The organism is Salinispora fenicalii (genome assembly GCF_000514815.1).
GTDB classification, from domain to species: Bacteria; Actinomycetota; Actinomycetes; order Mycobacteriales; family Micromonosporaceae; genus Micromonospora; species Micromonospora fenicalii.
Genome location: NZ_AZWQ01000016.1, coordinates 115343 through 230685 on the forward strand (window position 1 = coordinate 115343; position 115343 = coordinate 230685).

Annotated in this window: 97 protein-coding genes, 2 tRNA genes and 5 pseudogenes (2 of these 104 running past the window's edge); 52 read left to right on the forward strand and 52 right to left on the reverse strand. The window is 66.8% G+C overall.

Annotated elements, in window-relative coordinates; all coding sequences use genetic code 11:
* Positions 1-676, forward strand: the 3' portion of a protein-coding gene (locus B116_RS0106230) for an SDR family oxidoreductase (protein ID WP_027659511.1). It extends 134 nt beyond the left edge of the window; only the last 676 of its 810 coding nucleotides appear in the window; its start codon lies beyond the left edge, outside the window; its stop codon occupies positions 674-676.
* A 108-nt stretch (positions 677-784) separates the two neighbouring features.
* Here the strand turns inward: B116_RS0106230 and B116_RS0106235 are convergent, their stop codons facing one another.
* Entirely contained in the window at positions 785-1132 is a 348-nt protein-coding gene (locus B116_RS0106235; protein WP_027659512.1) for a VOC family protein, read from the reverse strand.
* A gap of 149 nt (positions 1133-1281) precedes the next feature.
* Between B116_RS0106235 and B116_RS0106240 the strand changes: the two genes are divergently transcribed.
* Complete coding sequence (locus tag B116_RS0106240) at positions 1282-2748, forward strand: aldehyde dehydrogenase family protein (RefSeq protein ID WP_027659513.1); 1467 nt, start codon at positions 1282-1284, stop codon at positions 2746-2748.
* A 67-nt stretch (positions 2749-2815) separates the two neighbouring features.
* Here the strand turns inward: B116_RS0106240 and B116_RS0106245 are convergent, their stop codons facing one another.
* Both B116_RS0106245 and B116_RS0106250 read right to left on the reverse strand, forming a co-directional pair.
* On the reverse strand, positions 2816-4639 hold the full coding sequence (locus tag B116_RS0106245) for an ABC transporter ATP-binding protein (RefSeq protein ID WP_188115996.1): 1824 nt from the start codon (positions 4637-4639) through the stop codon (positions 2816-2818).
* Positions 4636-6432, reverse strand: a complete 1797-nt coding sequence (locus tag B116_RS0106250; protein ID WP_027659515.1) for an ABC transporter ATP-binding protein — start codon at positions 6430-6432, stop codon at positions 4636-4638. The genes B116_RS0106245 and B116_RS0106250 overlap by 4 nt, the downstream gene beginning before the upstream one ends.
* 430 nt (positions 6433-6862) lie before the next feature.
* Here B116_RS0106250 and B116_RS0106255 point away from each other — a divergent pair, with 430 nt between their 5' ends.
* The 5 genes and pseudogenes from B116_RS0106255 to B116_RS0106280 all read left to right on the forward strand — a co-directional run bounded on the left by B116_RS0106255 (position 6863) and on the right by B116_RS0106280 (position 10345).
* Positions 6863-7360 carry a YcxB family protein gene (locus tag B116_RS0106255; RefSeq protein ID WP_027659516.1) on the forward strand — a complete coding sequence of 166 codons (498 nt, stop codon included), beginning with the start codon at positions 6863-6865 and terminating at the stop codon, positions 7358-7360.
* 342 nt (positions 7361-7702) lie between these two features.
* A pseudogene (locus B116_RS0106265) lies at positions 7703-7936 on the forward strand (ATP-binding cassette domain-containing protein); the annotation flags it as partial.
* Positions 7937-8624: 688 nt separating this feature from the next.
* Entirely contained in the window at positions 8625-9227 is a 603-nt protein-coding gene (locus B116_RS0106270) for an ArsR/SmtB family transcription factor (protein ID WP_027659518.1), read from the forward strand.
* The gene (locus B116_RS0106275) at positions 9224-9925 is read left to right on the forward strand and encodes an SRPBCC family protein (RefSeq protein WP_027659519.1); all 702 of its coding nucleotides are present in this window, start codon (positions 9224-9226) and stop codon (positions 9923-9925) included. Before B116_RS0106270 ends, B116_RS0106275 begins: the two co-directional genes overlap by 4 nt.
* 36 nt (positions 9926-9961) lie before the next feature.
* Positions 9962-10345, forward strand: coding sequence for a VOC family protein (locus tag B116_RS0106280; protein WP_027653642.1), 384 nt, complete (start codon positions 9962-9964; stop codon positions 10343-10345).
* Between the two features lie 13 nt (positions 10346-10358).
* Here the strand turns inward: B116_RS0106280 and B116_RS0106285 are convergent, their stop codons facing one another.
* The 3 genes from B116_RS0106285 to B116_RS0106295 form a co-directional block, all read right to left on the reverse strand.
* A complete protein-coding gene (locus B116_RS0106285; protein WP_027653641.1) occupies positions 10359-11189 on the reverse strand; it encodes a methyltransferase domain-containing protein in 831 nt (276 codons plus the stop codon).
* Between the two features lie 27 nt (positions 11190-11216).
* Positions 11217-12410: a cytochrome P450 gene (locus B116_RS0106290; protein ID WP_033661575.1), complete on the reverse strand. Its 1194-nt coding sequence runs from the start codon at positions 12408-12410 to the stop codon at positions 11217-11219.
* A gap of 227 nt (positions 12411-12637) precedes the next feature.
* The gene (locus B116_RS0106295; protein ID WP_027659520.1) at positions 12638-13939 is read right to left on the reverse strand and encodes an ABC1 kinase family protein; all 1302 of its coding nucleotides are present in this window, start codon (positions 13937-13939) and stop codon (positions 12638-12640) included.
* 471 nt (positions 13940-14410) lie between these two features.
* Here B116_RS0106295 and B116_RS0106300 point away from each other — a divergent pair, with 471 nt between their 5' ends.
* Together B116_RS0106300 and B116_RS0106305 are read left to right on the forward strand one after the other, a co-directional pair.
* A complete protein-coding gene (locus tag B116_RS0106300; RefSeq protein ID WP_027659521.1) occupies positions 14411-15619 on the forward strand; it encodes a HEAT repeat domain-containing protein in 1209 nt (402 codons plus the stop codon).
* 500 nt (positions 15620-16119) lie between these two features.
* Entirely contained in the window at positions 16120-16869 is a 750-nt protein-coding gene (locus B116_RS0106305) for a helix-turn-helix transcriptional regulator (protein ID WP_223874513.1), read from the forward strand.
* An 83-nt stretch (positions 16870-16952) separates the two neighbouring features.
* Here B116_RS0106305 and B116_RS0106310 read toward each other — a convergent pair whose 3' ends face one another.
* From B116_RS0106310 to B116_RS0106360, 10 genes are all read right to left on the reverse strand, one after another.
* Entirely contained in the window at positions 16953-17369 is a 417-nt protein-coding gene (locus tag B116_RS0106310) for an acyl-CoA thioesterase (RefSeq protein WP_027653636.1), read from the reverse strand.
* Complete coding sequence (locus B116_RS0106315) at positions 17362-23169, reverse strand: type I polyketide synthase (protein ID WP_027659523.1); 5808 nt, start codon at positions 23167-23169, stop codon at positions 17362-17364. The genes B116_RS0106310 and B116_RS0106315 overlap by 8 nt, the downstream gene beginning before the upstream one ends.
* On the reverse strand, positions 23166-24071 hold the full coding sequence (locus tag B116_RS0106320; RefSeq protein ID WP_027659524.1) for a hypothetical protein: 906 nt from the start codon (positions 24069-24071) through the stop codon (positions 23166-23168). The genes B116_RS0106315 and B116_RS0106320 overlap by 4 nt, the downstream gene beginning before the upstream one ends.
* A gap of 301 nt (positions 24072-24372) precedes the next feature.
* Positions 24373-24819 carry a hypothetical protein gene (locus tag B116_RS0106325; protein WP_027653633.1) on the reverse strand — a complete coding sequence of 149 codons (447 nt, stop codon included), beginning with the start codon at positions 24817-24819 and terminating at the stop codon, positions 24373-24375.
* A 559-nt stretch (positions 24820-25378) separates the two neighbouring features.
* Positions 25379-26617, reverse strand: a complete 1239-nt coding sequence (locus B116_RS0106335) for an aminotransferase class V-fold PLP-dependent enzyme (RefSeq protein WP_027659526.1) — start codon at positions 26615-26617, stop codon at positions 25379-25381.
* On the reverse strand, positions 26614-28476 hold the full coding sequence (locus tag B116_RS0106340; protein WP_027659527.1) for an FG-GAP repeat domain-containing protein: 1863 nt from the start codon (positions 28474-28476) through the stop codon (positions 26614-26616). The genes B116_RS0106335 and B116_RS0106340 overlap by 4 nt, the downstream gene beginning before the upstream one ends.
* Positions 28477-28524: 48 nt before the next feature.
* Positions 28525-29472, reverse strand: a complete 948-nt coding sequence (locus B116_RS0106345) for a DUF1702 family protein (RefSeq protein ID WP_033667328.1) — start codon at positions 29470-29472, stop codon at positions 28525-28527.
* Positions 29473-29501: 29 nt separating this feature from the next.
* The gene (locus B116_RS28595; RefSeq protein ID WP_263404859.1) at positions 29502-29627 is read right to left on the reverse strand and encodes a hypothetical protein; all 126 of its coding nucleotides are present in this window, start codon (positions 29625-29627) and stop codon (positions 29502-29504) included.
* A gap of 2 nt (positions 29628-29629) precedes the next feature.
* Positions 29630-30517: a class I SAM-dependent methyltransferase gene (locus tag B116_RS0106355; RefSeq protein WP_027659529.1), complete on the reverse strand. Its 888-nt coding sequence runs from the start codon at positions 30515-30517 to the stop codon at positions 29630-29632.
* 79 nt (positions 30518-30596) lie between these two features.
* Positions 30597-31907, reverse strand: a complete 1311-nt coding sequence (locus tag B116_RS0106360) for a TolB family protein (protein ID WP_223874514.1) — start codon at positions 31905-31907, stop codon at positions 30597-30599.
* Positions 31908-32683: 776 nt separating this feature from the next.
* Here B116_RS0106360 and B116_RS0106365 point away from each other — a divergent pair.
* Positions 32684-33253 carry a nitroreductase family protein gene (locus B116_RS0106365; protein ID WP_027659531.1) on the forward strand — a complete coding sequence of 190 codons (570 nt, stop codon included), beginning with the start codon at positions 32684-32686 and terminating at the stop codon, positions 33251-33253.
* Between the two features lie 157 nt (positions 33254-33410).
* Here B116_RS0106365 and B116_RS0106370 read toward each other — a convergent pair whose 3' ends face one another.
* The 6 genes from B116_RS0106370 to B116_RS0106395 form a co-directional block, all read right to left on the reverse strand.
* Positions 33411-33794, reverse strand: coding sequence for a VOC family protein (locus B116_RS0106370; protein ID WP_027659532.1), 384 nt, complete (start codon positions 33792-33794; stop codon positions 33411-33413).
* A 236-nt stretch (positions 33795-34030) separates the two neighbouring features.
* Complete coding sequence (locus tag B116_RS0106375) at positions 34031-34924, reverse strand: helix-turn-helix domain-containing protein (protein WP_027659533.1); 894 nt, start codon at positions 34922-34924, stop codon at positions 34031-34033.
* A gap of 186 nt (positions 34925-35110) precedes the next feature.
* Positions 35111-35272 carry a hypothetical protein gene (locus tag B116_RS27315; protein ID WP_155255717.1) on the reverse strand — a complete coding sequence of 54 codons (162 nt, stop codon included), beginning with the start codon at positions 35270-35272 and terminating at the stop codon, positions 35111-35113.
* Positions 35273-35496: 224 nt separating this feature from the next.
* Complete coding sequence (locus B116_RS0106385) at positions 35497-35700, reverse strand: hypothetical protein (RefSeq protein ID WP_027653624.1); 204 nt, start codon at positions 35698-35700, stop codon at positions 35497-35499.
* A complete protein-coding gene (locus B116_RS0106390) occupies positions 35697-36059 on the reverse strand; it encodes a hypothetical protein (RefSeq protein ID WP_033667331.1) in 363 nt (120 codons plus the stop codon). Before B116_RS0106390 ends, B116_RS0106385 begins: the two co-directional genes overlap by 4 nt.
* 59 nt (positions 36060-36118) lie before the next feature.
* Positions 36119-37891: a PD40 domain-containing protein gene (locus B116_RS0106395; protein ID WP_027659535.1), complete on the reverse strand. Its 1773-nt coding sequence runs from the start codon at positions 37889-37891 to the stop codon at positions 36119-36121.
* A 289-nt stretch (positions 37892-38180) separates the two neighbouring features.
* Here B116_RS0106395 and B116_RS0106400 point away from each other — a divergent pair, with 289 nt between their 5' ends.
* The 5 genes from B116_RS0106400 (at position 38181) to B116_RS0106420 (ending at position 43898) form a co-directional block, all read left to right on the forward strand.
* Positions 38181-38840, forward strand: coding sequence for a nuclear transport factor 2 family protein (locus B116_RS0106400; protein WP_027653621.1), 660 nt, complete (start codon positions 38181-38183; stop codon positions 38838-38840).
* 40 nt (positions 38841-38880) lie between these two features.
* Entirely contained in the window at positions 38881-40398 is a 1518-nt protein-coding gene (locus B116_RS0106405) for a vanadium-dependent haloperoxidase (RefSeq protein ID WP_027659536.1), read from the forward strand.
* A gap of 455 nt (positions 40399-40853) precedes the next feature.
* Complete coding sequence (locus B116_RS0106410; protein WP_027659537.1) at positions 40854-42014, forward strand: FG-GAP repeat domain-containing protein; 1161 nt, start codon at positions 40854-40856, stop codon at positions 42012-42014.
* 97 nt (positions 42015-42111) lie between these two features.
* On the forward strand, positions 42112-43098 hold the full coding sequence (locus B116_RS0106415) for a daunorubicin resistance protein DrrA family ABC transporter ATP-binding protein (RefSeq protein WP_027659538.1): 987 nt from the start codon (positions 42112-42114) through the stop codon (positions 43096-43098).
* A 29-nt stretch (positions 43099-43127) separates the two neighbouring features.
* The gene (locus B116_RS0106420) at positions 43128-43898 is read left to right on the forward strand and encodes an ABC transporter permease (protein WP_188115997.1); all 771 of its coding nucleotides are present in this window, start codon (positions 43128-43130) and stop codon (positions 43896-43898) included.
* A 53-nt stretch (positions 43899-43951) separates the two neighbouring features.
* On the opposite strand, the gene B116_RS0106425 is transcribed toward B116_RS0106420, so the two are convergent.
* Complete coding sequence (locus B116_RS0106425; protein WP_027659540.1) at positions 43952-44383, reverse strand: ester cyclase; 432 nt, start codon at positions 44381-44383, stop codon at positions 43952-43954.
* A gap of 206 nt (positions 44384-44589) precedes the next feature.
* On the opposite strand from B116_RS0106425, the gene B116_RS0106430 reads away from it, so the two are divergent.
* The 6 genes from B116_RS0106430 (at position 44590) to B116_RS27780 (ending at position 50663) form a co-directional block, all read left to right on the forward strand.
* Positions 44590-45813, forward strand: coding sequence for an FG-GAP repeat domain-containing protein (locus B116_RS0106430; protein ID WP_223874515.1), 1224 nt, complete (start codon positions 44590-44592; stop codon positions 45811-45813).
* A gap of 350 nt (positions 45814-46163) precedes the next feature.
* Positions 46164-46259 (forward strand) — tRNA-Sec (locus B116_RS0106435).
* A gap of 25 nt (positions 46260-46284) precedes the next feature.
* Complete coding sequence (selD, locus tag B116_RS0106440) at positions 46285-47295, forward strand: selenide, water dikinase SelD (protein ID WP_027659542.1); 1011 nt, start codon at positions 46285-46287, stop codon at positions 47293-47295.
* Positions 47292-48587, forward strand: a complete 1296-nt coding sequence (selA, locus tag B116_RS0106445; RefSeq protein WP_027659543.1) for an L-seryl-tRNA(Sec) selenium transferase — start codon at positions 47292-47294, stop codon at positions 48585-48587. The genes selD and selA overlap by 4 nt, the downstream gene beginning before the upstream one ends.
* A complete protein-coding gene (gene selB / locus B116_RS0106450; protein WP_027659544.1) occupies positions 48578-50359 on the forward strand; it encodes a selenocysteine-specific translation elongation factor in 1782 nt (593 codons plus the stop codon). Before selA ends, selB begins: the two co-directional genes overlap by 10 nt.
* Before the next feature lie 166 nt (positions 50360-50525).
* The gene (locus tag B116_RS27780) at positions 50526-50663 is read left to right on the forward strand and encodes a hypothetical protein (protein WP_188115998.1); all 138 of its coding nucleotides are present in this window, start codon (positions 50526-50528) and stop codon (positions 50661-50663) included.
* Between the two features lie 76 nt (positions 50664-50739).
* On the opposite strand, the gene B116_RS0106460 is transcribed toward B116_RS27780, so the two are convergent.
* Positions 50740-51462 carry a B3/B4 domain-containing protein gene (locus B116_RS0106460; RefSeq protein ID WP_018722013.1) on the reverse strand — a complete coding sequence of 241 codons (723 nt, stop codon included), beginning with the start codon at positions 51460-51462 and terminating at the stop codon, positions 50740-50742.
* 143 nt (positions 51463-51605) lie between these two features.
* On the opposite strand from B116_RS0106460, the gene B116_RS24740 reads away from it, so the two are divergent.
* From B116_RS24740 to B116_RS0106475, 3 genes are all read left to right on the forward strand, one after another.
* Positions 51606-51941: a hypothetical protein gene (locus B116_RS24740; protein ID WP_027659546.1), complete on the forward strand. Its 336-nt coding sequence runs from the start codon at positions 51606-51608 to the stop codon at positions 51939-51941.
* A gap of 448 nt (positions 51942-52389) precedes the next feature.
* Entirely contained in the window at positions 52390-53124 is a 735-nt protein-coding gene (locus B116_RS28120) for a DUF2399 domain-containing protein (RefSeq protein ID WP_263404860.1), read from the forward strand.
* Positions 53125-53160: 36 nt separating this feature from the next.
* On the forward strand, positions 53161-53694 hold the full coding sequence (locus B116_RS0106475; protein WP_027659547.1) for a hypothetical protein: 534 nt from the start codon (positions 53161-53163) through the stop codon (positions 53692-53694).
* Between the two features lie 175 nt (positions 53695-53869).
* Here the strand turns inward: B116_RS0106475 and B116_RS27320 are convergent, their stop codons facing one another.
* Complete coding sequence (locus B116_RS27320; protein WP_155255718.1) at positions 53870-54025, reverse strand: hypothetical protein; 156 nt, start codon at positions 54023-54025, stop codon at positions 53870-53872.
* 242 nt (positions 54026-54267) lie between these two features.
* On the opposite strand from B116_RS27320, the gene B116_RS0106485 reads away from it, so the two are divergent.
* The 6 genes from B116_RS0106485 to B116_RS24750 are packed head-to-tail and all read left to right on the forward strand — an operon-like array spanning position 54268 to position 58574.
* Positions 54268-55926 carry an AAA family ATPase gene (locus B116_RS0106485; RefSeq protein WP_026321678.1) on the forward strand — a complete coding sequence of 553 codons (1659 nt, stop codon included), beginning with the start codon at positions 54268-54270 and terminating at the stop codon, positions 55924-55926.
* Between the two features lie 31 nt (positions 55927-55957).
* Positions 55958-56413 (forward strand): hypothetical protein, encoded by a 456-nt coding sequence (locus B116_RS0106490; protein WP_018722007.1) that lies wholly within the window; start codon positions 55958-55960, stop codon positions 56411-56413.
* Positions 56410-56628 carry a DUF2997 domain-containing protein gene (locus B116_RS0106495; protein WP_011905833.1) on the forward strand — a complete coding sequence of 73 codons (219 nt, stop codon included), beginning with the start codon at positions 56410-56412 and terminating at the stop codon, positions 56626-56628. The genes B116_RS0106490 and B116_RS0106495 overlap by 4 nt, the downstream gene beginning before the upstream one ends.
* Complete coding sequence (locus B116_RS0106500; RefSeq protein WP_082312739.1) at positions 56612-57469, forward strand: ComEA family DNA-binding protein; 858 nt, start codon at positions 56612-56614, stop codon at positions 57467-57469. The genes B116_RS0106495 and B116_RS0106500 overlap by 17 nt, the downstream gene beginning before the upstream one ends.
* Entirely contained in the window at positions 57462-58124 is a 663-nt protein-coding gene (locus B116_RS0106505; protein WP_026321676.1) for a 4Fe-4S single cluster domain-containing protein, read from the forward strand. Before B116_RS0106500 ends, B116_RS0106505 begins: the two co-directional genes overlap by 8 nt.
* A gap of 9 nt (positions 58125-58133) precedes the next feature.
* Positions 58134-58574, forward strand: a complete 441-nt coding sequence (locus tag B116_RS24750) for a hypothetical protein (RefSeq protein WP_223874517.1) — start codon at positions 58134-58136, stop codon at positions 58572-58574.
* A gap of 152 nt (positions 58575-58726) precedes the next feature.
* Here B116_RS24750 and lexA read toward each other — a convergent pair.
* Positions 58727-59308, reverse strand: a pseudogene (gene lexA, locus B116_RS24755) (transcriptional repressor LexA); the annotation flags it as partial.
* A 101-nt stretch (positions 59309-59409) separates the two neighbouring features.
* Between lexA and B116_RS29085 the strand changes: the two are divergent.
* Positions 59410-60015 (forward strand): annotated as a pseudogene (locus tag B116_RS29085) (ISL3 family transposase); the annotation flags it as partial.
* Between the two features lie 264 nt (positions 60016-60279).
* On the opposite strand, the gene B116_RS25895 reads toward B116_RS29085, so the two are convergent.
* Positions 60280-60822 carry a hypothetical protein gene (locus tag B116_RS25895; RefSeq protein ID WP_050591834.1) on the reverse strand — a complete coding sequence of 181 codons (543 nt, stop codon included), beginning with the start codon at positions 60820-60822 and terminating at the stop codon, positions 60280-60282.
* 83 nt (positions 60823-60905) lie between these two features.
* Positions 60906-62279 carry a right-handed parallel beta-helix repeat-containing protein gene (locus tag B116_RS0106535; protein ID WP_027659550.1) on the reverse strand — a complete coding sequence of 458 codons (1374 nt, stop codon included), beginning with the start codon at positions 62277-62279 and terminating at the stop codon, positions 60906-60908.
* Positions 62280-62476: 197 nt separating this feature from the next.
* On the opposite strand from B116_RS0106535, the gene B116_RS0106540 reads away from it, so the two are divergent.
* Positions 62477-62731, forward strand: a complete 255-nt coding sequence (locus B116_RS0106540; protein ID WP_027659551.1) for a hypothetical protein — start codon at positions 62477-62479, stop codon at positions 62729-62731.
* 124 nt (positions 62732-62855) lie between these two features.
* Here the strand turns inward: B116_RS0106540 and B116_RS24760 are convergent, their stop codons facing one another.
* The 7 genes and pseudogenes from B116_RS24760 to B116_RS28925 all read right to left on the reverse strand — a co-directional run.
* A complete protein-coding gene (locus B116_RS24760; RefSeq protein WP_033667337.1) occupies positions 62856-63077 on the reverse strand; it encodes a PIN domain-containing protein in 222 nt (73 codons plus the stop codon).
* Between the two features lie 185 nt (positions 63078-63262).
* Entirely contained in the window at positions 63263-63778 is a 516-nt protein-coding gene (locus tag B116_RS0106550) for a hypothetical protein (protein ID WP_027659552.1), read from the reverse strand.
* A gap of 90 nt (positions 63779-63868) precedes the next feature.
* A complete protein-coding gene (locus tag B116_RS26275) occupies positions 63869-64048 on the reverse strand; it encodes a hypothetical protein (RefSeq protein WP_082312748.1) in 180 nt (59 codons plus the stop codon).
* Positions 64045-64272, reverse strand: coding sequence for a hypothetical protein (locus B116_RS28130; RefSeq protein ID WP_027659553.1), 228 nt, complete (start codon positions 64270-64272; stop codon positions 64045-64047). The genes B116_RS26275 and B116_RS28130 overlap by 4 nt, the downstream gene beginning before the upstream one ends.
* Complete coding sequence (locus tag B116_RS0106560; protein ID WP_027659554.1) at positions 64272-64454, reverse strand: hypothetical protein; 183 nt, start codon at positions 64452-64454, stop codon at positions 64272-64274. Before B116_RS0106560 ends, B116_RS28130 begins: the two co-directional genes overlap by 1 nt.
* Before the next feature lie 94 nt (positions 64455-64548).
* The gene (locus B116_RS0106565) at positions 64549-65328 is read right to left on the reverse strand and encodes a tetratricopeptide repeat protein (RefSeq protein WP_026321672.1); all 780 of its coding nucleotides are present in this window, start codon (positions 65326-65328) and stop codon (positions 64549-64551) included.
* 219 nt (positions 65329-65547) lie between these two features.
* Positions 65548-65685, reverse strand: a pseudogene (locus tag B116_RS28925) (helix-turn-helix domain-containing protein); the annotation flags it as partial.
* A 504-nt stretch (positions 65686-66189) separates the two neighbouring features.
* Here B116_RS28925 and B116_RS24765 point away from each other — a divergent pair.
* Positions 66190-66573 carry a hypothetical protein gene (locus tag B116_RS24765; RefSeq protein ID WP_033667340.1) on the forward strand — a complete coding sequence of 128 codons (384 nt, stop codon included), beginning with the start codon at positions 66190-66192 and terminating at the stop codon, positions 66571-66573.
* Between the two features lie 82 nt (positions 66574-66655).
* Here the strand turns inward: B116_RS24765 and B116_RS0106580 are convergent.
* Positions 66656-66739, reverse strand: a tRNA-Leu gene (locus tag B116_RS0106580).
* Between the two features lie 211 nt (positions 66740-66950).
* Between B116_RS0106580 and B116_RS0106585 the strand changes: the two genes are divergently transcribed.
* The 5 genes from B116_RS0106585 to B116_RS28140 all read left to right on the forward strand — a co-directional run bounded on the left by B116_RS0106585 (position 66951) and on the right by B116_RS28140 (position 75609).
* Positions 66951-68267, forward strand: coding sequence for a tetratricopeptide repeat protein (locus tag B116_RS0106585; RefSeq protein WP_027659555.1), 1317 nt, complete (start codon positions 66951-66953; stop codon positions 68265-68267).
* Positions 68268-68414: 147 nt separating this feature from the next.
* On the forward strand, positions 68415-71015 hold the full coding sequence (locus B116_RS0106590; RefSeq protein ID WP_027659556.1) for a fibronectin type III domain-containing protein: 2601 nt from the start codon (positions 68415-68417) through the stop codon (positions 71013-71015).
* 26 nt (positions 71016-71041) lie between these two features.
* Positions 71042-72037 carry an AAA family ATPase gene (locus B116_RS0106595; RefSeq protein ID WP_027659557.1) on the forward strand — a complete coding sequence of 332 codons (996 nt, stop codon included), beginning with the start codon at positions 71042-71044 and terminating at the stop codon, positions 72035-72037.
* Positions 72038-72040: 3 nt separating this feature from the next.
* Positions 72041-73255 (forward strand): DUF58 domain-containing protein, encoded by a 1215-nt coding sequence (locus B116_RS0106600; protein WP_027659558.1) that lies wholly within the window; start codon positions 72041-72043, stop codon positions 73253-73255.
* Between the two features lie 2 nt (positions 73256-73257).
* On the forward strand, positions 73258-75609 hold the full coding sequence (locus B116_RS28140) for a transglutaminase domain-containing protein (protein WP_082312742.1): 2352 nt from the start codon (positions 73258-73260) through the stop codon (positions 75607-75609).
* Positions 75610-75616: 7 nt separating this feature from the next.
* Here the strand turns inward: B116_RS28140 and B116_RS0106610 are convergent.
* Positions 75617-76405, reverse strand: a pseudogene (locus tag B116_RS0106610) (SDR family oxidoreductase); the annotation flags it as partial.
* Positions 76402-77376, reverse strand: coding sequence for an LLM class F420-dependent oxidoreductase (locus tag B116_RS0106615; protein WP_027659561.1), 975 nt, complete (start codon positions 77374-77376; stop codon positions 76402-76404). The gene B116_RS0106615 and the pseudogene B116_RS0106610, both read right to left, overlap by 4 nt.
* Positions 77377-77476: 100 nt before the next feature.
* On the opposite strand from B116_RS0106615, the gene B116_RS0106620 reads away from it, so the two are divergent.
* The gene (locus B116_RS0106620) at positions 77477-78355 is read left to right on the forward strand and encodes a DUF1028 domain-containing protein (RefSeq protein ID WP_027659562.1); all 879 of its coding nucleotides are present in this window, start codon (positions 77477-77479) and stop codon (positions 78353-78355) included.
* Between the two features lie 57 nt (positions 78356-78412).
* Here B116_RS0106620 and B116_RS0106625 read toward each other — a convergent pair whose 3' ends face one another.
* The gene (locus B116_RS0106625; protein ID WP_033667341.1) at positions 78413-79129 is read right to left on the reverse strand and encodes a maleylpyruvate isomerase N-terminal domain-containing protein; all 717 of its coding nucleotides are present in this window, start codon (positions 79127-79129) and stop codon (positions 78413-78415) included.
* A 3-nt stretch (positions 79130-79132) separates the two neighbouring features.
* Positions 79133-80056: a phosphatase PAP2 family protein gene (locus B116_RS0106630; RefSeq protein ID WP_027659564.1), complete on the reverse strand. Its 924-nt coding sequence runs from the start codon at positions 80054-80056 to the stop codon at positions 79133-79135.
* Between the two features lie 341 nt (positions 80057-80397).
* On the opposite strand from B116_RS0106630, the gene B116_RS0106635 reads away from it, so the two are divergent.
* On the forward strand, positions 80398-82515 hold the full coding sequence (locus tag B116_RS0106635; RefSeq protein WP_027659565.1) for an MMPL family transporter: 2118 nt from the start codon (positions 80398-80400) through the stop codon (positions 82513-82515).
* Positions 82516-82533: 18 nt separating this feature from the next.
* Here B116_RS0106635 and B116_RS0106640 read toward each other — a convergent pair whose 3' ends face one another.
* Together B116_RS0106640 and B116_RS0106650 are read right to left on the reverse strand one after the other, a co-directional pair.
* Positions 82534-83991, reverse strand: coding sequence for an MFS transporter (locus B116_RS0106640; RefSeq protein WP_027659566.1), 1458 nt, complete (start codon positions 83989-83991; stop codon positions 82534-82536).
* Between the two features lie 1317 nt (positions 83992-85308).
* On the reverse strand, positions 85309-86673 hold the full coding sequence (locus B116_RS0106650) for a 3-deoxy-7-phosphoheptulonate synthase (protein ID WP_082312744.1): 1365 nt from the start codon (positions 86671-86673) through the stop codon (positions 85309-85311).
* Positions 86674-86968: 295 nt separating this feature from the next.
* Here B116_RS0106650 and B116_RS0106655 point away from each other — a divergent pair, with 295 nt between their 5' ends.
* From B116_RS0106655 to B116_RS0106685, 7 genes are all read left to right on the forward strand, one after another.
* Positions 86969-87265 carry a Dabb family protein gene (locus tag B116_RS0106655; RefSeq protein WP_018721898.1) on the forward strand — a complete coding sequence of 99 codons (297 nt, stop codon included), beginning with the start codon at positions 86969-86971 and terminating at the stop codon, positions 87263-87265.
* Between the two features lie 41 nt (positions 87266-87306).
* The gene (locus tag B116_RS0106660) at positions 87307-88722 is read left to right on the forward strand and encodes a phenylacetate--CoA ligase family protein (protein WP_018721897.1); all 1416 of its coding nucleotides are present in this window, start codon (positions 87307-87309) and stop codon (positions 88720-88722) included.
* Positions 88722-89684 carry a branched-chain-amino-acid transaminase gene (ilvE, locus tag B116_RS0106665; protein ID WP_018721896.1) on the forward strand — a complete coding sequence of 321 codons (963 nt, stop codon included), beginning with the start codon at positions 88722-88724 and terminating at the stop codon, positions 89682-89684. The genes B116_RS0106660 and ilvE overlap by 1 nt, the downstream gene beginning before the upstream one ends.
* A gap of 781 nt (positions 89685-90465) precedes the next feature.
* A complete protein-coding gene (locus tag B116_RS0106670) occupies positions 90466-91455 on the forward strand; it encodes an ornithine cyclodeaminase family protein (RefSeq protein ID WP_027659569.1) in 990 nt (329 codons plus the stop codon).
* A 46-nt stretch (positions 91456-91501) separates the two neighbouring features.
* A complete protein-coding gene (locus B116_RS0106675) occupies positions 91502-91795 on the forward strand; it encodes a DUF1330 domain-containing protein (RefSeq protein WP_018721893.1) in 294 nt (97 codons plus the stop codon).
* 34 nt (positions 91796-91829) lie between these two features.
* Positions 91830-92663 (forward strand): PhzF family phenazine biosynthesis protein, encoded by an 834-nt coding sequence (locus tag B116_RS0106680; protein ID WP_018721892.1) that lies wholly within the window; start codon positions 91830-91832, stop codon positions 92661-92663.
* Between the two features lie 728 nt (positions 92664-93391).
* Positions 93392-94411, forward strand: coding sequence for a LysR family transcriptional regulator (locus B116_RS0106685; protein ID WP_050565594.1), 1020 nt, complete (start codon positions 93392-93394; stop codon positions 94409-94411).
* 167 nt (positions 94412-94578) lie between these two features.
* Here the strand turns inward: B116_RS0106685 and B116_RS0106690 are convergent, their stop codons facing one another.
* From B116_RS0106690 to B116_RS0106710, 6 genes are read right to left on the reverse strand one after another with little or no spacing between them, the layout of a single operon-like run.
* Positions 94579-95427: an alpha/beta fold hydrolase gene (locus tag B116_RS0106690; RefSeq protein ID WP_027659570.1), complete on the reverse strand. Its 849-nt coding sequence runs from the start codon at positions 95425-95427 to the stop codon at positions 94579-94581.
* Positions 95427-95642, reverse strand: a complete 216-nt coding sequence (locus B116_RS26295) for an MbtH family protein (RefSeq protein WP_082312746.1) — start codon at positions 95640-95642, stop codon at positions 95427-95429. Before B116_RS26295 ends, B116_RS0106690 begins: the two co-directional genes overlap by 1 nt.
* A gap of 55 nt (positions 95643-95697) precedes the next feature.
* Positions 95698-96894, reverse strand: coding sequence for a cytochrome P450 (locus B116_RS0106695; protein WP_223874519.1), 1197 nt, complete (start codon positions 96892-96894; stop codon positions 95698-95700).
* A 44-nt stretch (positions 96895-96938) separates the two neighbouring features.
* On the reverse strand, positions 96939-98732 hold the full coding sequence (locus tag B116_RS0106700) for a beta-ketoacyl synthase N-terminal-like domain-containing protein (protein WP_027659572.1): 1794 nt from the start codon (positions 98730-98732) through the stop codon (positions 96939-96941).
* Between the two features lie 47 nt (positions 98733-98779).
* Positions 98780-100639, reverse strand: coding sequence for a non-ribosomal peptide synthetase (locus B116_RS0106705; RefSeq protein ID WP_027659573.1), 1860 nt, complete (start codon positions 100637-100639; stop codon positions 98780-98782).
* Positions 100636-106797, reverse strand: a complete 6162-nt coding sequence (locus B116_RS0106710; protein ID WP_033667344.1) for a type I polyketide synthase — start codon at positions 106795-106797, stop codon at positions 100636-100638. The genes B116_RS0106705 and B116_RS0106710 overlap by 4 nt, the downstream gene beginning before the upstream one ends.
* A gap of 393 nt (positions 106798-107190) precedes the next feature.
* Here B116_RS0106710 and B116_RS27325 point away from each other — a divergent pair, with 393 nt between their 5' ends.
* Together B116_RS27325 and B116_RS0106720 are read left to right on the forward strand one after the other, a co-directional pair.
* A complete protein-coding gene (locus B116_RS27325) occupies positions 107191-107328 on the forward strand; it encodes a hypothetical protein (RefSeq protein ID WP_155255721.1) in 138 nt (45 codons plus the stop codon).
* A gap of 10 nt (positions 107329-107338) precedes the next feature.
* Entirely contained in the window at positions 107339-108253 is a 915-nt protein-coding gene (locus tag B116_RS0106720; protein ID WP_027659575.1) for a PhzF family phenazine biosynthesis protein, read from the forward strand.
* A gap of 389 nt (positions 108254-108642) precedes the next feature.
* Here the strand turns inward: B116_RS0106720 and B116_RS0106725 are convergent, their stop codons facing one another.
* Both B116_RS0106725 and B116_RS0106730 read right to left on the reverse strand, forming a co-directional pair.
* The gene (locus B116_RS0106725) at positions 108643-109284 is read right to left on the reverse strand and encodes a GCN5 family acetyltransferase (RefSeq protein WP_027659576.1); all 642 of its coding nucleotides are present in this window, start codon (positions 109282-109284) and stop codon (positions 108643-108645) included.
* A gap of 260 nt (positions 109285-109544) precedes the next feature.
* A complete protein-coding gene (locus B116_RS0106730; protein ID WP_018721882.1) occupies positions 109545-109895 on the reverse strand; it encodes a histone-like nucleoid-structuring protein Lsr2 in 351 nt (116 codons plus the stop codon).
* A 363-nt stretch (positions 109896-110258) separates the two neighbouring features.
* Between B116_RS0106730 and B116_RS0106735 the strand changes: the two genes are divergently transcribed.
* Positions 110259-111809, forward strand: a complete 1551-nt coding sequence (locus tag B116_RS0106735; protein ID WP_027659577.1) for an MFS transporter — start codon at positions 110259-110261, stop codon at positions 111807-111809.
* Between the two features lie 3 nt (positions 111810-111812).
* Here B116_RS0106735 and B116_RS0106740 read toward each other — a convergent pair whose 3' ends face one another.
* Complete coding sequence (locus B116_RS0106740) at positions 111813-112604, reverse strand: YaaA family protein (protein ID WP_027659578.1); 792 nt, start codon at positions 112602-112604, stop codon at positions 111813-111815.
* Between the two features lie 365 nt (positions 112605-112969).
* On the opposite strand from B116_RS0106740, the gene B116_RS0106745 reads away from it, so the two are divergent.
* The gene (locus tag B116_RS0106745; RefSeq protein ID WP_027659579.1) at positions 112970-113617 is read left to right on the forward strand and encodes a CDP-alcohol phosphatidyltransferase family protein; all 648 of its coding nucleotides are present in this window, start codon (positions 112970-112972) and stop codon (positions 113615-113617) included.
* 13 nt (positions 113618-113630) lie between these two features.
* Complete coding sequence (locus tag B116_RS0106750) at positions 113631-114272, forward strand: hypothetical protein (protein WP_027659580.1); 642 nt, start codon at positions 113631-113633, stop codon at positions 114270-114272.
* Between the two features lie 122 nt (positions 114273-114394).
* Here B116_RS0106750 and B116_RS0106755 read toward each other — a convergent pair whose 3' ends face one another.
* A protein-coding gene (locus B116_RS0106755) for an arylsulfatase (RefSeq protein ID WP_027659581.1) crosses the window boundary here: on the reverse strand, positions 114395-115343 show its 3' end. The gene runs 1448 nt beyond the window's last position; the window shows 949 of its 2397 coding nt (coding positions 1449-2397); its start codon lies beyond the right edge, outside the window; its stop codon occupies positions 114395-114397.

The following is a 115343-nucleotide window of genomic DNA, read 5'->3' on the forward strand; positions in this document are numbered from 1 at the left end:
CTGTGCGGACGTCGCCCAGGAGCTCACCGCCGTCGGTGGCGAGTGCGTGGCGATCCCGGCCGACCTGTCCGAGGAACAGGAATGCGCCCGGCTGGCCCGCGAGATCGCCGAGCGCGAGGAGCGATTGCACATCCTGGTCAACAACGCTGGCACCGCGTGGACCGCCCCGGTCGACCAGTTCCCCGCCGCCGCATGGGACAGCGTGCTGGACATCAGCCTGAAGGCGCCGTTGTTCCTGGTACGCGAGCTGGCGCCGCTGTTGCGTGCAGCCGGCACCGCCGACGACCCGGCCCGGATCGTCAACATCGGCAGCGCCGACGCCCAGCGGGTGCCCGAGATGCCAACCTACTCGGCGGCCGCGGCGAAGGCGGCCATCCACCACATCACCCGGATGTTGGCCCACGACTTCGCTCCCACGGTGACCGCGAACGTGATCGCCCCCGGCAGCTTTCCCTCCCGGATGATGGCTGGTGTGCTCGAGGCCATCGGCGAAGAGATCGCCGCGGTCACGCCGTTGCAGCGCATCGGCCGGCCGGAGGACATCGTCGGCACGGTCATCTACCTGTGCAGCCGTGCCGGCTCCTACGTCACCGGTTCGGTGGTCACGGTCGACGGTGGTCTCTCCACCGCACGAACCGGGTACGTGCCGGGCCGGTTCCTCACCGACGAGCAGTGACCCCGTCGACGCCCGGGAGTGCACCGACACCGCGTGGGCCGCACCCGGCGGTTTCCGGGCGCCGCGGCTTCCGGGCGCCGCGGTTTCCGGGCGCGGCCCACGCGCGGTTCAGGGGGTGGCTTTCGGGGGCAGGTGCAGCCCGAAGGGAAGACCCTGGTTGTCCCGACACTCGACGAAGGCACCCCACTGTTCGGTCGGGGGGCGCATCGGCTCCACCTCACCGCCCAACTCCACCACCCGCTTCATGGCGGCCTCGATGTCGTCGACGGCGAAGTAGAGGTAGTGCTGCGGCGGGCCCGGGTCGCGATGCATGCCACCGGGCACAGCGCTTCCGGTGTCGATCGAGCCACCATGCTCCTGCGCCTGCACCTTCCACCCGAACAACTCGGTGAAGAACGTGCTGGCCACCGCCACGTCCGGCGTTCCGAACTCGAAGTACGACAGATCTCCTGCCACGACCGACCTCCTCCAGTCATCGATCCGGCGAATCGTCCCCACCCGACCGGGCGGGCTCGCTAACACAACAAACTACACTAGGATCCAACCCAACATGCTCAACTGACCTGACGCCACTCACTGGCGTACCGAGCAGAAGAGGTCCCGCCGTGCCCGTCACCGCCGCCCCGACCGACCTGATCCCGGACACCGGTCTCCTCATCGGGGAGACCCGGTTGACCGACCCCACCGGGGGCGTACACCAACACGTATACGCCGGCGACGGTCGCCCCACCGCCGAGGTACCGCTGGGCGGCGCCGCCGAGATGGACACGGCGGTCCGCACCGCCCGGGCCGCCCAGGCTGCCTGGGCCGCGACCCGGGGCAATGTCCGGCGGGACCTTCTGCTGCGCCTGGCCGACCTGGTCGAGCGGGACGCGGCGGACCTGGCCGGGTTGCAGACCCTGGAGAACGGTTGCCCCCGGCAGTTCGCCTCCGCCATGCCCGGTGTCGCGATCGAACACCTGCGCTACTACGCCGGCTGGGCAGACAAGATCGGCGGACAGGTGGTGCCGACCTGGCCCGTACGGGCCGTCGACTACACCATCGACGAGCCGTACGGTGTGGTGGCACTGATCATCCCGTGGAACGGCCCGCTGGTCTCCGTGGCCCAGATGCTCGCGCCCGTCCTCGCCGCCGGCAACGTCGTCGTGCTCAAGCCAGCGGAGCTCGCCCCGTTCACCGCGCTGCGGATCGGGGAACTGGCGCTCGAAGCCGGATTCCCGCCCGGTGTGGTGAACGTCGTGCCCGGCGCGGCGGTCGGCGGTGAGGCGCTCGTCCGGCACCCCGAAATCGGGAAGGTGCACTTCACCGGTGGCGGGAGCACCGCACGCAAGATTCTCGCAGCGGCGGCCGAACACCTGGTCCCGGTCGGTCTGGAACTCGGCGGTAAGTCCGCACATGTCGTCTTCGGTGACGCCGACATCCGAATGGCGGCCCGACTGGCGATGAGCGGTGTGGTGGCGCTCAGCGGGCAGGGCTGCGCCAACGGCACGCGCGTGCTCGTCCACTCCTCGGTCTACGACGAGATGCTGCGCACGGTGACCGCCCGGCTGGCCCGGGTCCCGGTCGGCGACCCCGCCCAGGAACGCACCATGATGGGCCCGGTGGTGAGCGACAGCGCCTGCCAACGCATCCTCGGGGTCGTGGAGCGGGCCCGCGGAGCCCGGCACGGTCGCCTGTTGTCCGGCGGCGAGCGGATCGGGGGTGACCTCGCTGCCGGCTACTTCATCGGACCAACAGTCTTCGCCGATGTGGACCCAGCCAGCGAACTCGCCCAGGAGGAGATCTTCGGGCCGGTGCTGGCGTTCACCCCTTTCGACAGCGAGGAGGAGGCCCTCCGGCTGGCCAATGGCACCCGCTACGGACTCGGGGCGTACCTACACACCACCGACCTACGGACGGCACACCGGGTGAGCCGGGCCGTCGCGGCCGGCAGCGTCTGGGTCAACGGCGTCCCCGGGGTGCTGCCGTCGGCGCCCTTCGGCGGCGTTCGGCAGAGCGGCTGGGGTCGGATCGGAGGCGAGGCCGGCGTGCGGGAGTTCCTCCGCCCGAAGAACGTGTGGATCGCCAGCTGAACAAACCGCCGCCCCGATCGGGCGTTCACCGACCCGGGGAAGGGTCACGCGGGACATGCCGGCGGACTCACAGCTGCCACGACCGGGCGGTCTCCTGGTCAGCCCACATCCGCGCGTAGCGGCCCCGCCGGGCCAGCAGTTCGTCGTGTCGGCCGGCCTCGACAACCGCCCCGTCGTCGAGCACCACGATCCGGTCAGCGTGCCGGACGGTACCCAGTCGGTGCGCCACGACCAGCACCGTTCGGTCCCGGATCAGGTCGGAGAGCGCCTGCTGCACATGCCGCTCGTTGGTGGCGTCCATCGCCGCCGTCGGCTCGTCGAGCAGCACGATCGGAGCGTCCTTCACAATCGCACGCGCCAGCGACACGCGCTGTCGCTCGCCGCCGGAGATGGTGGTACCCCCTTCCCCGACAACAGAGTCACCGCCCTCGGGCAGTCGCGCCACGATCTCGTCCACCCTGGCCCGCGTGGCGGCCCGCCGCACCTCCTCGTCGGTGGCTTCCGGCCGGCCGAAGCGAATGTTGTCCCAAACCGACTCACTGAACAGGTAGCTGTCCTGGAACACCACCGTCACCGCGTCGAACAGGCTCCGGTCGTCCAACTCGAGGAGGTCCACGCCGCCCACCCGCACGGTGCCGGAATCGGGTGCGAAGAACCGGGTCAGCAGGTGCAGACAGGTACTCTTGCCCGCACCGCTGCTGCCGACCAGCGCGGTCACCGTACCGGCCGGCGCGGTGAAGGTGACATCTCGCAGCGCCGGCCGCGTGGCACCTGGATAGGTGTAGCTCACCGACTCGAAGGCCACGTCGTGACCCTGCGGCCGTGGACCCGACCGGACCTCAGGGGGCAGGGGTTCGGCGAGCAGCGCGCCAAGCCGGTCGAGGGCCGCCTCACCGACCCGCAGGCTCTCGGTCTGCTCGCCCATCGCCCGCAGCGGACCATGGACCCGCAGCGACAGTACCGCGAAGACGAGGAAGGTGGCCGGCGCCAGGTCCCCACCGATCAGCAGGAACGCGCCGACCAGCAGAACCACCGGCAGGCCCAGCTCAATCACCGTCAGAAAGAGCACCAGCGGAACCACCAGGCGACTAACCAGACCGATGCTGGCGTCACGGTGCCGGAGTAGGGCACGGGCCAGGCGGTCCGCCCGATCGCCGGTGGCGCCGTGGGAGCGGGCGACGGCGATGCCGGAGACGTACTCCTGGAAGCGCGCCGCGGCCTGGCCACCGGCCCGGGCACGCTCGGCCGCCAGCCGCGCGAAGGTGCGTTGCGACCACACGTACACCAGCATCGCCAGCGGAACGGTGCCCAACGCGGCCAACCCCATCTGCCAGTCCACCAGCAGCAGGCCCACGGCGATCACGACCGGCAGCAGGGCCGCACCGATGATGGTGGGGATCGCGCCGAACACCACCGGCTCCAGTTCACTGAGGTGATGCGTGACGAGTGCGGTGAGGTCACCGCTCTGCCGGCTGGTGTGGTACCCGAGTGGCAGCCGTCGCAGGTGCTGCAACGCCCGCAGACGCATCTCGCCGAGCAGTTCGAAGGAGGCGACCCAGCTCTGCCGCTGGGCGACCAGGTCGAAACCGAACTGACCAAGCACCGCGGCGACGATGCCGACGGTCCACCAGAGGACTTCCCCCTGGCTGATCGCGGGCCCGCCCAGGTTCGCCTCCCGCAGCCGCTGCAGAACCACCACCAGCAGCCACACCGGCACGGCGGTGCAGACCGCCGCTGCCATCCGGGCGGCGATCCCCCAGAGCTGCTGGCGACGCAGCTGTGGGTCGGAGAGCTCCCACAGCCGCCGAATCAGGGCGACGGTGCGCCCGGCCACCGGGCGGGTGGCCGGCGACCCCACAGGAGCGGTCGAGGTCGAGGGCGTGGTCGTCATCGGCTCACTCCGCTCCGCGTGTCGGTGGCGCCCAGGCTCCACTGGGCGCTGGTGGTCGCGTCCACCCACAGCCCGGCGTACGTTCCACCGGAACGCAGCAGGTCCTCGTGGCGTCCGCTTTCGACCACCTGCCCGTCGGCCATCACCACGATCCGGCCGGCGTTCCGGACGGTGGTCAGTCGGTGAGCGATGACCAGCACGGTACGCCCGGCGGCGAGACTGGCCACCGCCTGCTGGATCAACACCTCGTTCTCGGGATCGGTGGACGCGGTAGCCTCGTCCAGCACCACCACCGGTGCGTCCTTGAGCAGGGCGCGGGCGATGGAGATGCGCTGCCGTTCTCCACCGGAGAGGGTCGCGCCCCGCTCCCCGACGATGGTGTCGTAGCCCTGTGGCAGGGCGAGGATGAAGTCGTGGCAGCGGGCCGCGCGGGCCGCGCGGTACACCAACTCGTCGTCCACATCGGGTTGGCCCAGCGTCAGGTTGGCCCGAATCGTGTCGTGGAACAGGAACGGATCCTGAAAGACCACCGCGACGGTGTCCATGAGCTGGTCGACCGCCAATTCCCGAACGTCGACGCCGCCTACCTTGACCGTACCGGCACTGACGTCAAAGAACCGGGCTACCAGCCGCGCGATGGTCGTCTTGCCCGAACCGCTCGGACCGACGATCGCGGTGACCTCGCCCGCCTCAGCACGCAGCGTAACCCCCTGGAGCACCGCACGGTCCGGCCGATAGCCGAACGTCACATCGGTCAGCTCGACCGCAGCCGGCCCGAGCGGTACCCGCTGATGGGTGTCCGGCAAGGCGGGAGCATCCAACAGCGCGGCGATCTCGTCCGCGCCGAAGCGGACCTGCCGGAGTTGGGAGCTGTACCCGGTCAGTTTGGTCAGAGGGGCTGTGTAGCCGAGCGACAGCAGCAGGAAGAGCAGCAGGGTGGGCAGGTCCACCGCGCCGTCCCGGTAGAGCCACAGCCCTACCGGGACAACGACGACCACGTTCGCGGCCATCGCCGTGAAGTACGCTGCGCCTCCCGGCAGGAAGGCAGTGCCCCAGCGGGTTTCCGCCGCAACGTAGCGGCGCACAGCGCCCGTGGCTCGGGCCACCGTGTCGGACTGCCGATTGAACACCTTGACGGTCTTAATGCCGTGCAGGAACTCGGTGATGGCCTGGTTCATCGCCATGCCCGCGCCGTGCCACTGCGCGACCCAGGTTCCGGAGCCCCGGGTGGCGTGCCGCAGACCGAGCAGGGCCAGTGGAACGACCGCGACGGCGGCCAGCGCCAGACGCCAGTCGATGACGAAGAGCCACACGGTGGTGGCCGCGACCACGCTCAGGCTGGCGACTGCGTCGGGGAGCATGTGTGCGACGAAGACCTCGATCCGCTCCACGTCCTCCATCGCCAACTTGCCGATCGTGCCGCTCCCCCGCCGACTCACCTCGCCGAGCGGCAGCACGGCAAGCCGGTTGGCGATGCGCCTGCGTAGCCGGTAAAGCAGCCAGTAGGCGCACAGGTGGCTGATCGCCAACGCTCCGCCCATCAGCGTGGTACCCGCGGCGATGGCAACCAACGCGACGAGCGCGTAGCGGGTCAGGGCACCACCATCCGGATCCACCTCGGTGACCAGCTCGACCGCGACCCGGTAGGCCATCAGATAGGGCACGAGCTGACAGGCCACCGCCGCTACAGCGAGCAGCACCGCCGCCAGGAGCCGACGGCGTTCCTGACGGATCAGGCGCCGGAGCAGCCGCCGCCCACGTTGCTCGGTGTCGGTCACCTTCTCGGCGGCCATCGGTCACCTCGTCTCCGCCGCGCCTGCCGTACGACCAGGCCGGACGGCCGGTCAACCCGCCGGGGCCCAGCAAGCGGAATGATAGTCTTTGTCGATACCGCCAGGGAACAGTTGTGTCGGTTCTGCAGTGTGTAGCGTGGCTTTCCTTGCCGAAGGCCAGACGTCAGCTGATCTCAGCAAGGATCGGCTGCTGATTTAGGCGATCGGCTGCCATCTGGAACCGACGAGTACGGAGACGCGCAACCGGCTTCCCGGTGCGTCCGACCAGCCCGCGGAGGGCCACGCGCACCGGCACGGCCGGGCTCCCAGCCGGTACGCGTACGCCTTGCGCTCACATACTGCGCGGTGCGGGTGTCACCGGCAGCGGCACGCGAGACGGCACCTGCCACGCAGCTGCCCGACGCCCCTACGGGGGCACTATCGTTTTGACGTGCACATCCGTTTTGACGTCCCGGCCGATCCCGCCTATCCGAGCCGCGTGGCCGCAGCGCTCACCATCGATCAGCTACGCAAGTACTTATACCTCGGCGCGGCGCTGGCAGCGGCGGGGGCAGCCGGCCTCGCCGTATCACGGAGCCTCGGGTGGGGCAACCAGATCCAGCCACTGTGGCTGACGATGCTCATGGGTGGCCTGCTAGCGATGCTGTACTGGCCATGGGTCCGGCTGCGCGCCCGACGTCGGTCCAGTAACTACGCTATCGAGGGCGCCTATGANATNACTGACGACAACATCCTGATGCACAGCGGCTCACAGTCCAGCGGCATCGCCTGGGACGGAGTCGATCAGGTGAAGGACACCCCCGAATTCTGGATCCTGTACGTCGGTCAGATGCCGGCAACCGTAATCCCCCGTCGGTTGTTGTCTGCCGAGGACGCCGAGACGCTCCGCGCCTACCTGGCCGAACGCGGGCTGCTTCAGGTCCGATGAGATCGCATTCGGGGACGAAGCCGTCGACCCGACCGTGTCACACCGGCATTGGTGAGCACGCCCTGATCGACCGGCGGGTGTATCTGTCGGCGTCGTGGACCGACGACCTGGACCGCTGCCGAGCCGTTGGTGTGCTCGACGTGTACTAATCTCCACGCCGTTCAATTAGGCATGTTGGCGACTCGTCAAGGTTCGTCGGTGACGATGTTGATGACGATGGTTGCCTGGCAGCCGTGTCGGTCGATGTGTGGGCCGCGGGCCTGGCATTTGGGGTTCGATCATTTGATCCTGCGGGTTTCACGCGGATCCGGCGGTCGGGCAGCAGGTGGCCAGGACCGCCTGCAGGACGTGCGGCTGCTGCGCACGAGTCTGCGCGACAACATCCGGCTCACGCGGCCCGATGCCACAGATGAGGACGTCGAGCTGGTGGCGCGGGCGGCGCAGATTCACGACCGGATCCTCCGCTTCGAACGAGGGTATGACGCCGTCGTCGGTATCGACGCGAACCTGTCCGGTGGTGAGGCGCAACGAGTGACGATCGCCCGTGCGCTACTCGCCAACGCCCCGATCCTGGTGCATCACCAACCTCCAGGGGGCGACTCGGTCTGAAAGCCACCATAAGGACCAACTACCCCCTACCCGGAACCCCAGAATTCCCGCCTCCTTCGCGTTCTGGATCGAGCACCAGCTGGACCGACCACGGCCCGGACCGCCGGAACGCGGACGTGATGCCCATCCCCGTGCCAGGAGCACCCAGGGTCTTTGCGTTGTCGACACGCGGGGCTGCGAGCTGCGTTGACGTGTTGCCAGGGGTCCGTTGAGGACGGGTCAACCCATCGGCGATCATGAAAATGGTCTAGAACTTCGTGATCCTGGTAAGGGCCGCACCCGCGCATACCATGATCACCGATCAAGGTACTGCTGCCAACACGCCTGGCACCACGTCTCCAGTGCCGGTGTCCTCAGCAGAACTCACACCGTAAATAAGCGGGCAACTACTTTGAAACAAATCAACTACCGACAGTTGAACTGATTCCTGCATCGATTCGACTAAACTGGACCAGGCAGGTCACGATCACGAGGATCGGAGCAACGCGCCGTGGCCACCCCAGACCTCGCGATCCCTCCAGGACCCCGAGACGACGCCGACGTAGCAGGCGCTTGCTCAGTCCGGTGAGGGCGGTGTTCCTTCCCAGACCGAACTACTCGAGGAGCGCGCCCGTGTTAGATTGACAATCTGATTTTTCCATTGGACGATCGATCGATGACCGGCGGCATCAACTACCTTGACGAGCCCGACCGCGTCGCCGCCGCGCTACCACCACTACGCAGGCAGCTACTCGGCAGACTGCGGGTACCGGCCTCAGCGACACAACTCGCGACAAGCCTGCGCATCCCCCGCCAACGGGTGAACTACCACCTGCGCGCGCTTGAGGCGATCGGCCTCGTCGAGCTGGTCGAGGAACGACAGCGACGCGGCTGCACGGAGCGGATCATGCGCGCCAAGCCGGGCGCGCTCGTGGTCAACCCGACCCTGATGGGTGTGAACGAGAACGTGCCCGAACCTGACGGTGCGCTCGCCGACCAACACTCGGCCGAACACCTTGTCGGAGTTGCGGCCGCCGCGGTGCGCGACGTCGCCCGCATGCAGGTCGGGGCGGCGGAGTCCGGCAAACGCCTGCTCACGTTCACAATCGAGACACACGTGCGGTTCGCCGACCCCGCCGTGGTACACCAATTCACCGAGAAAGTCACCGAGCTCATCACACAGATAGCGACCACATACGATACTGAGGGCGGCCGTCCGTACCGAGTGGTCGCTGCCGGATACCCGGCACCGGCAACGGAGGCACCAACGATTCAATGAATACCCCAGAGATCGAAATCACGGTTGACACCACCGTCGACGCTGCTTGGCAGGCATTGCGGGACACCGAGACCCTCCGCCGATGGCACGGCTGGGACACTGACGAGATCACCGAGGAAATTCAATCTATCTACTTCACCGATGTCACTGTAGATGACCAGAGACGCGTGCTCGTCGCCAACGGCGGCGACCGTTTCGAGGTGCACCCGCAGCCCGACGGAGTGCGCGTCACACTCACCCGTGCGCCACTGTCGGGAAACCCGGAATGGGACGCCTACTACGACGACATCACCGAGGGGTGGACCTCGTTCCTCCAACAGCTGCGCTTCATACTCAGCCACCACACCAGCGGCACTCGACGTACTCTCTTCTTCTCCAACCAGCACATCCACTCCAGCACCGTCGTTGACCGGCTAGGCCTGACCGGCGTGGCGGCAACACCAGCTGGCAGCCCCTACACCGCCACCGTCGTTGGCGGCAGGACAACAGGCAACGTCTGGTTTCGGTCGACCCATCAACTCGGCCTGACCATCGACGCCTGGGGACCAGGGCTGCTGGTACTCGCGGGGAACGCACCATCGCAGACCAATCCAGCGGGATCCGCGACGGCCATTCTCAACACCTACAACCTCGACGACACCGCGTTCGGTCAGGTCTCCGAGCAATGGTCAGCGTGGTGGGCCAAGCACACTCACTGACATCGATACCACAACGGCGAGAGGAATGAACACATGATGAGCCAAGACAAGGTAGGCACAATCGCGGGCTTCGACCTCACCGTGCAGAACGCGGACGGCGTCCGTGACTTCTACGCGGATGTGGTCGGCTGGAAGCCGGAGCCGTTGAGTATGGGCGCCTACGACGACTACATGATGCTCGCGCAGGATGGCACCCCGGTCGCTGGCATCTGCCACGCCAAAAGCAGCAACGCTGACCTACCGCCGCAGTGGATCACCTACATCGCGGTCAGCGACCTTTCCGCGAGCCTGGCCCGAGTGACTGAGAAAGGTGGCGAGGTCGTGCGGCAGCCCAACGGCACCGGCCCGGGCGGGTTCGCACTGATCAAGGACCCTGCGGGCGCGATCGTTGCGCTGATGCAGAACCCACATACCAGCTGAGCCGCCCTCGGCCTCAGCGATCGGCCACCCGCCGGGCCACGTAGAGCATGTAGCGCGGCTCGAGCGACTCCACGCAGTAGGCGAATGCAGTAACGAATCCGTCGAAGACCGCGTCGCCGTGCTGTGCGCGCAGGTCCGTTTCGTTGTCCCGCAACGCCTGCAACAGCAACGCGTAGGTTCGGTGGGTGTGCTCGGTAAGGTCGACGAACTCGCGAAGTTCAAAGCCAGCCGTGCGTAGCAAGGCTGGATAGTCGTCGAGGGAGACGATGGGTCCCAGTAGGGCGACCCCGCGGAAGGCCTCCACCGCGTCGGCGCGCGTCCCGGTCAATGGTGGGTGGGTGAAGAAGTCAGTAGCGACGAACAGCCCACCGGGCTTGAGGGTACGGGCGACCTGCGCGAGTGCACGGGCGCGATCGGTCATGTGCACCAGTGACTCGATCGCCCATGCCACGTTGAAGTGGGCGTCCGGAAACGGAAGCTCCTGGGTCGCATCGGCCACCTGGAAGCTAGCCCGGCCGGCGAGCCCGGCTGCGACCGCACCCTCGTTCGCTCGCTCGACCTGGGTATCGGAGTCGGAAACACCCGACACCGAGCAACCGGTTTCAGTAGCCGCCCGCCGCGCGGGTTTACCCAAACCACAACCCACGTCGAGCAGGTGCTGACCAGCGCCGAGCCCGCTGCGGGCGAGCACCAGCTCGGTCAGCCGGTCGGTGGCAACAGTCTGGTCACTGGTGTCGTCGGGGCCATCCCAGTACCCGACGTGCAGGTTTTCGTCCCAGACATCGGTGCGCATCGACTCATCTGATTTGTAGTCGTACTTGGCCTGCTCGTCGGTGGCGGACATACACGTTCTCCTCGTCGGAGGCTGCGATCAAGTTCTGCGGTACGACACCGGCAGTGAGCGCAGGCAAAAAATTCCGGGTGCGTCGTAGTACGAAAGCGCCTCCACCGCGGGCACCAACGATGTGGTGCGTTCAGCGAGTAGCCCCAGCACGACGGAGGACTCCATCCGGGCCAGGCTGGCGCCGAGGCAGTAGTGAATGCCGAGCCCGAAGCCGAGGTGCTTGCTGTCCCGGCCAAGCACGAACGTGTCGGGATCGGCGAACTGCCGCTCGTCTCGGTTGCCGGAGGCGATCCACAGGCGTAAGAGCTGGTCACCAGGCACCACCTGATTACCGATCGTCACCTCGGTCGTGGTGAACCGGTACACCTCAGTGAACGGCGTTCGGTGTCGCAGTACTTCCTCGAGCAGAATTGCGGTGTCAACCTGTCCCTGCCGCCACCGCAGCATGATGTCCTGTCGCTCACCCAGAGCCAACAATGTGTTGCCGAGCAGCGCGGTCGTGGTGATGTGGCCGGCGGTCAGCAAGAGAATCGCAAAGTTGCGAATCTCCCTGTCGTTGAGGCGTTCCCCGTCGATTTCAGCGTGCGCGAGCGCGCTGATCAGGTCATCCCCAGGCTTGGCGCGACGGCGCTCTGCGTGGTCGAGCATGTAGCTGCCGAGTTCATCGAGCGTGGACTGCATGCTCGCCATGTAGGCGCCATCGAATGGATCATCCGCGCTGATGGCGTAGAACTCGTCAGCTGCACGAACAAGGTACCCCCGGTCACTCTCGGGTAGCCCGAGGAGCTCGCCGATGACATACACCGGTAGCAGGTAGGCGAGGTCGCCGATGATGTCGAACTCGCCCTCGACCCTACGGTCCACGAATGCCCGGTTGAGCAGCAGCTCACCAATCGAACGGACACGCGGGGCCAGCTGCTCGACCAGTCGCGGCGTGAAGGCCGTGCTAATCAGCCCCCGCAGCCTCGCATGCCGCGGAGGGTCGACCGCGACCAAGCTGCCCTCGGCTTCTTCGGCCAGCTCGGGCGGCATCGACCGGCCCGGGTCGGACGAGAACGTGGCAGGATCCTTGAGTATCTGGGCGATGTCGGCGTACCGAAACACATTCCAGCTACTGGTGCCCTGGTCGTACCACACGGGCTGGTCATCCCGCATCCGCCGGAACCAGGGCAGTACGCGCTTACCTCCGTCCGCGAACGTGAGGCGCGGCACGGCAGCCATCACCACTCCCTCCGACGATATGACAAATTGTCATGACAGCGTGACATCCAGTCATACAGCAGGTAGACCTTGTCGGGCAAGGGGGGCGTTCGTGGCATCCGCGCAGGAGCGCCACATCCCTTCCCCATAGGCAGTGATGGATAGGTATCGATGACGTCCACCAGGGACATACGGTCGCACCGCTGTGATTGGCCAGGCGGAGGCTGGCCTGATCGACGTCATCCGGGTCAGCCGCGCCGCACAGAGGCCGTTTCCTGCAACCCACGGAGCACGTACGGCACCGCCTCCGCCTGGAAGTCGACGTCCGGGACGAGCTCGCGCACGCTGCCCTCAAGCACCAGGAGAGCGAGGATCGGAAAGACGAACTGCGGATCGGCGTACAACCCGCGCGCTCGCTGAATCGCGAAGAGCGTGGCGGCGAAGGACGCCAGGTCGAAGTCCGAGGCCCTGACCGAGCTATTGCGTGCCACCAGGGCCACCACGTCTTCCCGGAACCCATCCCGGTCGTACCGGCCCCGGCCATCGAGGGCCGTCGACAACAAAATCTCGGCGCAGCGCTGCCCGTCGCTACGGACGAGGTAGTAGAAGAACTCGGCAAACCTGCGGCGCGTGAGATCGGTCAAGCCGCGGACAAAGCCGGTGTCCACGATCACCGCGGTGCCGTCCGACATCAGATACAGATTCCCCGGATGAAGGTCACAGTGCACGAATCCGTCCTGGAAGAGCATCTGGTATGCGGCCCTCAGCCCGTTGAGCATCGCGGTCCGCCGGGCGGGGGTTTGCTCGGTGCTTCGCTCCAGCGCCCCGATCCACTCCATCACCAGGACCGTGTGGCCGGAAAGCTCCGACACGACGGCCGGCACCCGGACGTCCGGCAGGCAGCTCAGGTTTTCGCGCAGCTGGGTCAGCGACTGCGCCTCCCGGACGAAGTTGAGCTGCTCGTACACGGCGGCCGAGACTTGGTCGACTATCTCCGCCAGTGGAACCTGACGCATCGCTGGTAGCCGACCGACGACCCGAGCGACGGCACCGACCAGCGCCAGATCGAGTCTCATGGTCTGTTCGATTCCCGGCCGCCGTACTTTGATGGCGACCACGCGACCGTCGTAAAGGCAGGCCCGGTAGACGCAGGCGATGCTGCCCGCCGCCGCCGGTGTCAGCCCGGCCGCCCCGCCGATGACACTGGACGTCACCAGTGGTGGCACGGTTCGGATGACGGCGGCGAGGTCGGACGGCGGGGACACCCGGTCGTGCAGCCGGGACAGGTTCCGGCACAGCCACGGAGGCAGGAGGTCGACCCGCGTGCTGAGCACCTGACCCAACTTGACGTAGGCCGGACCGAGCTGTTCGACCGCGTCGGTGAGAGTGACTGCCAGCTGCTCCCGGACACGGGCCCCTCGCATGCCCCTCGGCCGCAGGGCGGCGATCAGCAGGCGAACCGCGAGCCGCCCGACCCAGCCCATCAGCAGCAGGACGATCGTGACGGCCCGAACAACGAGAGCCCACCATCGAAACAATCGCTTCAGCATCGATTCTCCTCGGCAACGGCAACGGCAACGGCAACGGCAACGGCAACGGCAACGGCAACGGCAACGGGAGAACCCTAGTTCGGCCCTGCGCAGGTTTCTGTTTCCTGGGAACGGGACAGCAAGACTTCGAAGTAACGTGCACCCCAAGCTACGCTTTCTTGCTGCACTGCGTCACAGTGTTGACGTCGCCCCCTCGCACTGCCAACCCTTGAAACGCACCACCGTAGGCGGGGTCATGGCATGTGGAGCAGCTGCCGGCGGAGCCGTCCACTTGGGCGATTCCATGGCTCGCCGTCTGCGGCCGAAATCTGAACCGGCAAAGAGGTCGCGAATGGCTCGCACTCGGCCTTGTAGCGGGTGTCCGTATTCGCCGTCCGAGACGAAATCGCTCGGTGGCTGCTCCACACCGGGTTTCGTCGCACGCATATCGCAGGCACCGCAATCACCAGAGATGAAAGGGTGATCAAGAACATGACACTCCAATCCATCGGTCTGTCCACCGGGGGTCGGGACCGCGCGCCTGAGTGGGAGCACTACCTCAAGGGTGACCCGGCTCTGTTGAACAGCGAGCTCGGCGACATCCTGGACCGGGACGCGGTGCGGCTCGACATCCGCACCAACGACCAGGTCGCGTACGAGGCGTTGCACCACCCGGACCCCATGGTCCGCGAGCAGTCCCTGTACCAGGCGATGGACCGCCGGCTGCCGGAAGCGATCGACCTGATCGCGGAGAGCATCGCCACCGACGAAAGCCGTGAGGTGCGGTGGAACGCGCTGTGGGCGCTAGAGAAGATCGGCGGACCACGGGCCCTGCAGGTCATCGAGCGGCACATCAACGACGACGACGCCGACGTCGGCGAGTGGGCGAAGCTGTTCAGCTCCGAGCTGCGCACCGGCCTGCCTGCCTTCGACAACCGGTCGTTCACCTGGGACAGCGACCGGACCTTCGACGAGACGATTCTGCTCAACATCCACTGCGATGTCTATGTCGCACTCGATGAGACGGGACGCAACTGGGGCAAGATCTCCCTGGCCCCGCAGGGCCTCGCCCGCAGTTACGGACAGGCGCATGCGTGCCCGAACACGGACACCCGGAACCAGAAGCTCATCATCAGCAAGACGCTGTCTGGCCTGCACGACGACGGAACTCCGCACACCGAGAACTTTGTGTTCCGTGGGCTCACCAACCACGCCAACCCCGGCCGCGGCAGCTTCTACTTCGAGTCGCGCGGTCTTCGCCCGATCTTCCTGTCCGGCCGGGCCGACGACGACAGCCTGGGGCACCGCAACGAGATGGTTGCCGCCAAGCGCAGTGGCGAGTGGACCCTCGACCCGAGTATCCAGATCAGGGGCGAGTCGGCGATCCGCTACGTCCGAGGCCGGGTACACACCTGGGGCTATGTCAACTTCGACACCATGGCGGGCAGTTCGCTGGAGGAGGTGCTGTTCCCCGGCAACAGCATTCTCGGCACGTTGGACACCCCCACTGGACCGCTGGCCAATGCGTTCATCGTAGGCACGTTCAAGGGCAAGCTCGTCGACTGGGATGGCGACGACAAAGTCAACGTCAACTCGCTCGACATCTACTCGACGCGGGATGGGGATGTCGACTCCAACCAGGACGGCATCGCCGACATCCCGGGGGTGCAGTTCTGCCCCCGTACGAACTGGATGAACTGAGCTGACTGAGCTCCGGGGCGGACGGCGGTAGCTGGCCGCCCCGGAGCCGTCCAACGACGGTCTGCCGGACGAAGCCGAGCAGGGGCGCCATTGTCACACTTAATTCCTATTTGTCGCTTTTGGACCACGTCGTTCGTGATGCCATTAGCAAGATTAGATAACTATGCACAGTGTAAAGGGCGCTTGACTGAACGCGACGATGCAAGCGGCCGTACACGGACTCGGCAAACCCGGGGGGACTAGCCTCGGGTCTTTGTGGGCCCTGGGTGGCGCAATCGACGGCAGCAAGAGACGCATGACCGCGCCCGTCGGGTTAGATGCGGCCGCGACTCGGCGACCCTGGGGAGGGCTACACGATGACTACCGTTGACCCGCTATGGCGACAAAGGGGGAACTGTTTAGAATGTGCTCAAGTCACAAGGTGTAGCAACCTAGGAATGTGTCTTGAAAATCCCACCAATGCCGCTCGGCTAGATTCCGTCACTCGGGCTATCGAATACATGACAGCCAATTTCTCGGAACCTCAGCGCCTTTCCGACATAGCCCAGGCCGCGTTGCTCAGCCCGTTCCACTTCCATCGGGTGTTCCGGCACGTCACATCCACCACACCGGCACGATTTCTGACCGCACTGCGGATGGCTCGAGCCCGGAGCATGCTAGTCAATTCGAACCTGTCAGTGACCGAGGTCTGTCTGGGTGTCGGATACTCCGGCCTTGGTACCTTCATCAGCCAGTTCACCAAGCTGACCGGAATGTCGCCACGACGGTTCCGGTCGGCAATGTCCGTCTTCGGACACATTCGGTTGAGCGAGCTGACCGATCCGGCCGCCGGGCGCCACTTCGCCCCAGGACCAGTCGGTGCCGTCACCGGCGGGCCGAGCACCGGCGGCTGCGCGGTGCTAGGGCTCTACCGGTCAGAGGAGCCCGACGATGTCCCGGTGACCTATGGCGTACTGGAAACCAACCGCCTGAGCCACTTCCGGCCGCTGGCCGACGGGGCGTACCACGCCGTGGCGCTGGGCTTCGACAACCGCTCGACGCTGTCCGACGTGCTCGGCGACAACGGCTGGCAGGCGCAATTCGTCGGTACGGGCGACACGCCCATCATCGTCCGCGGCGGACGCACCGACCGAAGCTTTCAGATCGCGCTTCGATGCCCGCGCCCCATCGATCCTCCCGTGCAGCTCACCTCGGCACTGCTCGCCCTGGCCCAGCGTAGGCAGCCGCCGCTACTGAAGACGGGTAGCTGACGGGAGCAACCGTTCTCGGCCACAACAGCATGTGGAATCGCTGCGGCACCCGACCCAGGTAAGCGGGTCGGGTGCCGCAGCGATCACCCGCTGAATGCCGTCAGGGCCACCCGCAGCTCGACCGGCAGGTCAACCGGCACAGGGCCGTCCGGGGTACGACGTAGACACGCCACCGTCTGCTGGCCCCGAGCGACCTCCCGCCCTCCACGACGGAACTCGAAGTGCATGCCCAGCCGGTGCCCGTGCTGCCCGTCCACGCGCATCCGGACTTCTATCTCATCTAGGCCGAAGCACTCCTCGTAGTAGTCCATGCCGCACGACACGGTCACCAGGACCAGGTCGCCCCGACGTATTTGATCTAGGACGGCGGGTGCGTGGTCACCGAGAAACCGCTCCCGGCAGTGCCCCTGCCAATGTAGGAAGTGCGCGAAGTAGACGTTCCCCACGACATTGGTCTCGTCCAGGGTCACCACGTGTCGATGGACGTACCACCTACTCATGTCGCCCCAATCTGGTCGCCACCGCCACCACCACCTGCTTCGCCTCTTCGCCCCAGGCCAACGCGGTCGTCACCGCCACGTCCTGCCCCGTTGAGACGAGCAAGCCGTCCGGCTCCGCCTCGCCGTGCGCCAGTGCCTGGTCCGGATCGACGCCGAGCTTGACCAGAGCCTCCCGAGCGGCCCACAACCGGGTTGTGGCTACCTCTGGGGCGTCTCCGGTGTGCTGCCGGAGATCGTCCACGGTCACCCGCGCGGAGGCGTCCAGCAACCCTGCCAGCGACCGGTCCGTCACCGGCTCCCAGTCCACTCCCACCGGACGGTCACTGAGCGCGACGAGCACCTGCCCGTCGGCGTAGCTCGCGCTGGCATACCGGCCGGGCACGTGAAGCGCGCCGGACGGCTTGTGGCCCAGCTCCGACTCGGGCAGGGCGAGATGCTGAGCCACCAGACCGCGCGCACCCTCCGTCTCGCGCCGGCCCGCTCCCACGACGAACTCAACTGCGTCGACCGCACCGACCTCGATTAACCGACGACTCAGCCACGGAGCAACCAGTTCCACGCCAAGTCGGCCGCAGTCCCGGGCCGCGATGAACTCCGGGTTCTCGCCGACCGCTCGCAGCCGCAAGCCCCGCCACCGCGCTACCGGACTACCGGAGCGGGTGACGTCGACGTCGAAAACGTACTCGTCCGCGCTATGCCACATCTCCCACGCCTCGACGGTGAGTAGACCGCGCAGTGGCTGCCAAACGACCACCTCGGCCGCACCCACCGGCAGTACCCGGCGGTGCGGCGCACAGGCGAGCAGCGTGTGAATCACCGCGTCGTGCCCACCCGGGCAACCGAGCAGCAGATCCTGACCGAGGAACGACGCGAACCAGCGCTCCGAATCGCTGGCCTCGATCACCGCGCGCACCCCGAACGCCGAAACCGATTCCGCGCAGACGAGACGACGCATCTGTCCCTTATGAAAGAGCACCGATTCATACCAGGGATGAGCGACGTTCTCCTCCGGTCCGGCCGTCTCCACCCGCGAGCACGGCCGGGACTCCTCGCCGCCCCCCGCGCTACTCGCCGGGGGCGCCGGGAGTTGTCCGACCACCGTCCCGCTAAACCGGTCAGTAGCGAAACCGTCGGTGTCCGCGCGAATCACCACTGCGACATCCGTCCCGCCCACATCGGCCAGCGCCGCCACCCGAATCCGCCTCGTGTGGAGCTCGGGAATGTCGATCGGCGCGGCGAAGCGGACGTCCCGAATCGCCCAACCGGCCCGGTTCCCGAGGGTTAACGACGCCAGCTGCACCATTGCCTCCAGACCCAGCACGGCGGGCAGCAGCGACACATCGCCGACACGGTGATCCCGTAAATACGGGTCCGCGCCGGCCGACAAGACCGCCTCGGTCACCGTGGCAACCTGTCCAATCCGGCTGACCATGACTTCAGCGAAGCGCAGTCGACCCAAATCGGGAGCGTCAGGGGCGGGCTGTGGACTCAACGTGGCGGATTCGGGAAACGCCGCCGTACACAGCACGGTCACCGGAGCGGTCGGATCGGTGAGGATTCGCCACAGCGCCGCGACACCGTCATCGGGGGCGATGCCGCCAACCCCGCGCCTACGCAGCGAATCGAGTACGTCTAGACGGACCCCCATACCGATCCCGGACCAGACCGACCACTCGATGACGTGCGCCCGAACCGCCGGGTGATCGCCGGCCCACCGTTCCACCTCATGACGCAGCCAGTCGTTACCGACACAGTAGGCGGCCTGCCCGGCCAACCCCTGACGGCCGATGATGGAGCCAAACGCCAGCACCAGACGTAGGTCCGGCCCCGCGGCGGTGAGCAGTGACTTGAGCCCGTCCACCTTGCCGCCCAGGTGATCCTGAAGCTCCTTCGCCGAGACCTGTGAAAGCTGCGCCGGCCGGTTAATTCCGGCACCATGCACAACCGCCCGGACCGCGCCGAGCCGCCCCGCACCGGCCACCACCGCCCGTACCGCCTCGGGGTCGGTCAGATCGGCTCGCTCATAGTGCAGCCGGTCGTCGCCGAGGACCACACTCAGCCGCCGCAGCGCTTCGCCCGTTTCGGCGTCCTCAATGGGGCGCCGCCCGAGGACCAAGAGCCGACATCCGGTTCGTTCGGCGATCGCCGCCGCGGCGAAAGCCGTGATGCCAGTGGCACCACCGGTGACGATACACAGATCGTCGGGGCCGAGCGGCACCTCCCGCGACCCGTCGGCCGGGCGATGCAGGGAGGTGACCAGCCGCTGGACGCCGCGGGGCCCGACCCGTAGCTCCCCGTATCCGGCCGGCACCGCCAACACGGCCAGCCTCGTGATGTCTTCAGGGGAGGTAGCTTCGAGCACTGTCACCGCGCTGCCCGGAAGTTCTGCCGCGACCGAACGGCCGACAGCGGCGGCGGCGGGATGGCCGTCGTGCACGATCGCCAGCCGGGCCGGCTGCTCGACGGCGATCCGCGTCAGGGCGGCAGCTACCTCCACGGGTCCGTCGTCTGGGCCGAGTGCGACAGCTAGTCCGTGCGACGCTGCTGTCTGCTCAGACACGGCGGGGAAGACCGCGTGCAAGGGGTGGCCCACCGGGGCCTCGACCCGCCACCGTACGCCGCTGGTGGCCATCACAGTGTTCTCCACCGGCACCCAGTCGTGCCGGAACAGCCGTACCCAGGGTGCTACGCCCTGGACCGGTTCCTCCTCATCATCAGCGGCGGGCAGCTGTGCGAGCACCTCCGCCGCCTCGGCGACGGTCGCCTCGGCCAGCGACAGTGGCGCAGAAGGTGGCTGCCGGCCCATCGCCGATGCGACCGCGGCGACGGTGCGGGCGATCCGCAGTGAGTTCAGATGCAGGTCACCGAGGAGTCTGGTTGCCGGGGCAATGCTCGTCACCGGTAGTTCCAGCTCGGTGGCGAGGTGGGCGCGCAGCTGGTGGAATGGGTCCACCTCGGGTGGAGTCGGCGCCGGCCGAGCGGAGGTGGTCCTCACCACCGCATCTGCCACGCTCGACAGCTGCTCGACTCGACCCGGATGGGGAACGGGTTCCGCGTCGGTCGACACCGATCCCGCCCCGGGCAGCCCGGCGGCGGAGATGCCGGAACCACACGGGCTGCTGAGAAATGACATGGCCGTCCCTGGCCGGAGCGGGCGATAGAGCCGCCCCGCGTACCAGGCGGTGAGATCGCCAGCGCCGGCGGCAACGACAGCAGCGGTGGCGAGGGCAAGTGAACGGGCTGAACCCCCGCAGTCCAGGCTGACCGCCGGTACGGCCGAGAACCTGGCAGCAAGCCGGGACAGCATGGTCCCCGGACCTGCCTCGACGAGCAGGTCACACTGTTGGCCAAGCGCGCGAGCTGCAGCGACGAACCGCACCGGGGCGGTGAGCTGATGGGTGAGCAGGGCCACCAGGTCGTCGCTTTCGCGCAACGCCTCTCCGGTCACGCTGGATACGACCGGCCACGACCGTCGGGGAAATCCGACCATGTTCAGCTCGGCGGCCCAGGCCGGCTGGGCAGGTCCCATCGCCGGGCTGTGGAAGCCGTACGACACCGGTAGTCGAACCGCCTCGATGCCGCTGTCCCGTAGTGCCGCCTCCAACCCGGCAAGGTTCTCGTCGGCGCCGGCGAGCACGGTACGGTCCGGAGCGTTGAGGGCCGACACCACAAGACCGTGCTCGGTCGCCAACCGGACCGCCCGCGCCTCGTCGACGGAGAGACTCACCATGCCCGTGCCCGCCATACCGTGCCGCGCCATGACGCGGCCCCTGACGGCGACCAACTGGATAAGCCGGTCCATGTCCACAGCACCAGCCCAGGCAAGGGCGGTCAACTCGCCGAGGCTGTGCCCGACCGCACCGACTGGGGCGCAGCCGAGTTGATCCAGCCAGGCCAGCCCGAGGAGTGACTGCCACACCACGGCGGGTTGTGCCGCCTCGGTGCCGGATGCCCCGGTGTCCGCGGGCCGTTCGGGCAACTCGCGGAGTAGCCGGGCCAGTGGGCCGGGGTCGTGCCGCACAGGGGCGCCTTGGCCGGGCAGGAGCAGCCCCACTCGCGCCGGCGGTCCACCACCCAACGCCACGCCGGCGCTCTCATCGACCAGGACGCGGCCGTTCCACGTAGCTAACAACCTGGCCGCGGCGCGGGCCGCGGCGGTCAGCTCGTCGGCGTCCTGGACGACCAGGGCGCAGCGGATCCTGGCTGTTCCCCCGGCTGCAGCGCTGAGAGTCGCCGCGACGTCACCGACCTCGGCGTCGCTAAGCATCGCGCCCCAGTCGACAAGACGGTCGAGTTGCTTGGTCAACTCACCTCGGTCGGCGGCTTCGAGCAGCACGATCTCCGGTTGGATCGGGGGGTGTGCCCAGGCCTGGGCCGAGGCGGAAATCCGGCGGTGGCCGGCAGCGGCACCGGACGCGCCGCTCTCCACCACGACGTGACTGTTGATCCCGCCGAACCCCATCGCGGAGACGCCGGCTGTCAGCCGGTGGCCCCGCCACGGCTCCGGCTCGTCGAGCACTCGCAAGGTGGCGTCTGCCCCGCGAAGCAGGGGGTGCGGTGTGTGGCAGCCTGTGGTCGGCGGAAGAATCCGGTGATACACGGCGAGAACAGTCTTGATCAGTGCCGCCGCGCCAGCGGCCGCCTTCGTGTGGCCGATGTTTGCCTTCACTGAGCCGAGCGCCGCGGCGCCGGTCGCATCGCGCCGAATTCGGGTCAGCGTTTCCAGCTCGACCCGATCGCCGACCGCGGTTCCGGTGCCATGCCCCTCGATGAGGCCGACGTGCTCCGGTTTCACCCCGGCCGCCTGATATGCCCGCCGCAGTGCCAGCGCCTGCCCGCCCATGTCCGGCCGGGTCAAGCCCCCGGACCCATCCGAAGACGTCGCCCAGCCGGTCAGCTTCGCGTAGACACGCAGTCCACGCCGTTGCGCCTCGTCGGCGCGCATGAGGGCAACGATGCCGCACCCCTCCCCCGGCAGGAAGCCAGTGGGTTGCTCGTCATACACACGCATCTGCCCGTGGGCGAGCGCGCCGAGGCGGGCGAAGCCGATCATCTCCAGCGGGTCCAGGGACAGGTCGACACCACCGGCGAGGGCGAAGTCCAGCTCGCCGGAGAGCAACGCGTTGGCCGCGGTGATGACGGCGAGCAAACTCGACGCGCAGGCACCATCGACTGTGTATCCAGTACCGTGAAAGTCAAAGTGGTTGCAGATGCGGCCAGCGATGGTGTTACTCAGTGCCCCTGCCAGTGACTCGTCGCCCGGCTCCGGGAATGCAGCGGCGATCCGGTGCCAGGCCTGATCGAGTACTTGTGCGGCGACCGCGGAATCCACTCTGGTGTCGTGTAAGGCGGCCTCCACCGATCGGCGAACAAACGGCCAGTGCATCCGCACCAGGCCCGCCCGGCTGAATTCGCCGGTGAGCGAGTTGCCGAGCACAACACCGACGCGGTCGGCGTCCAGGTCGGCGCCCCCGGGGAATCCGGCGTCCGCCAGGGCCGCCCCTGCCGTCTCCAACGCCAGCCAATGCGCATGATCCGCAGCTCGCCAGCCAACCCCGGACACGCGGAAGGCCTCGCGGTCGAAGTGCCAGTCCCGTAGCAGTGCGGCGCGGCGGACGTACGTCGAATCCGGCGCGTGCGGCGCTCCGAGCCGGTGCGCGGGGTCCAGCCGCTCGGCCGGGATCGCCCGAAATGCGCGGCGGCGGGCCAACACCGAGCGCCACAGTTGCGTGGGATCGTCGGCATCGGGATAGCGGCAAGCCATGCCGACCACCGCGATCTGCCGTTCGTTCGCCCTCATGCGGCTGCCTTCCCCAGGCGAGTCCGCCGGGCCCGAATCAGCCGGTGGCGATCGACCAGCAGCAGGCCCGCCCGAAGGGTGCAGGTGATGACCAGAGCGAGGAACAGTCCGTACGAGACGTGTGCAAGTACCAGCAGGCCGTAGACGGCCGCGGTGCACAGCCCGAACCACACCTGATTGCCCCGGGCACGGGGTGTGGTACCAGGATCAGTGATCATGTAATTGGTGAAAAGGATGAAGGCCAGGCCAGTCATCGGCAGTAGCGCGGCGACGAAGTCGTGGTCGAAGAGGACCGCTCGCAGTAGCGCCTGCCCGACGAAGCCGGCCAGCCAACCCAGGATCAGCGGCATCTTTCCAGTGAGCTTGCCGTTGAGCAGCGTGCCGGCCATGAGGACGCCGAGCGGCAGCAGCCAATCCAGCGCCCCGGAGATCCCAGCGGTGAAATGATAGGGCGGCGCGATGCTGACCCAGGGAAAGAGCAGGAGAGTCAGCGCGATGCCGGCGTTGGAGGGGTTGAGCACGTGCCGCGGCCGACCATCGACTCGGATCCGCAGGATGTGCCGGGAGGCCACCGCCGTGGCGATGGCGAACAGGTACGGCCAGGGCGAGGAGTTGCCGTAGAGCAGCATCGCGCAGGCCAGCGCGCCGATGTGGGTGGGTAGGAGGTAGTCCACCAGCTGCCCGAAGCCACCGAGGAAGGCCGCCGGGCGCCGTTCGACACGGGCTTGGAACGTTTCCAGAGTCAGATCAAGGGCATAACCCAGCAGAAGGGTCAAAACCGGCGTCACTGGTGCCTGCTCGAACCCGAGGAAGAGGTGGCCGAGCAGGGTGAGAATCGTGATGGACAGGGCGAAGCGACGCAGGGCTTTTACTCGGAGCTCTCCCGGAGCAGTGGATATCACAGCGCACACCGTTTCGTCGGCGGGTGAGACGGGGCTGAAGGGCCGCTTAGCCGGCTAGCGCGTTGGGGAGAACAGCGCCCGGCCGGCGCGACGGATTTCGGTATCTCTGTCATTTCTGCGCCATCCCTCTCTGACTATCCGCGTATAAGCGCCGCTCGTCGCGAAGAGTCGGAAGCAATCGGTCCCGGTGCGGCCGCATTCCTACGGCAATCGGAAAGTCCGTTGTAGATCGCTTAACCCCCGGCGTACTTCTTCCGCCTTGCGCTACGTCGATGGTCGACGCACACAAGAGATCAGTCGGTCACGGATCGTTCGGCAGGTCATACCGGCGTCGGTCCCGGCTGGCCTGCAGGTCGGACCGCAGCTGCATGACCTGCCCGCGCAGCTCGCCAATGATCAGCTGTGCACTCTCCCGGACGCTGGCCACCTCATCTCGCGCCTCTTGGCGAATTCGGGCAATCTCGGCCCGGTGCTCTTGGAGTAGGCGCTGACGGTCGTCCCGGGCCTCGTCGAGGGTGCGCTGCCAGCGTTCCAACAGCTCGTTTCGTTCCGAGATGATCGCGGCCCGGGCCTTTTCGTGGGCCGCGGACAGGGCCTGCTCTACAACGAGGGCGTCGTCGCGCGCTTCCTCGGCGAGACGGGCCTCCTCGCGGCCGCGCTCAACCTTGGTGACGTGCCGGGTGCCCAGGTAGGTCAGGATCGCGGTGCAGACGGCAGCGATGGGTGTTCCCAGGGACTGCCAGTCCACCGTCAACTCCTCCGGTTCACACTCGACTCTGGCCTCCGCACACGCGACGATCCGTGGTCAGTTCGTCGCGAACCAAGCGAGGGCCAGCTTGGAAAGCCAGATAGCAGACCGCCAGTCGGCCAGCATCGACTCCACGGCCGCGAACACCCGCCAGCTCGCCACCAGCCTTGCCGCGCCCCGGGGCCCCGTGATCGGGAAGGTCAGAGTCGTAGCCCCAGACCCGGGCGGTGTCGGCATACCGGCAGGAACTTCCTTAACCACAGCCGGCCCGGCACCGGCACCACCTCGACATCGAGCAGGTGGCACCGGATGCCAGACAATCTGGCCTGGGCCGTCGGCTGGGCGTATCGCAGGCAAATCAGGAGGGCTATGGACCTCTTGGCCGTGGTGAGCGGCCTCTGTCGGTCCCGCTCACTCGTCCAGGTGCCCGCCGGCAGATTCCGTGCGCGATGGCCAGGGCTCACCGAACCAGACATTCGCTGCCTCCGTCACCTGAGCGTGCGACTCCTTTCTACGCGTCGCCGGGCCAAGGCGACTTCTCGCGGATTGTCCTTGCTGATTAAGGTCGGGACGCGGCCGCGAGCACCGCCGCGGCCAGGTCGGTGTCACGGTCGGCCGGCACCGGGCGCAGGTTCAGCAGCAGCCGACCGTCCCGCAGATCCCCCACCACGGCCGGACCACCCCGGCGCAGCCGTCCTGCGAGCCGTTGATCGATGGCGACCGCATAGCTGCGCAGGCGGCTGCTCGCGTCACCGAGCACCGTGACGTGGGATTCGACCAGGTCGGCGGTGACTCCCCCAGCCCGCAGTGCGCCAACCAGCCACTCAGCCCGGGCCCTCAGGTCAGTGTGAGCCGTCCGGACGGCGGCGAGCGTGGGGGTACCGCCGTCGACAATGGTCGCGCACAGGGCGGCGAGGGCCAGCTTGTCCGCCTGCATCGCTCGGGCTAGTGGGTGCCGTCGCACCTGCTCGATGACGGCCCGCTCGCCGATCAGCAGCCCGGTCTGCGGCCCACCCAACAACTTGTCGCCACTAGCGGTGACCAGTGTCGCTCCCTGTCGCAGCGCAGTCTCCGCGTCCGGTTCACCAGGCAGCGCCGGCTCCGGGCGGAGCAGACCCGAGCTGATGTCGGCGATCACTGGGACACTCAGGCCGGCCAAGGCCGTCACATCCGGCCTACCGCACACTCCGTCCGAGACGCCCCGGGCCGGGACCAGGGTGAGCACGCACCCAGTGCCGGACCACACGGCTTGTCGGTAGTCATCCAGAACCGCGCCGTCCGCGGTACCAACGGGGCAGAGCCGGGATCCGGTCGAGGTGAGCAGTTCGGGCAGCCGGAAGCCATCGCGAATCTCGTACAGTTCCCGTCGGCTGATCACCAGCTCCCGACCGGGCGCGAGCACGGTTGCGGCGAGTGCCAGCGCCGCCGGGTTGCTGTTGACCACGTACGCCGCAGCGGCCGTCGGCACTGCCGCGAGCAGTGCGGCCACCGTTTCCCGCCCGCGACGCCCCCGCTGCCCGGTGTTCAGGTCGTACTCCAAGTCGATGCAGCCAAAGGCCGCCTCAACTGCCCGCCGGGCCGAACCGGACAGCACCGCCCTACCGAGGCTGGGATGCACCAGAACGCTGGTGGCGTTGATGAGGTGGCGGGTCGCATCGGTCGTACCCCCGCCCAGCGAAGCGACCCTCAACAGGTCCCAGGTGCCTTCGCCGTGTGTGCGGACAACCGTTGTCGCCGGTGGCAGGTGGCCGTCGATCCTGGCCGGCATCGCGGTGGGCTGCCTCGTCTGGGCCCTCATCGCGTGGTCACCCTGCCATCATCATGCAGCACGAGTTCGTGCCGACCCGACCCCAGACTGACCTGCGCGGTCCGCACCCCGTCCGCCGTACGCCAGGACACGACGAACGGAGTGATCCCGTCGACGGCGAAGAAAAGCTCGGGGCTGGATACCCCGGCGTGTCCATTACTGGGATAGAGCTGGGCCCGTAGATCCGGCCGGCCACCGCCTGGCCTGGCGACCACGGACGCGCCGAGAGCGATGGTGGGCTGCCGTCCGCCCTCACCGGCCCGCTTCAGGACCAGTGTCGACTGGCTGGTCGACCGGGACCTGTTCAACACCAGTCGGCTGTCCTGCCACTGGTTGGCCACCAGCGCGTCCGGGCGACCGTCGAAGTCCACATCCCCAATGGCGATACCACGACTGACATCTAGGTAGCCCAGCCCGCTCTGCGCGGCGATGTCGACATACCGTCCGTCATGTCGCGTCCAGAGTACGTTGGCCTGGTGGCCCGAGATATCGTCGCCGGGGCGAAAGTGGGGCCAGGCCCACGGGTGTTGGAGCAGCTGATCATTGATCATAGCAAGTTCTTGGAGTTCGGGCCAGCGCCACCGTTTCCCGGCCACGAAGCCAGTTGCCTGCAGCAACTCGTCATTGCCGTCACCGTCGAAGTCAACCGCCTTGACGTCCCAGGCCCACCCGCTTCGGGAGAGGCCCAGCGCCTCGCTACGATCTTCGTAAGGCAGCCGACCGTCGAGCAGATCTGTGCCCGGTCCAGTCGGGATAAAGGCGAAGTTGCTTTCCTGTAGACCCCATGGGGTGGTGATGTTGCTGACCACGATCGTGGGCAATTCAGCGCCGTCCGGGTAGGTGTAGGTCACACCCATGCCCTTGAAGGAACCACGGCCCAGCACCTTGGATTTCGGCAATAGCGCGGTCCGCTTTCCAACGACCGGACGCAGGTCCAGCTGCCCCGGTCTGGAGTGGTTCACCAACAGGTGATCCGGGCCAAAGTCGTTGGCGAGGTAAATCTCCGGCAGCAAGTCCCCAGTCAGGTCCTGCATGCCGAAGGCGAGCGTCCACGACCGCGCGACACGATCCGGCACGCCGATGGACGCGTCGAGCCAGGCTGGTGCCGTGTCCGGGGGCCCGGGGCGGGAGAGAAAGGCTCGGTTCGTCCCACCGTTGCCGGCGTCCGCCATACTGGCCTGCATTCGCATCCGCCCGTCTCCGGCTGCCCCCGGATCAAGCACGCGGGCGCCATCGGGAAAGTAGTTACCCGCCAAAACGTCAGGCGCGCCGTCGCCGTCTAGGTCTCCCACGACTAGCGCGGTGGTGTTCCAGACCTGCGGTGGCTGGACCAGTTCCACCGGATGCCAGCCAACACCGACCCGCAAGAATTGCACCGGCGATCGGCCCCAGTAGTAGACGATCAGGTCGCTGTCGCCGTCCGCGTCAAGGTCCGTCGGAACACAACCCATTGGCGCGATGTGGTCCATCGGACCGGGTGGAGGAGTCAGGGACGCTGCTGGATACCGATCACCGGTTCCGGGCACCGGGAAGACCCGAACTGAGTCATCCCTCGGGTCGACCAGGCACACATCGTCGTGGCGTCGATTACCGTCGGCGTCGAGCAGCGCAACCGCGGCGCCCACGGCGGAGATCCAGGACCGGATTCCCGACAAGTCAGGCGCGACGACACGAACATGCTGGGCCTGCGCGGGGGCGGTGTTCAGCGGGCGCACCTCGAAGGCGAAGCGAGCAGCCACGACGTCCGTCTCGCCAGGATCAGGCGAGGGCCGGACGGTGAACATCCCGATAGCGGCGACCACGACCATCGCCAATGCTCCGGGCAGCATGCGACGTGGTGACATGGACATGGTTTCTCCTTTGATCGTAACGGCGACAGCGGCCGGCAGAACTGGGGCTCAGCCGAGCGCAGCAGTGAAACGGCGGCGAATCTCCCATTGCCACCACCGGTAGGACTCGATTTCGGGACCGAGGGCGCGGGCGGACTCGTAGGAGTCGCGCGCCCAGGTAGTGGCGGTGTGTCCCGACACCCCGGTGAGCGTGCCGACGGCCGCCTCCGTATGAGCGGGAATGTGACCTGCGGTGCGCTGTGCCTCGGCGGCGAAGACCGCGCCTTGGGCCAGGGCGGCACGATCCTCTCCACCTAGTGTGCGCAGCTGCTCGAGATGGCGAACCGTGCAGCCGCCCGCGTAGGACGCGGCGAGGCCGACGCCGGCCCACAGTTCACGTCGTAGACCGGGTGGGAACCGCTCGATTTGTCGGCTGAGTCCGGAGCCGTCACCACACTCGACGAACCAGAGGCTGCGGCCTACCCCCTGCCAAAGCACCGCCTGAACCGGGTCCTGGCGATCTGGTCGATTGGCTAGCCGGCGTATCCAACGCGGTCCTCCGAAGAAGCCGCGGGCAAAACCCGCCCCGTCCAGGGCAAGCCAGCGCAGTAGCGGATCGAGCGCCAGCCGACGATGCACCACCCGCCAGGGCAGCAGGGCGGCCGACCATCCGGCTCCGACATGGATCAGGTGCACGAAGCCCGCACCGGGACCGGCGAGCAGGTCACCCAGATGGGTATCACAGCTCCTCGAGCCGTTCCGCCGAGATCCTCGACGCGGTGTCGCGAGATCTGCCAGCCCCGCGGCCAGCGCAGCTCCCTCGTAGGCGAAGCCGCGATCGTCAGGTCGGATCCGCGCCAGTTCCGCGTGGATGTCAATCCGCCCGATCCGCCGCCGCAGCTGGTAGCCCTCGACGAAAGCGAACGCGCGGTTCTGCAAGAGCAGTCGACTGGCTGCTTCACCGCGCCGGTGCTGACGCCCGGCGAGTTCGACGATCGCAGTGGGCAGGGGTGGCACGAGCAGTCTGCCCCTGCCTTTACTGGCCTTCACCGGTACGGCCGATCGTCGGCCTGACTCCTGCCGGCGAAGGCGAGCCGGTGTCCGTAGGCGTCCCATGGGTCGTTCAGTGGCGTCACCGTAGAAAAGATGACCAGCTCACGCCTGGGTACCATGATCACTCCGTGGTGTCGTCGGGGTCAGGCCGTTGCGCGGGAGAGCCCGCACGACGAGGCCGGCGGGCGCACCCGTGCCAGTACGTGAGTCGCCCGGTGCGGTAGGCGTCGAGGTAGAAGTGCGTGGACTCATGCCAGTCCGCTAGTTCCTCATCCGTCGCCACAACGGCAAGTTCGTCGGCCCGATCAGTCAGGGCAGCCTCGATAACCCGGAAGCAGTCGACTGCGGCATCGGTCGCGTCGATCATGTGGACGTCTGTCAAACCCGCCAAGGTGAATAGGTCGATCGACCGGGGATGGCGCGGTAACGGACGCAAGCCGTCAAGGTCCCAGGCCTGCCGTTCTATTGCCGTGGTCATCCTGGGGCCCGCTGCCGTGTCGGAAAAGATCAGCCATCCCCCTGAGCGGAGCGCTCGCCGGGCATTGCGTAGCGCGGCGACCGGATCCGACAGCAGGGTGAGCGAATCGATAACGAGGGCCACGTCGTAGAGCCGATCCGGCTGCCATCGGGTGACGTCGCCCTCCATGAATGACACACCAGCCAACCCCGGACCCGCTTCGGCCCGGGCCCGGCGAGCAGTGGCGAGTTGAATGCTGTTTAGCTCCACCCCGGTCACAGAGCAGCCGGTGCGCTGATTGAGGTATCGGGCAACCGCGCCGGTGCCGGAGCACAACTCGAGTACGTGCGTCAGCGGCCCGACCCGGAACGTCGTCGCGATGGCGTCGAGCAGACGCGCACCGCCGATGTTGGTGAACTCCCACCCACCGTGGACCGGCTCATACACGGCTTTCCGCCAGAGCGGCCCGGTCACCCTGTCGTAGATAAGGTTCTTATCGCCCTCTGCTGGAACGACATCCCGCTGTGGCGCCTGTTCCGATGCTTCCGTCATTCTTTGCTCCTCCTATAGGCGCTGTGCCTGGTCACGCCGTCTGATGCCCACCCGACCGGATGGGGCGTGGTCACATTCGTCATCTGCGTCGGGTGTCGACGGGGCTGCGCACCGGGCCAAGCGGTGGCTGCTCGATGACCTTCGGCGTTCCGGCTTCGGCGACCAAGGGGCGGGCGAGTGAGGCGAGAGGCGAGTCGGAAGCCCAAACGTTCTCCGCGAGCCAGTACTCGACGGTCGTCCGAGTACGGGTGAAGACGACCTGTTCGCCGTCGGCGGACGGCACGGGGTAGCGGACACCCGGCCCTGCCTCGGTCACTACCCGCCCGGCACCATCAGGTAGCTGCTCGTAGAGCTCTTCGACCTTGGAGGCGACCATTGTTGACAGGGTTCGACCATCCCGGGTCAGCTGTGGGTTGTTGCGCTCGATGTAGTCGGGACCCGCGACCGTCGCGATCTCCTTGCTGGCTACGTCGATTCGGTAGAAGCCCCAGGTCCAGTCGCCGCCGCGAGTCGACATAAAAATGACGCTACGTCCGTCGGGAGAAAACGACGGGGCCTCGTCCCACCAACTGTCGTCGGTGAGGTTGGTAATCCGGCCGCTGTCGAGCTCCAGCACGAGCAAGTTCGCCTCGAAGGGCTCGGTCTCGCTGCGGAACACCAGGCGCCGTCCATCTGGGGCGAAGGAGACGGGCGCGTGCAGTCCACGTAGGTCAGCACGGTCGGTTGTCCAGAGCCGTACCCGGCCGCTGGGCACGTCGACGGTCGCGATCTCCCATCGAGAGCTGGGGTCGGGCCGGATCGTGCAGGCGATCGTCCGACCGTCCGGGGACCAGGTCGGAAAAGCGGCCTCGCCAGCGGGTAGCGGCTGAGAATTCCCCGTATCCAGGTCCAGAATCCGCAATGTGGAGTGGCCGCCGACTTCGGCGCCGTAGACAATTCGGCGCCCGTCCGGAGCGAAGGACGCATAGCGGGGCTTGTGCTCCGCCGGCACGAGGTCCCGTACGGTTCTCGTTCTCCGGTCCCAGATCGCGATGCCTGCCCCCTCGTCGACCAGCCGGTGGAAGAAGAGGTGATTTCCGTCTTGCGTCCAGGTGGGCCAGCGATCGTCCGCACCGGTAACGACGAGCGGGTCGCCGACACCATCACCGAGGCGCTGCACCCAGATAACGGACCGCCCCTCGTTACTGCGGGAAAAGGCGACCGCCGGCCGGGTTGGGCAGATGGTTGGCTTGTAGTCCCACGACGAGCCGTCGGTGACCTGGATTGCCTCCGCGGTCTGGCTATCGAGCAACCACACCGCGCCCGCACCCGTGTCGTACGAGTGGCAGACGAGCCATCGCCCGTCCGGGGCCCACGAGCAGGCGCCGGCGCGTCCCGGGTTTATGGTCACCGGGCGAGGCGTGCCGCCGGTGGCCGGCACCACCAGAAAGTGCCGGCGACCCCACGAGCCGCCAACGAAGGCGATCGTGCGTCCATCCGGTGACCACGAAGGGTACTCCTCCTCGTGATCGGCCGACGTCAGCTGGCGGATTTGTCCATCGCTCAGCCGGTACAGCCAAATCGCCTTGTGGCCGCTGCGTGATGAAGTGAACGCCAACTGCCGGCCGTCCGGTGACCATTGGGCCTCTATATCGTCACCGGCCCCCCATGTACCCTGCTGCCATTTCCCTGAGCGCAGATCAAAAAACCAAAGATTGACGGAGCCATTTCTTTTCGAGGAAGCGACAAATCTACTTCCGTCCGGAGCTATGGCACCGTCCCCGGAACCGTTTGGATCGACGGCGAGTCGTCGTAGCCGAAATCCCGATCCCCCCGCCCCTGCGATACCATCGCCCCCCGCAAACCGCCTCACGGCACGAGCCGGTAACAGCGGGACGGCGCAGCAGGCCGATAAATGAACGCCCCATATACCTGCACTTCGAACCTCCTCAGTCACACCTCGACCGACTTACTGCGTCGCAGTGGATACGACGATCTAGTCCTACCTGGATTAACGAAGTACCATCTTCTTGAATCTTGCTGACACGAGCCGTTTCGCGGTCGACAACACCCATAGCATTGATTGAAACGATTCAGCAAGATCCAGGTTGATCCACTGAGGTCGCTGGCATTTAATAGCGCGAAGTGGAGGCCGGCGGGCGCCGGCCTCGGAAAGGGGTCCAAGGGATGGCTGGGCTTTCGGTGGCGACCGACATCGTGCACCCGCTGCTCACACCAGCGGCCAACACTCAGGTCTTCGACGGGTCGGTACTGCCGTGGACCCAGGTGGCCGGACTACTCGAGGCGGCCCGGTGGACCACCTCGCAGTGGAACCGACAGCCGTGGCGCTTTCTCGTTGGTCGTAAGGGCGACCGCACATACCACGAGCTACACCGCGCGCTGACGCCGACGAACCGGATAGTCGCCCGTGGCGCCGGAACGCTGATACTGGCCCTACGCCAAGCTCAGGGCGTCGACGGCGGCACGTTGGATGGCACCGAATACGAGCTCGGGCTCGCAGTTGCCCGGCTCAGCGTGCAGGCCCGGGCCACCGGCTGGCGCGCTGTGCAGCTCGGCGGATTCCGCCGGCGTCCGCTGATGGCGACCTTCGAGGTGCCGGCAGACTTCGAGCCGTTCGTCATCCTTGCCGTCGGCCGGGTGACCGCCGATGTGACCTGCGCTCGCCCACCCCGTTCCCGACTGCCTTTGGCGGAGATCGCCTTCACCAGTCGCTGGGGGACGACGCCAGGACGGTGAGCCTGATAAATATGTGGCACCAGCCATCGTCGGTCCGGTCTGTCCGGGAAGACTGGTCCACCGGCGATCTCTGCGGCGGCTACCCGGTGCGGATAGCAGGGCGGGGAGTTTGCCTACCCCAACGACGCAGCGTGCGGCGGCTCGCTACGGGTGCCCGTTACACCAGGTCGCCTGGATCGGAGATACCATCGACGGGTTCCCACAACTCGAAGCGGTTGCCCTCAGGATCGACGGCCCAACCGAACCGCCCGTTGTCGTCGGTTTCGATGCGGTGATCCACCTCGGCACCCCCGGCTTTGAGCTGGGCAAGCATGGCATCGAGGTTGACCACTCGAAAGTTCAGCATGGTCTTTTGCGCCGGCGATCCAAAATAGTCTGTATCCTCAGAAAATGGGGCGAAGACGGTCGGACCGCCCTGCTGGAACCAGTAGCCGTCAAAGTCCTCCGCCACCACTCCCAGATTGTCCCGGTACCACCGGCTCAGACCCTCTGGGTCTCGTGCCCGCAAGAAGTAGCCTCCGATGCCGCGTACCCGCTCCATCCCCATCTCCTTTCAGCCAGTGACACGATTGGTCGATGTCCTGAAACTGCGGACCAGCCAGATCTTCCTTCCACACGCTACTGCCAGTCCCCTGCAACCTCGAGCATCCACCGCAGGTCGATGAGGAAGTTCCTCCAGTCGATCTGGTGTCGTCCTGCCCGTCCCCCGACATCAAGCACGACGAGGACAGCGACTCGGACAGCTCTCGCCGTGTAGTTCCGCCGGGACTGGCTAGATCAGACCGGAAGCTTCGGTGTGCGCGTACTTGCGCGTGCCACTAGGGAAAGCAGCGAGCGGGAGAACTCGATGGGCGGGTCGAAGCGACGCTGACGGCGCAGGGCGATGTGGAAGGGTTGGTGGGACCGACCGTCCCGAGCGATCAGCGTTCGCGTACCGAAGCCGACTCGGCCGAGGGCGCCGACGGGTGCCCCGAGTATGTCGGCGACGGTCGTGACCGGGCTATACCCGACCGAGACGGTGTCGTACTCGCCGTCGCTGACCGGTGGGGTGCGCACCACGTGATTGGTTTCGATGACCTGGAAGGTCGACGGCCGCTCCCACGGGTGGTCCGTGCGGTACAGCCCGAGAAGGGCACAGTACCGTTCCTGTCGGTCCGAGGTGACCGCGCCGACCGGACCGTCTTCGGCCATCGCGCCGCTGAACTCGATCAGCTCCTGTATCGGCACATGGCCGATTCGCTTGACGACCGTGCGGAAACGGCGTGGGGACAGACCCGTCAGGTGACCGAACTGACTGATGAACGTTCCAAGACTCGAATATCCGACAGCTGAGCAGATTTCCGTCACTGACCGCCGTGAGTTCAGTAGGAGGTGCTGCGCCTCGCACATCCTGAGCGCGGTGAGAAACCGTGCCGGGGTAGTGCAGGTGATCTCTCGGAATATTCGATGAAAATGGAACTGGCTCATGGTTGCCACCCGTGCGACATCGACGAGTTGGATAGGCTGCGCCAGGTTTTCGATCATATAGTCCACAGCGCTGGCGACTGCCGTCACCCGTGTCGCACCCGTGGGTTCTATGAGGCAAAGGCCGAAGCTCGCACAGAGTTCGATTTTGTCACACTGCAAACAGTTGGCCTCTCTGATCCACCGCAAAGTGGACTGGCCACTCATGAGCCCCACCCTTCCCCGAAGGCCGCGTCGTCCGCGGCAGATCATGACGCCGATGCGTCCGTTGTGAGACTCGGGTCGACCATGTAATCGCTTTGTCCCTGGACGGCGTTGACCACCGCACGCTGAAACGGCCCCTGCGGCAGGCCGGTGCCAACGAATAGCTCGTCGGATGAGACCGCGTACCAGTTAGGCCGGGTGCGGCTGGGCCTGCTGCACCGCACGGGCGGCCGGTGCGGCGGGGTTGACGCGCGACGGCCATGGCCGCGCGGTCTCGCCGGTGTCGGGTAGCGTGAGAAGCCGGACCGCCACCGCGTGCTGCCGGGGCGACCAGTCAAGCCGTAGGGTCAACTCCTACCACCGGTTGGTCACCGCCGCGTCGGACCTGCCGTCACCGCCCACGTCATCGAAAGCCTATCCGCGCGGCGGGCGGCCCCTCCAACAGCGCCCTGACCCAGTCGCCCGGCCCGAAAGCAGCCCATCGACCGGCGGCGGACGAGGTGCCCTCGTGTGCCGATGCCGGGGGCAGTCGTGGGGCTCGGACGCCGAACTGGCGTTCACCGGCGGCCCGCCGATCACGGCGATCGGTTCGACTGCACACCAGGCCGGGGCACCGGCGTGACGTACTGGCGAGTGATGAGGCCGAGCACGGCGGCGCTCAGCGCGATCAGTGCGTTGCTTTGGTTCGGCGTCAAGCTGACCAGGTCGAAGGCGACGATCAAGTTCATCACCGCAACGACCATGGCCTGTACGAGTACGGGTTCACGGCGCAGGATCACGGCTTCTCCTTCGCGGTCAGCCGCGCTGCGGGCCACTGGTAGGACGGTCTCCCGCCCAGTGGGGCGTCGATACGGAGGCGCGTAGAGCCGAACCAGAACTGGTACTCGTCACATAAGCAACCTCTGTTGATGTCGGAGGCCTCGACGGCGCCGGGGCGTAGCTTCAGCACCCTCGAGCTCCCGGCGGGATCGGACTCCGCGGCGAAGCGGTCGCGCAGCGCCGTACCCGCCACGTCGGGGGACTCCCAGCCGTTGTGCACCGGTTCGTAGATCGCTACGTGCCACGGAACGCTGACTGCGGTGCGGTACATCATGATCTTGCCGGCCGGGCTGGATATGCCGGTCAGACTGTGAGCCATGCGGATCTCTCCAGAGGTTACGAGGGGGTCGGGAAACTGACGCCCGGCCGGAGCGGGCATCATCTGCGGCGCGTGTCAACCGGACTGCGTACCGGCCCGGTTCGGGGCCGCGCGTCGCGGGTGCCGCACTGTCGCGCCTCGCCATCCGCGAGGTCCACGACGGGGGAGCCGTCACCCCACACGTTTCTCGCCAGCCAGTACTCGACAGTGCGGTGCGTGCGGGTGAACGCGAGCATCGAGCCGTCCCGACTCGGCACCGGGTAGCGGGCGGCGGGCCCGACCGACGAGAGCACACGTCCGCTCCCGTTGGGCAGTTGTTCGAACAGATCCTCGACGCCAGAGGCGACGAGGGAATAGATGAGCGTACCGTCTGGCAGCAGGCGGGGGTTGTTCTTCTCGATGTAGTCCGGGCGGGCCAAGGTGACGATCTCGCCACTTCCCAGCTCTTTGCGGTAGAGGCCCCAGGTCCAGTCGCCGCCGCGGGTGGACATGAAGATCACACCCGCGCCGTCCGGGGTCCACGACGGCGCCTCGTCCCACCATGGGTCCTCGGTGAGCTTGGTGATCCGGCCATCCCGGACGTCCAGGACGCACAGGTCCGCCTCGAATGGCTCAGTTTCGGACTTAAAGACGAGCCGGGTGCTGTCCGGTGACCAGTCCAGCGGACCGTATAGGCCCTTGAGCCATGTGACGCCGCAGGTCCATACCGTGCTTGTGCCCGTCACAAGGTCGTAGGTCGCGATCTCCCATCGCAGCCTGCTCGCCTTCCGCGTGAGATAGGCGACGGTGCGGCCGTCCGGGGCCCACTGCGGAAACGCCGCGTCCCCGAGCAGCAGGGGCTCCGCCACCCCACCGCCGATGTCGCGGACCTTCACCGTGGATCGCCCGGTCTCCTCCATGGCGTAGATAAGTCGAGTGCCGTCGGGGGAGATGCTGCCGTACCTCGGTTGTTCGTTCGGCCCGACGACTTGTACGACCGCGTTGGTGCGGCGGTCGAGGACCCAGATGCCGACCCCGCGGTCGACGAGCCGATGGAAGAACAGGTGCTGCCCGTCGGCGGTCCAGTTCGGCCACCGGTCATCGGCCGCATCCATGGCTAACGCGCGCCCGCGGTTCGGCTCGTCGAGCCGCTGCACCCAGATCACCGAGCGTCCCTCGACACTCCGCGAAAACGCGACGACCGGGTGCGCGCTCGAAACGGTCGGTTTGTAGTCCCACGCGCGGCCGTTGGTCACCTGCCGCGGCGCACCACCATCCAGCGGCAGGATCGACACCACGCTTGCGCCGGTGTCGTAAGAGTGGCAGATCAGGCCGCTGCCGTTGGGCAGGTAGGCGCACGCGCCCGCTCGGCCGGGCTTGTCGGTCACCGGCACCGGCGGCCCGCCTGTGGCAGCTACCAGGTAGAGGTGCCGTTGTCCCCAGTCGCCCCCGACGAAAATGATCGTAGAACCGTCCGGCGACCAGTGCGGATACTCCTCATCGTGAGAGCCGAATGTAAGCCTGCTGATCCGCGCTTCGTGCACCCTGTATAGCCAGATCGCCTTATGCCCGCTGCGGGAAGAGGTGAACGCGAGGCACATGGAGTCGGGAGACCACTGCGCCTCGAGGTCTTCGCCCGCGCCGCGGGTGCCCTGGTGCCACTGCTTGGTGGCGATCTCGTAGAACCAGAGGTTAAGCGAGCCCGCGCGCCGCGACGCGGCGACAAAGCGCGAGCCGTCCGGCGAGATCGCCCCGTCGCCCGCTCCGGCCGGGTCTTCAGCGAGCCTGTGCAACTGGAACGCCGGGCCGCGCACGGGTCCCGGTTGCGGAAGCGAGCTCACCGAACCATTCATCGTGTCCTCCAGGTCACCGTTGCGATTCGTCCCAAGCTATTCGGCACGATATGCGCGGGGTGATTTTCTGGCCTTCTCATCGTTTGCGATCGCCGTGTGGGTGCTCGCGCCGTTCCCGCACGGTCTCCGGCGAAGCAAGGGGTGAGAAGTCCCCGCACACCGCCGGTGGCTAGAAACGTCAGTGGCGGCGATGTCCCGATCCGCTCGGCGTCACCGCAGTTGGGAAGTGCGCCCGGGGTCGAAGATCGCCGGTGGCCTGTAGACGTAACTATCGATTGGAGTGGTTGTTGTGACTGAGGTTCAGGATTTCGGCCGACAGCTCGGTGAATTCTCGCGCGGTCTGCTCGGTGCCACCGGCGCCGACGAGGGCACCGAGTTCGTCTCCGACGGCCGCGCCGAAAGCGAAATCCGTGGCTTCCTCGCGGAGCTACAGGAGGCGTACGCGCGGGCGGACATCGACTGGATCGTCGACTCGCTCGCCGAGGACTTCACCACCTACGAGCTCGTGGCACTGGACGGCTCGCCCGTGGTGATCCGCGAAAAGGCGGCGATGCGCGAGTACCTCACCACCCTGTTTCCCGCTAGCGGGGAGAACCAGGTGAAGTCGATCACGGCCAACCAGGTGGTGGCGACGGCGACGCTCGGCCTCATCAACGAGGAGGGCGACGTCGTGATCTCCAAGGCGGACACGACCAAGGAGCATCAGCCACTGCGGGCCAGCGCGCTCGCCGTCCGCACCGAAAACGGCTGGAAGTGGCGCCACTGGCACATGTCCGAGGCCGGCCCGCGCTTCCGCGTGAACGCGGCCGGCGTGCCGATCGACGACAACGGCCAGGTGATACCAGGTGCCCGCGTAGTGACTCAGGATGGCGTCGGTCGAGTCGTCGTCGACGGCAATGAGTCACGGCCCGGCGTCACCCGGACGTCCGGGCACACTCGCCGGGACTGAATGGCCTGCTGCGCCGGGTCCGCGGGAGATTGGACGAGACATGAGTTCTACCGTCAGCCGGATCATTCGGCCGGAACACACCACGGCGGGCACCGCGCCCGCACCGGTGACTCACGTGACCAATGGAGAGGAAAACCTGTACCCGGACTACCTCGGAAACTTCTCCAAGGGGTTGCCACACAACGAGTTCGGCGAAGTTGATCGGTCTGCTTACCGGCGGTTCGTTCGTCGGCTGTCCACTGAAGATCCAGGGCAGATCGAGGGAATTGAGCTTGACCCCTCCTGCGAGCGGCCGCTGGTCAACCCGCAGGCCGGGCTCTCGATCAATGCGATCGGTCCACGCAGCACGGACATGACCATACCGCCTGCACCCAGGATGGATTCAGCGGAGCTGTCTGCCGAGCTGTGTGAGCTCTATTGGATGGCCCTCTGTAGGGATGTGCCGTTCGCGCGGCTCACCCAAAGTGACGTGGCACAGGCGGCGGCCGATGACCTAACGAGGCTGTCGGACTACCGGGCGGTGCGCCAAAACGGTCGGGTCACACCCGGCTTGCTGTTCCGCGGTGACAGCCCGGGAGATCACGTCGGACCGTACCTGTCGCAGTTCCTCTGGCGGGATATCCAGTTTGGCACGTATCGGTTCGAGCAGCGGCAGGACACCGTGCGTCCCAACCAGGACTACATGACTACGTTCGGCACCTATCTAAAGGTGCAGCGAGGGTGGAACCGGACGTTGGCACCGTCCGAGCGTGACCAGGAAAATCGGCGCTTCCTGTACTCGCCGCGCGCTCTTGCCCACTGGCTGCACTTTGACGGCGGACCGACCCCAGCAAAGGCGTTCTTCCATGCCGGGCTGATCCTGGACAGCCTCGGTGCGCCAGTCGACGCGGGTAACCCGTACGCGGACAGCACCTCGCAGCAGGGGTTTTCCACGTTCGGGACCCCGCACCTGCTGGCGCTGGTGACCGAGGTAGCCAATCGGGCACTGCGTGCCGTGTGGTATCAGAAGTGGTTCGTGCACCGTAGGATGCGCCCCGAGGTCTTCGGTGCGCGGGTGCACCAGCGGCTAAGCGGGGTCCGGGCGTACGAGTTCATCGATCGCGAAGTCCTCGAGTCCGACGCGGTCGACCGGGTGTTCTCGAAATGGGGCTCCTACCTGCTGCCACAGGCATTCCCGGAAGGCTCGCCCATGCACCCGTCCTATGGTGCGGGCCATGGGACCGCCGCCGCGGCCGCGGCGACCGTCCTTAAGGCGTGGTTTGACGAGACTGCGGTGTTGGACAACCCAGTCCAGGCCAACGAGGACGGTACTGCGTTAGTGCCGTACGAAGGCCAGGACGCCGGCCGACTCACGGTTGGCGGAGAGTTGAACAAGCTGGCTGCGAACGTCGGCATCGGCCGTAACATCGCCGGCGTGCACTGGCGAACCGACTGGACGGAGTCGGCGAAGCTGGGTGAGAGCCTCGCGATTCAACTGCTCCGTGAGCAAAAGGCCTGGTTCAAGGAACCCCACTGGTTCACGGTAACCAGGTTCGACGGCACCACTGTGCGGTTCTGACCCGTCGGTGTACCTCAGAGCCTGCGCCGCGCGGCCGGTCGCCCTGACCGCCGCGCGGCACAGGTTGTTGTTCCATTCCACGAACGCGGATCAACGCTCCCCAACTCGAACTCGACGGTATCCAGGTTTGCCGACGCCGACTTTCACCCCGAGTGCGACCAGTGTGCCGGCCCCACACTTGTCCAACACGGCAAGCGACAACCCCGAATACAGATCCGCCGGCAACACCGCAGCGGGCCGATTCTGATCCGAGGACTGGCTCCCCGCGATGTTCAGAGTGCACGGATTGTATCGGCTGGTGTTGCTTTCATACCGCGCCGCTGTCGGCATTCCGCTCACGACAGGGCGGCATGACACACGAATAATTTGCCGCAAGGCGTAGTAAGCAGGCAGATGTTCACGTGAGCTATCGATCGTAGGAAAGAGCGTTTCGCGACAGGGTAAGGGGTAATGCGATGATTCAGCACACGTGGTTCAGAGCCGGCGACAGGCGGCTGTTCGCACTAGCAGCGGCGGCAGCACTCTGCGCCGCGTGCACGACCGATCAGGCTACGGGACCGGGCGAGGAGCCCAAGGGTCCGCCGCTGTCGTTCGATATCTCGGCCGCAACGCCGGTCGGCGACAACCCGCGCGCAATCGCGGCTGCGGACCTCGACGGCGACGGCGTACCCGATTTGATCACCCCGAACCTCGGGCCGGGCAACGCGTCCGTACTCTTCGGCGATGGCAGGGCAGGCGTGCGACAGGTGGTTGAGGTCGCCGCCGGACCTGCCGCGTTGCGTAACGTTACTGCGGACCTGAACAATGACGGCAACCAGGATATTGCGACGATCAACGTCAGCGACGAGACCGTCACGGTGCTGCATGGTGACGGCGCAGGCGGGTTCGGCGAGCCGGTCGCGTATGAGGCGGGTGACGGCCCGTCCGGTGTGATCGCCGTCGACCTGAATGGCGACGATCTGCTTGACCTCGCGACCGCCAACTATGACGGGGACGACATCAGCATCATGCTGGCCGACGGCACCGGGTACGCCCCACCCGTGCATGTCGCCGCGGGCGACGGAACCGCCGACATCGTGGCCGCGGACGTCAATGGCGATGGCCGGATCGACCTGGTTACCGGCAACCACCACTCCGACGATGTGAGCGTGCTGCTCGGCGACGGCGCGGGCGGGGTCGCGCCTGCGGTCTCCTCGCCAGCGGGCGACGGTCCACACGGAATCGCCGTGGCAGATTTCAATGGAGACGGGCACGTCGACCTCGCGACACCAGACTACGAGGGAGACACTACATCGGTACTTATCGGAAGCGGCGACGGCACCTTCGCCGCGCCAACGATGCTTCCCGCTGGCGACGGTCCGACGGGGTTGGTCGCGGTTGACCTTGACGGTGATGGCGCGATCGACCTCGCGACCGCGAACTTCGAGTCCGACGACGTGTCTGTGCTTCCTGGCAACGGTGACGGCACGTTTCGGGACCCGGTGTACGTGTACGCCGGGGACGGTGCGGTGAAGATCGTCGCCGTTGATCTCGATGGTGACGGCCTACTCGACCTCGCCACCGCCAACTCCCACGACGACAACGTCACCGTGCTCCGCAATAGCACCAGTCAGTGACCAATCGTTTACCGGTGGCGTATGACAATTAGACATATCGTCCGGTATGGTCGCCCGGTAGGTAATCCGACGACGCACGCCGGGGCAGGAGACGACGATGACGGCAGCGATCGTGGCGCAGGGGCTGGTGAAGCGGTACGGCGAGACGACCGCGCTCAACGGTTTCGATCTCGAGGTGGCCGAGGGCACTGTGCTCGGTCTACTTGGCCCCAACGGTGCGGGAAAGACGACAGCGGTGCGGGTGTTCGCCACCTTGATCGAACCCGACGCGGGACACGCGGAGGTTGCCGGGCTCGACGTGGTACGGCAGGCCCGGCAGGTTCGCCAGACCATCGGCCTGTCTGGCCAGTATGCCGCCGTCGACGAGATGCTCACTGGGCAGGAGAACCTCGAACTGCTCGGCCGGCTGCACCACCTCGGCCGGCGTGGCGCGCGGTCGCGTGCATGGGAGCTCCTCGAACGATTCGGGCTCACCGAGGCGGCGAACCGTAGGCTCAAGGAGTACTCCGGTGGTATGCGGCGCAGGCTCGACCTGGCGGGTGCACTCGTTGCCCGACCGAAGGTGCTCATCCTCGACGAACCCACCACTGGACTCGACATCCGTAGCAGGGAGGCCACCTGGGAGACCGTCGGTGAGCTGGTGTCGGGTGGATCCACGCTGCTGCTCACAACGCAGTACTTGGAAGAGGCGGACCGGTTCGCCGACCGCATCGCCGTGATTGAGCACGGTGCCGTCCTAGCCGGCGGCACACCCGATGAGCTGAAGAACCAGGTCGGGGGTCACCGGCTCGAGGTGACCCTATCGCGCCCCGCCGATCTCTCCCGGGCCCGGAGTGTGCTCGCGTCGGTCTCGGCGGGTGAACCGGTATCCGACGCGGAGGGTCACCTCTCGGTGACCGTCACGGCCGCCGACGGAGTGCTGGTAGACGGGATACGGCGTCTCGATGCGGCCGGGATTGAGGTCGTGGACGCGTCGCTACGCAGACCCACACTGGATGACGTATTCCTCGCGCTCACCGGTCGCATCGTCGAGCCCCCCATCGAGTCTTCCTCGGAGAAAGAGGCGCAGGAGGTAGTGCGGTGAGCTCATTGGTGTGGGCCGTCGGAGACGGCATGGTGCTGGCGAAGCGGAACCTGATCAGGACGTTGCGAATGCCCGACCTGTTCATGTCCTCGCTGATCATGCCGATTATGTCCACGCTGCTGTTCGCCTACATCTTCGGCAGCGCTATCGAGGCCCCCGGTGTGTCGTACCGAGAATTCTTGCTCGCCGGTGTGTTCGTACAAACCGTCGTGTTCAATTCGGTGATCACAGGCGCCGGGTTAGCCGAGGACATCCAAAGAGGCATCGTGGACCGGTTTCGGTCACTGCCGATATCGCCCTATTCTGTACTTTTCGGGCGGACCGCCAGTGATCTGGCGAATAATGTCCTGTCGCTGGCCGTCATGGTGTTGGCCGGTCTGCTCGTGGGATGGCGGATAGACAGCTCGTTTGGCGAGGGAGTAGCGGGTCTTCTGCTCCTACTGGCGTTCGCCTACGCACTGTCGTGGCTGCTCGCCGTGGTGGGGCTATCCGTGCGAGCGCCGGAGGTCGTGAGTAACGCCAGCTTCATGGTGATCATGCCGATGTCGTTCATCGCCAACACCTACGTCAGCCCCGAAGGCTTTCCCGGGCCGCTACGCGTGATCGCCGAGTGGAACCCCGTTTCCGCGGTGGCGCAGGCGGCGCGGGAGCTGTTCGGCAACACCAACCCAGCTTACCCGCCGGGCGACACCTGGCCGCTACAAAATCCCATAGTCGCCTCGATCGGGTGGATCGTACTCATCCTTGTGATCTTCGTGCCACTGGCCACGCACCGGTACCGCAAGGCGGTGCGCCGCTGACCAAGTAGGCTCCGCGCGCCCGGTCCGGTGTCCGGTCCGGGCGCGCGGCGTGCTCATAGCGGCAGGCCGAGCTGGGTCGCGACGGTCAGGAAGTCGTAGTACAGCTTGCCGCTGGCGATCCTGCCGTCCCGGAAGTAGTAGAGCTCACAGCTCAGTCCGCGGATCCGGCTACCTGTCGGCGGGTGGAGTTCCCCGTTCGGTAGCGGGAACGGCGCGGTGTGTGTGCCCTCGTTGACCACCTCAGCTACCGCAATATCTCCGCAAACGATCAGATTAACGATCTCGACCTGGGCATCCGGCATCGGCGCTCGGTTCAGCTCTTGGCGCCTGCGCCACCCCGCCGGCCCATGGACGACCTCGCCGGTCGGAACGTCAACGCCCTCGTAGTCCTCGGTCAGCAGCGCCATCGCACAGTCGAGATTGTTCTCATTGAAGTTTCGGTATAGCGCGCGGAGGGTCTCCTCGTTGCGACTTCGCTCAGTCATGTCACGATCTCCGTCCGATTCTGCCGGTCACTACATGCCCGTTGTACCCGGCACCAATATCTGACTTCTTCTTATCGACTGGGAATTTCACCCGGACCGCGTTTCGAAGAACCGCGCAAGCCAGAATAAGACCTACCGCTGCACCTCGGCCTATAACGGGAATGAGCTTGGGTTGCCAAGGAACTGCGAATGCAAGGAGAAGACCCGTGCGCAAGAATGCGGTAGGTAGGTGGTGGTTCGCGGCGCCGGTCGCAGTGGCGCTGGTGGCCTCCGGTTGCACCACGGACAACGACGGCGGGGAGCGACCGCCGCCGGTTTCCTCGACCACGTCGGCCGCCTCGACCCCAGCACTGGAGCCAAGGACCCCTGAGCCGGGCCCGCCGCCGGAGACATCCGCCGCGTTCGCGTCCGCCATGGTCTATCCCGCCGGCGACGCGGCCGCGGACATCCTCGCGGCGGATCTGAACAACGACGGCCATCTCGACCTCGCCACGCCGAACTACAACTCGAACGATGTCGCGGTGCTGATGGCAGACGGTACCGGCGGCTTCCTGCCGCCTGTCACGCTAGCCGCTGGTCGCACGCCGAACGGCCTGGTTGCCGCCGACTTCAACGGCGACAACTGGCTCGACCTCGTCGCAGCGAACTTGGGATCGGACGAGATTTCGGTGTATCTAAACGATGGCCAAGGCGGATTTGGTGAACCGGTGTTCACCCCCGCGGGGGATGGTGCGGCCCGGATCGTAGCCCGGGACCTTAACGGCGACGGCAACCTCGACCTGGCGACTCCGAATCTCAATGGCGACAATGTGACCGTGCTGCTCGGCGATGGGCAGGGCGGATTCGGCGAAGCATCGCACTTTCCGGCCGGGGACGGCGCGCTGCGCCTGTCGATCGCCGACATCACCCGCGACGCCAAGTTTGACCTGATCGTATCGAACTACAACTCGGGCAGCATCAGCGTTCTCGAGGGCGACGGCCGTGGCCGCTTCGGCCCACCGTCGGACTACCCAGCGGGGGACACGGCCTCCGGGGCGGCGCTCGCCGACTTCAACGGCGACGGCGTGCTGGACGTCGCGAGCGCCTTGTACGAAGTGGACCAGGTTGCGGTGCTGCTCGGCGACGGACAGGGTGGATTCGGCGCTCCGACGATTCTGACCTCCGGGGTGCACCCGGGTGACCTTGCCACCGGCGACTTCAACGGCGACGGCTACCAGGATATCGTGGCGCCGAACTTCGACTCCGACGACGTGACGTTGTTCCACGGCGACGGGCGGGGTGGATTCGCCGTACCGGAGAACATCGCGGTCGGTGCGGGGTCACCCGCGATCGTGGTGGCGGATTTCAACGGTGACGGCAAGGCCGACTTCGCAACGGCAAACTCCCTGGACGACAACGTATCGGTGTTACTCAACACCACCGGCGGCTGACATCGGTGGATGGATTGCTCCCGTCGGCCATCCGCGCCGGCACGTTCCCACCCAGGCCCGGGTCGGGAATCGCGATTCGACAAGCGCTGTGCGCCCTGGTCAGGGCACACAGCGCTTGTCGTCAGGCAACCTAGAGCAACCGAGCGAAGGGTATCGGTGATGATGCTGAGTTCCCAGGCAGCCTCGGTCTGGCGGCCCCGCCCGAGCTGGAGTCGAGATTGTGGATGACTCGGTGCGCGGCGGAGTACGACACACTAAAGGCCGATCGCTCGTACCGGCCCAGCCGGTGCCTGACGGCTCGTTCGGGGCTGCAAGCCCGACGGCGCCTGGGCTAGGATCTATTCATATATGGAGGCGTTTGAGTTCCTGGTGGTCTCCCCTGCCTTCAAAGCAGGTGGGCCTGGCTCAGCCTGGCCGGCGGGTTCGATTCCTGTCCGCCTCCGCCAAGGACGTCTACGGGGTGGTACATCGATGGTTGTGGCCGAGGACTCGGTGCGTCTGACTCGGTACGCCCGCGGCGGGGGCTGTGCCTGCAAGATCCCGCCGGGGGAGCTGGAGGCCGCATTGGGCGGTGTTCTCGGCCCCCTGACCGAGCCAACTCATGAGCTGCTCGTCGGCCTAGAGACTGGCGACGACGCCGCGGCGGTTCGGCTCTCCGGCGACACCGCGATCATCGCGACCACCGACTTCTTCACCCCAGTCGTCGACGACCCATACGACTGGGGCAGGATCGCCGCCGCGAACGCCCTGTCCGACATCTACGCGATGGGCGGGGATCCGATCCTGGCCGTCAATCTGTTGGCTTGGCCGCGTGACCTGCTGCCGATGTCGACTGCGAGCGAGGTGCTGCGCGGTGGCCAGGACATCACCCGCGAGGCGGGTTGTCATCTCGCCGGGGGCCACAGCATCGACGACGCCGAACCGAAGTACGGGATGGCGGTTACCGGAATCGGCGATGCCCGTCGGTTGTTACGCAACGACGCCGGACGGGCGGGGATGCCGCTAAGCCTGACCAAGCCGCTGGGCGTCGGCGTCCTGAACTCGCGGCACAAGGCGACTGGTGAGATCTTCCCGGCCGCTGTCGCCACGATGACCATCCTGAACCGGGACGCCTCCCACGCAGCCCTGCGCGCCGGGGTGACCTGCGCGACCGACGTGACCGGCTTTGGTCTGCTCGGGCATTTACACAAGCTCGCGCGCGCCAGCGGGGTGACGGCGGTCGTCGACGCGGCCGCGGTGCCGTACCTGGACGGCTCCCGCGAGGCCGTCCGGGACGGGTTCGTCAGTGGAGGTAGCCGCCGTAACCTCGACTGGGTGCGGCCGCACACCCGTTGGGGCCCGGGCGTCACCGAGTGGGAGCGGCTGCTGCTCGCTGACGCGCAGACCTCCGGTGGCCTGCTGATCACGGGGGAGATCCCCGGAGCCACCGTAATCGGCGAGCTGGTTCCCGCCGATGGCGAGCACACCCTGGTCGTCGGGTGACCGCCGACCCGCGCCGGCACATCCCCCGCACCGACACGCTGCTCGCCGATCCACGTCTGTCCGAGGCACACCAATTGTTCGGCGCCGACGTAGTGAAGCAGGCGATCCGAGAGGCCCAGCAGCGGGCCCGGGACGACCGGATCAAGCCCGCCGATGTCCTGCCCGCCGCGCTCGCCGCACTGCCGCCGGCCCCCGCACCGCTGAGCCGGGTCATCAACGCGACCGGCGTGGTGCTGCACACCAACCTCGGCCGCGCCCCGCTGTCGGCGGCGGCCGTCGCGGCTGTCACCGCCGCCACCGGATACACCGACATCGAGTACGACGTGACCACCGGCGCCCGTGCCCGCCGCGGCCGTAGCGCCCTCGATGCCTTACGGGCCGCGGTGCCCGACGCCGGCGACGTGCACGTGGTCAACAACGGGGCGGCCGCGCTCGTGCTGGCCGCCACCGCACTCGCGGCGCGCCGGGAGATCGTCGTCGCCCGGTCCGAGATGGTGGAGATCGGCGACGGCTTCCGACTACACGAACTACTAGCAAGCACCGGCGCCCGACTGCGCGAGGTCGGCGCCACCAACCGGGCGCACCTACGCGACTACACCGAAGCCGTTTCCCCGCGGACTGGATTCATCCTCAAGGTCCACCCCTCCAACTTCCGGATCGAGGGCTTCACCTCGGCGGTCGGCGTAGCCGAGTTGGCCAGGCTACCGGTCCCGGTGGTCGCCGACATCGGGTCAGGGCTGCTGCGCCCGGAACCACTGCTTCCCGACGAACCAGACGCCGCCACCTGGCTGCGCGAGGGCGCGACGGTCGTGACCGCGAGCGGTGACAAACTGCTCGGCGGCCCGCAAGCTGGGCTCCTGCTCGGCCGCCAAGAGGTGATCGAGACGCTACGCCGCCACCCTCTCGCCCGGGCACTGCGCGTCGACAAGCTCACCCTCGCCGCGCTGGAGGCGACCCTTCGCCAGCCCGTCACCCCCACCGCCTTAGCCCTACACGCCTACGAGGGGGAACTGCGGGAACGCGCAGAGAGGCTGGCAGCCCGGCTGGTGGCGAGCGGCGCCGCCGCGACAGTGACACCCAGCGACGGGGTCGTCGGCGGCGGCTCGGCGCCAGGCTTGCGGCTGCCCGGCTGGGCTGTCCGACTTCCACCAGGGCTCGCCGAGCCGCTGCGCCGCGGCGTGCCCTGCGTGGTCGGCCGGATTCACGACGGCCACCTCCTGCTGGACCTGCGCTGTGTCCCACCAGTCGAGGACGAGGTGGTGGCCCAGGCGGTGGAGTGCGCATGTTCGTGATCGCCACAGCTGGCCACGTGGACCACGGAAAGTCGACGCTGGTACGGGCACTGACCGGCATGGAACCCGACCGTTGGGCCGAGGAACGCCGCCGCGGCATGACCATCGACCTCGGGTTCGCCTGGACCACCCTCGACAACGAACACATGACCGCGTTCGTCGACGTGCCCGGCCACCAGCGATTCGTCTCGAACATGCTGGCCGGCGTCGGGCCGGTCACCGCCGTCCTGTTCGTCGTCGCCGCCGACGAGGGCTGGCGACAGCAGTCGGCGGAGCACCTGGCGGCACTGCAGGCCCTTGACGTGTGCCACGGCGTCCTCGCGGTCACCCGCTGCGACCTCGCTGACCCCAAGCCGACGATCGCCCAGGCACGCGAGCGGCTGCGGGACACCGGTCTGGCCGGAATGCCCGCGGTCGCGGTGTCCGCCGCCTCCGGCCACGGCCTCGACGCTCTGCGCACCGCGTTGCGTGAACTCACGCGGGCGCTTCCCGCGCCTCGGCCGGGTCCATCGAGACTGTGGGTCGATCGATCCTTCACCGTACGGGGAAGCGGCACCGTGGTCACCGGAACACTCGGGTCAGGCACCATGGCGGTTGGCGACGAACTCGTGCTCGAACCCGCAGGTAGACCCGTACGGATCCGCGGCCTGCAAAGTCTCAAGACCAAGGTCGAGCGAGCCAAGGCGGTGTCCCGGCTAGCGGTCAACCTACGCGGCCTCGGCGCCAACGAGGTCCGACGCGGGTACGCGCTGGTCCAGCCGGGCGCCTTCACGAGGGTCACCACCATGGACGTACGGCTGATAAGGCAAGCCGACAGGATACCTACCCACCTCGTCCTGCATACCGGATCGGCGGCGGTGCCCGTACGCCTGAGAAAACTCGGATCACACGCCGCCCGCCTCACCCTGACCACCGCGCTACCGCTACACATGGGCGAGCGGGGCCTGCTGCGCGACCCAGGTGCCCAGCACATCGTCGCCGGCGTCGTCGTTCTCGACACCTTCCCAGCGCGACTGAACGCTCGAGGCGACGCCAAGCGCCGGGCCCACCAACTGACGCGGATGAACGATCAGCCCGATGTAGCGTCCGAGATCACCCGCCGTGGAGCCGTGCGCCGCGACGCGCTCGTCACCGCCGGCGTCCTGGCCCGGGAAGCCGGGACACCGCTGGATGCTATCGCCGCGGGTGAGTGGCTGGTCGACCCGACCGTCTGGAAGACCTGGGTGTCCGCGCTGAGCGCTGCCGTCGACGAGTGGACGGCAGCGAACCCGCTGTCACCCGGTCTCGCGCCGGAGGCGGCGGCCCGGCGAGTCAGCATCGCCGATCCTCGGCTGATCGAAGCGCTTATCACCGACGCAGGGCTTGTCCTCGACAGCGGCGGCGTGCGCCGCAAGGATGCCAAGACGCACTTCCCCGCACCAGTGCGCCGAGCGATCGACGAGATCCACGCGCGACTGCGCGAGGACCCGTTCGCCGCTCCCAGCGCCGAGGAGCTCACACGACACCGGTTGTCCCGCCAACACCTCGCCGCCGCGGTCAACGCCGGTCTGCTCTGCCGTCTCGCACCCGATGTCTACCTGCTACCCGACGCACCGGCCGAGGCGGCGCGCCGACTCGCGAGCATCGAGCAACCGTTCACCGTCAGCCAGGCCCGCACCGCATGGGGCACCAGCCGCCGCGTCGCGCTGCCGCTGCTGGAGCATCTCGACAAGCAGGGTGCGACCCGACGCGTGAACAACACGCACCGGGTCATTAGCTCCCCATTGCCGTAGCTAGGCCCTCCCCTAAGTTCCGTGTCAGCGGTATGGTTCGTCGTCCGCAGACACAGCGTCATCCCTTCTGGAAAGCTGCTGGCCCGCCAGGTTTGCCGACGGCATCAACATCCTGTCAACTGCAGGGTCCGACCTCGGCTTTTTCGGCAAGAACATCCTGCTGGCCGTGCTCGGGTTCCGGACCCCGCAGTACGTGCGGTACGTCTTCGAGGACCGCATCTTCAGCAACGTTCCGCCCGCGAAGGTCTCCATGCCGATCAACCTGCGTCGGAATGCTTCCTGCTCACAGCGGAGTGGCTGCTGATCCTCACGGTGGCGACCTTCTTCGGCTGGGCGGTGACGCAGGGCTGAGCTGCCCGGGGCCGGGCGTCCCGGGCAGCTCACACCGAGACGGTCTCCGTCCGGGGTAGGTCGGCGGAGAGGGCCAGCACGGTGATCCGTTCCGCGTGTGGGGTGACCAGCTCCACAAGCAGGTCCTGCGCAGCGGTCATGGCCTCGTCGGGGACCGCCGACGCGCTGACCCGCTCCAGGATGAAGACGACCCGTCGGGTGGCGGGAGTAACCTTGCAGCGGTCACAGTCGCGGTGGTTCCAGTGCCGGGTCAGCACCTCCGAACCGGCCGTGTACACCACCTCACCGGGGGCCGGCTCCTCCCGCCGGTCCGTCTCGTTGAGCGGGGTGAATCCATCGCCCGGTTGGGCCGGGCGCACGACCACCGGCTCGTCGATGCTGGCGACGTCGAAGGCGCCGGCCGGAATCCCGTGCCGCACCGACACCAGGTTGTACGCGTCGACCACGGGATTCACTCTGGGTAGCCGTCCCACCTTGGCCAGGCGGCGGCTCAACGCGTCCACGCTGGGCCGCGTCCGCCGAGGGTTGGTGCCGAACCGTCGGTACGCCTCGTGCCATGAGGCGATCGTGGGCTGGGACTCGTCGTGCGGCTGCCACCTGCCCGCTGCCAGGTCTGCCGTCAACTCGTCAATCAGTCGATCGGTGAGCGGCCACGACCCGTCGTTACGGACGCCGTCGGCTAGGACCAGTCGCACCTGGCTCTCGGGGAAGTCCGCCAGCACCGCGTCGTCGAGTCCGAAGTAGAGCGCCATGTCGTCCTCCCGGATGGGCCCATGGCGGGCGAGTCGATCCATACTAGGCTACGGAATCAGAAGGTTAGGGTTCGAATCCCTTCGGGCGCGCAAGATCGAAATGGGTCCGGGCTTGCGGACCTGCGTGGCACCATCCCGTCCAGGTGCCCGCGGCCCTCACGCGCCTCGGCGAGGATCTCCGGCCGACGCCGGGCCACGTAGTTGCGCACCGTCGAGCCCGAGCGCCCGCGCCCATTCCCGGCGTCGACCTGTCCCTGATGCTGTGGGCTGGGCACACCCTTGAACAGATCCCCGTCGGGGACTACGCCACCCGGCTGCTCACCCCACGCCGCAGCGCCGAAGGTCTCGGCCCTGACCTGTTCGCCACGATGCTCACCGACCCGGCACCGGTCGAGCCACCGCACACCATCGGCGCCCACCACACCGGCACCGAGGAAGCCTCGGACGTGGCTGGCATCAACGAAAGGGCGCCCGCATGAGCGCGGCAACCGACCGGTGGGCCGCTCAGCCCGGCCCGCACAAGGTTCTTTCCGCGGTCCGCGAACTGCTGCAGGACCGCCGCACCGGCAACGGCGTCACCGTCCGCGTCGAGCTCACCGCCATCGAACGAGCCCAAGTGGCCCGCTACCTTGGCGTAGCGTGGGACACATCCGGTCAGCCCGTAACCCTCGGCAAACTCCGCACCGCCCTAACCCGGACCGGCGACGACCTGCTCGACCTGCTGACCCGCACTGGCGGCGCCATCGACGACGTCCGCGGCCGCCGCGAACAAGCCGCCGCCCGCACCGCAGCCACCATCGACGCCGCCTACACCAGCCTCACCACCACAGGCCTTCCCGACCACGCCGTACAGCTTGCCCGCAAACGCCGTTGGCTCGGCACCGACCCCGACACCGCCACCCGCCGCTCCGACGACCTGCAACACCTGTGGCACGCTCTGCCCGGCACCGGCCGACCCCTGCTGAAATCACCAACACCCTCTACGGGGACCCGCACCGCCTCGACCGCGACCACGACCTCGGCCGCACCGCCGCCCGCCTGCTCGCAGCCGCCACCGCCACCGCCACCGCCGACCAGGCCGCCTCCGCCGCCGACACCGCGCTGACCGCTGACCAGTGGCGACACGTGTGGGCCGAGCACGGCATCAGCTGCGACGGAGTCTCCTCCACGGTCCTGATTCTCAACCTCTCCCTGACCGGGAAAGCCCCGGCAGCCCGGATCGCGGGTGCGGCAGCCGAACATGGCGAACCGGTATGGCTGACCAGCCGCAGCCTGCGAGCAGACTGGGCGCTCGCACCCGGACTGACCGTCGTACGCGCCTGCGAGAACCCCACCGTCGCCGAGACCGCCGCCGATCGACTTGGCACCGCTTGCCTACCGCTGGTGTGCATCTACGGACGACCCTCCTCAGCAGCATGGACACTGCTGCGCGGCCTCGCCGCCGCCGGCGTCCAACTACGGGTCACCGCTGACCGTGACACCGCAGGCCGCGGCTTCCTCACCGAAATGCTCGCCCTGCCCGGTGCCACCGAATGGCTGCCCGACGCCGATGGCCTGTACGAGGAAGCCCGGCTCGAAGCCTTGATCGCCGACCTCACTCCAACCAGCCGCGCGACAACTGACCCGGTGGTCCGGCTCCGTGAACGGCCCGCCACGCCATGACCGACGGAGCCAAGCCATAGCTAAGGGGCTGTCTCGGTGGACGACACCCTGGTCGATACCAAGACGAGCCTGGCTCACGGCGTCAGGGTGGGCAGCCAGCTCGCGGCGCACGAGTTCGCCTGGTCCCCACTGGCCTCCGTCGAGGGTGATTGTGTGGGAGGCGCCGTCGATGAACGCGGGCGACACGGACTGCACCGGGTAGCCGACGTCGGTGAGTTGACCTGGGCTGATCGTGCGCAGCGCGTCCCAGATGGTGGCGTCCATCGCGACCGGGTCGTGCCCGGCGCGGGCGCAGATCACCGCCTCGGGCTGGCCGGGGCCGCCGTGGAAGTGTTGCACCCAGCCTGGGTCGTCGTCGTAGACCTCGCTGGCGGGCTCTCCGAGAACCTGCTGGCCGCCGGCTGCCTTGTAGGCCGCTCGGAACGCCCGTTCGTTGCCCGGCGGGCCTTGACCGACCTGAATGGAGGACGAGCGGAGGACGTCATCGAGGCGGTCCAACGTGGTGAAGGTCTCGTGAGTACGTCTGCTGGCGAGATGAGGTGGGAGAAGCTCTGCCGCACCTCGGGGTAGACGTCGAGGTACATCGACAGCGAGTTGGCGTCCCACAGGGCGATGTCCTTGAGGCCGAGTCGATCGGCGTATCCGGGCAGCAGTGTGTGTATGCGGTCGATGCCGCCGTTGGCGGGCACACTGGACAGCAGCAGGTTTGTGGTGATGATCAGGTACTCCGGCTGCCGACCTGCGGTCACACGCCGGCGGGTCGGGTCGAGCCATGCGTCGAGTTCGGGCGTGATCTGCTGCCGGAGCCACTCGGCGTCCTTGGTTCGCAGTCGTAGGTGCGGTAGGTGTCGAGCGCTTCAGCCTGCGGGTAGATGACCGCGCCGCCTGCCAGTGTGAACACCTAGGCCACCTTCCGGCTCGCCAACGTCAACAGTGATGGGCTGATGGTGACAGAGGTTTCAGCGCACCCCAAGTCCGCGCCGGCCATTTCCACCAGCCCAGTGGGTGGGCAGGGCGCTGATAGGGGGCATTTCACATGATCTTCAGTCTGTGTAAGGACTACTGCCGACTTCCCTGGATCCAGCCCTGCCTGTGGCCTGCTACAGTCGGCCGGCCTGGTGGCGGTCGGAGGGGGAGACGGCGATGGCGAGGCCTTTCCGCGAGGCACTGTCGCAACTGCTCAAAGCGCGCTTCCCGATCCTCTACATAGAGTCGTACGAAGAGCATCGGGTGGTCGCGGAGGTGACGGCCGTAGCCCGCGATGCGGCCCTGATTCGTACTCCCAGGGCCGTCTGGACCTGGTCCGCGACAGAAGGACTGGTTCAGCCGGACGGTACCCCGAGGAAGGGCACGACGGACCCGGAGGATGCGCTCAACGCCGTGCTTCGGATCGACGAGCCCAGCGTGCTCATATTCAGGGACCTACACGCGGCGCACGGGGGTGGCGACAGGCCTGGGAGCCCGGGTGTGGTTCGGCGGTTGCGGGATGTGGCGGCGGCCTTCAAGTCCGGCCCGGTCGCGCGGGCCTTGGTGCTTATCTCTCCCGTGCTGCGGATTCCGGTGGAGCTGGAAAAGGACGTCACGATCGTCGACTTTCCGATGCCCAGTGAGCACGAGATCCGCATGGTGCTTGAAGGGATGATCGCGGCCAACTCCGCCAGCGGCCGGATCCGCATCGGCCTGGATGAGGTGGGGAGGGAGCGGTTGGCGAAGGCAGCTCTCGGCCTCACGCTGCAGGAGGCGGAGAACGCCTTCGCTCGTGCGATGGTCAACGACGGTGTGCTTGACCTTGACGACATCGCGGTGGTGCACGAGGAACAGCGGCAGACGGTACGCAAGTCGGGACTGCTCGAGTTCGTCGATGTCGATGTCAACCTGGCCGACGTCGGTGGTCTGGAAAATCTGAAGCGGTGGCTGGCCAAAAGGGATAGTTCCTGGCTGGCGGAGGCGGCGGAGTACGGGCTTCCCGCGCCGCGCGGTGTGCTGATCACTGGCGTGCCCGGCTGCGGCAAGTCGCTCACCGCAAAGGCCGTCGCCGCTAGCTGGGGCTTGCCGCTGCTGCGCTTCGACATCGGTCGGGTCTTCTCCGGACTGGTCGGATCCAGCGAGCAGAACGTGCGCAACGCTATCCGCACCGCCGAAGCCACCTCACCGTGCGTTCTCTGGGTCGACGAGATCGAGAAGGGCTTCGCCAGCGGCGGAGCCGCTGGTGACTCGGGAACGTCATCTCGCGTGTTCGGCACCTTCCTCACCTGGCTGCAGGAGAAGACGGAGCCCGTCTTCGTCATCGCGACCGCGAACAACATTGAAAGCCTCCCGCCTGAGATGCTGCGTAAGGGGCGCTTCGATGAGATCTTCTTCGTCGATCTTCCGACCATCGCGGAGCGCGCGTCGATCTGGGCCATGCACATCGCAAAGCGGATGAAGCATCCTGCTGTCGCCAGAGATCTCACCGTCGACGACGCACTGCTGAAGGAGCTCTCGGGGCTGAGTGAGGGCTATTCGGGAGCCGAGCTCGAGCAGGCGGTCATCGCCGGCCTTTTCGACGCCTTCTCGGAAAGACGCCCGTTGCGCAAGGACGATCTAGTCCACGGCGTGGTCAACATGGTGCCGCTCAGCGTGACCCAGGCGGAGCGGATCAGCGACATCCGCGCCTGGGCGAATATGCGTGCTGTGGCGGCCACGGCCGCGGAAGACTGGGACCCTCCTGGCCGTTCCGGGACCACCATTGCGTCCACGGCTCCTACCCAACCCGGCGATGCGCCACCCCCTCACAGTGGTGGAAGATCGGTCGATTTTTGATGTCGACGACAGGACCGAGGGGAGTGCCACATTGAGCGTCTCACTGATACTGGTGCCGCTGGCCGTGGCCACGGTCGCCGCCGTGCGCGGCGCCACCGCCAGCCGCGACGAGCGTGGTCGCGTCATCTGCCAGGTGCAGACGCGGATGCGGGATGAGACGTTGCTCTCGGCGGCGCTGCGCGAAACCAACGCCGTGGTCACCGCCGACCATCAGGAGATCGTGGCGTCCTGGAACCGCGTACAGGCGACTTTCCAGCGCGGGCCGGACGCGGTGTGGTCTGCGCACCTCACGGGTGACGTCGACGAGCAAGGAGCCGTCGACATCGTTCGGGCCATCGACGCCGAGTACGGGCGGCAGGTGCAGCGTACGGTGCTCGAGCGGCTGCGGGAACGCGCACCGGCCGCCGGACTTCGGCTCGAGTCGGAGACCGTCGCCGAGGATGCGAGCGTACGGATGGTGTTCGCTGTCGAGGGACGGCCGTCATGACGGAGAAGCCACAAATCCTGCTGACCGTGACGAGCGCGGGCATCGTGAGCGCCGAGACCAAGGGCCTGGCGGGAAGCGGCTGCCTCGACTACATCACGATCCTGGAAGATTTACTCGACGCACACACCATTGAAAGTGCCTACACCGCCGACTACACCAGAACGAACGTGAACACGCAGAACCTCCAGGAAGAGCGCAATGTCGAACGTGCCTAACGAACCGTGGACACCTCCACTGCCTCCCGCCAACCCGGGCGCGAGCCTGCAATGGCGGATCCTGCACAGCTGGTGGCTCCTGCTCCCAATTTGCGGCATGGGCTGCCTCGCCGGAGCAGGCTTCCTCTACGTCGGGCTTCGCGCCCGACGGCCGGACTGGTGGATCCCCGGCATCGCCTACACCGTCATCGGTGTAGGCGCCTTCTCCTTCGCCGACGACTCAGGCGAGACGACCACCGTGGGCAGCTGGGCTGCCGGCGCGTTCGTGGCCATCTGGGCGGCGAGCTTCTTGCACGCCTGCCTCATCAACTCGGCGTGGCTGCGCTGGCGGGCAACTCACACTCCCTGGTACGCGCAGCCAACCGCACCACCGCCGACCTGGACCGGCAGCCCCAACCCCCCGACGTCCCCCGGGCCATCGAGCTACACGCCGACATCCCCGCCACCATCGGTCGCCGACATCATGCCGAACCCGGCCACCTCCTACGGGGCTGGGCCAGCAGCAGAACCAGCGCCTTCGCAGCAGTCGTACGGCACGCCGCCGCAGCCCTCCACGGTCTCGCCAGCCACGGCCGGAGACCCGGCGGCCATCGATGTCAACACGGCCACCTTCGAGCAGCTCGCTGCGCTCCCGCACCTCCACACAGACCGCGTACACCAGGTGATCGCCGAGCGGCAGGCACGCCGGGGGTTCGGCAGCGTAGAGGAGATCGCCGCAGTGGCGAATCTTGCACCGCACGAGTTCGCCCATCTCCGGAACCTGCTGACCTGCACACCTCCGCAGTGGCAGCAGCCTGGCCAAGCGCCGCCACCACCCCACGGCCGTGTGCTCGATGTCTGATGACGAACTCGCTCCTCGACCTACCATCAACTCGGCGGTGGTGTCAGTAGCGAGGTTCCTTGGTTCAACTCACGCGGAGGGACCGGGCGAGCGCACCGCGGTCTGGGTACAGGGCTGCGCCATCCGGTGCCCCGGCTGCTTCAACCCGTACATGTGGAGCTTCCGAGGCGGGGAACAGGTAGCAACAGACGACCTGGTGACCCGCATCCTCGACTCGGGCACCGCCGGGCTGACGCTGCTCGGCGGGGAACCCTTCGATCAAGCCGCCGCATTGTCCAAGGTCACTCGCGCGGTACGGAGCGCTGGCCGATCGGTCATGACCTTCACCGGATACACCGAGGCGCAGCTGCGGCAGGCCATCGAGGCGGGCCGCGCCGATGTTGCCGCGCTGCTCGGCGAGACGGACCTGCTCGTTGCTGGACCTTTCCTCAACGACCGGATCGACCCCGTTCGGCCCTGGGTCGGCTCGACGAACCAGGAGTTCGTCGTGCTGAGCGACCGCTTCCCGCATCTACTCGACCATCTGCGACGCACGCCCGACCGCGTCGAGATAAACGTCGACACCTCCGGCCAGATCGCGATCAACGGGTGGGCGGAGCTGGAGTTGCTGGACGAGCTGCTCGCGCCAGTGGCCCGACCCCTACGCAACCGGTGACTCCCGGCAGTGTCTCCTGCGAATTGCATCGCAGCGTGGGTTGACGAGACGATCAGCATCCCGTCGGAGGAGCCCGCCTGGCGGATCCCGGAGCTGCTTGAAGAGGCCGACGACCCGGAGGCCGCCGGGCTGGCAGCCAGCACCATGATCGGGGTGCTGATGATGTGGCTGACCGGGGCGAAAGAGGAGGCGAACGGCGACCTAGCTGGTCCGGCGATGGAGTGGATTCGGAAGCACCTGAGCGGTGAGGCGGCCGACTATGCCTTCCAACTCGCCGGTCTCCTGGGCAGTCCTCTCGCGCCGAACACCTTGGTCGACGAAGCCTTCAAGCGGTTGGGCGACGCGTTCCTGCCGGCGTTGGTGTGGCTCGCGGCGGGCATGGTCGCGACACAGGCGAACGGCAATGTGGAATGGCTCAGCCAGTTCGACCCCGAGCCCGAAGCGGATTGAATTGCGGTACCGACGGCAGCGGCAGCCGTTGTCCATACACATGAGTGCGTAGGTGAGATCACGATGTGGCGCCCGGACCTGGGTGAGCAATAGCCTCAGGCGCGCGCCTTCATGGTCCTGCCGACGGAAGGTTGTGGCGGTAGTCGTTGGGATTACGGGCGGTGTAGGACGCAGACGACTTTGCCGAGTATCGTCGCGTGATCGCCGGGCAGTACCGGGTGGCGCGGGTTGCGAGGGACGAGTTCGATGCGGCCGTCGCGGGTTCGGTACTGCTTGACGGTGGCTTCCCCGTCGAGCATGGCGGCGACGACGTCGCCGTTGTCGGCGACCGCCTGCTGCCGTACCACGATGATGTCGCCGTCGGCGATGGCTGCTTCGGTCATGGAGTCGCCTTGTACCCGCAGTGCGAACAGTGTGCCCCGGCCGACCAGTTCGGTGGGCAGGGACAGTACCTCCTCGACGTGCTCTTCGGCGAGGATCGGCGTGCCGGCGGCGATGGATCCCAGCAGAGGCACCCGCGTCCCGTGCTGGGATTCCGATTTGACTGGCGAGTCCTCGTCGTCGACCAGGGGGCGGGCGTCGACCGCTCGCGGCCCGCCGGACGCCCGTCGGATCAGGCCGTGGTACGTGAGGGTCTTCAGGTGATGCGCCACCGACGAGGGGGAATCGAGGCCGACGGCTGCACCGATCTCCCGCACCGTCGGTGGGTAGCCATGCCGTCGAAGTCGTCTTCGGTGATGTCGTCGTCGGCCTCTCCGCCGGGGTCGTGGTCTCCGTAGTCGGGATGGTCGCGGTCGGCGGTGTGGCCGAGGTGGAGCGGCGCTGGGCGAGAGGTTCGTTGATCGGCCCGAACTCCAGCAGCCGACCCAGTGTCCTCGCCCCGTTCCACTCCTACCTGCGGCAACGCCTCGCCGACGGCATCCACCAGACCGCTGACCTGCACGCCGAGATCGTGGCCCGCGGCTACCACGGCAGCTTGCGGGTGCTGCGCGACTGGCTCACCACCAACCGCACCCGGCCTGCCCCTGCGACCGCTGTCCGGGTGCCGTCGGCCCGGCGGATCACCGCGTGGATCATGCGGCCCGGCCACAAACTCGCCGACGACGACCACGCCAATCTCGCCGACGCCCGCCGCCGCTGCCCGGACCTAGACACCGTCGCCGACCTCGCCCGCGGGTTCGCCACGCTGGTCCGCCACCAAGGCACCGGGCAGCACCTCGACGCCTGGATCGACCGCGCCCGCCACGCCGGATACCCCGAAATCCGCGGCTTCGCCACCGGTCTTGTCGGCGACCGCGACGCCGTCGTCGCCGGCCTCACCCAGCCTTGGAGTTCAGGTCCGGTCGAGGGCCAGATCAACCACATCAAGACGATCAAGCGGCAGATGTATGGCCGGGCGAACCTCGACCTCCTGCGCAAACGCGTCCTGACCAACTCGTGAGCCGCCACCAAGATCAATCACAAAATAGGTGCCAGAGCCAAACGTCAGCCGACGTTGACAGAAAGAGGCCATCCGGAAGCTCCCGGATGGCCTCTGACCTGCGTCGGGACGGCCGGATTCGAACCGACGACACCGTGACCCCCAGGCAACCAACGCCGATCGTTGACCTGCTCTTTCAGCGGCGCTGATCCGCCAGGCTGGCCCTCCGGAAGCCATACTCGTCCATCGATGTCCAACCCGATCGTCACCCGGCTAGTCACTCAGCTAGATCGAGCCATCCTCCACCTTGCCGAGGATCACGTCGATGTCACCGGAGCGGATCATCTCCCCCACGGCCGCCACCATCGCCTCAACGCCGGGTCTTGGCACGATAACCAAGTCGGAGCACCAGAAGTACCAACCGCCGCCAGTCTCCCCAGTCTTAGCCCACTTTTGCAGAACCCGGTCGATCGCAACCGTCGTCATGAAGGTGGCGTAGCGATGGGTGCCGTCAACGAGGTAGACGTGGGCATCGATGTTGTCGACCGTCGCAGGGGCATCGCCCTGGCTGGGCATGAAGCTGACACGAGCGCCCTGGACCATGTGATCCCATATCACGTCTGACTCACGGCAAGGATCATCGCAGCCTCGGACGTTCAGCTTGGGAATCGGGTTGGCTTGCCGTCGCTGAAGCTCGTTTGGCTGGCAGCAGAGCCATCGGCTACGGCTCGCAGCGATGCGACGGACCTCCTGACCGTACCGGCGGGCCACGCCGGACAGCTCGGCCAGGATCAGCCGCTGCTGCGGCAGGGACGGCACATCCACCATCCCCCGACCCTAACCAGGAAGACCCCGCCCTGCCGCCTGTAGACGGTAGGGGCGGGGCCCCTCCTGATACCCGGGCGACGGGGTCAGCCCGGGCAGCCGGGGACGTTGACGCAGTTGTTCGGCCGGTTCTTGACCACGGTGGTGCCGGTGGCGGTGTTCAGATTAACTGTCCCACCAGCATTGAAGATGCCGCCGCCGTTGGTCACGGCGGTGTTCCTCACCACCTTGGCATTGAATAGCGTTAGCGTGCTGTCGAAGCTGTTGTAGATTCCGCCACCCTGCTCGGCCTGATTGCCGATTACCTTCGTGTCATACATCACCAGCTGACTCCTGGAAGCGACGTATACGCCGCCGCCGTTGTCGATGAGGGAAACGTTATTCTTGATGATGCCCTTGCTGGCCGTTGCGGTAGAGTCTGCACCTACGTATAGTCCTCCGGCAAAGCCGCTTGAGGCTGTGTTATTTGTAAGTTCAAAGTTTTGTAAAGTGAGCTGCCCGTCGATGTAGATCGCGCCAAACAAGCCTGCGCTGTTTCCGGTGAATTTGGTGTCGTAGACCCTGCCGACCCCGTCGTTGATGACCAGTAGGCCGCCGACTGTTCCCAGAGCACTGTTATCTGCGATAACGCTACCCTTGATTGTCACGACCGCAGAGCTACCGTTGCTTATCACTCCGCCGCTACTGTTGGCGGAATTTGCCTTTATTAGAGACTTGACTATCGTTAACTGCCCACCCGAGTTGTAGATGCCGCCGCCGCTGCTGTTATTGGCAGTATTGCGACTGACTGTGGTGCGCTCGACCACCAATACGCCGGCGCTATAAATGCCGCCACCATTTGCGTTTGCAATATTGCGAGTAATTGCACTGTGCCTCGTGGTCAGTCTTCCGCCGTCAGTCACGTGAATGCCGCCACCGGTTTCGGGCGTTTGTCCGCCGCTGATTTTCAGCTTGTTGAGAGTGAGGTCGCCGCCTGTGTCGACGGTGAGGATTCTGAACTGTTCGGCGGCGGCGGCGCGGGTGATGCTGGTGTCCTTGCCGCCGTTGAGGGTGATCGGGGTGGTGATGGCGGGCAGGCCGGCGCCGTCGATGTTGGCGGTGAGTAGGTAGGTGCAGTCCTTGGCGAGGTCAAGGACGGCGCCGCCGCGCGCGTTGCCCAGGGTGATCGCCGTGATCAGCGCATCGGCGCTACACGGGACCGGTGTGCCCTTGCGTTTGTCCTTCTTGCCCTTGCCCTCGTAATCCTTGCTATCGGTGGAGGCGCGGTCAGGCTTTCCCCGCCGGTCATCGGCGGCAGTGAGAAAGCCGTCGACGGCGCCGAAAGCCGGCGCTCCGCCGATGCCGAGGCTGGTGGTGAGCGCCAGGCCGGTCATGCCGGCCAGCCCAACAGCCCACCACCGTGACCTCGCCCGGCGTGCACCTGGTCGGTCCAGTTCGTGCTCGTGGCACTGATCGTTCATCGCGGTCTTGGTGTCCTTCCCCGTCACGGACGAGAACCACCACCCCTGAGGGGTGGTGGTTCTCGGCTACCAGGCAGGCGGCAGCAACCACCCCAAGCTAAACCGACAAAAACCCCAAAAAGACATGAACCTGAACAAAATGCCTGAACGACACACGAAACCACCGTGGCATCAGGCGCACCCGAGAGGAGCCCCCGATGACTCACGATTACCTGATCTCCCTCATCCGTATCGCTGTCCCCGCCGCCGTCGGCGCCCTGCTCGCCTGGCTGGCCTCGACGGCGGGGATCGTGCTCGACGCCGACTCGTCCACCGCACTCACGGCCGGTGTGGTCGCCCTGGTGATGGCCGGCTACTACGCCCTCGTCCGGGTGGCCGAGGCACGCTGGCCGTGGCTGGGCGTCCTGCTGGGCACGCCGGCCGTGCCGAAGTACGAGGTGCCGGGACGGTAAGATCGCCGATGCGGTGCCGCCGGTGACGTCCCGGCCGGCGCCGACCAACAAACGCGAGCGTCCCCGGCCGAGGTCAGGGGCGTACCGTCGTGTCGGGCCATCCGAGACTCGCTCTTTGCTGGGTTCAGGCAGAAAACAGGGTCGGCTCGCCGATCTCGTACGGCTCCTCGATCCACATGCCGTCCACACGCCTCGCCCGCAGTAGACCTTTATCCCAGGTCATCATCACGTTGACGCCGGCCTCCGCAGCCGATGCAAGGTAGATTGCGTCGTAGTTGCCCAGGTGGTGCACGTAGGCATACTCCCGTGCCCGTAAGGCGATCCGCCCGGAAAACTCGACCCGCACCAAGTTGGTGCTGTCTAGGGCATCTCGGCACCTGCGGTCAAGTTCAGGTGGCACGACACGGTGCGGCCCCGCCCTCCCGACCTGGGGAGAGCGGGGCCGCCTTTGTCACATGGTGGGCTGTCCGGAGCCCGGGCAGCGGGCGCGATCACCCATCGCCTGACGCGGCGGGCAGGACCGGCCGGGGCTCACACTGACGCGGGCTCCGCATGCGGAGCATTGAGACGATGCCATGACTGGACTCCCTGGGGGATCTGGTAGTCCGGATACGGGTCGGTCTCGGGCTCGGACGTGCCCCCGGATGCCGCGGTAGCCCGGAGGTAGATCACGGAACGGTCGCTGGCAGTGATGCGGATCGCGGCGGCGACCGGCACCTCTACGCTGGGCTGTTGGCACAGCTCCCATGAGGTGAACACCTCGGGCCGGGCGACATCCAGGAGTTGCTGAGCGAGCACGAGGATTCGAGCAGCGCGCTGCATCGGCGGCAGCGGCCCGGTGGGCAGCGGTACCGGCGTGGCGTCACGCGGTGGTACGCCCGCCCACAGCATGGCGGCGGTTCCGGACTGGTGTTTGACCTTGATCCCCGCGGGCGTCTGTCCGCCGGGCTGGGTATCGGCGCCGTAGCGCGACACCGACACGATGTCGGGGTGCTCGGCTGCCCGGAGGATGGCAGTCATCACGTCCAGGGCCTGGGATACCTGCACGGGCGCTCTCCTGATCTATCCGGGGGATCGTGGCTGCTCACGGGCCGGGCCCGTGTACCGGCGGGGTGGGCGGGGCGCGGCTCCAGCGCATCACGCCGTGTCCAGAGATAGGGGTGGGCCGAGCAGACCAAAGGTGAGCAGCCCGGCGTATGCCTCCGCCCACGGCCAGCACCGCCGCGGGGTGCCACACACCGGGCAACGTCCATCAACCTGGTGATGCTCGGCCAGCTCCCGCCACCACCGGCGGACAGTAGCCTCGGCCGGCGTCAACGCCGGCTCCCGGCGCGTTGCGGGGGCGCCCACCCGTCCTGCCCGACCGTGGCGAGGTAGCCGTATGCGGACTCGGTGGGCGGGCACGGCCATGCGGATCGGCAGGTCGGGCACCGATCGACGCGCGGCCAGTGCTCGGTGATGATCCGCCGGGCGGACAGGATCATCCGGTTACGTAGCTGGACCGTCGACAAGCCAGGGCGGGGCCGGGCGCGGGTGGCCATCACCGGGAGCAGGCCCGCTGCCGGGCCAACCGGGTCATCAACGGCCGACTATCAAGGATCACCGTCGGCTGGTTGTGCAGCGGAGAGTAGGCACCGGCCCGCGCCGCGTACCGGGTGGCAGGACCGGTCGCGTCCAGCCGTGCAGGTCGGCGGCGGCGGAGTCGGCGGAGTAGCCGGATCATGCGCGTGCTCCCTCACCCTCGATGGAGGTGAGACGGCCCGTTCTCTGGCTGTGGCCATCCCCATTGGGAGCTTTCCGTGAGGGGGAGACTACTGCTAGGTGGTGTATGTCCGCAGGTTTCCTGCGGACAGGCTGCGGACGGCGAACTCGGCACGCCTAGCCAGGTGCTCTGTTCCGGTCGTTTCCGCGATGGCTTGTACGCGTTCGTACGCCTCACGTGCGGCGCTGATGTCGCCGAGTTCGGCCAACGTCGCCGCGAGGTCAATTCTGTAGGGGACGGTCCATGCCGCGCCTTTCGCGTACGGCGGCAATCCGTGCAGGCCGGTGCGAAGGTGCTCGACTGCTAGGGCGTTGTCGCCGAGTAGCCGATAGGTCAGGCCGCGCTGCATCTTCAGGTAGTCCAGAGAGTGAAAATAGATCCATGGTGGCTCCTGGTCTGGGGCCTCGGTCGCTTGCGTGGCGAGATCCATGGCCTGGTCGAGTAGCCCGATCGCGGTGGACGCCGCTCCGATCAGAGCATGACCTCGCGCCTCCTGCTGAGCGGCGAGCGCCCGTACGCCTGGGCTGGCTGGTTGGCGCAGGGCCGCTGCTGACAAACCGATCAAAGGTCCTGGTCGGCGGTGTTGCCATGCCAGGTGTCCACGCATGCTGAGCACTGTGGCGATCATGTCCGAATTTCCGGCCTCGGTACCCCATTCCAAAGCGGCGGAGTACCAGCGACCAGCCACGCGCGGATGTCCGGCGGCGGCGTTTAGCCAGCCCCCGAACTGAGCCCACTGGGCGGCCAAATCCACGAGACGGGCCCTCGAGTCACCGCGCACTTCGGCGCTCAAGGTGGCGAGGAAGTTAAGTTGGAGGCGGACTGCTGGGAGCACCGCGGCAACGCCAATGCTGTCTTCAAGACGGCGGTACGCGGCGAGGGCATCGGCGAGGGCGTCGAGAGTGGCTGGCTCAACTCGGCGTGGGCGCTCTTGGGCAAAGGCCAGGCGGTTAGTCGACCGGCCTACCGGCGGGACTGGACGGATCAAGCTGGTGAGCCGGTCGTCGCTGTTGAGTGCGTCGTCCAACCGTTTAGCGAGATCCAGGGTGGGTTGTCGACGGCCAGCTTCAATGTCATGCAGATGTCCTCGACTGGACAGGGCAAGGGACGCGAGCTGGCGAAGGCTGACTCCCGCGACTGTGCGCAGCTGGCGTAGTTCAGCTCCGAAACAAGGGTCAACGATCGCCGGCATCAGTTCTCCCAGGTAGCGGTCTGGGGTGGCGGGCGCCGACCGCTACAACCGGCGCCCTGCCGCCATCGACGGTACTCCCTGCCCGCACGTCACGCCGTCACCTGTCCGTATGGATGTTCCGGCGCGTCACGGGCGTACGCCCTACCACGGAATTGTGGTTCCGGACAGGTTCGAGCTGTCCGCTACTTCATTGCGGACATTCAAAACGTCACCGGGATGGCCGAAAATCATTCGTCGATAGGGCTTGTCGACTATGGATACGCTACTAAACTCGTTCGGGCTGATCAGTGATCACGAGCAACGGTGACGGGGCATGGCCCTCGGTCGCGCACCAGCGCCGCTCAGGTACGGGCGGCGATCCATCGACACACCCACGAGCAGTCTTCCCATCGTCTCGTACGTGTGTTCGATTAGCACGCTCCTCATCGGTACTCACCCGGAGGTCTTCGACAGCGCATGAACCATCCCTCCCACCCCCACCCCCACCCCCACCGTCGCCCCGTCATGCCACTGGTCGCCCGCGCGGCACGGGCCGCCACCGCCGCCTACCAGCGGGCGATGACCAGCAAGCGCGAACACCTCTACCAGCAGGAGATCTACCGGCTCCGAAGAGAGAATCAGTGGCTTCGGGGCGAGGTCCGGCACTGCTGGGACGCCATCGACGTGATGGGCCACGACCTGGAGTCGCGGCGCCAGGAGTTCGCCCTGGGTGAGCTGCTCGCCCAGGCAGACGCCCGCAGGCGGACAGCGGTCGTCGATCAGCGGCACCTGTTGGAGGTACACCTTCGCGAACAGCTCGCCGCCGAGTTGGAGGAGGCTCGACGTGGGGGCTACGCGAAGGGGTATGCCGACGGGATCATGCGCCGCAGGACCGACGGCCAAAACTGAGTTCCCCTACCTGTCCCCTACAACGAATCAGGCCCCCTCGCTGGAGGGGGCCTGACCTGCAGTGCAGGAGATCATATTTGAGTGTCCGAGGGGGGACTTGAACCCCCACGCCCTATACGGGCACTAGCACCTCAAGCTAGCGCGTCTGCCATTCCGCCACCCGGACTTGCATCGTCCAGCCTACCGCGATGACCGAAGTGATCTTCTCACCTGTCGGCTACCCAGCGGGCCGCACGAGGAGTTACTGTACACCGCCCGAATGGATCATGCACATCGGCTCTCGGCGGGCAGCAATACCGGACAGGGAGCTGTTGCAGTAGCGTCGGAGTACGTCCGGCCGGCAGCATGACCCCGTGTCGTATCCCTCCCCCTCCCCTTTGTCCGCGGCGCGGCATCGGGCTCTCGCTCTGCGCCGCACCGGTGACCTGGCTGGCGCGCGTCAAATACTCACCGACATCGTGGAGTCGGCCCATCCGCCACCGTACGGCCCGGATCATCCCGAGGTGCTGGACACCGCGCACCTTCTGGCGCGGCTGCACCGGGAGGCCGGTGACCTGAGTGCCGCCCGGCGGGTGTTGGAGAAGGCGCTCGCGGCGGGTGAGCGCCTTCGGTCGGAGGCCGACCCCCTGCTGCTGGCGCTCGTCTTCGAGCTGGCGACCGTGGCGGACGAACTCGGCAACCGGCACGAGGCCCGCCGGAACTTCCATCGGATCGTGACTGCCGGTCCGGTCACGCTCGGGGTCGACCATTCGTCGGTTCGCGCGGCACGGGCCTATCTCAACGAGGCTGGCCTGGCTGACGCCTCGCCCGGGATGCCGGGGCCCTTCCTCGCCGAGCAGCACATTCCGGGACGTCTGGGAGCCGGGACGGGCGCGGCGCCGTCCTCGGACGGCCGACTGGCGCAGACACCGGCGCCAGCGAAGGCCGCACCGGAGATCCCGCCAGCCCCACTGGAGGCCCCACCGCCCCTACCGGAGGCCAAGCTGGTGCCACCGGGTTCGTCTCCCGATCTTGCCGGCCACGCGACGTCGCAGCGGTCGGCGGTCGGGCCGGCACCGGACGGGCATGGCGGCCGGCGACGGCCTCGTCCAGACCAACCCCGGGGGCCGCGACCCAGGTACGGCGCGTTCGGCGCCCGACCCGCGCCTGGGGCCCCAGCCAGCGACCCCGCGCCGGGCCCACCCCTGGTGCCGGACGACGCCGCTATCGGTCTGCTGCCGGCCGCGCATCCGGCTCGGGAGCCACAGCGGCGCGGCCGGAACTGGACGGCGGTGGCCGCGGTGCTCACCGCGGTGGGGGTGGCCGCGGTGGCGGTCGTCGGAACGGGCGTGGTGGTGTTTCTTCGGAGCGGGCCGGCGGCCGCTCCACTGTCGGACACCCCGAGGGAGTCGGCGGCGGGAACGCCGAGCGGGGCGCCGACTGCGCCGCCACCGACGGAACTGAGTTTGCGGGACGACTCGACCTCGGTGACCCTCAGCTGGTCAGACCCATCCGGCGGCGCCGTTCCGTTCGTGATTGCTGCCGGCCGGGCGGGGCAGCAGCTAGGAATGCGGGGGCGGGTAGAGCCGGGGCGGACCAGCTACACAATCAATGGTTTGAGTGCCGAGGTGGACTACTGCTTCACGGTACTGGCGGTGTATTCAACGGAGACGTTCACCACCTCTGGGCAGGTCTGCACCAATCGCGAACGATAAATTGCCGGGCAGTACGCTGCGTGTACGCCGGTGGACGGTACGGGTTCCCTGCCGCTGCGGAGCCAAATATGATGGCAGCCGACTTCTGGGAGGGCCGCCGTCTTCGGACCCGTCACCTGCTCGAACGATACGGGGAGGCAATTGGTTGTGGCCACCGTCGATGATGGCGTGACTCCGCGTCGCCGGTTTCGTGGTGGGCTGGTCACCATCGCCACTGTGACGGCGCTGCTGGCCGCGATGGGGCTCACGGTGCTCGGGGTGGGCGCCGCCGACAACGCGGTGGCCACTTTCGACGCCAGTTCGTGGCTGTGGAGCAGTGTTCGCGGTGAGTTGGCTCGGGTCAACGGAGTCACGGCGCGAGTGGACACCCGGCTGGAGGTTCCGGGTGCGCAGCAGCATCCGGTGCAGGTCACTCAGACCGATCGGCTGCTCGTTTTGCGGGATCTGAGCACGGGCCAGGTCAGCTCGTTGGACCTCGCCACGTTGCGGATCCTCGCCACCTCCCCCACCACGCCCGGTCTCGGAGTCAACGTCGTGCTACACGAGGAGGCGGCGTTCGTGGTGGACGCGGTGCAGGGCATCGTCCGACAGCTCGACCCACGGTCGCTGACACCGGTCGGTGAATCGGTCCACTTTCCCCCGGGCATCACCGGTGGTGCGCTTGACGGCGCGGGTCGATTGTGGATAGCGGTGCCGAGTGAGGGAACCGTCTCGGCGATCAGCGCCGCGCCGCTGCCGTCACCGTCAACCTCCCCTGCGGGGGGTCTGAGCCCGGAGCTGATCGAGACGTACGACGTGACGGAGCCGCATCACGAGCTTATTGTCTCCGCGCTGGACGACGGGGTGGCGGTGCTCGACCGGACGGCGGGCTCACTGATCGTGGTACGCCAGGGGGATGTGACACGGACCCCGCTGGAGACCTCCGCGCCGGCGGTACTGCCCGCCCGGACCAACGGCTCAGCGGTGCCGGTGACGGTGCCCTCGCAGCGACAGGTGCACGTGGTCACCGGCGGGGTGGTCACGAACTTCACAGTGCCGGGTGATGGGGGTGAACTGAGCCCGGCGGTGTCGTGGGCGGGCCGGTTCTACTGCGCCGACGAGGCCACCGGCACCGTGTACGTGCTCGACGAGTCCGGCCGGCTGGTCGATTCGATATCCGGTGCACCGGCTGGTCCGCTTGAACTGGAGGTTCGGGAGAACCACCTGTTCATCAACGCTCCGGACGCGTCAACCGCCCGGGTGGTTGATGACCGGCACCGGATGCGGGAGGTCGACAAGTACGCCAACGACGTGCTGGGCGGCGACCCGCCCCCTGCTCCCCCACCGCCGCCCCCGCCGCCGAAGGAGCCGGAGGCGAGCCGGCCGGGTCCACCGCGAGCGGTCACCGCGGCCGCCGGCGACGCCCGGGCCCGGGTGAGCTGGCGGGCCGCCGCCGCCAATGGCGCCGAGATCATCAAGTACGTGGTGAGTGGCGGCGGGCAGCGCATCGAGGTGGGCGCCAACCAGCGGGCAGTGGAGATCAAGGAGCTGACCAACGGGGAGACGTACGCGTTCTCGGTGTTCGCGGTCAACGCCAAGGGGGACGGCCCGACCCGGACCAGTAACCCGGTGACGCCGACGGCGGAGGTGCCGGACCCGCCGGCGAGCGCGACCGCCGAGGCGCGCCCGGACGGGACGGTCGCGGTGCGCTGGCCGGCGGCGAACGGGCAGGGCAACACGATCGACCGGTACGTGGTGACGGCCACCTCGGCCGGCACGAACTCCCTGGCCGGGGAGGCGACCGGGACGGAGCTGGTGGTGCCGGCGGGCGAGTTGGAGTTCGGCCGGCAGTACGCGTTCTCGGTCGTCGCGGTCAATGACAAGGGTGCGGGTTCGACGGCCTCCCCGGTGAGTAACACGGTCGTGCCGTATGCGCCGCCGGGGGAGCCGGTGGAGCTACAGGCCACGACGGTGGCGGAGCAGCCGGGGACGGTCGCGGTGCGGTGGGGGCCGGCGGCGGCGAATGGCCGGCCGGTGACGGCGTACCTGGTGGACGTGGGTGGTCGGCAGAGCGAGGTGACCGATACTCGGACGACGGTCGGCGGGCTGGGTGACGGGCAGCAGGTCACGGTCAAGGTGCGCGCGGTCAACGCGGCCGGGCCGGGGCCGGAGGGGACGGTCACCGCGCGGACCGTGGCAGCGCCGCGGGTGACGGTGACCGGTTCCTCGGCGACCGCCACGTCGGTGACGGTGAATTTCACTGTGGACGCCGGCGGCGGCAAGGCGACCTGCGCGCTGAGCACCAGCGGCAAGCCGGCGCAGTCCGGCCCGTGTTCCCGGATCACGGTGTCCGGGCTGACGTCGAGCACGGCGTACACGTTCACGGTGACGGCGACGAACGCGGTCGGCCCGGGCAGCGCGACCCGGGCACAGTCGACGGCGGCGCTCTACGGGACGGCGACCTGCGAAAACGGCGACTCCGGGGACCAGACGACATACTGCGACGCCGACGTTGACGGCCGCAACGGCAACGAGATCTTCTCGGTGCCGCGGCAGGAAGACCCTCGGCAGGTCGGGTGGGCCAAGCCGGGCACACGGTTGAAGGCGTACTGCCGGCAGACCGGCGAGGAGGTCTATGCCTTCGTCTACAACCGGCACAAGAAGAGCACGTGGTGGGTGCAGGTCGACTACCAGGGGCGCAACTACATTCCGTGGGCCTGGCTGAACCTCGACGGTGGTGACGACATCAACGTTCTGCCGACCTGCTGAATCGACGCCAGGCAAGGAGCACCAGCGTGAGTTCCCCCGAGTTGCTCAGTCAGTCGGAGGTGCAGGGCTTCGCCGCCCTCGCCGCCCGGCTGGCCGAGAACATCAACGCGGTTGTCCTGGGCAAGCCGGAGGTGGTCCGGTTGGCCCTGACCGCCCTCTTCGCGCAGGGTCATGTGCTGCTGGAGGATGTGCCGGGGGTCGGCAAGACGACGCTGGCCCGGGCGGTCGCCGCCACGGTGCAGGGTAAGTGGCGGCGGATCCAGTTCACCCCGGACCTGCTGCCGTCGGACGTGTCCGGGGTGACGATCTACAACCAGGCCAGCCGGGAGTTCGAGTTTCATCCGGGGCCGGTCTTCGCCAACATCGTCATCGCCGACGAGATCAACCGGGCGTCGCCGAAGACCCAGTCGGCGCTGCTGGAGGTGATGGAGGAACGCACGGTGACGGTGGACGGGGTGCGTCATCCGGTTCCGCAGCCGTTCCTGGTGGTGGCGACGCAGAACCCGGTGGAGATGGATGGCACGTACCGGCTGCCGGAGGCGCAGTTGGACCGGTTCCTGGTGAAGCTGTCGGTCGGCTACCCGGATGAGGCGGTTGAGGTGGAGGTGCTGCGGGGCGCGACGGCGCGTTCTCCCGAGGCGCTGACCCCGGTCACCGACACCGCGACGGTCGAGGAGATGGTGCGGATGGCGCGCCGGGTGCACATCGCCGAGCCGTTGTACGCGTACGCGGTGCGGATCGCCGCGGCCACCCGGGACCATCGGCAGGTCCGGGTGGGGGTGAGCCCGCGGGGGGTGATCGCGTTGACGCGGGCGGCCTGCGCGTACGCGTTGATTGACGGCCGGGGTTGGATCATGCCGGAGGATCTGAAGCTGCTCGCTGAGCCCGTGTTCGCGCATCGGCTGCTCCTCACCCCGGACGCGCAGGTACGGGGGGTGACCGCGACGGAGGTGCTGCGCCAGGCCGTCGCCTCGGTACCGGTTCCGCTGCCGTCCGGGCAGGCCACTGCGGTCCGCGGTTGAGCTGTGGGGGTTACTGCCCGGGGGGTCGGGTTGTTTGTCGCTGCCGCTGCCCTGCTGGCGGCGGGCTTCCGGTTCGCGTACCCGGAGTTGGCGTTGCTGGGCGCGGCGGGGGTGACCGCGGGTGGTTACGCGTTGGCCGTAGCCGCGTGGCGCCCCCGGTTGGCGGTGGTCCGGCGGGCCGAGCCGGACCGGGTGGGGCGCGGAGAGCCGGTGACGATGACGGTGACCGTCCACAACCGTGGCCGGCTCCGGTCGGCGAACCTGGTCGCTGAGGACCGCTGCGGTTCGGTGCCGGTGCCGGTACCGGTGTTGCGGCTGCGGCCGGGGAGAGACACCACGGTTCGGTACGACGTGCCGACGACCCGCCGGGGCGTGGTGCGGGTGGGGCCGCTGCGGGTGACCCGACGGGACCCGCTGGGTCTGGTGTCGCTGTCGCGCCAGCACGGCGAGGCGGTGCCGGTGTGGGTGCATCCGCGGGTCCATCCACTGAATGTGGTGCCCACCGGCGCGGGGCGCAGCCTGGACGGCCGGGTGGATTCCGTCCCGCACGGTTCGATCACCTTCGACTCGCTGCGGGAGTACGTGGTCGGGGACGAACTGCGTCGGGTGCACTGGCGGACCAGCGCGCGGGTGGGTGAGCTGATGGTCCGGGAGCACGTGGACACCAGCCTGCCGCGCCTGGTGGTGTTGCTGGACAACCGGGTGGTGGCCCATCCGCAGCAGGTCGCTGGCCGGGCGGAGTCGTTCGAGTCGGCGTGTGAGGCGGCGGCGTCGGTGCTGACCGCCGCCTACCGGGCCGACCTGCCGGTGGTGCTGGTACTGGTGGCCCCGGAGCAGGAGGTCGACCCGGCGGGTGTGCCGGAGGCCGGGCTGGTGGGTCCGGAGCGGGAGGTCAGTGCGGCGGGTGTGCCGGAGGCTGGGGTGGCGGGCCCGCTGGACCGGCTGGCGGCGGCGGGATTCGGTGCCGACACCCTGGACGCCACCCTGACCCGGCTGCGGGGGGACCGCCTCGGCGACACGTTGATCGCGCTTACCGGCCCGGGTGGGCGGGAGACGCTCGGCCGGTTCGGTGCGCTTCGCGGCGCGTACGCGTCGGTGGTTGTCGGGGTTTTCGGGGCGGCGGAGCCGGCGCAGCCGCCGGCGACGGGCCTGGTGGTGATCGACGCCGTGGACGGGGCCGCGTTCGCCGCCGAGTGGGATCGGGTGCGGCGGTGGTGAGAATGGTCGAGCCCGGTGCCCGCCGCGGTGCCGGTCTCCCCGCGGGCAGGAGGTCGCTTCTGACCTCGGATCTGCCGTTGGCGGTGGTGCTGGTCGTGCTGGTGACGCTGGCCGGGGTCGTCCTGGGGCGGATGTACGCCGGAGGCCTGCTCACGCTGCTGGTTGCCGGTGCCGCGATCGGCTCAGTGCTGGTGGGGGTGCTCTGTCGGCGGCTGCCCTCGTGGCTGGTGGCGCCGCTGTCGGTCCTGGGCCTGGTGGCGTGGACGCTCTGGTCGTTACGGTTTGCCGCCGCTCGCGCCGACTTGCCCGGCCCGCTCGTGGAGATCGCTGGCGAGGCCGCCCGCAACGGTATTCCCCGGCTGTTGACCGCCATGATTCCGGTGGAGCCGACGCCGGACACGGTCCTCGTTCCGGTGGTGGCCGCCTGGTTGGCCGGGCTGGCCGCCAGTGAGGTGACGTTGCGGGCGGGTCGGGTGCTGCTCGGGTACCTGCCGCCGGTGCTGCTCTTCGCGGGCGCCGTCTACCTGGTCGGGCCGAACGCCGAGCCGGCGGTCGGGCCGACGCTGGCTTTCGTGGCGGTGGCGATGCTCGGGCTCGCCTTGCCGGGACGGGTCCGGCCGGCGGCTGCGGACGGGATGGCGGGGCTGCCGGCGCAGGCTCGCGCGGCGGCGCGGGTCCGGCTCGTCGGTGCGTCCACGGCCGGGATAGCGGTCGTGGTGGCGCTGGCGGTCCTGCTCGGGCCAGCGCTCGCCGGCATGATCGGCGGCCGGCCGGTTGACCCGCGCCAGTATGTGGAGCCGCCCCGCGTGGACTCGCTGGACGAGAACCCGTTGATCCGCATCTCGGGTTGGGCCCTGCGTCCGGAGCAGCAGCTGCTGGAGGTGACGACTCACTCCACCGACGAGGCAGGCCCGGCCGGCGCCGAGGCAGGCCCGGCCGGCGCCGAAGCGCGGATCCGGCTGGCGGTGCTCAGTGACTACGACGGCGTTACGTGGCAGGTCGGCGCGACGTACCGCAACGCTGGCCGGATCCTCCCAACGCCGGCTACTGCCCCGCAGAGCACCATCGAGACGGTACGCCAGGAGCTCACCGTCGCCGGGTTGACCGGGCGGTTGTTGCCGGCCGTGGCAACCCCGCGGGAGGTGACCGGGGCCCGGGTGGCGTACGACTCGGCGACCGGGACGTTGATTCACCCGGAAGGGCTGACCGCCGGGCTGCGGTACACGGTGACGTCCGCTCGGGAGCGGCCGGAGGTCAACCTGCTGGCTACGGCGGATGTGCCGGCCGGCGCGGGGGTGGCTCGGGTGCTGCGGGTCGCCGACGGGGTACCGGAGTCGCTGCGCCAGCTGGCGGAGCAGCTCGGCGAGTCGGCCGGCGCCCCGTACCAACGGGCTGCCGCGGTGGAGCAGTTCCTCGCCGAGCACTACCGGCTGGTTCCGGATGCGCCGAGCGGGCACGCGTACCCGAATCTGGAGTTCTTCCTGTTCGGACCGCGCAACGCGGGTGGGCAGCGGGGCACGTCGGAGCAGTTCGCGGCGGCGTTCGCGGTGCTGGGCCGGCTGGTGGGGCTGCCGGCCCGGGTGGTGGTCGGCTTTCGGCCGTCAGGCGACGGGCCGGTGCGGGCCGGGGACGCGTACGCCTGGCCGGAGGTGTTGTTCGACGGGCTGGGCTGGATACCGTTCGATCCGCTGCCCCAGCCGGACACCGAGCCCCGGCCGGTCGAGGAGGGGTTGCGCCCCGCGCCGGAGGATCCGCCGTCGCCGACGCCGGCGCCGAGCACGGAGCCGACGGCCACTCCGCGGGCCGCTGGGGCACCGGTGGGACCGGCGGATGCCGCCGGCGGGCTACCGTCGGTGCTGCTGGTGGCGGGTGTGGCGGTCGGGGGTGGGCTGGTCCTGGCGACGATGCTGCTGCTAACGCTGCTGTGGCTGCGCCGGGGGCTGACCCGGGGCCGGCTGGAGCGGGGTTCCCCCGGCGAGCGGGTGGGTGGTGCCTGGCGGGAGGTGGCCGACGCGCTGCGGCTCGCCGGGCACCCGGCCACCGGTGATCTGGCCGCCACCGAGGTTGCCGTGGTGGCGGGCGATGTGTTGGTGCGCGCCCGCGGGGCCGGCGGTGAGCCGGTGCCGGTGGTGGCGGTGGAGATCACGGAGTTGGCGGACCTACTCAACCGGGTGGCCTTCGCCCCGGGCACGCTCACCGATCAGCAGGCGGAGCGGGCCGCTGCGATCGCCCGGGCGTATGTGGCGGCGCTACGGGTGGCCCGCCCCTGGTGGCGTCGTCTGCTGTGGCCGGTCCACCCTGGTCCGCTGGGTCAGGACCGGGCGGATCGGCGCCGGCGGAGCGTGCGGATGTGACTGTCGTCCCGGTCAACCGACGAACGAGTTTCCGCAGCCCGGCCTGCCAGCCGTCGGGGTCCTCCGCGCGGCGGCGGGCGTACTCGGCGACCTCCAGGTGCGGCAGGATCAGGAACCGTTCCTCGGCGAGCCCGGCGACCACCGCGTCGGCCACCTGGTCCGGGGTGAGCACCGCGCCGGAGGCGGCGACGACCCGCGCGGCCAGGTGCCCCGCGGCCAGTCCTTCGGAGAGCATCGGGGTGTCTACGCCCTGCGGGCAGAGCGCACTGACCCGGATGCCCCGGTCTCGGTAGGTGATGGCGAGCCACTCGGCGAAGGCGACCGCGGCATGCTTCGTGGCCGTGTAGGGCGCGTCCCCCACCGCGGTCAGCACACCCGCTGCCGAGCAGGTCATGAGCAGGTGCCCGCCGCTGCGGGCGAGCATCGCCGGCAGCACCGCCCGGGCGGTGTAGACGTGGGAGAGCACGTTGACCCGCCAGGCCCGGTCCCAGTCGGCGTCCGGGGCGGCCACTCCCCCACCGGTAGCCACGCCAGCATTGGCGCAGAACAGGTCGATTCGCCCGTAGCATCGCTCGGTCTCGGTGACCAGCGCGTGGACCTGCTCCTCGTCGGTGACGTCCACCCCGATGGGCCGGGCGACCGGGCCGACCGCGTCGGCGACCGCGCGGGCGGCCGTGGCGTCCAGATCCGCTACCACCACGGCCGCCGCTCCCTCTGCCGCGAATCGTCGGGCCAACGCGGACCCGATCCCCCCGGCCCCGCCGGTAATCACCGCCACCCGGTCGGTGAGGTTCATCGGGGCTCACCCCCGCCCAGTCCGGCGAGCACGTCGAGGAGCACCGCTGCGTCGCCGGTTGCCAGCTCGGGGGTTGGCAGCAGCGCCAGCACGGGGACGTCAACACCGACCGCGGCGTACCGCTGCACCTGGGCCCGGCACTCTTGCGGGTTGCCGTGCAGGACGAACGCGTCCACCACCTCGTCCGGCACCGCCGCCCCGGCGCCCCGCCGGTCTCCCGCGGCCCACGCCGTCCACATCGGCTCGAAGACCTCGGCGCGTCCCAGCCAGCGGTGGAACTCCGCGTACGCCGGGACGGTCAGGTAGCTGGTGATGAGCCGGCGGCCCAGCGCGCGGGCGTACCCGGCGTCAGTGGTCGGGCAGACGAAGATCCGCGCGACGACCTCGAAGCCGGGGCGAGGCCGGCCGAGCGCGCCCAGTACCTGCGGTAGGTCGGTGGCGGCGAGCCAGTTGAGGATCACGCCGTCGGCTTCGGCGGCGGCGAGCCGCAGCATGCCGGGGCGCAGCGCGGCGAGCAGCAGCGACGGGGGTACGGCTGGCGGGCGTTCCAGGGTGAACCGCCGGACGGCGAAGGTGTCGTACGCTCCGTCGACTGTCTTTCCGGCCAGGGCAGCGCGCAGGAAGCGGAGCACGTCGCGGGTGCGCCGGTACGGCTCGCTGAACTCGCCGGCGTTCCAATCCTGGACGATCACCGGCGACGAGGCGCCGATGCCGAGGGTGAACCGATCAGGGGCGGTCTCGGCGAGAGCAGCGGCGCTCATCGCGAGTAGTCCCGGTCCACGGGTGAAGACCGGTGCTATCGCGGTGCCCAACCGCAGCCGCGGCGCCCAGGCGGCGGCCAACGCCAGCGGCGTGAAGGCGTCCGCCCCGTTTACTTCGGCCGACCAGATGTCGGTGAAGCCGACCTGGTCAAGTGCGCGGTAGACCGCGGCGTGGTCGGCCAGCGGGATCCCGCTCAACGGTACCGTCATGCCCCATCGCGTCGTCATCGGTCGATGATGTCCGGCCGGCGGGCGGTGGGCAAGATCTGGTCTGGCTTCCCTGCCCGGTCACCGCGCTACGCTGCGGCTCGTGACTTTCTCCCTCGTCGCCCGCTCCGCCGACGGCCGGCTACACGGAGTGGTCGTGGCCAGCAGGTTCCTCGCCGCCGGGGCGCTGGTGCCGGCCGCGGAGGCCGAGGTCGGCGCGATCGCCACCCAGGCGCACGTGAATCTGGCCTACCGGCCGCAGGGCTTGGCGCTGCTACGGACCGGGGTTGGTGCGGCCGGCGTGGTCGCCGGATTGGTCGCCGCCGACGATGAACGCGACCACCGCCAGCTCGGTGTCGTGGGTGCGACCGGCCCGGGCGCCTGCTGGACCGGGCCGGCCTGCCGCGCTTGGGCGGGCGGGCAGTCCGGGGATGGCTGGGCTGCGCAGGGCAACATCCTCGCCGGTCCGCAGGTGATCGACGAGGTCCGTGACGGCTGGCTGGGCGGCTGGGGGCTGCCGTTTCCGCAGCGTCTCCTGGCCGCGTTGCGCGCCGGGGACGAGGCGGGTGGGGACCGACGCGGGCGGCAGAGCGCCGGGCTGCTGGTCGTCGAGCGCGGCGCGGGGTACGCCGGCACCGGCGACATCCTGATCGATCTGCGGGTTGACGACCACCCGGATCCGGTCGCCGAGCTGAGCCGGCTCCTCGCCGCGCACAACCAGCTGTTCAGCCCTCCGGACCCGGGCACCTTGCTGGATCTCACCGGGACGCTCGCGGTCGAGGTGGCCGGCTTGCTCACCGCGCTCGGACACCCCGCCGATCCGGCCGCTCCGCAGGAGGCACTGGTCGCCTGGGCGGGTCTGGAGAACCTGGAGCGGCGACTGGTGCCGGGCCGAATCGACCCGGTCGTGCTGGAGCAGCTACGCCGGGCCACCCCGCAGGTTCCCGCGCCCCGCGCTGCCCACACCTGGCCCGCATCCTGAGCCGGCTGGGCGCGCAGCGCCCGCAGCGTGGTGGGCTCGGGGCCGCCCCGAAGCCGGTCAGGGCGCGAAGCTCAGCCAGCGGAAGTCGGTGGCGGCAACGGTCGCCTGCTCCGCGGGGGTCAACGGCGACCGGCCGGTCGCCTTGCGGATCAGGGTTAGCCGGTCCCAGCCCAGGTCGGCCGGCACCGGATCTCCACCGGTGAGCAGGTCGGCCACCACGGCGGCGGCGCCCGGGGTCAACCACGGTCGCCGGCCGAGCGCTGCGGCTAGGTCCAGGCCATGCACCCCCACCTCGACCACCCGGGTGCGCAGGAACTCCACCATTGTCATCGCGTCGCCGTGCCGGGTGCGGACGAGCCGGCCGGGGGGCTGCGCGGCGACCGCGTCGAGGGTGGCCTGCTGGGCCTGGTCCAGGTCGCCGGCGAGCGTCGTGGCAGCTAGGTGTTGTCCCGCCCGGCGACCGCCTTCGATCCGGTCGGCGTCTACTGGCGGGGTGAACTTGGCCGCGCCGAAGTAGCCGGCGGCGTCAACCTGCGCGTGGGGCGGGGCGGGGGCGGCGAGCATCTCGGCGAGCCGGCCGACACCGGTGTGCACGTGGGCGATCAGGTCTCGGACGGCCCACGGCGGGCAGGTGGTGGGCCGGTCTAGGTCGGCCTGGGTCAGGTCACGCAGCTCGGCGGCGAGCCGGACACATTCGTCCCGAAACGCCGCCCGTACCGATGTGAGCTCCGGCGGGTTCCCGAGGGCCGACTCCACTTTGGCCGGTTCTAGCATGGTTCAACCACCGTTTCGGGGGATGGGGCGGTGGGCGGGGATGGGGCGGTGCCCGGGGATGAGACGGTGTGCACTCACCAGGACCAGGGCCATGACGATGCCCATCGTACCGGCGATCCCGGCGGCACCGCCCGCGTACCCGGCGAAGAGGGGCCGGCGGCCCAACTCATCCGGGGCGATTCGGGGTCCGTCGGCGAGCCAGGCCAGGGCGAGACCGCCGGCGACGACCGCGAGCAGGCCGGCCGCGCCGAGCAACCCGGCGGCGAGTCGGTGTGCGTCGCCCGGGACGGCTCCCGCCCGTTCTCGCTGCATGAATAAAAGTGCCAGCCCGCCGAGCGCCGCCCAGACCCCGACCACCAGGTACGCGGCGATGGCGTCGCTGGGTCGGTGCCACCCGGCGGAGAGGGTGGCCACTCCGACAGCGGCGGCGTAACCGGTGCCGAGCAACGCGCCCAGGAGCCGGACCCTCGGTGGCAGGACGAAGACCAGCGCCACCGCGAACGAGGCGGCGACGGTGGCGTGCCCGCTGGGCAGACTGTTACCGGCGAAGACCCGTTGCGGATCGATACCAAAGTCAGGCCGGGCGAGGCTGTACTTGAGCGCCTGGGTGGTGAGGTTGGCGCCGACGATGAGCAGGGTGGCGGTGACCGCGAACGCGACGTGTCCACGGATCAGCGCGATGAACCCGATCACGGCGGTGGCGGCCAGCAGCGCCGCCACCGACATGACGTTGAGGATGTAGTTGACCGGTCCGTCGATGCGGTCCTGACCGATCCGGTTACCGGTGAGGGCGACCGTGTCCAGCCACTGGCCGAGCTCGGTGTGCAAGGCGATGCGCCACACCGCGATGAGGGCGGCTGTCTGTGCCAGCGCCAGCACGACCAACCAGATCGCCGTCCCACGCCTTGCCGTGTCATGCACCCGCACAACCTAACGGCATGTGGTGCCGATTGCCCGGGTGCACACCGTTCGTGCGGAGACTGCCGACCAGACTCCACCGAAGCTCGGGGCAGGGGTGGCATCCCCGCGCTCCTGTTCTCCCCCGCCGGCGCCGAGGCCCCGACTTCACCTGTTCAGCGGAGAAGGGTGGGAAGTCAGAGTGCACGCAGCCGAAACCCCAGATAGTCAACGTATGTCAGATCCGGCCGTACACCCGCGCACGAGGAAGCGGCGGGCACTGCTGTCGGGGGGAGGCCCGCTGCTGATCGCGCGGCCGCACAGCAGGTCAAGCCACCGGCGCCAGCAAGCCGAACGTTGACGGGGCCGCGATGCCTTCTCGCCAGGTCGGCACCCTGATCGCGGTGGTGGTGACCCTCGGGTGGCTCGTGATCGGCGGGCTGGCCCACTCGTTCCCCGGCCGCCTCGACCAGGTGGAGACCGACAACTTCCAGACGTTCCTTCCCGCTGATGCGGAGTCGCAGCAGGCGCAGCGGGACAGTCGTGACATCACCGGCGCGAACACCACGCCCGCCCTAGTGGTCTACGCGCGTTCCGCTGGGGTAACCGCCGAGGACCAGGAACAGGCGATGTCAGACCTGACCCGCTTCGGTCAGGTGCAGTGGGTTGTCGGGCCCCTCGCGCCACCCGTCCAGAGCCAGGACGGGCAGGCCCTGCTGGTGGTTGTCCCAATCGACAACGCCGTGGGGCAGGCGGAGAACGACGTCATCGATCAGCTGCGCGCGATCACCGGTGGTGACCAGGACGGACTGACCATCGAGGTCACCGGCCCGGCCGCCTTACGTGGCGACCTGATCACGGTGTTGGCCGAGGTGGGCGGCGAGCTACTGGTCGTCACGCTGGGCGCGGTGCTGGTAGTACTGCTGATCATCTACCGTAGTCCGATCTTGTGGGCGCTTCCGCTGATCGCCGCCGGGCTGTCGTACGTGTTGGCCACGGTCTTCGTGTACTGGCTGGCCGACGCGGATGTGATCAAGCTGAGTGGGGAGTCCCGGGGGATCCTCACCGTGCTGGTATTCGGCGCGGGCACCGACTACGCGCTGCTGCTCATAGCGCGCTATCGGGAAGAGTTGACCAGAACGGCACGCCCCGTTGATGCGATGAAGGTGGCATGGCGCGGCGCCGCTCCGGCGATCGTCGCCTCCGGCTCGACGGTCATCCTCGGCCTGCTCGCCCTGCTGTTGTCGGTGCTCAGCTCCACCCGCTCCCTCGGACCGGTCTCTGCTATCGGCATCGCCTGCACGCTGCTGGTGATGCTCACGTTCCTTCCCGCCCTGCTTGTCCTGGGTGGGCGGCGGGTTTTCTGGCCGCGGGTTCCGCGCCCAGAGCAGCGGACCGCGACCACCTCGCACCGGTTCTGGACCCCGGTCGCCCGCCTCGTCGGCCGGCGAGACCGACTCGTGTGGGTGACCGCCGCCATCGGTCTCGGCGTGGCCGCGATCGGGGTCACCCAACTCGGTAAGCAGGCAATCAACCAGGATGACCTGCTCTTCTCCGGGAACCGGTCGTCGGTCAGCGGGCAACGCCTGCTTGACCAGCACTATCCCGGCGGCACCGGCAGCCCGGCCATCATCGTGACCAACGCGCAGACCGTTGACCAGGTCACCGCTGCGGCGGGTCAGGTGTCGGGGATCGCCTCCGTGGCACCGGTCACCGCGACGGGTGGGGCCTCGACCACAACTGCAGAACCAGGGGCCGCGCCGAAGGTCGTCAACGGAAGGGCTCAGCTCAACGCGACCATGAGCGACGCACCGGACGGTGACAGTGCCGAGCAGACCCTGCGTCGGCTCCGCACCGCCGTGCACGCGGTGCCCGGCTCGGACTCCGTGGTCGGCGGCTTCACGGCAACAAATGTGGATACGGCCAACGCCGCCGACCGGGATCAGCAAGTCATCTTTCCGGTCGTCCTGGCCGTGATCCTGTTCTGCCTGGCGGTGTTGTTGCGCGCTCTGCTCGCTCCAATGCTCCTGGTCCTGACCGTGGTGCTCTCCTTCACCGCCACCGTGGGCATCTGCGTGCTGATCTTCCGGTATCTGCTCAACATCCCCAAGGTTGATCCGGAGTTCCTCCTGTTCGCATTCGTCTTCCTGGTCGCCCTGGGGGTGGACTACAACGTCTTTCTGATGAGCCGGGTTCGGCAGGAGTCAGAGCGACTGGGCACCCGGCGTGGCGTACTGTCCGCACTCACGGTGACCGGCGGGGTGATCACCTCAGCTGGCGTCGTGCTCGCGGCGACCTTCGCGGCACTGACTGTGCTTCCGGTTCGAATCCTGGTGGAGCTGGGCATCGCCCTTCCGGTCGGGCTACTCATCGACACCATTGTGGTGCGCTCCCTACTGGTGCCGGCCCTCACCCATGACCTTGGTCGCCGAATCTGGTGGCCCAGCCGGCTGGAGCGAAGCGGCGGTGGCCCACCGGGCACCGGTTGACCGAAGCGGGGACGCGCGTCACCGCGATCGAGATCGATTCACCATGTCGATCAGAACAGCGACAAACGCGATGACGAAGAAGAAGATAATGACCGCTATCGGAATTCGGAAGGCAAGGAGCCAGTCACCGGTTCTGTCCAGGCTGGTGAAGAGCGCGGTGCCGACGACGGCGACCCCAAACCCACCACCGAAGCGCTGCCCCGTCTGGAGCATTCCCCCGGCACTGCCGCCCTGGGCCGGCGGCACGTCAGCCAGGGCCAGCGTCTGGTTCGGAGCAATGACCAGCCCGCCGCCGACGCCCGCGGTGGCCAGTCCACCGCCCAAGCCGGCCAGGAGCAGTGGCAGAGTCGCCGCGTGCGGGGACTCTGGATCCGGTAGGAACAGATCTGCGATCAACAGCATGGTGAGCCCAACTGCCCCGCAGGCCAACCCCACCGCAATCAGTTGCCGCCCGATCTTGTCGGCCTTGGCACCGGCGGCCACCGAGCCGACGACCATACCCAGAGCCAACGGCATGAGGGCGATACCCGCCACCAACTCGTCGTGCCCGAGCCCTTGCTGCAGATACTCTGATACCAGGTAGTAAATTGCCTCGTAGCCGGCGAAGTAGAACGTGGCGATGAATGCGCCCAGGGCGAATGACCGGACCCGGAACAGGCCCAGGTTGAATATCGGCTCGCCGCGGCGGGCATAGGATCGTTCCCAGTAGACAAAGGCGACCAGCATCGCCAGGCCGGCCGGTAGAAGCAGCCAGCGGAGCAGGCCCGGCACCTGATCTCCCTGCACCAACCACAGCAGCCCCAACCCGCACATCAGCAGGAGGGCACCGATCCGGTCCAGGTCAGGTCGCTGCCCCCGCTCGGCGACGGGGAACAGCCGCCACCCGAAGACAGCGACGACGATCCCGAGCGGAACATTGATCAAAAAGATCCACCGCCAGCCCTGCTCCCCGCCGATGGTAACCAAGGCACCACCGAGTATCGGACCGGCCAGTCGGGAGCCGCTGACTCCGACGGCCAGCACCCCGAACGGGCGACCGCGGGCTCGGGCCGAGAACATCTGCTGGATTGTTCCGAACACCTGGGGGATCGCAATCCCGACGCCAGCTCCCTGGGCCAACCGGCCAATAATCAGCCATACTCCGGAGGGGGCGAAACCGGAAAGCAGGCTCGCCACCACGAACAACATGACGCCGGCCACAAAAATGTTACGCCGTCCACGCTGGTCGCCGAATCGGCCGGCCGGCACCAGCGTCAGCCCAAACGTAAGAAAATATCCGGAGACCAGCCATTGCTGACCGCTGGAACTCAGGTCGAACACACTTCGGATCGTCGGCAGGGCGATCACGAGCAGGGAAATGTTCAACCCGCCCAGAAACAACGTCATGAGACCGACGGTCACCGCCGCCCAGGAACGGACTGGCCTCCCCGACCCGGTTCGAGGCGTCTCCCCGGCACCCAGCTCACCCTCGTTCATCCGGCTATCCGGAACCGAATAGAACCATGGTGGTCACACTCCTTGGAACGGGCGGTGGAGAGTGCGGTCACTCCGCTGCACATCGCCGACCCCACTCATCCCGTAGCCGCACGTCAGCTTCCGCCCGAGCAGCATCAACCTGGCGGCCCAGCCACGGTGCTCCCCACCCTGAAGATGTGACCCGAAGCCCCACCTTATGAGTGACACCAGCAGACGGCCGGATCATCGGAACCGACTCACTCCAACGGGCCGGACGAAGCGACGGCGTTACGCCGCGGCGCTCGGTGGCTACCTGCGCGTGCCTTGACCCGATGGTTCGCGGTGTTGGAGTCAGTCAGGGGTGCTCTGGTGGCGGTTTGGCCCCAGCGTTGTTGTCGTCCGCTGCGGATGCGGCGCGTTCGCGGCGATGGGCGGCCAGGACATCGGGGTGACGGGGTGGTGCGCCGCAGCGTCCAGCTCGCCACATCGACCGTGGAGGATTTCCCAGACTAAGAGCGCGTTTCACATTTCTGTCGGTCGGGTGTGTTCGACGGTGAGCGTTGTTGACGGGCGGCGGCTTCGCCTCGGGTGAGGCGGCGGAGCATGACACCGATGGCGGCCCATCGGATCATGGCCTCGGGCGTTGCGCGGTGGGTTTCGTAGTCGCGGGACAGGTGGCGGTGAGCGATGATCCAGGCCAGGGCCCGCTCCACGACCCAACGGCGCGGATACACGACAAAGCCGTTCTGGCCGGCGGGTACAGACGATCTCCACGGTGGCACACAGCAGGTCGCGGACCCAGTCCACCAGGCGGCCGGCGAAACCGGAGTCGGCGAAGACATGCCGAATCGGGGTCGCCGCGTAGGTGGCGAGCAGAGCGCCCGTGGCGCCGTCGCGGTCCTGCCAGAACACGGCCAGGACCCAGACGGTGACCAGGAGGCCGAGGATGTCGGTGACGATGAATCGCTTCTGATTCCCTTGCCGACGTCGTAGCCGCGGGAGCCCCACGACACGTGTCGATGACAGCTTGGCGGGGATGCTTCTCTGGTCTGCCCATCCACTGGGGGACGGCAGCATCGGCTCGATGATCTCCCCTTGGCATCGGTCACGTCAGATGGGTACCGCCGGGCTCTATTCATGATTGTCAGTCGATCGAGCCACCCTCATCGATCGGACCCACTGTGCGACACGCCCGACCAAACCTGATCCCCAACGCGCTCTGAATGTCCCACTCCATCCGGAGACGCTCGACCGACACTTGCCTACGCATCAAGGCGATGGGAACGGGTATATGCGCCGGACGATCCGAACACCACCCGCTGTGCCATAACGGCGAGGTTAGCCGCGTAGAATTTCGGCGAGAAGCAGCGCGAATTCGTAACTCTGTCGCAGGTTCAGCCGTGGGTCGCAGGCAGTTTCGTAGCGATCCGGCAAATTCCGGCTATCGACTCCATGCGCCCCGTCCAAACACTCGGTCACGTTTTCACCAGTGAGCTCGATATGGACGCCTCCTGGATAGGTGCCCAGGCTCCGGTGCACGTCGAAGTAGCCCAGCAACTCGTCAATGACCCGGTCGAGATGCCGGGTCTTAAAGCCGTTTATGGACTGCTCGGTATTGCCGTGCATCGGATCGCACTGCCATACGACTTTGGCACCCGCGGCCGTGACCTTATCGACGATGGCTGGAAGCACGTCGCGCACCTCGCGGCTGCCCATCCGACTGATGAGGGTGAGTCGGCCGGGCACGTTCTCGGGGTTGAGCCGCTCGCACAGCTCAATCGCGGTTTGCGGGCTCACATCCGGGCCGAGCTTTACGCCGACCGGGTTGGCGATCTGCGCGACAAAGTCAATGTGCGCGTGATCAAGCTGGCGGGTACGTTCACCGACCCACAGAAAGTGGCCCGACGTCGCGTACGCCCGTCCGCCTAGGACACGGGCTAGCGCCCGGTCGTACTCGAGCACCAGCGCCTCGTGCGAGGAGTACACCTTTGACTCCCGCACCGCCTGGCGCTCGGTCGGCCCCCACACCCGGGCGAAACGACGTGCGCGTTCGACTTCATCGAGAATACCCTGGTAGCGAGCGCCTGCCGAGGAAGCGCGGAGGAGATCATAGGCACCCTCGTCCAGCTCCTCGAGGTCGGTCAGGTCGTCCGGCGGATAGGCACGAATCAGGTTCATGGCGATCCCAGAATTCACATAGGCATCAATCATGCGCTGCGGATCGGCAACCCGGGCCGACTCGGCTACCTGCCGCGCATTGACAATATCGCCCCGGTACGCGGGCAACCCCAGTGAATCGGTCTCCGAAGATCGAGGCTTTCCATACTGGCCGGCGAGGCGTGCCACCTTCACCACTGGAACGGAGCCGCCGTACGTTATCACCATCGCCATCTGCAGCAGGGTTCGTGTGGTGCCCAACAAGTGGCTCTCGGTGTTCCCGGCGAATGTCTCGGCACAGTCGCCGCCCTGTAGTAGGAAGGCACGCCCCTCACACACGTCGGCCAAACGGTAGCGCAACTCCTCGACCTCGTGCGGCATAACTATCGACGGCTTTTTGCCGAGCGTCGCGCACACTGCCGCCACCTCAGCCGGATCGGGCCAGGGGGGAGTCTGTCGGCGCGGCAGCTCACGCCACCGATCCAGGTGCAGCTCACTATCGCCGTCATTCGCCGCTAGCGGCGAGTTGCGGATCGACCTCTCCATGCCCCCCGACCTCATTTGCATCTCATACACGACAAATCGCCCCTCATAACCGACACAATTTATGGTCGCCGCCATTCCTTAAAGGCAAGACATAGAAAGAAGACACTGGGGCCAACCGTATCATCGAACTCTATTTAGTAAACCCATTCACATCATCAGTTCGCTCGATAGAGGGCATCAGAAATCTTCATAAATTAATCACCCATCATCCGGCATAATGACTTCTGAAGATTCACGACTGAGGCCGCCACGCCCTTTCGACAGTTCACAAGCGGCCAGTTTGGGGAAAGGGTTAATGATCACACACATCGTACTCTTCAAGCTCAAAGACGGCGTAGATCGCGACTCCCAGCAAGTCACTGAGGCGGTGGAGCACGCCCATGAGGTTGGCCGCCAGGTACCCGAACTCGTCGACTGGCGCGCGGGCTGGAACACGGTCGACCGGGACATCTCCTACGACTTCGCCGCCATCGGCGTGCTGGCCGATCTACCAGCACTGCAGCGGTACCAGGAAAACGCATTCCATCAACTCGCCATCGAGAAGTGGAAATTAATTTCTGACTGGATAGTAGCCGACCTCGAAGACCACTGAACCAGACACGCCATCAAAGGACCTGGCACAGGGGGATCGAAATGTTCACTCAGTACTACCCGGAATCTGCCGCTCTCACCGTTGAGCTGCGCGACCAAGTCGACGCCTTTATCGCAGGTAAGTGGGATACGGCGAAGCTGACAGCACATCAGACCCATAAACTACGTGAGGTGGTCGCATTCGCCCGCGACAACTCCCCATTCTACCGGGAGCGCCTGGCCGGATTAACCGACCAGGCGATCGCAGCTCTACAACCCGCTAACCTGCGCAACCTCCCGTTCACGACGAAGGATGACCTGCGGCGGGAACAGTTCAACCTGTTGTCACGGCCACTCTCTGAAGCATGGATCTTCTACGAAACCACCGGCACCACCGGAGTCTCAACACCTTGCCCTCGCACCAATATAGATTCTTTGAACAACAACACTATTCTCACGGCGTATTATCGCGACATCTTCAGCGCGCATGGCGACGGCCAGGTCATCGGCATCTCCGGCCCGAGTGAGTTGCACTCTACCGGCGATACCTTTGGCGATGTGTGCCGGAACTTGGGCCACACTGTCGTCAAGATGTGGCCGCACTCGCCGATGGTCGGGTTCGACCGGGCCCTGGAACTGATGCGCCACCTACCACTGACCGGCCTGTTTTGCACGCCTGGTATGGCCATGCATCTGGCACAGCGAGCGATCGATGCCGGACTGCGGCCACGTCTTGACTTCTCCCTTGACCTGCTGCTGCTCACCGGAGAGTTGCTCTCCCCTAGCCTACTGGCCAATATCGGCCTGCTCTGGAACGCCGAGGTACATAATGTTCTCTATGCCTCACAGGAGGCCTCCGTGCTGGCAGCAGCAGCTTCGGACGGTCGACTCCGAACCGCACCGTTAATCAACCTCTACGAGGTCATCGATCCTGACACCGAGGAACCGGTCGACTTCGACGATAGCGGCCGATGCTACGGGGAACTCGTCGTTACCAACCTCTACACGGGGGCGAAGCCCCTTATTAGATACCGCACGGGGGACTTGGTCCGGATGACTCAACCCGACAGATCCGCCGCCGTTCCCGCACCGTCGGTGGAAGCCGTCGGCCGAGTTCACGATCGGCTCACTCTCAACGGACACACCGTCAGCGGATACGACTTTGAGGACCTTTTGCTCGGCCAATTCCGTGGCTTCTGCGACTACCAAATCACTATCGAGCGCGACGAGGCTGGCGTGGACCGCGTTGCGCTATTGCTACGGTCCGACCCAACCACCGGCTTTCCGAGCGTCGAGGGTGCTGTGCAGCAGTGCCTCGAAGAACTTGACACCCCGTTGACTGTCCGCTTCGGCACGCCGGGTGCGATCACCGGTACCGGCGCAATGGTGAGTTGGAAGGCTGCCCGTGTGATCGACCTGCGGACCAACCAGTCGGACGAGGACGAAGCGGCCAAGAACATCGCGGCATCGAGGTCGTGATGGCGGTCCGGGAACCTGCAGCGTCGTCCGGACTGCGGCTCGGACACTGGGCCTACGATCGCGGCGAGTTCGTACCGGCGTCCGGGGCACGGCTGCCGCTCAGCACACAGGCCCTGCATTACGGGATTGGCATATTCGAGGGTATTCGGGCATACCGTAGCGCTCGCGGCCTGTTTCTGTTCCGCGCACACGACCACTACGAGCGCATGCTTCGCAGCTGCCGGCTGCTTCGGATTCCGCTGCCGGGAAAGCCCGGCGAACTAGTTGACCTCACCGTCGAGCTGCTGCGACGCAATGCTCATGGTGAGGACGCGTACGTACGTCCGGTGGCCTACAAGCTCTCCCTGCTACCGGGGATGCCACCCGGCGTATTCCTGAACGGACTGTCGGACGCGATGTCGATCATCACCTACTCCCTACCGGCTCAGCGGCTCGGCCAGGGCTCCCGGTGTGGCATCAGCTCCTGGCGGCGACCGCCACGTGACACTTTGCCTGCGCAGGCAAAGATCACCGGAGGCTATGTGACCGGTGCGCTCGCCAGCGACGAGGCGCGCGCTGCGGGACAGGACGACGCCATCTTGCTCGACCACTCGGGCAACGTGGCTGAGGCGACAACCGCCAACCTCTTCATAGTCCGCAATGGCCAGCTGGTTACTCCCCCGACGACCGGAGACCTGCTGCCCGGCATCACCAGGGACACACTACTCACCCTCGCCCGTGAAGCGGGCCTGCCCATTACCGAGCAGCCTGTCAGCCCGGCTGACCTGTTTTCCGCGGATGAGGTGTTTCTCTGCTCAACCGGAAAAGGAATAGTGCCCGTCCTCGCCGTAGCAGGACGTGACATCGGCACCGGTGCGATCGGTCCAGTAACCGCAGAGATCAATGCGCTGTATGCGGCCGTGACAACTATGCCAGGCGGTACGCACGCGGACTGGCTCACTTCCGTCATGGAGACACCGTGACCATGCAAACGACGTCGCTACCCTGTTTCCTCACCCTCATGCCCACCCGTATGGTGGAAACCCCCACAATGGGCACGTTGGGCCCACCCGGCACAAGTAGTGAGCTGGCCGCGAAAACGCTAGCCAGCAGATTTGGAGAACTTGACTCCGGAAAGGCCGACAGCGGGTCGCCCCGAGTACGCCTCTACGACACTTACGAAAAGGCCGGTGTCGCGCTTCGAGCACGGCTGGTAACACATCTAGTCGTGGCCAACGCATACAAAGCCGTACACGAATTCTACATGGACCCAGACCTGCAATTATCCATGGTGTTCGTCCTAGACACCCCAATGTACGGTATCGCGAAGCCGCGCGGCGCCGGGACCCCACCGCCGTCACCCACCATCGCGAGTCACCCGTCACCCGTACCCATCATCGGACAACTGCTATCCGGCTCCGATACCCATGTGGTGGTGCCCACGGACTCGACCAGCGCGGCCGCACTCGCCGCTGCGGAGGGGCGGGTTGACCTGGCACTCACCACCGCACCCGCCGCACAGAGGTACGGCCTGGAGTTCATCACCCGTACAAGATTCATCCGCATGGTTTGGTCAGTGTTCGTCCGATCGGACTTAGCCACGTCAGATACAGAGTCGAACGGAGCAGTCTGAAATCCCGATTACCCGGGACGCGAGCCTACACCCGGACTCCACGTCCGGGAGCACGAGCGCGCACCGCTATCTATCTACCCACCAGGAGTTTGCCGGATGGTTCACTCCCCGAACCTGTTAGGAGCAAGTCGATGCTGCTACTGAATGGCAAACAAGTGCTAGAGCTATATTCGCCGGCTGACGCATACCAGGTCGTCGCGGAGGTCATGCGTCGGTACAGCGGCGGTGGCGTGGTGCAACCGGTGCGTACGGTCCTGGGCTACGCCAACGACGCGTCACTCTTCGCGTCAATGCCCTGTCATGTCACCGGCGAGGTCGACTCAGGCTACGGACTCAAGGCCGTACTGCACGTGCCCAACAACGTGGAGCGCGGCCTCGCGTCGCACGTGGGTGCGATCCTCGTCTTCCACCCCGACACCGGAATACCGCTGGCCCTCATCGACGCCGCAGCGGTCACGGCTCTGCGGACGGCCGCAGCTTCCGCCGTAGCAACCGATGCGCTTGCCCGGCCCGAGGCCGGGGACCTGGCCCTGCTGGGTACCGGAACGCAGGCCCGCAGTCACCTGGTGGCGATTAACCGGATCCGGACGCTGCGCCGGATCCGAGTGTGGAACCGTACTCCCGCCCACGCCGAGCAGTTTCGGGCCTGGGCCAGTTCCCAGGTAGAGGTCGACGTCGAGTTGATGCCGACGCCGGCCGCTGCGCTGCGGGACGCGGACCTCGTGTGCACCACCCTAGGCTGCAGCGATCCGGTGGTTACCGCAGCCGACATTTCCCCTGGTTGCCACGTTAACGCCGTCGGCTCATCGGTGCCCGGTAAGCGAGAGCTCGACTCGGAGGCGGTGGCATCGTGCTCCATCTTCGTCGACAGCCGCGAAGCCGCCATGCGGGAGTCCTCGGAGATCAGCATGCCGATTGTGGAGCAACTAATCCCAAGTGACCGGTCCTTCCCCGAGATCGGAGAAGTGCTTCTCGGCCTGCATCCGGGCCGCACCGGCCGCGACGAACGAACCCTCTACAAGTCGTTGGGTATGGCGGCCCAGGATGTCGCGTCGGGTTTCGCCCTCGTACGGGCTGCCCAGCGCCAAGGCGTCGGCGCCGAGATCGACATTTTCGGCTGAGTCCGCTCATCCCGTCATCACCATGAACGAGAACGGAGTCACCACCATGACGGCTCTTCTAATCGGCAATGTCGGGGCAGTCGGCGACCCTGAGGCTATGGCCGAGTACCGGGAAAGGGTGGGTTCGACGCTCGCCCTGTATGGCGGCTGGTTTGTCATCCGAAACGGGAATTTCGACGTACTTGAGGGAGCCTGGCAACCGGATCACCTCTCGGTGATGGGCTTCCCCTCGGCCGAGCAAGCTCGCCGGTGGTACCACTCCCCTGAGTACCGCGAGATCGTGCCCCTGCGCGCCCAGACACACATGGACCTGATCCTCCTCGAGGGCCAGGCGGTCTAGGCGCCCCGGGGTCATAATGGAAAGGAACACCGCTATGGCCGTATCGCGGCGGCGCTTCGTTCAAGTGGATGTATTCGCGGAGGAGGCATACCTCGGCAACCCGGTCGCGGTGGTGCTTGACGGCGATGGAATTAGCGAGGAGGACATGGCGCAGTTCGCAAGATGGACGAACCTGTCTGAAACGACCTTCGTCCTTCCATCGGTCATAGCCGACTATCGCCTACGTATTTTCACACCGGGTGGCGAGATTCCCTTCGCGGGACACCCGACGCTGGGATCAGCACACGCGTGGCTGGAAGCAGGTGGTAGTCCCAACTCCGACGTGCTGGTGCAGGAGTGCGGCCTCGGATCGGTGACGGTCCGCCGTACCGTCACCGGCCTGAGCTTTGCCGCCCCAGCCCTACGGCGTGCCGGCCCGCTCGACCCCGATCACCTCGACCACATCGTGCGTGCTCTCCGGATTAGCCCTGAGCAAGTCGTCGCGCACGGTTGGGTGGACAACGGCCCGGGCTGGGCAGCAGTGCGGCTCGCGTCGGCGGACGAAGTACTTGCGGTCGACCCCGATGAACAGCAGATGCGTGATCTCATGCTCGGCGTCGTAGGCGCATATCCCGCGGGGTCGCCGCTGCAGTTCGAGGTACGCGCGTTCGCCGCACCCGCCGGCGTGCGGGAGGATCCGGTCACTGGAAGCCTCAACGCCGGCATCGCACAGTGGCTAATCGGCACCGGCACCGCACCAAGTAGCTACCGAGCGGGGCAGGGCTCGCGGGTGGGGCGTCGCGGCGTACTGACCGTGAGTGCGGAGGGCAACGCCGTATGGGTGGGGGGACGGAGCGCGACCTGCATCCGTGGAATGGTCGACCTGTAACCACCCGACCGACTCTCACCTATCCACGTCCGCCGTGCGTTTCGGCACCTACGCACCAAAGCCGGCGACCCGCCCGCCGCATCGAATCTCAGGGCGGCCCGGCCCCGGACGACATCCGGGCGCCCCAAACGCCACCGAGCCGCCCGTCACGACGTCCACATCGCTACCACCACCAGCAACAGCCGAACGCCAGCGGCACGAAAGCGAACTACCTTGAACAATCCAGGCCATACTGCACCGGGTGAAAATCGAGCTAGCGCGGATACATCTGCACCAAGCGGATCAAGCCGTACATCATCACGACCTGGCCAGGCCCCGCCACCGCAGGTTTCGGTCCTACGGGCCTCAAATGGGCTAGCCCTGAAGCAAGTCGGGATTATCGCGCCTTGACGTGTATACAGCCACCATGTCTAATAGTGACAGTCAGTGCTCAGCCCTTAACTCTTTGACATCTTTCTATCACCCCTGAAGGGTTCGATCAAAGCCGCCCCGCGAAAGGACCCTGACTGGTGCACCACTTGGCAGACTTAGCTAAGTGTGGGCATACACACTGATGCCTTAGCTCATTACAGACCTATCTGAACTTTGAAAAAGACTGATATCTTGCTGGCTTAAAGCGAAATGAAATAGAACAAGGCACCTCGTTCGCGGGGGAGGTGCCAACGTCCGGAACCCCGCGCACGGGAGATTCGACTACAGCGTCGCTGTTTGACGCGGTGGAGGTTACAGTGGCCGATCACGCGGACTTCAGCCTGGCCCAGCTCCGGTACTTCGTTACTTCCGCCGAGATGGGCAACATCTCCATCGCAGCGCAGCAACTGCATGCTTCGCAATCGGCCGTGTCGATGGCAATCCAGCGCTTAGAGAAACACCTCGACACCACGCTGTTCTTTCGGCACCGAACCAAGGGGGTCAGCCTTACTCCCAGTGGCCGTGTCCTGTTCGATGATGCGAAAGCACTGCTGGCGCAGGCTCAGGAAATGCTCAACCGCAGCCGGGGATGGCAGGGCGAGACCAGCGGCATGCTCCATGTGGCCGTTCTCCGCTCGGTCGCACCCAATCTGGTGCCCGCCGTGCTACGGCTAGTGAAGGAGGTGAGCCCGGGGTTGGCGGTCACCATTCATGAGGGAACGATTGACGATGTTCGCGAACTGCTGCGTTTAGGCACGTGCGAACTCGCCGTAACCTCGGAGTTGCCCGGCCAGGCACTCTCGTTCACCCGACTGGCGAAGGTAGTCATGTCAGCGGTCGTCTCACAGGCCGATCCGCTAGCGTCCGTAGGGCGTGCGACGCTTCGACAGTTGGCCACCCGGCGCCTCTTGGTGGCCGACCTGGATGCTGGATACCAGATCGGTATGGACAACCATGCACGGCTCTTTGCCGATGCCGATACCTCCATGCCGGAGGTACTATTGACATCGAGCATCGCCACAATGCTGGGTCTCATTGGCGTCTGCGAGGGCTTTTCCCTGATGTGCCGGACTACAAGAAGCCAGAACACATGCGGGCCGGACAACGTCTGGCTCGACATCGTCTCCGAACGCCCGTGCGCATCCTGGGTGGGTGTGGCAACGATACCCGGCCTGACTCTCAGTAGCCGTGCAGAATCATTTGTTTGCCTACTCTACCACGCAATTAACAGCGTATACACGACGACCGGGACGTCGGATGAGGCACGCAGCTTCAATCTACCCGGTCCACCGCCAACGAGACCTTCAGGCAGGCCAAGTCAGGCAATGCCGGCCTGACCGGGTTGATATCTATTCCGAGTCGTCACCCCACCCACGATCCCGTTGTCGCCTGGCCGTATTTCCGCTGCCGGCCAGCGGCAGCGACAAGCACAGCAAAGCCATTCCCAGCGACGACAACCCAGATTAGTGCCATTGCAGCACTCAGCGCAGCGTAAGCCGACTGCCTATGGCGCCCTCCTCATACCGGTGTCTCCCCTGGCACCCGAGGCGTCGTTGCTCGCGAAATACTGGGTGATGATTCGGTTAACCACCTCGGGTCGCTCCAGATAGCCAAAATGTCCGGCATCACCGACCAGGTCGAAGGTAGCATCGGGGATACATTCGGCCAGTTCCTCGCCGTACATGGGCGGGGCGACCAAGTCATGGGCAAACGACACCACGTGACAAGGCACCATGATGTCAGCGTAGGCAGCACGGCGGTCCGGCATCGGCTGGAGGGCTAACTGATGCCGTACTCCCGCTCCGTCGGGCGGGGCGAGTTCCAGCAGCGCCAGCCAGTCGCTGATTGCGGCCTGGTCCTCCATCGAACGTGGTGAGAGCATCTGCAGGGCACGAACGACGGCGCGGTACGAGGGCGGCAGCGTCACCCCAGATTCCGCTAACTCGATCTCGGAACGCGCCAACTGCGTCCGCAACATGTCGGAACGGGCCCGGCAGGCCATCAACACCGCCTGCCGCACCAGCTCCGGCCGTCGCAGGGCTAGCTCCTGCACCACGTATGCACCCATCGAGGTGCCGACAAGGCGAGCCGGGCCGAAGTCTAGGAACTCCAGCAGCGCTACGAGGTCGGACACCAGGTCCTCGATGGCGAAGCCGCCGAGGCATTCATCGCTGGGCGGAATACCTCGGCTGTCATAGACACAGACTTGATAGCCGCTCTCCAGCAGCGCCGGCACCTGATGGATCAGCCAGGACCGTCCGGAGGCGCCTGCAGCGCTGACCAGCACGACGGGTTCGCCAGCGCCGAATACCTCGTAGTGCAACCTGATGTCGTTGACTAGCGCGATAGGCACTACCTCACTTCTCTCCGTTTGCTGGGACCCGCAGGCTGCAGATCAATCCAATTTCGCTCAACGTAGTCAAGGGCTGCGTCGCGGTCGGCGTCATGCAGGACAACTCGCCAGCCGGTCGGCACCTCCAAAAAGGGCCGCCACAGAGCGTGCTGACCTACGTCGTTAACTACGACCTGCCACCTACCGTCGCCCCGATCGAAGGGGTTGCCAATCATTCTCTACCCTTCTAGTGCGTCGCGTGTGAGTCCAGTTCAAGCAGATACGACCAGTTCAAGCAGATACGAAACGGACTGGCATAGTGGAGAAGCCAGTAAGAAGGTTCGACCGGATACGTTGTGGCTCGCCAATTATCTCGAAGCCACGAGTCAGATCTCTCAGGGCCATCAACAGCTCCGATATCTCGACCTTGGCAAGGTAGGAACCGATGCAGTAGTGCGGCCCATGACCGAACGAAAGATGCCGGTTAGGGGCGCGTCCCAGATCAAACACTTCTGGCTGGCTGAAGGCCCGCTCATCACGATTACCGGAGGCGTGCCACAGGGTCACAATGTCATCAACACGAATCCACTCTCCGTGGATATCAGTTTCCCGCACCGCAGTTCGTCCAAAGTGCATTGACGGAGAGGCCCAGCGCAGCACCTCGTCTACCGCCTTATCGATATCGCATCGTCCACCCTTGAGCCGCATCCACTGCTCGGGGTTCGCAGCTAGGGTGTAGATGCTATCTATCATAGTTAGTCGACTAGTTTCATCGCCACCGATGATCAGGCTGTAGCAGTTAAGCACGACGTCGTCATCCGAGAGGGGAACCCCATCGATTGAGCTGTTCACCAGCATACTAACAACGTCCTCGCCAGGCTTCTTTCGCCGGAATTCCACGAGGTCTTGGAAGTAGAGCAGAATCTCGCTACGCGCCACCTCGGACTCTGTCTCACTAACACTCTCGTCGTCAGCACTGAGCGCCGTCTTCGTCATTTTCAATAGAGCTGCGCGGTCCGCCTCAGGAACCCCCAGTAAGTTTGAGATCGTAATCATAGGAATGCGACTGGCAACGTCGGTTGCAAAGTCACATTCCCCACTGGCCGCTGCTTCCCCGATCATCTGCCGAGTGTTAGTCCGCACAGCGCTACAGACCGGCCCGAGCACTCGCGGCCCTAGTGCTCGTAAGAGCAGCTTGCGCAACTCCGCATGGCGTGGCCCATCGGTGACGGCCAGCATCCGGCCAGCGCCCGCGTCGCCGCCTGCCAGCAACGTCACGAGCACATTGCCGCGCTCCGAGGTGAAGTTGATGTCGTCACGGTATACCTCGAGAATGTCTGCGTGCCGGGACAGCACCCAGAAGCCTCGACGACCGCCTGTCGGCGGGTTCCAGTAGATCGGCTCTTCGTCCCGCAGCCGCTGCCAGAAATTGGTCAAATCATGGGTGGCAAAGGTGGCGGGGTCGGCTAGGTCGATAGTGCGGGTCAAGGTCGGGCTCCCATCTTGACCCACACGACCTGGATCGGCGGCGGTCACCAGTCGGCGCGCCAGAACCGTCGGCGCGCGAACGGGTAGCTGGGCAAAGAAATACGGTGGCTGCGTTCGTCGGCGTGCAACAACTCAAAGTTCACGCGTTCCCCCTGCACCCATGCTGCAGCAAGTTCGGTTAGCGCCTGAACATCGCGCATCTCATCGCTGCGGTGGAGAGCGAGCCCATCCTCGGTACGTCGAAAGCGCGCCAGGTCGACGCGACCCGTCTGGCCGGAGGTGACCACCTGCCCGCCCCTACCTTCATCCGACAACACGTCGCGCAGTTCGTCACGGGTGCTGACTACGGCCGCCCAACGGGACGACAGCGCCTTTCGTCCAAGGTTGAGGCTAAAGGCCATGTCATCGAGCCGAGCGTCGGGATTCTCTGCGAGCCAAGACGACAGAGCCGCCCGTTGGCGGGCCACCCCTTCGTCATCGAATGCGGAGAGCGTGATAAGTCGAGGCCGCTTAGCCTCTTTTGGCCGCTCGGCCATGGCTGGCGGTTCCTCGAAAACCAGGTGCGCATTGTATCCGCCGCCACCTATCGCGGTGACGCCGGCGCGCCGGATACCGCACTCCGGCTCCCATGCGGCGAGCTCCAGCTGCGGGAAGAAGGGGGTGCGTGGGAAGTCGAGTTCTTCGTTGATCTCGGTCAGGTTAATGGTTGGCGGAAGCGTTCGATGGTATAGCGCGAGTGCCGCTTTCACCGCGCCGGAGCCCCCCGCGACCACCCCAGCATGCCCAATATTGCCTTTGACCGAACCGATCGAGCAGGTGCCGGACTGTTTACCGAACGCCAGGTGCGCGGCGCGCACCTCGAGCGAGTCCGTAACGGGTATGCCGAACCCATTGGCCTCGTACATGGAAACCGTGTCGGGGGCTACGTCGCCAGCCTGCATCGCACTGGCGATGCAGGCACTGAGCCGTTCGGGCTGTGCAAGCCCATACGCCATGGCACTCACGCCGTTATTGTTGATCGCCGTGCCTTTGATCGTTGCGTAGATGTGGTCGCGGTCAGCGACGGCCTGTCGCAGCGGCTTGAGTACGAGCGCCGCGACTCCACTGGCCAGTACCGATCCGGTGCCTTGCGCATCGAAGGGACGGCAATGGCCGTCATGGGAGAGAATCCGCCCCTCCTCCCACAGGTAGCCACGGCGATGAGGCAACCGAACCATGACGCCTCCCGCGATGGCCATGTCGGTCTGACCTAGCAAAAGTGATTGGCAGGCCAGGTGCACCGCATAGTGAAAGCCGGAGCACACCGCAGTTACGGTGATCGCCTCACCAGTCAGTCCAAGATAGTACAGAACATTTGAGGTAATCGTGTCCGGTAGCCAGGCATTACTACGGTCAATCACCTCCGGGCCTACCGATACCCAGTCTGGCGGCGCGCTATAGAGGGCAGCGCTCTGTGGGTTTGCCGAGGCGTAGACGCCTACCTCGCCACGGACCCGCTCAGGATCGTAGCTGGCGTCCTCCATCGCTTCCCAGGACGCCTCAAGGAAGACCCGGTTCTCCGGCGTCATCGCCGTTGCCATTCGATCTCCAATACCGAACACGGTAGGATCGAACTGGTCGTACCCCTCGAGCGCGCCGGTGGCCCGTATGTACGCCGGGTTGTTAATTAGTGCCTCGTCAACCTCGATCTCATCCTTGGTGTAGAAAGAAATTCCTTCGCACCCACCGACAAGGTTCTCCCAGTACTGATCCTTATTTTGCGCACCAGGGAACCTGCACGAGACGCCGATGATGGCGACGTCGCCCGGTTCGTAGCTCTGCTCAACGGCTTCACTCATGAATATGGCCTCCAGCTAATACAGGCATGGGGTTTACGGTAGGTCGGTCAGGTGCTCGATGATCGGTTTTGGCCGCGCACCACCGAGCGTCTTATACTTGCGCGACGTCGTGCCTGCTCGATGACCTCCGGGCTACTTCCGCTCTCATCCTCGAGCCATTTCGCGAGCGAGTCGATGTCCCGGAACCGGAATAGATCCGCCACTCCAACCTTGCGGCTGAAGCGCTTACTTATCTGCCTGGCGAGCCGCACCAGCAGCAAAGAGTTGCCACCAAGATCGTAAAGTGTGTCACGCATACCGATGGATCGTGGCGACCGGTCCAGCAGGGCGCCCCAGATCTCGGCAAGGGCTCGTTCGGTGTCGGTGGTGGCGTAGTCTCCCACGGGCATCGCCTCGACGGCAGGTGGCCTGGGTAGCGCTGTCCGATCCAGCTTTCCAACTGGCGACAGCGGGAGCGCGGGTAGGAAGACAATCGTTTCGGGGACCATGTAGTCAGGCAGCATGGCACCGAGCTTTTGTCTGATTACTGTCTGCAAGTTGGTATCGAGCCACGGTCCGTTTTCGTCGGCGATGGCGCCGGCCGGTACAACATATGCGATCAGGGTTCTCGTATCTGCCGCCGGTTCGCGCACGACAGCCGCTGCCATCCGCACCTCGGGGCAGTCGGTCAGCCGTGCCTCGACCTCTTCTAGTTCGACGCGCTTCCCGCGAACCTTCACCTGGTGGTCGGAACGTCCGATGAACTCGAATTCACCGGCTTCGGTTAGCCTGGCGATGTCGCCGGTTCGATAGATACGCTCACCCGCCATCTGTGGGTCGGGTACGAATCGTTCTGCGGTCAACCCAGGTCGTTTGAGGTAGCCCCAGGTCAATCCATCGCCGCCCAGATATAGCTCACCCGGCTCGCCGACGGGCGACGACCGCAACTCCTCGTCAAGCACATAGACGCGAGCAGTCAAGGATGGTGTACCGATTGACGGCTCGCCAGACTCGTCCGGGGATACGAGCTTGAAGGTGCAGAAGACCGTTCCTTCCGTCGGGCCATAGCCGTTAAAGACGAAGTCGACGTTGGTCTCACGGTATATTCGGTCTACCAGGCTCCGACGTACGGGTTCACCGCCCAGCACCACTGTCCGCAGCCCGGCCGGAACCGCTTGCGCGTCAAGCAGGCTGGTCATCGCGGACGGGACCGTGCTGACGTGTGTCACCCGCTCGGCATGGGAACTCTCCGGAAGGTGCGCGGCGCTGTCGACCAACACCAGCGACCGCCCGCGGCTGAGTGCTGAGAAGATCTCCAGGACCGATAGGTCGAAACAGACCGAGGTGACGGCGGCGATGCCACTCATGTCGCAGTCCGCAAAGATTCGGTCCACTTCGCCAAGCATTGCGGCACAGCTGCTGTGCCTGATCGGCACTCCCTTGGGTACGCCAGTCGAGCCAGAGGTGTAGATGACGTAGGCAGAGTCGTCCGGAACCGAAGCCACCGGCGACGGGTTGGCCACCGTCTCGACTTCTTCCAGCTCGACTTCTTCCAGGACGAGCGGGGTGCAGCCATCCGGGCACGTGTCCCTGGAGGCCCGTGTGGTCACGACTAGGCGGGTCTCGCTGTCAGCCACCATAAAAGCGAGGTGACTCGCTGGGTATTGAGGATCGAGGGGCAGATAGCAAGCACCTGCGCGCAGCACCCCCAGGATGGCGACAAGCAGGTCCGGCGTACGTTCGACGCAGACCCCGATCGGCACGCCCGGACCAACGCCCAAGGCCGACAACCGCTCCGCCAGCGCCGCCGAGGTCTGGTCAAGCCGACCGTAGGTGAGTTCACCGGCCGCTGAGAATACGGCGACCGTTTCCGGATGCTTGGCTGCGTGGGCGAGGAAGCCGCTGTGAAGCGTCGGTGAGATCGTCATGACGTCGCCTGCTCGCCCGAGGCGTCCAACACGAGGTCACTCAGCGGCACATTGGGTCGGTCAATCGCCTGCATCAGCAGTCGATGGAAGTACTCCAACAATGTCGTCACGGTCTCTCTTTCCAGGACGGCGGATTTGAACTGCACCTGACCAACCACCTCGTCGGCGATGTCGGCCATTGTGATTTCCAGATCAAACTTGGCGATGTGCCGCCGGAGAGGCAGCGGGACCAGCGGTAGGGGGCCGGCAGGCCAGGCCGCCCCGCCGATACCGTGAAACAGCGTGTTTACGTACGTGAATGCGTTACCCGAGAGCCAGTTGATAGCGATGTCGAACAACGGTGTGCGGCCTTTCTCCCGCGGTGGCTTTAGCGTCGAGATGAGCAGGTCCAGCGGGTAGTTCATGTGTTCCAGCATGCCGAGGGCGAAGTTGTGAACCTCACCTAGCAACGCGTCAAAGGTGATGTCCGGACGGGGGCGGGCGCGGACTGGGACGGTGTTGAGGTAGTACCCCACCGCGGACTCGCGCCACGTGTCGCCGCGCTGGGCCACAGCGGTGCCGAGGATGATGTCGCTTTCCCCGGTCACCCGGCCCAGAGTGGCGAAGAAGGCGGCCGTGACTAGGGTGCTAACCGAGACGCCGGCACGCGCGGCGAAGTCTTTCAACCGGCGAGCATCAGTCGCGTCCCACCGGAAGGTGGCGTCCTCCCCCACGTAGCTCACCGCACCATCGCGCACAATAGGTGATCGCTGGTCGGCAGCCGCATCTGGCGTTGGTAGGACCGGAAGGTCAAGGTTCGTCGGGGGCTGTGCCAATTGGTCCGACCACCAACGCAGAGCCGTCTCGGCCGCCGGACTGCCGAGCCACTCGCGTTCCCACTCCACGAACTCGGTGTACGGCTTCTCCGGCCCCTGAGGGAGCAGTTCTCCGCGCTGTGCCTCGCCGTAGAACACCCGTAGATCGCGTACCACGGTGTCCACCGACGCCGCGTCAGCTGCCACATGATGAATGACCAGTAGCAGGCCGTGGTCTGCCTCACCACGGTTGACCAGCACCAGCCGAAGCAGCGGACCATTGTCAAGATCGAAGGACCGGTGGCCGTATTCGGCGAAGAGGTCGGTCAGGGCTGCGTCGTCGAGCCCCGTACCGTCGACAGTGTCGAACTCGTATCCGGGATCCGCCTTTATTAGCTGGTAGGGGCGGCCACCGGCTTCAACAAAGGCCGTACGCAGTACCGGATGTCGCTCCACCACTGCGGCTACGGCCTGACGTAGGGCGTCCTCATCGATCGACGAGAACACTCGGGCACCAAACATCAGGTTGTAGGCGGCGCCGTCGAGTGACAGCTGCTGCATGAACCAAATGGCGGCCTGGCCGTGTGCGGCCGGCGCGAGTGCGAAGGATCGGGTGTTTTCTAGCACCGCCCGTAGCTCTTCCCGCGGTTGCACCGCGACAGCCTGCGGGGAAGCGGGTTCCAGGAGCCCACGTTCTGCCAATTCATCAAGCAGTTCCTCGGCGTCGGCGTCGGACAGCTCGTCCGCGATGGCTACGTGCCGCGGCCGGGCGTGTTCCTCGCCGACGGTGGAAGCGCCCGCACCGACAAGTGCGGCGATGCGGGCGGTGAGTTCTCCGACTGTCCGGTTCTTGAGAAACTCCACCACTGAAACATGGCAGCCGAACCGCGCATTTACTTTGCTACTCAGTCGAATCGCGAGCATGGAGTCGAGTCCAAAGTCCTGCAGCCGGGCATCCTGGGCAATGGTGTCAACCGATATGTCCAGCACTTCGGCGATCTCGGAAACGATGGCGACTTCTGCGATTTCTGCTGTCGGTGCAGTGGTACTTTCGTCAGGGGCCCTGGTGGGCTGGGCGGCGACAGCCACCGCAGCGGGCACCACAGGCGGGTGCGGCGGGTGGTCAGGTACACCGTCCAGCCAGTATGGATTCCTCTGCCAGCTCACGAGTGGCGTCTCGACAACCTGCGCGCTCGATGAGAAGAGCGCCGCAAGCGAGAGCGGGACTCCGCGCACGAACAGCGATGCTGCCGCGTCCAGCAGAACGCGATTGTCATCTTGCCCGCGACGCATGGAGTCGATCACGAGGACAGGGGACTCCTGCGCCTGAGTGATCTCTTCGATCGCGACACGCAGTGCCATGTGTGGGCTGATCTCGATAAACGTGTCTACGCCCGTGCTGGCCAGAGCGGCCACCGTCGGCGCGAAGCGTACTTGATTGCGAAGGTTTTGCGCCCAGTAGTCCGCGTCCACCACCGGATCGATCACACCGTCGAGCGCCGTCGAGTGGAGCCTGGCCTGGAACACGCGGGGCTCGATGTCGGCTAGCGCCTCGCGCAGCGGCGCCAGCAGCGGATCCATGGCAGGGCCGTGAGCTGCTCGATCGATGCGCAAGGTCCGGCTGGAGATTCCGGCCCGACTCAGCGCTGCCTCCACGGCCCGGACTTCCTCGGAAGGGCCGGAAACTGTGGAGCTAATGGGGCTGTTGACTGCCGCAATGGCTACGCGTCCGCCATACGGAACGAGGAACGGGGCGACTTCCTCTGGTCCGGCCTCGACCGCGGTCATCGCCCCCTGCCCCGCGTGATGCTGCATGAGGTCGGAGCGGGCGACGACGACCCGGGCGGCATCGCGCAAGGACAGCCCACCCGCCACGCAAACGGCGGCGACCTCGCCCAGACTGTGTCCAACGAACACCTCTGGCTTGACGCCGAGTTCCATCCAGAGCCGTGCCAGGGAGACTTGTAGCGTGAACAGCACCGGTTGCTGGACGTCAAATTCGTCCAGGCGGGATTGCTCCGCCGGTAGGCTGAGCTCTTCGATCACCGACCAGCCAACGAGCTCGCGGAGCACCGCGTCACACTCGTGCATCGATGCCCGGAATCCCGCATGCTGGTCCATCAAGGCTCGGCCCATACCGGCCCAGTGGGTGCCTGCACCGGAAAACACGAACGCTATGCGGCGGGCACCGCCACCAGCCACCGTGCCCTCAACGGTGCCGGGGCCCGGGTTGCCAGCAGCTATTTGCGCCAGTCGGTCGAGCAGGTCGTCGCGACCATGCACCACAAGGGCAAGCCGGTGAGAAAGTGGGGTGCGCCGGGTCGCCAGGGTGTACGCCAAGTCCGGAACCCACAGGGTGGGATCCCGCTCGACATGGTTGGACAGTCCTCGGCAGGTGTCCCGTAGCGCCGCTGCGGAATGAGCCGTTATGGGCAGCAGCGAAAGGGGGGTCTCGGCGGCCTGTGCTACCTCGGGGCCGATTGCCACGCGAGGCTCGGCATGACGGCCGCGTGGTGCGTACAGGAACGGTCCTGCGGCAACTTCCTGACCTGCGGTGTGCAGGTCACCCAACGAGGCAAGCATGCTCCACGCGTCATCCGTTCCGCGCTGCAGCGACGCCAGGCACCGGGTCGGGCGTTTCCGTTCACCGTCGAGGCTTTCACGTACTCCCTTCAGCAACACCGGATGTGGACTGAGCTCCACTACTACGTCGACGTCGTACGCCGCCATGGTGTCCAGGGCCGCCGTGAGTCGGCTTTCCTGACGGACGTTGTTCAGCCAGTAGTCCGGACCCAAGGACTCACCGTCGACTTCTTTCCCGGTGACCGTCGAGATCATTGTCAAGTGGGCTGGGCGTGCGACGATTCCGTCGATTTCTGATCGCAGTGGTCTGAGCACTGGGTCCATCAACGGCGAGTGAGCTGCATAGCCCATGCGGACCCGGTGGGAGACGATGTTCGCTGCTGCGAGCCGGTCGGTCAACGCGCTGATCGCGGCGGCATCCCCGGAAACCAGGGTGGAGGCGGGGCCGAGGCGTCCGGCCAGCGTGAGCGATCCCTCGTCTGCTGCTAGCTCCCCAGCAACAACGTCGGGGGCGGCTGCGACGACCAGGCTGTCGCCCTGACCTACGGCCGAGCGCTGCACGAGCCGTGCGTGGGTAGCCGCGACCAAGGCCGCGTCTTCGAGGCTGAGCGCACCTGCGAGGTGGGCCGCTGCGAACTCGCCAACGCTCTGGCCGATTACTAGATCGGGCTCCACACCGAGCGAACGCCACGCATCGGCCAGCGCGACCTGAATGCAGAACAGCATTGGCTGGACGACTTCCATATCGTCGAGTCGGGCTCGCGGTTCATCGTCGAACAGCCGGTCGAGCACCGAGACGCCGAGGACTTGTTCGATCCGCTCGGCCGCCCGTACCAGTGATCGGCGGAACGCGGGCATGCTGGCTAGAAGTTGCCGACACATCCCGAACCACTGGGAGCCGGTTCCGGAGCAGAGAAAGGCGACTCGGGGTCGCCGAACAGCGTCGTTCCCCGTTGATAGTCCCGGCCAGGACTGGCCGCTGGCGTACGCGTCTAGCTGCGCTCGCAACTCGGCTGTCGTGCGTGCGGCGGCCGACAACCGAAAGCGGCCGGCGCCCAGCGTGTCAAGCGCTTGCCGGCAGGCCGTAGCAAGGTCGATCTGGTCGTCGGCGAGGCTGGCGCGCAGCACTGCTACCTGGTCGGCGAGATCCTGCTCGGAATCGGCGGCTAGCAGCAGTAGGGCCGCCTCGGACTGCGGTAGTTCCTCGGCCACCAGGTGACAGTTCGTCCCGCCGAAACCAAAGGCACTGACTCCCGCGCGCCGCAGCGTTGAGCGGCGTTGCCAGGTGGTAGTCGCGTCCTGGACGCGCAGGCTACCTTCGGCGAACGGAACCTGAGGGTTGGGCCGGCTGTAGTGCAGGCTGGCGGGCAGGACGCCGTTACGGATCGCCAGGGCGACCTTTGCGAGGCCGGCGATGCCGGCCGCCGGCTCCAGATGGCCGATGTTCGTTTTGACCGAGCCGATACGCAGTTCATCACCGGGCTCACGGTCGCGACCGAGCACCGCGCCCAGGGCCTTGGCCTCGATGGGGTCACCCAACGGCGTTCCTGTGCCGTGGCACTCGACGTAGTCCACCAGCCACGGCGAAAGGCCAGCCCGTTGGTACGCAGACCGTAGGAGGGCTTCTTGGGCGCCGGGGTTCGGGGCGGTGAGTCCGTTGCTCAGTCCGTCGTTGTTGACGGCACTGCCGCGGATCAGACAGTAGACAGGTAGCCCCCGTTCCAATGCCAACCGCAGGGGCGTCACGACGACGAGGGCAGCTCCCTCGCCCCGCACCATACCGTCGGCACGCGCGTCGAAGGCCTTGCACCGGCCGTCCGGCGAGAGAGCGCCTATCTCATTCATGGCCAGGTAATGCGGTCCGAAGAGATTAAGAGTGACACCGCCGGCCAGGGCTAGGTCACTCTCGCCCGACCACAACGACTGGCAGGCGAGGTGGACCGCGACCAGCGAGGACGAACAGGCAGTGTCCACCGCCAGGCTGGGGCCCTGTAGGCCGAGCGCGTATGAGACGCGGTTTGCGATAATACTGTCGTGCATTCCGGTCGCCACGTGCGGTCCGATTTCGAGGTGCGGTGCCGCCTGGTGCGCCAGCGCTGAGTAGTCACTCCAGCTGGAGCCAACAAAGACTCCTGTGTCACTTCCGGTGAGGGTACCGGGCGCAATGCCAGCGTCCTCCAGTGCTTCCCAGGCGAGCTCCAAAACAAGCCGCTGCTGTGGATCAATCACCCGAGCTTCACGCGGCGAAATGCCGAAGAATAGGGGGTCGAACAGGTCGACGTCATCAAGGAAGCCGCCCCAGCGAAATGACGCGTCGTCGATTTCCGTCCCGCCGAGCAGGTCACGCCGACGCTGCGGGACCGGCCGCACAGCGTCGTTCCTGTTGACAAGCAAGCGCCAGAACGCCGCCGGGTCCGCCGCCCCGGGTAGCCGGCAGCCGATCCCCACAAGCGCGAGCGGTTCAGGTGCCGCAGCATTCGCCGCTCGGTGTTGTGTATTCGCTACGCTGGCATGGCCCTCGTCCTGCAGCCCGCGCGCTAGAGCGACGGATAGGTCTTCCAGGGTGGGGTGATCCCAGGGGAGCGTGACCGGCACGGGCCGGCCGAGAAACTCGGCCAGTGCGTTGACGAGCCTCATCGACTTCAGCGAGTCCAAGCCGTACCGATGCAACGGGGCTGAGCGATCCACGGAGTCCCGAGGAACACCGAGTAGGTCCACAACCTGGGATAGCAAGAACTCCCTTATCGCGTGAACGTTGTGCTCAGCTTGCTCACCAGACATGTGCGTCCCCCAGCATAGAGAGCTGATTGGTAGCGGGCTCAGTCAGTCGAAGTGGATCAAAGCAGTGCCTGCTACGACTCCGGAGTCTCCCTTGCGCCGAGTATTTCGGAATCCTCAGGACGACATCAAATCCACACTGTCGATGCGATGCAACGTCAAATCTGATAGCAAGCCGGTCGCTCGCGACCTCGGGCAACAGGCCGTGCGGGGTCGAATCCCGCGCAGGGCGCGCGTGCCCGCAGGGGTCATTGCGTCTTCGGAGGCTGCCGTTCACGGCGGTGATGAAGTCGTGTTGGCTTTGGTTGGCACGTCGAACGGGGCGGTCGATACTGGGCCGCACCGTACTGGTCGGGTCATCGGCGCCGTTCGGGCAGCTCACAGGAGCTCGAAACCATGACTGGGAGCCTCGCCACGCTCTCGCACCTGGCCGACACCGCTGCTGGCATCGCCAACCTCCACAACATAGTCCTCGCCGGATGGCACCAGCGCTGTGAGCGGCAAGCCTTCGCCGAGTTAGGAGACATCCCTTAGAATTCTGATCATGCAAATTCTTCGGTACACCGCGTTCACCACTGACCCAGGCGGCGGCAATCCAGCTGGTGTGGTGCTGGATGCCACCGGGGCTGACGACTCTGAGATGCAGCGCGTAGCGGCCGAGGTCGGGTACTCCGAAACGGCTTTCCTCGTGCCCGGCGATCAGGGGCATTTCGTGGTCCGCTATTTCAGCCCAAAAGCGGAGGTCCCGTTCTGCGGCCACGCGACCATCGCGTCCGCCGTCGCGTACGCCGAGCGACACGGCCCGGGAGTGTTGCACCTGAGTACCCGCGCCGGGGCGGTTGAGGTTTCCACCACGGTTTCGGCGGAGGGAGTCGTCACCGCGACGTTGGTCAGCGTCACACCACAGACCCGACCGATCGCCGCCGACGACCTTGCGTCGCTACTGGAGGCGTTGCGCTGGACATCGGGCGACCTGGAGGCGACGCTACCGCCACGGGTCGCCTTCGCCGGGGCGTGGCACCCGATTGTCGCCGCTGGAAGCCGAGCACGTCTGGCTGACCTGGACTACGACATGGCGGCGCTGGCCAAGCTGATGGCCGAGCGGGACTGGACAACCATCAACCTGGTACACCGGGAATCGGCAACGGTGTTCCACGTGCGGAACCCCTTTCCACCCGGGGGGGTCGTGGAGGATCCCGCCACTGGTGCGGCAGCTGCGGCGCTCGGTGGCTACCTGCGCGAACTGGGGCTGGTGACGACCCCCACAACGGTGACTGTGCACCAGGGTCAGGAGATGGGCCGTCCAAGTCTGCTCACCGTCGGAATCCCCGCTCGACCCGGAACTGGGATCGCGGTGACCGGCACCGCTGTTGCCCTCGCCCCACTCGGTGCCACCGGTTCGGGCGTGGCTCCTCGGGCCCGGCGCCCAGCAACGCCGGAACCACGGTCAGCACCATGAATCCGTGGTAGCTCGCCGAGTGCATCGAGCCCCCGCCGCGGCCTGGCTCCGGCGCCCAGCTGCTCGAACAGAGCGAGTCAGACGCTCGCCCCACCACCACCCACCTTGGCTGCCAACGTGCGTTCGATGTGCTGGGCTGCAGCTAACACACGTTTCTCAGCGCAGAGTCGATCTTACGCTCACGTTCGGTATCCCTGCCAACACCCGTGTCGCGAATGCTCGCAGCTACGACACTGTCGTTTATGTCACCGAGGGCGAAGATCACAACGGACGCCCACACGGGCGCGGACCTATCGTCCTGTCAGCCGCGACAGCCGCCCGCTGCGTCGACTGCCCGTGTCCGGAAGTGCCCTCCGACACGAGGCCACCCCCGTCCGTCCTGCGCGTCGCTACCTCTCGAAGAGCCGCGCTTCTGCGCCGACCGGTCGGAACCCCGCCGCCTGGAACGCCCGCACGCTGCGGGCGTTACCCGCGGCCTGCTGCGCCCAGACCGGCTGCCCGGTCGGCACCAGGTGCCGAGCAGCCCTCGCCAACGCCCGCCCGAGGCCCGCTTCCCGCCGCCCCTCGTCAACCTCGATCGCTGCTTCCCACCGACCTGCCACGCCCCGGCCAAGGATGACCACTCCCCCAACGGCTACCCAGACCTGGACGTCGTCGCGGTGCTGGTGTGCCCGGGCTACCCGGGGATGGGCGGCGTCGGTGAGCTCGGTGAGCTGCAGCGGGGGTGCACCTGCCAGCGGGCTCGCGACCGTCAGTAGGTCGATCGTGTCCATGGAACGCCCGGTGCGCTCGAGCAGCGCACCCAGGAAGTGTGGATGCATCGTGGCTGCCAGGCGGTCGCAGTCGAGAGCGGCCAGAGTTGCACGGACCCAGCGCGGATCCTCGTCGGTGAACACCACGGAGTGGGCGGTGAACGCGATCACCCCGGCATCGCGGTCGGAGGGCTGCGGCACCACGGTCGTCCCGCCATCTGGTGATGGAAAGCGCCCGACAGCGACCGCGTCGAGAATCTCGGCCAGCTCACTTCCCATGGTCAGTTCCTTTCGAGCCCGAGGTTGGGGCCGACGGCGACCACACGTGACCCCACCGACGGCGGCATGTCCCACGCGGAGACGCCAACCGATGGTAGAGCCCCTTCTCCGGACGAACAGGCTTCACATGTCGGACGCCCGGGCTTCGCATCCCGGACTAACGCGGACGGGACACAGCGAAGGGCCCCGGATCGGGGCCCTTCATGCTGTGTCGGGCTAGCTCAACCGTGGCCAATGCTGGCTGACCGACGGCCAGCCATTCACCGCTTGTCGTACGCCTCCATCACGCCAACCGGGATACGCCCGCGATCCGACACCTGATATCCGTTGGCCCGCGCCCACTCCCGGATCTCCTCGTTACGCGCGCGGGTGGAACGCTGGGCGGTCGCGGCGGCTCCCCGCACCGCCCTCGTGATCCCACCGTGTCCACTGGCCCTGCCGACGCGCTGACCAACGGCGATATAGGGTGCAAGCGCCTGCCGAAGCGTGGATGCGTTCTCATCCGATAGTTCGATGGTGTACGCCCTGCCGTCGAGACCGAACTCAATCGTCTGGTCGGCCTCATCACCGGTTAGGTCGTCAATCAGTTGGGTGATTACCTGTCGCGCCATGCTCGGGTTAACTCCATTTCACGAGTGCGAAGATGAGGACATTAGCATCCAGACAGGGTGGTTGCTAAAGGACCCACAGGCGGGTTTCGCTCCTCCACCAAAATCTCTCCCGTGGGTAGCGGCTGCCGCACCCGCCGTGGCTGTTCGAGCGACCGTCAATTGCGGGTCACGACCACTTTTGTCGCCGGGGTTGCCGACCTCGTAATCCCTGCCGACACCGCGCTACCGCCGCCAGATCCCGGCCGCAGCGGTTCGGCGCCAGAGAGCCACCGTGGCCGACCACCGACACGGCCCACCACCCGGACTAACAGGCGATACCTAGTTTCAGACACCTTATAGGATCTTTTCCTATATTGTCCGGTCATGCGCTCCCGGTCCCGCCGGTCATCGCCGTCCCGACGGGCCGCCCTGATCAGCCTCTGCACCGCGGCCACGCTGGTGTGGCTCGCGTTCTCCAACCTCGGGGTGGCGTTGCCGACCATCGCCACCGAGTTGAACGTGAACCTGACCGATATGCAGTGGGCGAACAATGCCCTGAGCATCGCCTGTGGAACACTCCTGCTGGCCGGCGGCCGCCTCACCGACCTACACGGTCATCGAAAGATGCTGCTGCTCGGTCTGGTGATCTTCGGTGTCGCCGCCCTGGCGACCGCCTTCACGCCCAACCTCGCCGGCCTCATCGCCGGCCGCGCCCTGATGGGCGCCGGTAGCGCGCTCATCCTGCCCGCCACACTGGCGATGATCCCGGCGCTCTTCGAGCGGACCGAACAGCCCCCGGCCTTCGCCGCGTGGGCCGCGGCGACCTGGGCCGGGCAGGCGGTCGGGCCGGCCATTGGTGGAACCCTGACCACGCTGCTGGGCTGGCGGTCACTGTTCTGGTTGACCGCACCGGTAGTCCTCGTCCTGTACGTCGTGACCAAACGACACGCACCCGAGGCGCACCGGGGCCGGGGCCGGGTCGACCTGTTCGGGCTGGTCACCGGGGCCGGGGCCGCACTGTGCCTGCTCTTCGCGCTGACCGAGGGGCAACAGGTCGGCTTCAGCGATCCGCTGATCATTGCGCTCTTCGTCGCCACCGCGGCGCTCACCGTGGCGTTCGTCTTCGTCGAGTTGAGGATCACCGACCCGCTGGTGGATCTACGACTGTTCCGCACCCGCAGCTTCGACGGCGCCCTCATCGTCAACCTGACGATGAACATGTCCTTCGCCGGCACCCTCTTCGTGCTCTCCCTCTACCTACAGGACGTCCGGGGCTACAGCGCGTTCGCGGCCGGCCTGCTCCTGGTTCCGGCCGCCGGAACGATCCTGGTGTTCAACGCCGTCGGCGCACGGATCGTCACCCGACACGACGCCCGCTCCCCCTCAATCTGGGGCCTCGTCCTAGTCGGCGTCGGCTGCTTTGCCATCAGCGCCCTGTTGCCCTCCCTGTCGGTACTCGCGGTGATTCTGGGCCTGCTCATCATCGGCGTCGGGCTGGGCATACTCTCCGTGCCCGTGGCCGACACCATCGTCGGCGGCCCACCGGTCGCCCTCGCCGGCGCCGCGTCCGGGCTCTACAAGACCAGCAGCATGCTGGGGGGCGCGCTCGGCGTCGTCCTGCTCACCGCCGCGACCACCCGCTTCGGTCGGGCCGAGGCCGCCCCGGTGAGCACCGCGGCCGGGCTCACCGAAGCCGAGTCCAACCAGGTCGTCAACGCGCTGACCAACTCCCAGACAGCGACCGCCGTCCTCGACAAGCTGCCCGCGAACGAGCGGAGCCTCGTGATCGAGGCCTACCATCAGGCATTCTCGGACGGAGTGTCGACAGCCCTCGTACTCGGTGGTGTGATCGCGGTGATCGGCACGGTGCTGGCCGCCTGGATCTGGCCCCGCCAGCGTAAGGGCCGCGACCCGCGGCAACCCCGGCAGACCTGACCGTCAGCCCAGGTCGTGCCGGCGGACGCTGAGCCCCTTGCCCCCGAACTCCTGACAGACGAAAGCAGGCTGGCGGGGCTTGCTGAGCGCCGGCTCGTAGCGGTAGCCGATCTCGGCGAAGTCCACGATGTCCGCCGGGTCCTCAACCCGAGCGGATAACAGCCACCGGGCGAAGGCACCGCGGGCGATCTTGGCATGCACGACAACGAACCGCGGCTCGCCGGTCTTCGGGTTGACCGTCAGGAAGCGGGGGCTGACGAACCGGTCGCGGGGCAGAAACCGGGTGACGATCCGGTTGTACTCGATCGCGGCCAGATCAACGATGACGCCGGTCGGCGGTAGGCACCGGGCAACAGCATCGCCCCAGAACTGGTCGAGGTTGGCATACGGCGGATCCGGCAGGCGATAGCCCATCTCCAGCCGGTACGGCTGGATGCCATCGTCCGGGCGCAAGATGCCGTACAGCCCGGAGAGGATACGCAGCCGACCTTCGGCGTACGCCCGGTCGGCGGGGGTGAGGTCGCAGGCGCGGAGCCCGCTGTAGATATCACCGGCGAAGCTGTCGATCGCTGGCGACTGCCGCTCCGGGGCGGTACCCCAGTCGGCGAAGAGCCCATGCGTTCGGTCAGCCAGCTCCGGGGAGAGCTCCATGACGGCGGCGAGCTGCGCTACCGAGAGGGTCTTGAGGTATGCCGCCAACTCCTCGGCCCGGTCCCGTAGGACGGGCACGGTGAGCCTCGTGCCACCCTGTGGCGCCGGTCGCATCGCCTTGGAGGTGTGAATCAGAATGATCATTTTCGCCTCGTGCCGAGATCAAGATCTCCTGAGCATAGCGGCCCGATCGGCGGCTCCGCGGCGGTGAGCCCAGCACCGCCCAGCCGACCAACGCACCCCTGCCGACCAACGCACCCCTCCCGGCCAGTCCGCCCCACCCACCTCGCGGTCGACCTCGTGGCCAGGACGACGGCGATTCGCTACCGACAATCAGAGCAGTCAGTGCGGTGACTCCGGCCCAATACACCGGCACCCATGGGTCACCTCCGGGTAATGTCAAGCCCTCGGCGAAATCTGTTTTGCTACTCACATTGCAAATGTGAGTCGGCCACCTTCCACATTCGGTAGTGGTGACTCGAGATGACTTCACCTCTTGGAGGAACCGTATGCCGGGAACGAACCTTCAGGAGCACACGACGACCACCGCCGCTCCGCCGCGGATTGCGCAGGCCGCCAACACCGTGACAACGGTACGCACGGTTGGCGCGGTCGCGGTGGCGATCGGCGCGATCGCCACGCGGGACCCGGTCCTGGCGGTAACCGCCTATCTTATCTACTGGGTCGGCGACATGTTGGATGGCTGGACGGCCCGTCGACTGAACCAGGAGACCCGCTTCGGCGCGGTCTTTGATATCCTGGCTGACCGACTCTGCTGCATCCTCTGCATCATCCCATTGCTGCAGGCACGACCACAGATGGCAGCTCCCATCGCAGTCTTTCTGCTGCAGTTCGTCGTCGTCGATCTGGTGCTCAGCCTGTCGTTTTTACGTTTCGGGCTGCTCAGCCCAAACTATTTCTTCCGCGTACACCGTGGTGTCTTCCAGTGGAACTGGTCGTTGCCGGCGAAGGCCGCCAACACCAGTGCTCTGGTGCTGCTCGTGTTCTTCGTGCCGAGCCCCTGGCCGGCGCTCACACTGGCCCTGGCGGTGACCGCGATCAAGATCGCTTCCCTGGTGGTGGTACGGCGACTACCCGACAGCCGTCCGCCGCAGCGCGGGCAAGCCCCTGGCCACGGCTGGTCCCCGTCCGCATGAACGGGGCCGAATCATGATCGAGGCCGGGGTTGCCACCTTCCTGATGGCGCTCGTCTCGGCCTTCATCCCGGCGGTGCCGGTGGAGCCGTACCTCATCGGTGCGGCTGCCGTAACCGGACAGCACGCCCTCCTGTTGGGTGTCACCGCCGGTGCCGGGCAGACCATCGGCAAGGCGCTGATGCTGCTGGGCCTCCGCGGCACCCTCCGCTCCGCGAAGCTGCGCCGCTGGCTACAACGGCACAGCGCCCGCTTTACGCTGGCTCCGGCACCAGCGCCGGAGCCGGTAGTGGTGACCATGGCGGGAGCGCCGCGCGGGACGGGGCCGAACGGTCCGGGTTTCGGCGCTGCGGAGGCGGCGGCTGCGCCGCCCCGCGCGACGGTCCGGACGATCCTCCGCCGGGCGATCACCGCCGTCGTCGCGGTGACCCGCCGCTGGAGCAACCTTCTCATCGCCCTGCTCGACCGGCCTTTCGTCGCAGTGCCGGTGGTGTTGCTGAGCGCGGCGGTCGGCCTGCCCCCACTCCTGCTGGTCGTCTTCTGCATCAGCTCAACCCGGATGTCGGTGAGCTTGTTCGCCGGCACGTGTTTCGTCGGCCGCACGGCGCGATTCGCCGCGGTCAGCATGTTGCCGGAGCTCGCCCACGTCCTCGGCTAGCGAGACGTGGGGGCATCCGCCGTCCTCGGATACCCCCACGCCCACGCTGGTTGGTTGGTCAGCGCCGGCTGCCCGTCCGGACTCCGGCCGAACCACCCGCCCGTCGGAGCCAGCGACAGCCCTCAGTCCCGGGCCATCATGGCGGCTGCCTCCCGCTCGACGTCAACGTAGGCCTCACCGGAGACATCCGCGATGACCTGCTTGATCGTGGCGCCGGTCAGCTTCCAGGGACGGGCGCCGGAGTAGTCGTAGGTGACGGGCGCGCCGCGGTCCTGGCCGACGTTGAAGCCTTCACCGGCGAGCGCGAACTTGCCGAGCTGGGTCTGCATTCCCTTGCACTCACCCACCTTCTTCTTGCCGATGAACAGCGAGGCGTTGCCGATACAGGCACTGGGCCGGTCTGAGCCGGGTGGAGTGATCAGCTTCTCCTTCTCGAACGCGACGCCGAGCACCACCTTCCCCTTCGGCACATCGACGTTCGAGGCGATGACCTGTTCCTTCTCCCCCAGGTAGTTGTAGACGTACTTCAGTTTGCCGTCCTTGAGGTAGAGGGCGTGCCCGCCGAAGTTGGAGCCCTGCGCGAAGAGGACACCTTCCGCGTCGGGACCATCGATGACGACATCGGCCGCCAGGATGTAGGACCGCCCCCGGATGTTGACCGCGACCGCCTCGGGGACCTCCAGCGTGTTCGGATAGTAGACGTAGTGGTCTCGCGACGGCGCCACCTGCGGCCGCGGCGTGCTGAGCAAGTCGGCGATGGGCCGGTCGTCCACCGGTAGACCAAAGAACTTGCCGGCCTGGTGATACCAGAGCGCCGCCAACTCCGCGGCCAGCTCCGGGTGCTGGTCGGCCACGTTATGGATCTCAGCACGGTCGACATCGGTGTGGTAGAGCGCCCACTTGTCCAGACCGAAATGGCCCCAGTCCGCCGGTGAGCTCGGGTGCAGGGCGTCCACCTTCCAGCCGTCCCGCCACAACGCCCGCGTACCCAACATCTGGTAGAACTGGCTTTGCTTCGCGGTCTTGGCCTTCGGCTTTTCGAAGGTGTGTTTGAAGCTGGCGCCCTCCAGT

Coding starts and splice junctions, on each gene's coding strand:
- B116_RS0106245 (WP_188115996.1), bottom strand. CDS start 4,639: ATGACGACCACGCCCTCGACCTCGACCGCTCCTGTGGGGTCGCCGGCC.
- B116_RS0106250 (WP_027659515.1), bottom strand. CDS start 6,432: ATGGCCGCCGAGAAGGTGACCGACACCGAGCAACGTGGGCGGCGGCTG.
- B116_RS0106270 (WP_027659518.1), top strand. CDS start 8,625: ATGACCGGCGGCATCAACTACCTTGACGAGCCCGACCGCGTCGCCGCC.
- B116_RS0106275 (WP_027659519.1), top strand. CDS start 9,224: ATGAATACCCCAGAGATCGAAATCACGGTTGACACCACCGTCGACGCT.
- B116_RS0106280 (WP_027653642.1), top strand. CDS start 9,962: ATGAGCCAAGACAAGGTAGGCACAATCGCGGGCTTCGACCTCACCGTG.
- B116_RS0106285 (WP_027653641.1), bottom strand. CDS start 11,189: ATGTCCGCCACCGACGAGCAGGCCAAGTACGACTACAAATCAGATGAG.
- B116_RS0106290 (WP_033661575.1), bottom strand. CDS start 12,410: ATGGCTGCCGTGCCGCGCCTCACGTTCGCGGACGGAGGTAAGCGCGTA.
- B116_RS0106295 (WP_027659520.1), bottom strand. CDS start 13,939: ATGCTGAAGCGATTGTTTCGATGGTGGGCTCTCGTTGTTCGGGCCGTC.
- B116_RS0106300 (WP_027659521.1), top strand. CDS start 14,411: ATGACACTCCAATCCATCGGTCTGTCCACCGGGGGTCGGGACCGCGCG.
- B116_RS0106305 (WP_223874513.1), top strand. CDS start 16,120: ATGACAGCCAATTTCTCGGAACCTCAGCGCCTTTCCGACATAGCCCAG.
- B116_RS0106310 (WP_027653636.1), bottom strand. CDS start 17,369: ATGAGTAGGTGGTACGTCCATCGACACGTGGTGACCCTGGACGAGACC.
- B116_RS0106315 (WP_027659523.1), bottom strand. CDS start 23,169: ATGAGGGCGAACGAACGGCAGATCGCGGTGGTCGGCATGGCTTGCCGC.
- B116_RS0106335 (WP_027659526.1), bottom strand. CDS start 26,617: ATGAGGGCCCAGACGAGGCAGCCCACCGCGATGCCGGCCAGGATCGAC.
- B116_RS0106340 (WP_027659527.1), bottom strand. CDS start 28,476: ATGTCCATGTCACCACGTCGCATGCTGCCCGGAGCATTGGCGATGGTC.
- B116_RS28595 (WP_263404859.1), bottom strand. CDS start 29,627: ATGGTACCCAGGCGTGAGCTGGTCATCTTTTCTACGGTGACGCCACTG.
- B116_RS0106355 (WP_027659529.1), bottom strand. CDS start 30,517: ATGACGGAAGCATCGGAACAGGCGCCACAGCGGGATGTCGTTCCAGCA.
- B116_RS0106365 (WP_027659531.1), top strand. CDS start 32,684: ATGGCTGGGCTTTCGGTGGCGACCGACATCGTGCACCCGCTGCTCACA.
- B116_RS0106370 (WP_027659532.1), bottom strand. CDS start 33,794: ATGGAGCGGGTACGCGGCATCGGAGGCTACTTCTTGCGGGCACGAGAC.
- B116_RS0106375 (WP_027659533.1), bottom strand. CDS start 34,924: ATGAGTGGCCAGTCCACTTTGCGGTGGATCAGAGAGGCCAACTGTTTG.
- B116_RS0106390 (WP_033667331.1), bottom strand. CDS start 36,059: ATGGCTCACAGTCTGACCGGCATATCCAGCCCGGCCGGCAAGATCATG.
- B116_RS0106395 (WP_027659535.1), bottom strand. CDS start 37,891: ATGAATGGTTCGGTGAGCTCGCTTCCGCAACCGGGACCCGTGCGCGGC.
- B116_RS0106405 (WP_027659536.1), top strand. CDS start 38,881: ATGAGTTCTACCGTCAGCCGGATCATTCGGCCGGAACACACCACGGCG.
- B116_RS0106410 (WP_027659537.1), top strand. CDS start 40,854: ATGATTCAGCACACGTGGTTCAGAGCCGGCGACAGGCGGCTGTTCGCA.
- B116_RS0106415 (WP_027659538.1), top strand. CDS start 42,112: ATGACGGCAGCGATCGTGGCGCAGGGGCTGGTGAAGCGGTACGGCGAG.
- B116_RS0106420 (WP_188115997.1), top strand. CDS start 43,128: ATGGTGCTGGCGAAGCGGAACCTGATCAGGACGTTGCGAATGCCCGAC.
- B116_RS0106425 (WP_027659540.1), bottom strand. CDS start 44,383: ATGACTGAGCGAAGTCGCAACGAGGAGACCCTCCGCGCGCTATACCGA.
- selD (WP_027659542.1), top strand. CDS start 46,285: ATGGTTGTGGCCGAGGACTCGGTGCGTCTGACTCGGTACGCCCGCGGC.
- selB (WP_027659544.1), top strand. CDS start 48,578: ATGTTCGTGATCGCCACAGCTGGCCACGTGGACCACGGAAAGTCGACG.
- B116_RS0106460 (WP_018722013.1), bottom strand. CDS start 51,462: ATGGCGCTCTACTTCGGACTCGACGACGCGGTGCTGGCGGACTTCCCC.
- B116_RS0106485 (WP_026321678.1), top strand. CDS start 54,268: ATGGCGAGGCCTTTCCGCGAGGCACTGTCGCAACTGCTCAAAGCGCGC.
- B116_RS0106495 (WP_011905833.1), top strand. CDS start 56,410: ATGACGGAGAAGCCACAAATCCTGCTGACCGTGACGAGCGCGGGCATC.
- B116_RS0106500 (WP_082312739.1), top strand. CDS start 56,612: ATGTCGAACGTGCCTAACGAACCGTGGACACCTCCACTGCCTCCCGCC.
- B116_RS0106505 (WP_026321676.1), top strand. CDS start 57,462: ATGTCTGATGACGAACTCGCTCCTCGACCTACCATCAACTCGGCGGTG.
- B116_RS25895 (WP_050591834.1), bottom strand. CDS start 60,822: ATGGTGGATGTGCCGTCCCTGCCGCAGCAGCGGCTGATCCTGGCCGAG.
- B116_RS0106535 (WP_027659550.1), bottom strand. CDS start 62,279: ATGAACGATCAGTGCCACGAGCACGAACTGGACCGACCAGGTGCACGC.
- B116_RS0106540 (WP_027659551.1), top strand. CDS start 62,477: ATGACTCACGATTACCTGATCTCCCTCATCCGTATCGCTGTCCCCGCC.
- B116_RS28130 (WP_027659553.1), bottom strand. CDS start 64,272: ATGGCCACCCGCGCCCGGCCCCGCCCTGGCTTGTCGACGGTCCAGCTA.
- B116_RS0106560 (WP_027659554.1), bottom strand. CDS start 64,454: ATGATCCGGCTACTCCGCCGACTCCGCCGCCGCCGACCTGCACGGCTG.
- B116_RS24765 (WP_033667340.1), top strand. CDS start 66,190: ATGCCACTGGTCGCCCGCGCGGCACGGGCCGCCACCGCCGCCTACCAG.
- B116_RS28140 (WP_082312742.1), top strand. CDS start 73,258: ATGGTCGAGCCCGGTGCCCGCCGCGGTGCCGGTCTCCCCGCGGGCAGG.
- B116_RS0106615 (WP_027659561.1), bottom strand. CDS start 77,376: ATGACGGTACCGTTGAGCGGGATCCCGCTGGCCGACCACGCCGCGGTC.
- B116_RS0106625 (WP_033667341.1), bottom strand. CDS start 79,129: ATGCTAGAACCGGCCAAAGTGGAGTCGGCCCTCGGGAACCCGCCGGAG.
- B116_RS0106635 (WP_027659565.1), top strand. CDS start 80,398: ATGCCTTCTCGCCAGGTCGGCACCCTGATCGCGGTGGTGGTGACCCTC.
- B116_RS0106640 (WP_027659566.1), bottom strand. CDS start 83,991: ATGAACGAGGGTGAGCTGGGTGCCGGGGAGACGCCTCGAACCGGGTCG.
- B116_RS0106650 (WP_082312744.1), bottom strand. CDS start 86,673: ATGGAGAGGTCGATCCGCAACTCGCCGCTAGCGGCGAATGACGGCGAT.
- B116_RS0106655 (WP_018721898.1), top strand. CDS start 86,969: ATGATCACACACATCGTACTCTTCAAGCTCAAAGACGGCGTAGATCGC.
- B116_RS0106660 (WP_018721897.1), top strand. CDS start 87,307: ATGTTCACTCAGTACTACCCGGAATCTGCCGCTCTCACCGTTGAGCTG.
- ilvE (WP_018721896.1), top strand. CDS start 88,722: ATGGCGGTCCGGGAACCTGCAGCGTCGTCCGGACTGCGGCTCGGACAC.
- B116_RS0106670 (WP_027659569.1), top strand. CDS start 90,466: ATGCTGCTACTGAATGGCAAACAAGTGCTAGAGCTATATTCGCCGGCT.
- B116_RS0106675 (WP_018721893.1), top strand. CDS start 91,502: ATGACGGCTCTTCTAATCGGCAATGTCGGGGCAGTCGGCGACCCTGAG.
- B116_RS0106680 (WP_018721892.1), top strand. CDS start 91,830: ATGGCCGTATCGCGGCGGCGCTTCGTTCAAGTGGATGTATTCGCGGAG.
- B116_RS26295 (WP_082312746.1), bottom strand. CDS start 95,642: ATGATTGGCAACCCCTTCGATCGGGGCGACGGTAGGTGGCAGGTCGTA.
- B116_RS0106700 (WP_027659572.1), bottom strand. CDS start 98,732: ATGAGTGAAGCCGTTGAGCAGAGCTACGAACCGGGCGACGTCGCCATC.
- B116_RS0106705 (WP_027659573.1), bottom strand. CDS start 100,639: ATGACGATCTCACCGACGCTTCACAGCGGCTTCCTCGCCCACGCAGCC.
- B116_RS0106710 (WP_033667344.1), bottom strand. CDS start 106,797: ATGTCTGGTGAGCAAGCTGAGCACAACGTTCACGCGATAAGGGAGTTC.
- B116_RS27325 (WP_155255721.1), top strand. CDS start 107,191: ATGACTGGGAGCCTCGCCACGCTCTCGCACCTGGCCGACACCGCTGCT.
- B116_RS0106720 (WP_027659575.1), top strand. CDS start 107,339: ATGCAAATTCTTCGGTACACCGCGTTCACCACTGACCCAGGCGGCGGC.
- B116_RS0106725 (WP_027659576.1), bottom strand. CDS start 109,284: ATGGGAAGTGAGCTGGCCGAGATTCTCGACGCGGTCGCTGTCGGGCGC.
- B116_RS0106730 (WP_018721882.1), bottom strand. CDS start 109,895: ATGGCGCGACAGGTAATCACCCAACTGATTGACGACCTAACCGGTGAT.
- B116_RS0106735 (WP_027659577.1), top strand. CDS start 110,259: ATGCGCTCCCGGTCCCGCCGGTCATCGCCGTCCCGACGGGCCGCCCTG.
- B116_RS0106740 (WP_027659578.1), bottom strand. CDS start 112,604: ATGATCATTCTGATTCACACCTCCAAGGCGATGCGACCGGCGCCACAG.
- B116_RS0106745 (WP_027659579.1), top strand. CDS start 112,970: ATGCCGGGAACGAACCTTCAGGAGCACACGACGACCACCGCCGCTCCG.
- B116_RS0106750 (WP_027659580.1), top strand. CDS start 113,631: ATGATCGAGGCCGGGGTTGCCACCTTCCTGATGGCGCTCGTCTCGGCC.